95 protein-coding genes are annotated in these 115,343 nt (G+C 35.8%); 52 read left to right on the forward strand and 43 right to left on the reverse strand.

Going from position 1 to position 115,343, the window contains the following annotated elements; genetic code table 11:
- Positions 1 to 454 precede the first annotated feature (454 nt).
- Positions 455 to 3,238 carry a M4 family metallopeptidase gene (locus tag J3495_RS07740; protein ID WP_210665985.1) on the forward strand — a complete coding sequence of 928 codons (2,784 nt, stop codon included), beginning with the start codon at positions 455 to 457 and terminating at the stop codon, positions 3,236 to 3,238.
- 115 nt (positions 3,239 to 3,353) lie between these two features.
- Here the strand turns inward: J3495_RS07740 and J3495_RS07745 are convergent, their stop codons facing one another.
- The 11 genes from J3495_RS07745 to J3495_RS07795 all read right to left on the reverse strand — a co-directional run bounded on the left by J3495_RS07745 (position 3,354) and on the right by J3495_RS07795 (position 15,846).
- The gene (locus J3495_RS07745) at positions 3,354 to 4,958 is read right to left on the reverse strand and encodes a fumarate hydratase (protein ID WP_210665986.1); all 1,605 of its coding nucleotides are present in this window, start codon (positions 4,956 to 4,958) and stop codon (positions 3,354 to 3,356) included.
- Positions 4,959 to 5,029: 71 nt separating this feature from the next.
- Positions 5,030 to 5,764: a hypothetical protein gene (locus J3495_RS07750; RefSeq protein WP_210665987.1), complete on the reverse strand. Its 735-nt coding sequence runs from the start codon at positions 5,762 to 5,764 to the stop codon at positions 5,030 to 5,032.
- A gap of 19 nt (positions 5,765 to 5,783) precedes the next feature.
- A complete protein-coding gene (locus J3495_RS07755) occupies positions 5,784 to 6,470 on the reverse strand; it encodes a hypothetical protein (protein ID WP_210665988.1) in 687 nt (228 codons plus the stop codon).
- A gap of 31 nt (positions 6,471 to 6,501) precedes the next feature.
- A complete protein-coding gene (locus tag J3495_RS07760; RefSeq protein WP_210665989.1) occupies positions 6,502 to 7,941 on the reverse strand; it encodes a nucleoside recognition domain-containing protein in 1,440 nt (479 codons plus the stop codon).
- Between the two features lie 111 nt (positions 7,942 to 8,052).
- Positions 8,053 to 9,129, reverse strand: a complete 1,077-nt coding sequence (locus J3495_RS07765) for a winged helix DNA-binding domain-containing protein (RefSeq protein ID WP_210665990.1) — start codon at positions 9,127 to 9,129, stop codon at positions 8,053 to 8,055.
- Between the two features lie 70 nt (positions 9,130 to 9,199).
- Positions 9,200 to 9,913 (reverse strand): 3'-5' exonuclease, encoded by a 714-nt coding sequence (locus tag J3495_RS07770; RefSeq protein ID WP_210665991.1) that lies wholly within the window; start codon positions 9,911 to 9,913, stop codon positions 9,200 to 9,202.
- Between the two features lie 121 nt (positions 9,914 to 10,034).
- Positions 10,035 to 10,514 (reverse strand): methylated-DNA--[protein]-cysteine S-methyltransferase, encoded by a 480-nt coding sequence (locus J3495_RS07775; RefSeq protein WP_210665992.1) that lies wholly within the window; start codon positions 10,512 to 10,514, stop codon positions 10,035 to 10,037.
- Positions 10,515 to 10,650: 136 nt separating this feature from the next.
- A complete protein-coding gene (locus J3495_RS07780; protein WP_210665993.1) occupies positions 10,651 to 11,475 on the reverse strand; it encodes an SDR family oxidoreductase in 825 nt (274 codons plus the stop codon).
- Between the two features lie 2 nt (positions 11,476 to 11,477).
- Positions 11,478 to 13,871: a M28 family peptidase gene (locus J3495_RS07785; RefSeq protein WP_210665994.1), complete on the reverse strand. Its 2,394-nt coding sequence runs from the start codon at positions 13,869 to 13,871 to the stop codon at positions 11,478 to 11,480.
- A 14-nt stretch (positions 13,872 to 13,885) separates the two neighbouring features.
- Positions 13,886 to 14,233 (reverse strand): hypothetical protein, encoded by a 348-nt coding sequence (locus J3495_RS07790; RefSeq protein ID WP_210665995.1) that lies wholly within the window; start codon positions 14,231 to 14,233, stop codon positions 13,886 to 13,888.
- An 83-nt stretch (positions 14,234 to 14,316) separates the two neighbouring features.
- Positions 14,317 to 15,846: a carbon-nitrogen hydrolase family protein gene (locus J3495_RS07795; protein ID WP_210665996.1), complete on the reverse strand. Its 1,530-nt coding sequence runs from the start codon at positions 15,844 to 15,846 to the stop codon at positions 14,317 to 14,319.
- Between the two features lie 179 nt (positions 15,847 to 16,025).
- Here J3495_RS07795 and J3495_RS07800 point away from each other — a divergent pair, with 179 nt between their 5' ends.
- Positions 16,026 to 16,358, forward strand: coding sequence for a single-stranded DNA-binding protein (locus J3495_RS07800; RefSeq protein ID WP_210665997.1), 333 nt, complete (start codon positions 16,026 to 16,028; stop codon positions 16,356 to 16,358).
- A gap of 78 nt (positions 16,359 to 16,436) precedes the next feature.
- Here J3495_RS07800 and J3495_RS07805 read toward each other — a convergent pair whose 3' ends face one another.
- From J3495_RS07805 to metG, 7 genes are all read right to left on the reverse strand, one after another.
- Positions 16,437 to 17,129: a DUF2461 domain-containing protein gene (locus J3495_RS07805; protein ID WP_210665998.1), complete on the reverse strand. Its 693-nt coding sequence runs from the start codon at positions 17,127 to 17,129 to the stop codon at positions 16,437 to 16,439.
- Between the two features lie 364 nt (positions 17,130 to 17,493).
- Entirely contained in the window at positions 17,494 to 18,012 is a 519-nt protein-coding gene (locus J3495_RS07810; RefSeq protein WP_210665999.1) for a ferritin, read from the reverse strand.
- A gap of 137 nt (positions 18,013 to 18,149) precedes the next feature.
- Positions 18,150 to 19,553, reverse strand: coding sequence for a hypothetical protein (locus tag J3495_RS07815; RefSeq protein WP_210666000.1), 1,404 nt, complete (start codon positions 19,551 to 19,553; stop codon positions 18,150 to 18,152).
- Between the two features lie 39 nt (positions 19,554 to 19,592).
- Positions 19,593 to 20,234, reverse strand: coding sequence for a chloramphenicol acetyltransferase (locus J3495_RS07820; RefSeq protein WP_210666001.1), 642 nt, complete (start codon positions 20,232 to 20,234; stop codon positions 19,593 to 19,595).
- A complete protein-coding gene (locus J3495_RS07825; RefSeq protein ID WP_210666002.1) occupies positions 20,234 to 20,941 on the reverse strand; it encodes an HAD family hydrolase in 708 nt (235 codons plus the stop codon). The genes J3495_RS07820 and J3495_RS07825 overlap by 1 nt, the downstream gene beginning before the upstream one ends.
- Positions 20,942 to 21,232: 291 nt before the next feature.
- Entirely contained in the window at positions 21,233 to 22,120 is an 888-nt protein-coding gene (locus tag J3495_RS07830) for a DMT family transporter (RefSeq protein ID WP_210666003.1), read from the reverse strand.
- Positions 22,121 to 22,246: 126 nt separating this feature from the next.
- Positions 22,247 to 24,304 carry a methionine--tRNA ligase gene (gene metG / locus J3495_RS07835; protein ID WP_210666004.1) on the reverse strand — a complete coding sequence of 686 codons (2,058 nt, stop codon included), beginning with the start codon at positions 24,302 to 24,304 and terminating at the stop codon, positions 22,247 to 22,249.
- A gap of 670 nt (positions 24,305 to 24,974) precedes the next feature.
- Here metG and J3495_RS07840 point away from each other — a divergent pair.
- The 3 genes from J3495_RS07840 (at position 24,975) to J3495_RS07850 (ending at position 26,796) form a co-directional block, all read left to right on the forward strand.
- Positions 24,975 to 25,175: a hypothetical protein gene (locus tag J3495_RS07840; protein WP_210666087.1), complete on the forward strand. Its 201-nt coding sequence runs from the start codon at positions 24,975 to 24,977 to the stop codon at positions 25,173 to 25,175.
- 111 nt (positions 25,176 to 25,286) lie between these two features.
- Positions 25,287 to 25,514 (forward strand): CDGSH iron-sulfur domain-containing protein, encoded by a 228-nt coding sequence (locus J3495_RS07845; protein ID WP_210666005.1) that lies wholly within the window; start codon positions 25,287 to 25,289, stop codon positions 25,512 to 25,514.
- A 148-nt stretch (positions 25,515 to 25,662) separates the two neighbouring features.
- Complete coding sequence (locus tag J3495_RS07850) at positions 25,663 to 26,796, forward strand: DinB family protein (protein WP_210666006.1); 1,134 nt, start codon at positions 25,663 to 25,665, stop codon at positions 26,794 to 26,796.
- A 69-nt stretch (positions 26,797 to 26,865) separates the two neighbouring features.
- On the opposite strand, the gene J3495_RS07855 is transcribed toward J3495_RS07850, so the two are convergent.
- Complete coding sequence (locus J3495_RS07855) at positions 26,866 to 27,768, reverse strand: PhzF family phenazine biosynthesis protein (protein WP_210666007.1); 903 nt, start codon at positions 27,766 to 27,768, stop codon at positions 26,866 to 26,868.
- Between the two features lie 294 nt (positions 27,769 to 28,062).
- Between J3495_RS07855 and J3495_RS07860 the strand changes: the two genes are divergently transcribed.
- Positions 28,063 to 28,632 (forward strand): DUF4494 domain-containing protein, encoded by a 570-nt coding sequence (locus tag J3495_RS07860; RefSeq protein WP_210666008.1) that lies wholly within the window; start codon positions 28,063 to 28,065, stop codon positions 28,630 to 28,632.
- A gap of 864 nt (positions 28,633 to 29,496) precedes the next feature.
- On the opposite strand, the gene J3495_RS07865 is transcribed toward J3495_RS07860, so the two are convergent.
- Positions 29,497 to 29,991, reverse strand: a complete 495-nt coding sequence (locus J3495_RS07865) for a hypothetical protein (RefSeq protein ID WP_210666009.1) — start codon at positions 29,989 to 29,991, stop codon at positions 29,497 to 29,499.
- A gap of 316 nt (positions 29,992 to 30,307) precedes the next feature.
- Here J3495_RS07865 and J3495_RS07870 point away from each other — a divergent pair, with 316 nt between their 5' ends.
- The 9 genes from J3495_RS07870 (at position 30,308) to proC (ending at position 40,676) form a co-directional block, all read left to right on the forward strand.
- On the forward strand, positions 30,308 to 30,727 hold the full coding sequence (locus J3495_RS07870; RefSeq protein WP_210666010.1) for a lipocalin family protein: 420 nt from the start codon (positions 30,308 to 30,310) through the stop codon (positions 30,725 to 30,727).
- Between the two features lie 199 nt (positions 30,728 to 30,926).
- A complete protein-coding gene (locus J3495_RS07875) occupies positions 30,927 to 31,466 on the forward strand; it encodes a DMP19 family protein (protein ID WP_210666011.1) in 540 nt (179 codons plus the stop codon).
- A 1,454-nt stretch (positions 31,467 to 32,920) separates the two neighbouring features.
- The gene (gene serS / locus J3495_RS07880; RefSeq protein ID WP_210666012.1) at positions 32,921 to 34,192 is read left to right on the forward strand and encodes a serine--tRNA ligase; all 1,272 of its coding nucleotides are present in this window, start codon (positions 32,921 to 32,923) and stop codon (positions 34,190 to 34,192) included.
- 91 nt (positions 34,193 to 34,283) lie between these two features.
- A complete protein-coding gene (gene lgt, locus J3495_RS07885) occupies positions 34,284 to 35,111 on the forward strand; it encodes a prolipoprotein diacylglyceryl transferase (protein WP_210666013.1) in 828 nt (275 codons plus the stop codon).
- A 68-nt stretch (positions 35,112 to 35,179) separates the two neighbouring features.
- Positions 35,180 to 36,961 (forward strand): tetratricopeptide repeat protein, encoded by a 1,782-nt coding sequence (locus tag J3495_RS07890; protein ID WP_210666014.1) that lies wholly within the window; start codon positions 35,180 to 35,182, stop codon positions 36,959 to 36,961.
- Positions 36,962 to 37,037: 76 nt separating this feature from the next.
- A complete protein-coding gene (locus J3495_RS07895) occupies positions 37,038 to 37,349 on the forward strand; it encodes a DUF4286 family protein (protein ID WP_210666015.1) in 312 nt (103 codons plus the stop codon).
- 326 nt (positions 37,350 to 37,675) lie between these two features.
- Entirely contained in the window at positions 37,676 to 38,461 is a 786-nt protein-coding gene (rsmA, locus tag J3495_RS07900; RefSeq protein ID WP_210666016.1) for a 16S rRNA (adenine(1518)-N(6)/adenine(1519)-N(6))-dimethyltransferase RsmA, read from the forward strand.
- Positions 38,445 to 39,794: a magnesium transporter gene (gene mgtE / locus J3495_RS07905; protein ID WP_210666017.1), complete on the forward strand. Its 1,350-nt coding sequence runs from the start codon at positions 38,445 to 38,447 to the stop codon at positions 39,792 to 39,794. Before rsmA ends, mgtE begins: the two co-directional genes overlap by 17 nt.
- A gap of 105 nt (positions 39,795 to 39,899) precedes the next feature.
- Entirely contained in the window at positions 39,900 to 40,676 is a 777-nt protein-coding gene (proC, locus tag J3495_RS07910; protein WP_210666018.1) for a pyrroline-5-carboxylate reductase, read from the forward strand.
- Positions 40,677 to 40,739: 63 nt separating this feature from the next.
- Here proC and J3495_RS07915 read toward each other — a convergent pair whose 3' ends face one another.
- On the reverse strand, positions 40,740 to 41,252 hold the full coding sequence (locus tag J3495_RS07915) for a hypothetical protein (protein WP_210666019.1): 513 nt from the start codon (positions 41,250 to 41,252) through the stop codon (positions 40,740 to 40,742).
- 196 nt (positions 41,253 to 41,448) lie between these two features.
- Between J3495_RS07915 and J3495_RS07920 the strand changes: the two genes are divergently transcribed.
- The 3 genes from J3495_RS07920 to J3495_RS07930 all read left to right on the forward strand — a co-directional run bounded on the left by J3495_RS07920 (position 41,449) and on the right by J3495_RS07930 (position 43,318).
- The gene (locus tag J3495_RS07920) at positions 41,449 to 42,396 is read left to right on the forward strand and encodes a 2-hydroxyacid dehydrogenase (protein WP_210666020.1); all 948 of its coding nucleotides are present in this window, start codon (positions 41,449 to 41,451) and stop codon (positions 42,394 to 42,396) included.
- Between the two features lie 199 nt (positions 42,397 to 42,595).
- Positions 42,596 to 43,021: a DUF805 domain-containing protein gene (locus tag J3495_RS07925; RefSeq protein ID WP_210666021.1), complete on the forward strand. Its 426-nt coding sequence runs from the start codon at positions 42,596 to 42,598 to the stop codon at positions 43,019 to 43,021.
- Between the two features lie 15 nt (positions 43,022 to 43,036).
- Positions 43,037 to 43,318: a TM2 domain-containing protein gene (locus J3495_RS07930; RefSeq protein WP_210666022.1), complete on the forward strand. Its 282-nt coding sequence runs from the start codon at positions 43,037 to 43,039 to the stop codon at positions 43,316 to 43,318.
- A 57-nt stretch (positions 43,319 to 43,375) separates the two neighbouring features.
- Here the strand turns inward: J3495_RS07930 and J3495_RS07935 are convergent, their stop codons facing one another.
- Positions 43,376 to 45,184 carry a GNAT family N-acyltransferase gene (locus tag J3495_RS07935; RefSeq protein ID WP_210666023.1) on the reverse strand — a complete coding sequence of 603 codons (1,809 nt, stop codon included), beginning with the start codon at positions 45,182 to 45,184 and terminating at the stop codon, positions 43,376 to 43,378.
- A gap of 120 nt (positions 45,185 to 45,304) precedes the next feature.
- Between J3495_RS07935 and J3495_RS07940 the strand changes: the two genes are divergently transcribed.
- From J3495_RS07940 to J3495_RS07950, 3 genes are all read left to right on the forward strand, one after another.
- Positions 45,305 to 46,066: an exodeoxyribonuclease III gene (locus J3495_RS07940; RefSeq protein WP_210666024.1), complete on the forward strand. Its 762-nt coding sequence runs from the start codon at positions 45,305 to 45,307 to the stop codon at positions 46,064 to 46,066.
- Between the two features lie 210 nt (positions 46,067 to 46,276).
- Entirely contained in the window at positions 46,277 to 47,221 is a 945-nt protein-coding gene (locus J3495_RS07945) for an OmpA/MotB family protein (RefSeq protein ID WP_210666025.1), read from the forward strand.
- Positions 47,222 to 47,425: 204 nt separating this feature from the next.
- Complete coding sequence (locus tag J3495_RS07950; RefSeq protein ID WP_210666026.1) at positions 47,426 to 48,463, forward strand: aldo/keto reductase; 1,038 nt, start codon at positions 47,426 to 47,428, stop codon at positions 48,461 to 48,463.
- Between the two features lie 189 nt (positions 48,464 to 48,652).
- Here the strand turns inward: J3495_RS07950 and J3495_RS07955 are convergent, their stop codons facing one another.
- The 5 genes from J3495_RS07955 to panC all read right to left on the reverse strand — a co-directional run bounded on the left by J3495_RS07955 (position 48,653) and on the right by panC (position 54,572).
- Positions 48,653 to 50,617 (reverse strand): transglycosylase domain-containing protein, encoded by a 1,965-nt coding sequence (locus tag J3495_RS07955; RefSeq protein ID WP_210666027.1) that lies wholly within the window; start codon positions 50,615 to 50,617, stop codon positions 48,653 to 48,655.
- A 19-nt stretch (positions 50,618 to 50,636) separates the two neighbouring features.
- Complete coding sequence (gene radA / locus J3495_RS07960) at positions 50,637 to 51,998, reverse strand: DNA repair protein RadA (protein WP_210666028.1); 1,362 nt, start codon at positions 51,996 to 51,998, stop codon at positions 50,637 to 50,639.
- Complete coding sequence (locus J3495_RS07965) at positions 51,998 to 53,152, reverse strand: alpha/beta hydrolase (protein ID WP_210666029.1); 1,155 nt, start codon at positions 53,150 to 53,152, stop codon at positions 51,998 to 52,000. Before J3495_RS07965 ends, radA begins: the two co-directional genes overlap by 1 nt.
- 176 nt (positions 53,153 to 53,328) lie before the next feature.
- Positions 53,329 to 53,679: an aspartate 1-decarboxylase gene (panD, locus tag J3495_RS07970; RefSeq protein WP_210666030.1), complete on the reverse strand. Its 351-nt coding sequence runs from the start codon at positions 53,677 to 53,679 to the stop codon at positions 53,329 to 53,331.
- 14 nt (positions 53,680 to 53,693) lie between these two features.
- The gene (gene panC / locus J3495_RS07975) at positions 53,694 to 54,572 is read right to left on the reverse strand and encodes a pantoate--beta-alanine ligase (protein WP_210666031.1); all 879 of its coding nucleotides are present in this window, start codon (positions 54,570 to 54,572) and stop codon (positions 53,694 to 53,696) included.
- A 78-nt stretch (positions 54,573 to 54,650) separates the two neighbouring features.
- Here panC and J3495_RS07980 point away from each other — a divergent pair, with 78 nt between their 5' ends.
- From J3495_RS07980 to J3495_RS08055, 16 genes are all read left to right on the forward strand, one after another.
- Positions 54,651 to 55,457 carry a glycogen/starch synthase gene (locus J3495_RS07980; RefSeq protein WP_210666032.1) on the forward strand — a complete coding sequence of 269 codons (807 nt, stop codon included), beginning with the start codon at positions 54,651 to 54,653 and terminating at the stop codon, positions 55,455 to 55,457.
- Between the two features lie 21 nt (positions 55,458 to 55,478).
- Positions 55,479 to 57,071 carry a DUF4270 domain-containing protein gene (locus J3495_RS07985; RefSeq protein ID WP_210666033.1) on the forward strand — a complete coding sequence of 531 codons (1,593 nt, stop codon included), beginning with the start codon at positions 55,479 to 55,481 and terminating at the stop codon, positions 57,069 to 57,071.
- 9 nt (positions 57,072 to 57,080) lie between these two features.
- A complete protein-coding gene (gene glmS, locus J3495_RS07990; RefSeq protein WP_210666034.1) occupies positions 57,081 to 58,931 on the forward strand; it encodes a glutamine--fructose-6-phosphate transaminase (isomerizing) in 1,851 nt (616 codons plus the stop codon).
- Positions 58,932 to 59,078: 147 nt separating this feature from the next.
- Positions 59,079 to 59,594, forward strand: a complete 516-nt coding sequence (locus tag J3495_RS07995; RefSeq protein ID WP_210666035.1) for a hypothetical protein — start codon at positions 59,079 to 59,081, stop codon at positions 59,592 to 59,594.
- Positions 59,595 to 59,910: 316 nt separating this feature from the next.
- On the forward strand, positions 59,911 to 62,703 hold the full coding sequence (locus tag J3495_RS08000; protein WP_210666036.1) for a TonB-dependent receptor: 2,793 nt from the start codon (positions 59,911 to 59,913) through the stop codon (positions 62,701 to 62,703).
- 72 nt (positions 62,704 to 62,775) lie between these two features.
- Complete coding sequence (locus tag J3495_RS08005) at positions 62,776 to 64,359, forward strand: SGNH/GDSL hydrolase family protein (protein WP_210666037.1); 1,584 nt, start codon at positions 62,776 to 62,778, stop codon at positions 64,357 to 64,359.
- 233 nt (positions 64,360 to 64,592) lie between these two features.
- Entirely contained in the window at positions 64,593 to 66,104 is a 1,512-nt protein-coding gene (gene atpD / locus J3495_RS08010) for a F0F1 ATP synthase subunit beta (RefSeq protein WP_007808159.1), read from the forward strand.
- Between the two features lie 86 nt (positions 66,105 to 66,190).
- The gene (locus J3495_RS08015; protein ID WP_210666038.1) at positions 66,191 to 66,472 is read left to right on the forward strand and encodes a F0F1 ATP synthase subunit epsilon; all 282 of its coding nucleotides are present in this window, start codon (positions 66,191 to 66,193) and stop codon (positions 66,470 to 66,472) included.
- 63 nt (positions 66,473 to 66,535) lie between these two features.
- Entirely contained in the window at positions 66,536 to 67,072 is a 537-nt protein-coding gene (locus J3495_RS08020; RefSeq protein ID WP_210666039.1) for a hypothetical protein, read from the forward strand.
- A 162-nt stretch (positions 67,073 to 67,234) separates the two neighbouring features.
- Positions 67,235 to 68,389 carry an aminotransferase class I/II-fold pyridoxal phosphate-dependent enzyme gene (locus J3495_RS08025; RefSeq protein ID WP_210666040.1) on the forward strand — a complete coding sequence of 385 codons (1,155 nt, stop codon included), beginning with the start codon at positions 67,235 to 67,237 and terminating at the stop codon, positions 68,387 to 68,389.
- A 415-nt stretch (positions 68,390 to 68,804) separates the two neighbouring features.
- Positions 68,805 to 69,668, forward strand: a complete 864-nt coding sequence (locus J3495_RS08030) for a TraB/GumN family protein (RefSeq protein ID WP_210666041.1) — start codon at positions 68,805 to 68,807, stop codon at positions 69,666 to 69,668.
- A gap of 7 nt (positions 69,669 to 69,675) precedes the next feature.
- On the forward strand, positions 69,676 to 70,179 hold the full coding sequence (locus tag J3495_RS08035) for an RNA polymerase sigma factor (protein ID WP_210666042.1): 504 nt from the start codon (positions 69,676 to 69,678) through the stop codon (positions 70,177 to 70,179).
- A complete protein-coding gene (locus J3495_RS08040) occupies positions 70,169 to 70,783 on the forward strand; it encodes a hypothetical protein (RefSeq protein WP_210666043.1) in 615 nt (204 codons plus the stop codon). Before J3495_RS08035 ends, J3495_RS08040 begins: the two co-directional genes overlap by 11 nt.
- A gap of 70 nt (positions 70,784 to 70,853) precedes the next feature.
- On the forward strand, positions 70,854 to 71,471 hold the full coding sequence (gene bioD, locus J3495_RS08045) for a dethiobiotin synthase (protein WP_210666044.1): 618 nt from the start codon (positions 70,854 to 70,856) through the stop codon (positions 71,469 to 71,471).
- 63 nt (positions 71,472 to 71,534) lie between these two features.
- Complete coding sequence (gene bioA / locus J3495_RS08050; protein WP_210666045.1) at positions 71,535 to 72,806, forward strand: adenosylmethionine--8-amino-7-oxononanoate transaminase; 1,272 nt, start codon at positions 71,535 to 71,537, stop codon at positions 72,804 to 72,806.
- A gap of 134 nt (positions 72,807 to 72,940) precedes the next feature.
- Positions 72,941 to 74,110: a beta-ketoacyl synthase N-terminal-like domain-containing protein gene (locus tag J3495_RS08055; protein WP_210666046.1), complete on the forward strand. Its 1,170-nt coding sequence runs from the start codon at positions 72,941 to 72,943 to the stop codon at positions 74,108 to 74,110.
- 43 nt (positions 74,111 to 74,153) lie between these two features.
- Here the strand turns inward: J3495_RS08055 and J3495_RS08060 are convergent, their stop codons facing one another.
- Entirely contained in the window at positions 74,154 to 74,627 is a 474-nt protein-coding gene (locus tag J3495_RS08060; RefSeq protein WP_210666047.1) for a regulatory protein RecX, read from the reverse strand.
- 301 nt (positions 74,628 to 74,928) lie between these two features.
- Between J3495_RS08060 and J3495_RS08065 the strand changes: the two genes are divergently transcribed.
- From J3495_RS08065 to J3495_RS08085, 5 genes are all read left to right on the forward strand, one after another.
- Positions 74,929 to 79,947, forward strand: coding sequence for a T9SS sorting signal type C domain-containing protein (locus tag J3495_RS08065; protein ID WP_210666048.1), 5,019 nt, complete (start codon positions 74,929 to 74,931; stop codon positions 79,945 to 79,947).
- A gap of 478 nt (positions 79,948 to 80,425) precedes the next feature.
- Positions 80,426 to 81,565 (forward strand): T9SS sorting signal type C domain-containing protein, encoded by a 1,140-nt coding sequence (locus J3495_RS08070; RefSeq protein ID WP_210666049.1) that lies wholly within the window; start codon positions 80,426 to 80,428, stop codon positions 81,563 to 81,565.
- Between the two features lie 433 nt (positions 81,566 to 81,998).
- Entirely contained in the window at positions 81,999 to 83,090 is a 1,092-nt protein-coding gene (locus J3495_RS08075) for a T9SS sorting signal type C domain-containing protein (RefSeq protein WP_210666050.1), read from the forward strand.
- 347 nt (positions 83,091 to 83,437) lie between these two features.
- Positions 83,438 to 87,445: a T9SS sorting signal type C domain-containing protein gene (locus J3495_RS08080; RefSeq protein ID WP_210666051.1), complete on the forward strand. Its 4,008-nt coding sequence runs from the start codon at positions 83,438 to 83,440 to the stop codon at positions 87,443 to 87,445.
- A 153-nt stretch (positions 87,446 to 87,598) separates the two neighbouring features.
- Entirely contained in the window at positions 87,599 to 91,423 is a 3,825-nt protein-coding gene (locus J3495_RS08085; protein WP_210666052.1) for a delta-60 repeat domain-containing protein, read from the forward strand.
- A gap of 93 nt (positions 91,424 to 91,516) precedes the next feature.
- On the opposite strand, the gene bioB is transcribed toward J3495_RS08085, so the two are convergent.
- The 3 genes from bioB to J3495_RS08100 all read right to left on the reverse strand — a co-directional run bounded on the left by bioB (position 91,517) and on the right by J3495_RS08100 (position 94,262).
- Positions 91,517 to 92,605: a biotin synthase BioB gene (gene bioB / locus J3495_RS08090; RefSeq protein ID WP_210666053.1), complete on the reverse strand. Its 1,089-nt coding sequence runs from the start codon at positions 92,603 to 92,605 to the stop codon at positions 91,517 to 91,519.
- 170 nt (positions 92,606 to 92,775) lie between these two features.
- A complete protein-coding gene (locus J3495_RS08095; protein ID WP_210666054.1) occupies positions 92,776 to 93,213 on the reverse strand; it encodes a hypothetical protein in 438 nt (145 codons plus the stop codon).
- 119 nt (positions 93,214 to 93,332) lie between these two features.
- A complete protein-coding gene (locus J3495_RS08100; protein WP_210666055.1) occupies positions 93,333 to 94,262 on the reverse strand; it encodes a bifunctional riboflavin kinase/FAD synthetase in 930 nt (309 codons plus the stop codon).
- Between the two features lie 193 nt (positions 94,263 to 94,455).
- Here J3495_RS08100 and J3495_RS08105 point away from each other — a divergent pair, with 193 nt between their 5' ends.
- On the forward strand, positions 94,456 to 97,134 hold the full coding sequence (locus tag J3495_RS08105) for a zinc-dependent metalloprotease (RefSeq protein WP_210666056.1): 2,679 nt from the start codon (positions 94,456 to 94,458) through the stop codon (positions 97,132 to 97,134).
- A 6-nt stretch (positions 97,135 to 97,140) separates the two neighbouring features.
- Here the strand turns inward: J3495_RS08105 and J3495_RS19360 are convergent, their stop codons facing one another.
- Complete coding sequence (locus tag J3495_RS19360; RefSeq protein WP_317192631.1) at positions 97,141 to 97,290, reverse strand: ComF family protein; 150 nt, start codon at positions 97,288 to 97,290, stop codon at positions 97,141 to 97,143.
- Positions 97,291 to 97,304: 14 nt separating this feature from the next.
- Positions 97,305 to 97,820, reverse strand: coding sequence for a ComF family protein (locus J3495_RS19365; RefSeq protein WP_317192632.1), 516 nt, complete (start codon positions 97,818 to 97,820; stop codon positions 97,305 to 97,307).
- A gap of 98 nt (positions 97,821 to 97,918) precedes the next feature.
- Here J3495_RS19365 and J3495_RS08115 point away from each other — a divergent pair, with 98 nt between their 5' ends.
- The 5 genes from J3495_RS08115 to J3495_RS08135 all read left to right on the forward strand — a co-directional run bounded on the left by J3495_RS08115 (position 97,919) and on the right by J3495_RS08135 (position 103,742).
- On the forward strand, positions 97,919 to 99,460 hold the full coding sequence (locus tag J3495_RS08115; protein ID WP_210666057.1) for a glycine--tRNA ligase: 1,542 nt from the start codon (positions 97,919 to 97,921) through the stop codon (positions 99,458 to 99,460).
- Positions 99,461 to 99,669: 209 nt separating this feature from the next.
- Positions 99,670 to 100,467, forward strand: a complete 798-nt coding sequence (locus tag J3495_RS08120; protein WP_210666058.1) for a LytR/AlgR family response regulator transcription factor — start codon at positions 99,670 to 99,672, stop codon at positions 100,465 to 100,467.
- Positions 100,468 to 100,642: 175 nt separating this feature from the next.
- Entirely contained in the window at positions 100,643 to 100,894 is a 252-nt protein-coding gene (locus J3495_RS08125) for a hypothetical protein (RefSeq protein WP_210666059.1), read from the forward strand.
- 99 nt (positions 100,895 to 100,993) lie between these two features.
- The gene (locus J3495_RS08130) at positions 100,994 to 103,051 is read left to right on the forward strand and encodes an ATP-binding protein (RefSeq protein ID WP_210666060.1); all 2,058 of its coding nucleotides are present in this window, start codon (positions 100,994 to 100,996) and stop codon (positions 103,049 to 103,051) included.
- Positions 103,041 to 103,742, forward strand: a complete 702-nt coding sequence (locus tag J3495_RS08135) for a response regulator (RefSeq protein WP_210666061.1) — start codon at positions 103,041 to 103,043, stop codon at positions 103,740 to 103,742. The genes J3495_RS08130 and J3495_RS08135 overlap by 11 nt, the downstream gene beginning before the upstream one ends.
- 50 nt (positions 103,743 to 103,792) lie before the next feature.
- Here the strand turns inward: J3495_RS08135 and thiL are convergent, their stop codons facing one another.
- Positions 103,793 to 104,839, reverse strand: a complete 1,047-nt coding sequence (thiL, locus tag J3495_RS08140; protein WP_210666062.1) for a thiamine-phosphate kinase — start codon at positions 104,837 to 104,839, stop codon at positions 103,793 to 103,795.
- Between the two features lie 139 nt (positions 104,840 to 104,978).
- Between thiL and J3495_RS08145 the strand changes: the two genes are divergently transcribed.
- Positions 104,979 to 105,914: a 1-phosphofructokinase family hexose kinase gene (locus J3495_RS08145; RefSeq protein WP_236025419.1), complete on the forward strand. Its 936-nt coding sequence runs from the start codon at positions 104,979 to 104,981 to the stop codon at positions 105,912 to 105,914.
- Between the two features lie 94 nt (positions 105,915 to 106,008).
- Positions 106,009 to 106,488, forward strand: coding sequence for a DinB family protein (locus tag J3495_RS08150; RefSeq protein WP_210666063.1), 480 nt, complete (start codon positions 106,009 to 106,011; stop codon positions 106,486 to 106,488).
- Positions 106,489 to 106,550: 62 nt separating this feature from the next.
- Here J3495_RS08150 and J3495_RS08155 read toward each other — a convergent pair whose 3' ends face one another.
- The 9 genes from J3495_RS08155 to J3495_RS08195 form a co-directional block, all read right to left on the reverse strand.
- Complete coding sequence (locus tag J3495_RS08155) at positions 106,551 to 107,507, reverse strand: helix-turn-helix transcriptional regulator (RefSeq protein WP_210666064.1); 957 nt, start codon at positions 107,505 to 107,507, stop codon at positions 106,551 to 106,553.
- Positions 107,508 to 107,585: 78 nt separating this feature from the next.
- Complete coding sequence (locus J3495_RS08160) at positions 107,586 to 107,978, reverse strand: VOC family protein (RefSeq protein WP_210666065.1); 393 nt, start codon at positions 107,976 to 107,978, stop codon at positions 107,586 to 107,588.
- Between the two features lie 104 nt (positions 107,979 to 108,082).
- Positions 108,083 to 108,547 (reverse strand): glycosyl-4,4'-diaponeurosporenoate acyltransferase CrtO family protein, encoded by a 465-nt coding sequence (locus J3495_RS08165; protein ID WP_210666066.1) that lies wholly within the window; start codon positions 108,545 to 108,547, stop codon positions 108,083 to 108,085.
- A 32-nt stretch (positions 108,548 to 108,579) separates the two neighbouring features.
- The gene (locus tag J3495_RS08170) at positions 108,580 to 109,344 is read right to left on the reverse strand and encodes a hypothetical protein (protein WP_210666067.1); all 765 of its coding nucleotides are present in this window, start codon (positions 109,342 to 109,344) and stop codon (positions 108,580 to 108,582) included.
- A 171-nt stretch (positions 109,345 to 109,515) separates the two neighbouring features.
- Complete coding sequence (locus J3495_RS08175) at positions 109,516 to 109,854, reverse strand: hypothetical protein (protein WP_210666068.1); 339 nt, start codon at positions 109,852 to 109,854, stop codon at positions 109,516 to 109,518.
- Between the two features lie 273 nt (positions 109,855 to 110,127).
- Complete coding sequence (locus J3495_RS08180; protein WP_210666069.1) at positions 110,128 to 110,433, reverse strand: type II toxin-antitoxin system RelE/ParE family toxin; 306 nt, start codon at positions 110,431 to 110,433, stop codon at positions 110,128 to 110,130.
- A gap of 3 nt (positions 110,434 to 110,436) precedes the next feature.
- Positions 110,437 to 110,658, reverse strand: coding sequence for an addiction module protein (locus J3495_RS08185; RefSeq protein ID WP_210666070.1), 222 nt, complete (start codon positions 110,656 to 110,658; stop codon positions 110,437 to 110,439).
- Positions 110,659 to 110,877: 219 nt separating this feature from the next.
- Positions 110,878 to 112,674, reverse strand: a complete 1,797-nt coding sequence (gene lepA, locus J3495_RS08190) for a translation elongation factor 4 (protein WP_210666071.1) — start codon at positions 112,672 to 112,674, stop codon at positions 110,878 to 110,880.
- A gap of 166 nt (positions 112,675 to 112,840) precedes the next feature.
- The gene (locus J3495_RS08195; protein WP_210666072.1) at positions 112,841 to 113,380 is read right to left on the reverse strand and encodes a CvpA family protein; all 540 of its coding nucleotides are present in this window, start codon (positions 113,378 to 113,380) and stop codon (positions 112,841 to 112,843) included.
- Positions 113,381 to 113,643: 263 nt separating this feature from the next.
- On the opposite strand from J3495_RS08195, the gene J3495_RS08200 reads away from it, so the two are divergent.
- Together J3495_RS08200 and pheS are read left to right on the forward strand one after the other, a co-directional pair.
- Complete coding sequence (locus J3495_RS08200) at positions 113,644 to 114,000, forward strand: hypothetical protein (RefSeq protein WP_210666073.1); 357 nt, start codon at positions 113,644 to 113,646, stop codon at positions 113,998 to 114,000.
- A gap of 122 nt (positions 114,001 to 114,122) precedes the next feature.
- On the forward strand, positions 114,123 to 115,142 hold the full coding sequence (pheS, locus tag J3495_RS08205) for a phenylalanine--tRNA ligase subunit alpha (RefSeq protein WP_210666074.1): 1,020 nt from the start codon (positions 114,123 to 114,125) through the stop codon (positions 115,140 to 115,142).
- Positions 115,143 to 115,343 lie beyond the last annotated feature (201 nt).

Raw genomic sequence — 115,343 nt, forward strand, 5'->3', positions numbered from 1 at the left:
TCTAAAAAGTCTTATGATTACACGTAAAAGATACAAAAAAAGGAGCAGAAAACTTTTAGCTTCTACTCCTTTTAATTAATAATTATTCTTGAAAAAGAATTTTGAAAAGACTTTTTCAGTGCCCTCTGTAATAGAGCTGGCTTTTTTTATAGGACAAATTTAAGAGTTTGTGAGCTTTTAGATTCTTCCCAACTCAAAAATTGAGCATTTGTACTATTACAAATAATTGAAAATTAATACTATAATTGCTTTTTCGCTATTTTTATTGTCAAATTATTGCGATTTACTTCGTAAAAATGAGTTTAAGATAAAAACAGTTGCATTTTATCGATTAAAGACAAATTTTACCGACCAATTACTTAAAATTAAATACTTTTATCCTTAAATAAAGTATTTACTTACTTTTACTATTTTATTTGTAATCTATTTAACAATTTTAAAACCAATAAGTATTATGGAAAGAAAATTACCCAAAATTATTACAACAGCAGTTGTTTTAACTTTTTCCTTTTCTGCATTTTCGCAGGTGGTGACCGACAAACGGGTTGATCTCAAAAATTTATCCGAGAACGGACAACCAAGTTTGATCACTTTTAGTGATAAATCGGATTATAAAGACAAAGATTTTAACACTGTTTTTAAAGAGCAATTGGGCTTAAAAGACAATCAATCTTTTTCAAAAATTAAAACAGAAACCGATAAGGAAGGCTTTACTCATGAAAAATTTCAGTTGTATGAGCAAGGAGTTAAAGTAGAATTTGCCAATTATACATTACATTCGAAACAAGGAAAGTTAGTTGCTATGAATGGAGAGTTTTATGCATTGGAAAATGTAAAAACAACTCCAAAATTGTCAAATAAAGCTGCTTTTGATAAAGCAATTGTGCATACAGGAGCAAAACAATATCTGTGGGAAACACCATCAGATGCTACTGCAATGGATTATGAGAAACCAAAAGGAGAATTGGTTTTGTTGCCGGCTATGGAGGAACAAGGTCAATTAAGAAAAAGGGATCATGTGCGTTTGGCTTACAAATTTGATATTTATGCAACCAATCCGTTAAGTCGTGGTGATCTTTATATAGACGCCGAAACAGGTGAAGTTTTGTTTTATAATGCCACTATCAAACATTTAGGACAATATAGCCATGGCGGTGCTGCATCTGGAAATGTTGCGGCCAAAATCGATAATTCGATTTTTGAAAATACTATTGTTGCAGCAAATGCAGCGACTCGTTACAGCGGTACGCAAACTATACAAACTACATTGAGTGGTTCTTCTTATATTTTATCAGATGTTACTCGTGGAAACGGAGTTCAGACGTATAATTCGGCTCGAACAGCAACTTATCCCACAACCAATTTTACAGATGCCGATAATAACTGGACGGCTGCCGAGTACAATAATACTAATAAAGACAATGGTGCACTGGATGCACACTGGGGAGCCGAAATGACTTATGATTACTGGTCGGCGGTACATGGTAGAAATAGTTTTGATGGTGCAGGAGCAAAAATTAGAAGTTATGTGCATTATAACTTGGTTGCGGCAGGTTATCCAAACAATAATAATGCATTCTGGAACGGAAGTGTTATGACGTATGGTGACGGTACAGGAACAGGCGGTTTTGATATTTTGACAGCAATGGATGTTGCGGGTCACGAAATTGGTCATGCGGTTTGTACGTATACGGCTAATTTGGCGTACCAAAAAGAATCGGGTGCGATGAATGAAGCTTTCTCTGATATTTGGGGTGCTTGCATTGAGTATCGTGCGGCTCCTACTAAATCCACCTGGTTGGTTGGGGAAGACATAGAAAGAAGATCGGGACATTTGGCTTTGCGTTCTATGAGCGATCCAAATTCTGAGGGACAACCTGATACCTATGGCGGAACGTATTGGATAAATGTAAATTGTACGCCAACTAGCAATAATGATTATTGTGGTGTTCATACCAATTCGGGGGTATTAAATCACTGGTTTTATATTTTATCTGTTGGAAAATCAGGAACCAATGATATCGGAAATGCGTATAACGTAACTGGAATCACAATTGAAAAAGCTGCCCAAATTGCGTATCGTTTAGAAAGTGTTTATTTGACTTCTAATTCAACTTATGCCAATGCTAGAACTTCTGGAATACAATCTGCAATTGATTTGTATGGAGCGGGTTCTCCTGAAGTAATCGCTACTACAAATGCTTTTTATGCAGTAGGCGTAGGTGCGGCATACGTAGGATCTTCTGATACTACGGCACCAACAACACCAACAAATTTAATTGCAAGCGGTACAACAGGATCAACAACAAATTTATCCTGGACTGCAGCAACTGATAATGTGGCAGTAACGGGTTACGATATTTACCAAGGAACAACACTAAAAGGAAGTGCTACGACTACCAGCTATACTGTAACAGGTTTGACTCCATTAACAGCCTATAGTTTTTCTGTAAAAGCAAAAGATGCGGCAGGAAATGTTTCGGCGTCTAGTACTGCTGTAAATATAACTACTCTTGCAACGACTATTACTTATTGTACTTCACAAGGAAATAGTACTGCAGACGAAAGAATCGGAAAAGTTGTTCTGGGAACTATTAACAATACTTCAACAGGAACAGCGGGTTACGAAAATTTTACTGCTATTAGTACTAATTTAACGCAAGGAGTGGCCAATACCATTACTATTACACCAACATGGACTTCTACCATCTATAACGAAGCGTATGCAGTTTTTATCGATTATAATAAAGATGGCGATTTTAGTGATTCTGGCGAAACTGTCTGGACAAGAACAGCTTCTAAAACAACTCCAGTTTCAGGAAGTTTTACGATACCCGCTACGGCAAGTTTGGGTACTACACGGGTTAGAATTTCTATGAAATACAATGCGATTCCAACTGCTTGTGAGACTTTTTCTTATGGTCAGGTAGAAGATTATACGATAAATATCGTGGCAGGATCTGCTGTAGTTCAGGAACTAGTAACTTCTGAAATAGGGAAAGTAACAGATGATTCAAAAGTGACGATTTATCCAAATCCCGTAGTAACAAGTTTAAATGTTTCTCTTGGAGAAGCAAAAGGTTCAACTTTTAAAATCATGAACACTTTAGGGCAACAATTAGCTGTTGGAACATTGACAGAAAGTCCTGTAGATGTTAGTAAATTAACTTCAGGTATTTATTTTATTGAATTAAATAAAGGTGGAAAGAAAATCGTTAAGAAGTTTGTTAAGAAGTAAGAAGTAAAATGTGATCTGTAAAAAGTGAATGTTTACTAAAAAAGAAAACCGCCTAATTAGGCGGTTTTTGTTGCTCTTAGAAACTTAGACACTCAGTATCTTAGGTCCTTAAAAACTATAAATTCTCAAAGAAATCATTTCCTTTATTATCGGTAATGATAAAAGCAGGGAAGTCTTTTACGGTGATTTTTCGAACGGCTTCCATTCCTAATTCTTCAAAATCAACGACTTCTACTTTTAAGATATTGTCTTGTGCCAAAATCGCTGCAGGACCTCCAATTGAACCTAAATAGAATCCGCCGTATTTATGACACGCATCGGTCACTTGTTTGGTACGGTTTCCTTTGGCTAGCATGATCATACTTCCACCATGTTTCTGGAATTCATCTACATAAACATCCATACGTCCTGCGGTGGTAGGGCCAAAACTTCCCGAAGCCATTCCTTCTGGTGTTTTTGCCGGTCCAGCGTAATAAATAGGGTGATTTTTAAAATATTCTGGCATCGGTTTGCCCGCTTCAAGTAATTCCATGATTTTAGCATGTGCAATATCACGAGCCACAATTACGGTTCCGTTGAGTTTCAAACGTGTTTTGATCGGATATTGAGATAATTTTGCCAGCATATCTGCCATTGGCATATTCAAATCAATTTCAACTGGCGCTTCTAAATGTGGTGCAGTTTCTGGTAAAAACTGCTTTGGATTTACTTCTAATTGCTCCACAAAAATTCCGTCTTTGGTAATTTTTGCTTTAATATTTCTATCGGCAGAACACGAAACGCCTAATCCAACCGGACAAGAAGCAGCGTGACGTGGCAAACGAATCACACGTACGTCATGCGTAAAATATTTTCCGCCAAACTGAGCACCAATAGCACTCTCCTGACAGATTTTCTGAACTTTTTCTTCCCATTCTAAATCGCGAAATGCTTGACCCGACATATTTCCCGAAGTAGGCAAGTGGTCGTAATAGCCCGCAGATGCTTTTTTAACGGCGCTTAAATTGGCTTCCGCCGAAGTGCCGCCAATGACCAAAGCCAAATGATAAGGTGGACATGCAGAGGTTCCTAAGTCTTTTATTTTTGTTCGAATGAATGCATCCAATGATTTTTCATTCAATAATGATTTTGTTTGCTGGTATAAGTAGGTTTTGTTGGCAGAACCACCGCCTTTTGCCATGAATAAAAATTCGTAAGAGGCGCCTTTTTTAGCATAAATATCAATTTGTGCCGGAAGATTCGAACCTGAATTTTTTTCTTCAAACATCGAAATCGGAACAATTTGCGAATAACGTAGATTGCGTTTTTGGTACGTATTAAAAATCCCTTTGCTTAGCCATTCTGCATCATCTACACCCGTAAAGATGTTTTCTCCTTTTTTGGCCATTACAATCGCTGTTCCTGTGTCCTGACAGCTTGGTAGCTGACCTTCGGCGGCAACAGATGCGTTTTGCAATAAATTGTAAGCTACAAAACGGTCATTGTCTGTGGCTTCTGGATCATCAAGAATCTTTCGTAATTTTTGCAAATGTGTAGTTCTTAGCATAAACGAAACATCGTTTAACGCTTCTTCGGCCAATAATTCTAACCCTTTTGGGTCGACAGTAAGAATTTCTCGTTCTCCAAATTGTGCTACTTTCACAAAATCAGAAGTGATTTTGCGATATTGTGTTTCATCCTTTAAAATAGGATAAGGATCTTGGTATATAAAATCAATCATTGCTTTGTTTTTTACAAAGTTAAAAATTATTTACCTAAGAAAGAATTTGAATTACAACTGTTTTTCAGGCTTTAATCCAGATCGTGAAACTCATTAAACGGAATCTTTTTCTCAAAGTAGACTTTGTCTTTTGCTGAAAGTAATTGCTTTTTCCAATGATTTCCGCTTAAGCGAAAGACAATCGAGTCGGAATAAGTTACCGTTCCTATTTCGTCATTGTCATTTTCAGGTTCAAATGAAACAGTCTTGCAATAAAAAGATTCGGTATTGGTTTTTGAAGTTGAGTTTTCAAACCTAACCCAGGTTCCCCAACCGCTATCTGAGATGACATTCCATTCATGGACCAACTGTAAGTGGTTGTTTTTTAGATAATAAAGATAATTATTAGATGTATAACCACAAGCGGGATATCCAAAACTAATTTGAATGAAAGGTGATTTTTTAGGCATTTCAACTGAAGCCAATCCGTATTTTGCTCCCCATTCTGATCCTTTTTCAATTCCTTTAATGGTAATTTTTGAATCGGCAGTTTTGGTTTTATTCAGATAAAAATCAAGTCGGTATCTTGCGGTAACAACACTGTCTTTGTCTGCTTTTTGATCTAGAAGATGCGCGAGGATATAATTTTCCTTTGATGTTTCTCCATCATCTGAAATGGAAATCGTATCTGTTTTTAAGAACTTTTCTTCAACAATGCTCACGGTTTGAGTTTTGTTTTCGGGTGTTGTATTTGTTATTTGTGGTTCAGATTTTGGTTTTTGACAACCAATTAAAAACAATAAAACAAAAAGTGCTTGTATTTTCATGAATGTATATCGATGTTATTTATTGTACTGATAAAACCAGTAGTTTCTTTTTTTGATAGAGTTCTGCTAACGAAATTTTTTCTCCATTTAAGTAAAAAAGCTGATTTTCGAATGTAACTTCTTTGGGATCAATTAGGAAACAATAGTTGTCACGATCGTTTAGGACGCCCAGATTTTCGTAGTTTAATTCTATGATTTCAACATACTTTATAATGTTCAATTTATGAGCTTCTTCCAGCGTTATTGGTTGGTCATCGTATCTAAGACAGAATTTATCTCCTTCGCCCGGCATTCCAAACCACGGAATTGCTTTTGCAGATACCAATGAAATGTAGTCAGGAACCTCATGAAAAACAAATAATTTCTTTTCAAAATTTTCAAAAAACTCGGGCAAAGATTTTCTCTCAAATGGTTCGCTGTTATTCCAAAAATAAACACTTTGATTTTGCCATGACGGATCTTGCAGATTTTTTTCGGTATTGTTGTCCCAATAATGCATGTACAATTCACGAGGCATAAAAGTCAGGATAGAATCGTTTATTAACCAGTCAATTTTATTGGGTTCGAATTTGTTTTCTTCTTTCTTTTCTTCGGTTTCAACTTCTACGTTAGTCTCCACTTCTTCAGTAAATTGATTTTTTTCCTCAGATGAGATGTTTTCGATAATATCAACTTCCTTTTTTTTACTAAAAAATCTTTTAAACATACTTCTTGTTTATTATTTGATAAAATGAAATTTAAAAAAACCAACTCGCCACAAAAATAGCGGTAATAACACAAATTACATCTACCAAAAGCATCGTTCCTAAAGCATAACGGGTATTTTTGATGTTGACAGAGCCAAAGTAAACGGCGATCACATAAAAAGTACTTTCGGCACTGCATTGAAAAATACTGCTCAATCTTCCTGTCAAAGAATCGGCGCCAAAAGTATTCATAGAATCAATCAAAAATCCTCGTGAACCTGCAGAACTAAAAGGACGAAGCATGGCTACGGGAAGTGCATCGGTAATTTGTTTGTTGACTCCCATATTCGAGAAAATAAAGGCAATCCCATCACTAATAATTTCAAACAAACCACTATTTCTAAAAAGAGAAATTGCTACTAACATTCCTAAAACATAAGGGAAAATGGTAACGCCGGTTTTAACTCCATTATTGGCTCCTACTACGAAGGCATCAAAAACGGTGGTTTCTGCGTCCTTAAATTTCTTTTCGTTTAAAAATGAAAACACCAGCGTAAAAACTATTATGACAAGTAATATCAACGCAGATAAATTTGTGGTGAAATAATTTTTTCCTATCAAATCTAGATGATTTACATACATAAGCAAACCAATGATTGCCGCAATTAAAACCATTAAAGCAATAACTAAAGAAGCACTCTTGAAATTGATTTTTTGTTTGATTCCCACAATTAGGAAAGCCGCAATTGTACCGATAAACGAAGTAATAATACAAGGAAGCATTACATCAGCAGGATTACTTGCGCCTGCTGCTGCGCGGTAACCGATAATAGAAGTCGCTATTAAGGTTAAACCAGAAGCGTGGAGACACATAAACATAATCTGCGCGTCGCTGGCTTTGTCTTTTTCGGGATTTATTTCTTGTAAACTTTCCATCGCTTTAAGACCAAATGGAGTTGCAGCCGAATCTAATCCTAAGAAATTAGCAGCAAAGTTTAAAGTCATATACGAGATAGAAGGATGGTTTTTTGGGATGCTCGGAAACACTTTTACAAAAACAGGACTCAATCCTTTAGCTAATTTTCCTGATGCTCCGGAAATGATTAAAAGTTCCATTAATCCGCAGAAAAAAGCCAAATAGGCAATAAGAGGCAAAATTAAATCAATCAAAGTAGATTTGCAGGTTGGTAATAAACCATCAGATTTTTGAAGTCCGCTGTAAATTTTTACTGTTTTGTTTTTATAAACATAGGTCGTATCGGCATTTAGCGTATTACGATTGATAATCATCGTTTGATCCGGTGCTTTTTTGATGCTGTCTCTTATAAAAGCAGGAAGCTGTTCAGCGTATTTTTCTGAAACCAGAATAGGATCATCTTTTTTACCATTCAATACAGAATCAATTGTATAAGTATTTGCAGTAAACAAAGTGATCATAATAAAGATGATCGACGAAATAAAGATAGTTAGCCAAAATCTGCTTAATACCATAATGCTGTTTTTTTTGTAAATGTAATTATTTCACAATAAAATGCACAAAGAATTTAGTGTGTAGACGAGAAGAAAGTATTTAAAACCATACTGTTTTAGCAAAAAACCGATTTATTCGATAAGAATTTTGGTTTCGAGATAGTTTTCAAAAGCTTTAATACCTTCAAACAGAATTGCTTTTTTGTGACTTTCGGTTTCATTAAAAAATTGCGTTTCTATTTTAGCGTGATCTTTTTTGAGGGTTCTTTTCCAGGTTCCGATAACTTTACCGTTTTCAAGAATAACCGGTTTGAAAATGCCATTGTTGGTGAAAGCCATCGATTGATGTTCAAGTAAAATAGAAACTTCTCGTGTTTTATACGAAATTAAAATCTCATCAAATGCCGGGATAAAGCGTACGCTTTCGCGGAAGTTGTTTTTAAGAGAATAATCTTTTCCAAACCAATATTTTTGACCATCAATTTCAACTGAATTTAATTGCAATTCAATTGCATTAATGGTTTGTTTACAAATTGTTGTTGGAAAACCAGACCACCATGAAAAGTCATGAAGCGTAGCAGGGCCGTGGCTTTCGAAGTATTTCAGAGCTAATTTTGTTAAGCCTTCTTCTTTGGTTAGTTTGGATTTTGGTTTTGAAACTCGCTCTTCGAGTAATGCATAAGTCATTTGTTTTCCTCGCGTTTTTCCGCTGCAGACTAAACCGTCTAGTTCCGCATACATCATGATAAGAACCGGACTTAAAAAATATTCACTCGTAACCTTTTTAACATTAAGTTCTTGAATGATTTCATCACGGGTTAAATGATTATTTCCGGCCAGCATTTTTTCAATTCTTGAATTAATCTTGTCAAACTCCTTTTCATCATAACCGTATTTTTTGGTTTCAGCAAGAATAATACGTTTGACTTGTGGTCCAGAAACATCCAACATCCAATAAATATCATCGGCAGAAACAAAGTGCCAGGTTGGTCGTAGAATATGGGTACGAATAATTTCTCCTGAATTTATAGTTTCTTCAATCTCTTTTTCAGTTGCATCACATCGAGAACCAATCGCCCATTTTGCCATTGAATAATCCTGAGCTTGCATGGCACCTAAATGATGAACAATTTCTTGTGGAGAACTTGAACTGGTTTCTAAAAGCTTTTGTGAAAGAAGCCTTTGATGTGAAATTTCCCGATGCGTCATTTCTAAAATATTTAAATTTTATAATCTAAAACTTTGCGCCTCTGTAACTTTGTCGCTTTACCTCTAAAAATTAAACATGAATAATTTCCTCATCAATCAGTAAATCTTCGCGTCGCAAACGAAGAAAAATTTGGGCTACGGCAATAGTATCTTTTTCGCAATAGGTCACAATTCGGTCAATGTCTTTTTCTACATAAAAAACATGCGCTACTTGACTGCCGTCGATATCGCCTTTTGGAGAAGGGATTCCGAGGATTTTGGTTAATAATTTTAATGAGGTAAAATGCTTATAATCGCCAAATTTCCATAATTCTAAAGTATCCAGATGTGCAATTTCCCATGGTTTTTTTCCAAAGAGATTCAGTTTGTCTGGAATGGCAATTTGATTGATGATCATGCGTCGCGCCAAAAAAGGAATGTCGAATTCCTTAGCGTTATGCCCGCACAAAAGATGCTGTGGCTGATTGAAATGGTTGCTCAGTAAATTATTAAAATCTTTTAAAATTTTCTTTTCGTCTCCGAAAAAAGAGGTTACCCGAAAGTTTCGAATGTCACCTTTTATCGTAAAATAGCCTACAGAAATACAAATAATTTTGCCAAATTCTGCCCAAATGCCGGCACGTTCATAAAATTCTTCGGGAGAAAATGCGTCTTTTCGCTGGTATTGTGTTTTATGATCCCAAAGCGATTGCATCTCGGCGTCAAGCGAATTAAAATTCTCTTCTTCCGGAACGGTTTCTATATCGAGAAATAAAATATTGTTGAGGTTTATTTTTTCAATCATTGCTGAGGCGTCTTAAATGTTTAGACTTGTGAGATTGTTTGTTTTATAAATATAAACAAATTTCACTTAAAATAAGAAAAAGATTATATTTTATAAAAAGTTTCGTTTCTTTTTTACATTATTATGAAAACAAACTTTGTTGTGTACTAGGGTTTTCGTGCTCCAATAACCATTTTTTACGATGTAAACCACCAGCATAACCTGTGAGTGAACCGTTTGTTCCAATTACCCGATGACACGGAACCACGATCCATAACGGATTTTTGCCATTGGCCGATGCCACCGCCCGAATCGCTTTTAAATCACCCAATTTTTTGGTTTGATCGCTGTAACTTATGGTTTTTCCAAAGGGAATTTCTAATAGTGATTTCCATACCTTTTGCTGAAATTCTGTGCCTTTCGGATTTAATTTTAAATTGAAGTTGGTTCTTTTGCCTTCAAAATACTCCTGAAGCTGTAAAACGGCTTCTTTTAGAATTTCTGGAATTACCACTGAAACCTCGTTTTCGCCTACATCTGAAACTGAAATGACAGCAATACCGTCTTGATCTCCCATGATTTTGGTGATTCCTAAAGGCGAAGTGATATAGGCTGTTTCCATAATTTAACTTCAAAGAAAAGAGTTCTTGAGCAAAGTTCGTAAAGTTTTTTTGCTTTCTACATTTAAATGATTGAAGAAATTTAAGGACTGTAGGGTGTAAAATTTCTAAAGCTTCATTTAAATTAACTTATACGATTTAATAATCGTCCATTTTAAAGTTATAATTTAAAACACGTTCGGTTTTTTCACTAGAAATTACCTTTTTTATATTCGTTTTTTCAGCACTAAATTTCGGTAAAATCAAGTTTTGTTCTTTTGCTTTTTGAGTGTAATATTCTTCTCTTGTGGGATGAAAGGGTGCAACGGCGTTGAAAATTTCATTCCATTTTTCCAGTTTAATAATTTCTAAAAGGACTCCAATGCAATCTTTTTGATGAATGAGATTTACGGGGGCATCCGGATTTTCGAGGTTTTCTTTACCAGCCAAAAATTTCACGGGATGTCGGTCTTCACCAATTAATCCACCGAAGCGCAAAATAGTGGTTTGAAAGTCTTGATTTTGTTGTAAAATACTTTCGGCCAAAAGCAATTGTTTGCCGCTTTCTGTTTCCGGATTCGCATTAGTTTCTTCTGTAATCACACTATTTTCGTTGCCATAAACAGAGGTTGAACTTACAAAAAGTACTTTTTTTACACTTGATTGTTCAATAAAAGGAATCAGGTTTTTGATTTTTTCTACAAATATTTTCTTTTCAGTAGTTGTAGAATCTACATTGCTTCCGCGTAATTTGGGCGGAATATCGATAATCAGTATTTCGCTTTGTGCTAAAAAATCCTCTATAGCGCCTGAAACACTTTCGCTTTCAAGCGCCACCAAAAAAGGATGTATTCCTGCATTTTCTAAAACAGAAAGTTTGTTTTCAGAAGTAGTAGATCCTTTTACAGAATAACCTTCCTGAATGAGTCTTTTCGCCAATGGCAAACCCAGCCAACCACAACCTAAAATACTTACTTGACTCATTTTTATTCCGGTTTAACGCTTGTTGTTAAACTATCTTTTGCAGGCGCAACAGTTTCTTTTGCAGGAAGAACTGCAATTGGTTTTACTGGTGCCTGCGTTTGTCTTTTGATTTTTTGCTGAATTAAAACGGCATCATTGAGCACAAATGGCGTTGGCATCATCCAGTCGCTTCTTGGGGCAATCTTAAACAGTGGATTGGTCATAAGATCGAAAGAACTTTCTATTAAATCCATATCAAAAATGGATGAGTTATTGATCGTGAATTCTAATGTAAGAGGTTCGTTTTTTACTACATAATAAGTGATCATCTTCATCCCGTCTCGTTTTAGAACATTTCCTTTTTCACCATAAGTCTTAACACCATTGGCTTTGAAATTGTAGAAAGTCATTTTGAGATTGGCAAAAATATCGTAACGATTTACTTTTCTGTTGGGTTTAATTTGAATTTTCATGTGACGGCGACTACCGACAAGGCTGTCTCTAAGAAAAAGAATTGTTGGTTTTGGCACGGCTACTTTTGGCGCAATAGCACTGTAAGTAAAGCCGGAATTGTATTTGCTGTAGATGGGCAATTTGTTTAAACCCACTGCTTTTTGAGAGTTTTGCCCTAAGTAGGTTTTGGTCCAATCGTCAAGATTGACATCGTAAGTGGTCCAGACAGCAGCATCATTGTCTGCATTGTACACGTATAACAAACTGTTGGATTTGGCTTTTCCATACTGGTAATCAGAATGATATCCTGCATATACAAAACAAGAGATTGCAATAGTAAAGAAAAACAATGTCAAAGCTCCTTTTCTGGCAAACGACCCGAAAACAGGCAGTAATAATCCGAATGCCAAAACGGTAAGAACAGCGCTTCCAAAAAGAACTTTCAATCCTAAACCTACCGGAAACATTTGAATAAAGGGCACAATAATGATTAATGCCGGAATACTGAAAATTAAATTCAGTCCTAAACTAGAACCTTGGGTCAGGACATAAATTCCGAATAAAACGAGTCCAAAATAAACAGGAATAATCAAAAATCCGGCTCCTGTCAAGCTGTTGGCCAGAAAGGCATTTACGATAATCCAAAGCAATAAAGGTGCTACATAATGGTTCATAGTCACTTTTGCTTCCGAAAAATTGTGATAAAAAGCAAAGCAAATAGCGAGACTCAAGGCTACAAATCCGCCAATGTATGCGTGACCGTTATATGTAAATCCGTTTAACAGATCATTGTATTGCGGGTAGATTTCAAGGAAAATTTTCCATCCCAAAAAAGTAACAAAACCAGCAACAATCACCGACCCGATAAGCGGTACAAAACCTCTGAACATTTCGCTAAATGTTAGGACACGTTTTGCTTTTCCTATAAAAATAAAAAGAATCAGCAATCCTAATGCAATCAAAGTCATCGGGAAAACCCATGTAAACGGATAGGTAACAAACGAAAACGGAATGTTAAAATAGACGTTATCTTCTGTTGTAACGGTTTGGTTAAGATCGATATTAGAAAAATACTTCAGTAAAGGCATCAAATAAGTACCCTGATGTTTAAGTGTAGTTTTGCTTAAATGCTGGATATCATCTTGTTGTGTGTGATAATTGAAATGACTGTCGATAAAGGCAAAATTGAATCCTTGAATGTTGCCTTGTTCTCTAAAAACGGTCAAATCGGTATCATTAGGGAGCATTTTATAAATACTGTACATCAATGAGTTGGATACAGGATAGGTTGTTTTTGCTTTTTTAAATTCCTGAATAAGTCCCTGATTCCCCTGATTGGTCTCCATTAACATATAACTTGGTCCAGAAGAGCCTCGGGCTTCAAAATTGAGTACGAGACCAACCTCTTTTGCCCACGGATGTTCGTTAACAAAAAGCGCAGCGCCATTTAGACCTAATTCTTCTGCATCTGAAAAAAGAATGATAATATCGTTTTTATGCGGTTGTTTGCTGTATAAAAATGCGCGAACTCCCTCTAAAATTGTTGCAACTCCCGAAGCATCATCGCTGGCTCCTTTAGAAAAAGAGTGTGGAGCACTGTCATAGTGCGAAAGTAATAATAGCGCTTTAGAATTATTGGTTCCTTTTATTCGAGCTAAAATGTTTTTCGATTTTACCAATAGACCTCTGTCATTTAAGGTAAATCCTTCCTGAGTACTAGTCTCAAGACCAATTCTGTTGAGCTCTAATTTTAGGTAGTTAGCCACCAACTCGTGATTGGTCGAGCCAACATAATGTGGTTTTTGGGCAATGATTCTGACCTGTTCGAAGGCTCTTTCGGTCGAGAATTCTGCCAAAGCTTCTTCGTCTTTAGTGATAAATTGCGGCATCATTGACGCATAAATAACACCCAGAATCGCCAGAATGCAGATAAAAGCTGTTATGGAATTGTAATTTTTTTTCATGGGATATTTGGGGGCTAAATTTCTTTTTTAACAAGCATATAATAATCATTTTCCAAGGCGCGATAGCCTTGATCATACAGGAAATAGTAGGTGTTTCCTGTTTTAGTCTGCAATATATTAGTAAAAAAATCAAAATCGAAACCTTTGTGCAACATTTTATCTTTTGTTGACTTAGATTTTCCTTCTGTGTTTAGTTCAGACAAAATACGGTAATTTTTACGCAATTTGTTATTTACATTTCGCATAAAATTATTACTGTCTTTATTTATTTTGTTGTTGTAAGCATTTCGGCAGCTGTCAGAACAAAATTTCTTGTCCTCTCTACCCACAATTTTATCACTACATTCAAGGCAGGTTTTCATGATGTTCTATTTTTAAAACTAAAAAACAATTTAAATTTCAAATGATGAATTCTATCTCATTCTGCTTGTAATTTGATAAATGATTACGGATTTATTTTTCTAATTTCATACAAATCATTTCGGCGGTCTTTCAAAATCCGAACGCTTCCGTGCTCGTGAAGTTGTTTTAGTAAATTCAAATCGACATCAACAATCAGTGTCATTTCGGTATTAGGTGTCGCTTCGGCTTTGATGCCATTACTTGGAAAAGCAAAATCCGAAGGCGTAAAAACAGACGCTTGTGCATACTGAATATCCATATTGTTTACTTTTGGCAGATTACCAACACAGCCGGCAATCGCCACATAACATTCGTTTTCTATCGCACGTGCCTGCGAGCAATGTTTGACGCGCGTATACGCATTTTGAGTATCTGTTAAAAAAGGAACAAACAAAATATTCATTCCTTCGTTAGCCATAATTCGCGAAAGCTCAGGAAACTCAACATCGTAGCAAATCAAAATACCAATTTTACCGCAATCGGTATCAAATGTTTTAAATTCTGAGCCGCCTTTCATGCCCCAATGTTGCACTTCGTTGGGTGTGATGTGAATTTTGGTATACATTTCTGAGGTTCCGTCTCTTTTGCATAAAAAACCAACGTTGTACAGATTTCCGTTGTCGAGATACGGCATACTTCCCGTAATAATATTGATGTTGTACGAAATAGCAAATTCCTGAAAGCGCTTTCTAATTGGGTCAGAGTGGCGAGCGAGTTCTCGAATGGCTTCGGCTTCAGAAAGATGGTTGTAATCGGCCATTAAAGGCGCAATAAAAAGTTCCGGAAATAAGGCAAAATCGGCTCCGTAACCAGACACAACATCGATAAAAAATTCAGATTGCTCAAAAAGGGCTTCGATATTATTGAGCTGACGCATTTGCCACTGAATCAATCCCAGGCGGATTACACTTTTTTCAAGATTAATCAATTTTGGACTTTCATCATAATAAACGTTGTTCCACTCCAGAAGTACCGCAAATTCTTTAGATTCTTCATCACCTTCCAAATAGTTTTTTATGATTCGTAAAACATGAAAATCATTGCTCAGCTGAAAAGAAAGTACTGGGTCATGCAATTCTTTGTGCTTGACTTTTTCTATATAATTTTTTGGAGTAAGTTTTTTAGAATGTTTTGCATAATTCGGAATTCTACCTGCAAAAACAATCGCTTTCAGATTCAATTGCTCGCACAATTCTTTACGAACATCATACAAACGGCGTCCTAAACGCAAACCACGATAATTGGGGTGAATAAAAACATCTATTCCGTACAGGATTTCTCCATCGGGATTGTGAGTTGAAAAAGTATAATTGCCAATAATTTGTCTGTAATTGTGTTTTTTATCTACTAATTTTTCTGGAAGGATCAATGACAAAGCAGAACCTACTACTTTTCCGTCTACCAAAATCACCAGTTGACCTTCAGGAAAAATAGAGAGTAAATTTTCGATATCTGATTCTTTCCAATACGAATTCGCCATTACTGGATAGGATTCTATCATTGAGTTTTTGAGTTCCTTGTAGTCGTCTAATTTTAAATTTCGTAATTCAACTTTATTAATTTCGGTTTGCATAATGTAAGATTTATCTCAAATATACTAAAAATTAATCCCATTTGCAAACGTTTACAAATAGTTATAGTCGAAAGTAAATACTTTGTAACCGAATAATTTTGGAAAGTTGCTGCAATTTTGCCTTGTTGAATTTGATAAACGAATTCATTTTATAACAACTTTAAAAAAGAATATACGCCATGAACACATTAAGAAACAAAGTACAATTGATTGGAAACGTAGGAAACGAACCAGAAATCAAAACATTAGAGAACGGTAGAAAACTGGCTCACTTGACCATTGCGACTAATGAAAAATATACCAATGAAAAAGGAGAGAAAGTAGAGCAAACCGAGTGGCATCGCGTAACTGCGTGGGGTAAAACTGCCGAAATAATCGAAAAATATGTGGTAAAAGGAAAAGAAATTGCCGTTGAAGGGAAACTTACCCACAGAAGTTACGACGATAAAAATGGAGAAAAACGTTATGTGACCGAAGTCGTAATAAATGAAATTTTACTGATGGGTAAATAGCGAGTACAAAGTATTTTATTAAAAAGCGACTGGTTGGCAAAATCAGTCGCTTTTTTTGGGTTTGAATTAATGATAAATTTATAAAACAGAAGCACCGTTAATATCTGTTGTAAGTATTTCGCTCATATAATCAAAAAAAGGACGCATTTTTTGAAATGTTTCTGTGGCCTGTTCCACAAAATTATGGGCCAATACTTCTTCATCGGTAAAGCGTTTAATGACCAAAAACTGTTTGTAGCGCAGTAAATCTATCGCTTCGTGTTGCACATCAAAACCCTTTGGCGCTGTTTTAAGCTGCTCGCCTTGCAAGTTTCCAAAAGTGCTAACAAATGATTTAGCCTCCAGTATCTTTCGCATTGGTTTAGGATCGTGTCCAAATTCAGCTCTTATTCTTTTTAAATCGGCAGCATTGGGACCCCAAAAACCTCCCGCAAGAAAACTGTTTCCAGCTTCCAAATGAAAATAGTATCCGCCACGTCTTTCTTTTGTTGCTCTGGTAAAACTGCCTCCCCAAAAGGTTTTAAAAGGAGTTTTGTCTTTAGAAAAACGAATATCACGATAAATTCTGTACACACTTTTTTTGCCCGAAGCCGTTTCCAAAACATCTGTTTTAGAAAGCTCTTTAAGTAAATCATCCGCAAAAGTCTGTATATAATTTAGCTCGGTTTGGTAGTTGGATTTATTGGCATCAAACCAGACTTTATTATTGTTTTCTTTAAGTTGTGACAAAAAATCGAGACTAGATTTAGGTACGATGCTAGCATTTTTCATAAATTGAAATATTTGCTTTTTGGGATGTTAATTTGTTTTTTATAAAATGGAAAGCTTATGATTTGTGCATAAAAAAACCTTCATAATTGAAGGTCTTTTTACGCTATATTTTTTAGTAAGTCAAACATAGGACATCTGGAGCAACGTTTTTTCTCGCTCTTTTTAAATTTTTCACAACAAGTTGACTTGCAGTTTTCAAGCTTCTTAATGTTGTCAAGGATGTCTTTGTTTTTCTTCTTCTTTTTATCCTTTTTCTTGTCCTTATCTTTTTCTTTCTTGCTCACTTTATACTGGAATTATAAAACTGAGACAAAGATAAAATAAATATCTTATTTTTATATATTCTAAATAAACTTTAACTTTTTTATTTAGGATTAATGGCGATTGAGCTTGTTACTGCTAACTGCTGAATATCACGATCAAACAAGTAAAGACCGCCTTTGTCGTCACCAATTAAGTTAATTTTGTCTAAGATAGATTTGGCCGTAGCTTCTTCTTCAATTTGTTCGGCAACATACCATTGCAAGAAATTGTGAGTCGCATAATCTTTTTCTTCAAAAGTGATATGCACCAATTCGTTAATAGATTCCGAAACAAAAATTTCATGTGCATAAAGGGCTTCAAACATTTCTTTGAAAGTTGAATAACTCGTTTTTGGCGCTTTCAAATCTGTAATTTGAGCATGTCCGCCACGTTCGTTTACATATTTTATTAATTTAAGCATGTGCTCACGTTCTTCGTCAGATTGAGTATACATAAATTGTGCAATTCCTTCTAAACCATGTACTTCAGCCCAACAAGCCATAGAAAGATAAGTTTGCGAAGATTCTGCCTCGATGCGAATTTGCTTATTTAAAGCGGCTTCAATATTTTTTGATAACATAATTGTGTCTTTTTTGTAAAGTTAAAAAAAATAATCCAAACCGTTTTTCGAAACAAAGAAAACACAGCATATTTGGATCAATTCTCAATAAAATTAGGCATTCATGAAATCAATGATTTCAGAACTTACTCGTTTTATCAATTAAAACCATCTTTAAATTTACGCAAAATATATTCTTTGGAGGTTTGATCATAATAACCCAAAATAAAGTAATCTTTAAACGGAATGACATTGGCGAAAGCCGCTTCCTGATGCTGATTTAAGAAATAAGAAATTTTATCTACAGCCAAAGGAGAAGGCTCGCCACTGCTGAACTCAAAGTTTTTGTTTAAAGCACTTTCAAAGAAAACAGTTTCGGTATGCACGTTGGGATAAAAAGTAATAGGCGAAAATATTTGACCAAATTCATCATCATATTGACCAAAATTTTGCGCATAATAATCGAGATTTTCACTTTTTGGTGTTCCTCCGAGAGTGATCAAAGTGTTCTTTTTATTTTTGAAAATGGATAAACCAATATCCAAATTTGAAAGATAGTGTAAAAATTTAGCTGTTTTTTTGATTTCACCCGGTTTTCCATATTCTCTTTGAATCAATAAAGGAGAGTTTTTGAAACGAATCGTGTCGTTTTTTGCAACATGAATGCTTTTTATACTTAAACCAGAACCATAATCTTTTACATCAAACAGCAGTTCTTCTTTATTTGCAGTGACTTGAAATAGTTTGTTTTCTGCTAAAAAAGAATTAGAGGATCGCAGTGGTTTTTTGGTATTAGGCTGCAGGAAGATCTTTTCATTAAGAGTATGGTTATCTAAATTAATCTCAAAAACTTGCGTTTGCTTTGGGTTTTGATCTAAGGTCAATACCATCTTGTTCTCCTGCAGGTAAACTTTGCTTTTTGCGGTGCTTTTGTACAGAGGATTGTAGTCCTTGACCTCCATTTTTTCAATAGGATTTTGTTTAATCAACTCGGTGAAAGGAAGGAAACTGGTGTTTTTATTTTGAAATTTGAACAGAGAAAAGTCAAATATTTTTTCTTCAACCATTCCATTTTTAAAAGTGTAAACCGCTAAAGTCTGTTCTGAGATAGGTTTAGAAAGGATGTAAAACAAATTATTATCTTGAAAAGTCGCCACGACATACTGACTTTCAGACGGAAAGCCAAATTTTAAAGCTTTGTACGTTTTGGTTTCTAAATAATATTTGATCACTATAATTTCTTTAAAATCTCTCGAAGTCCAATAAAGACTGGGGTTTCCATCTTCGCTAAAACTCGAAGCAATCAATTCTTTATTCTCCAAATTGACAAGCGGTCCTGTATATTGGTCCGTTAGAAATAAAGCACTATTGTATTTTAAAATAGTAATATTTTGGTCATAAGCAGCAAATACAAACACCTCGTGCGTGAGTAAATTTTCGGCATTTAAAATCTGAATATTCTTTGCTGATTTTTTTAGATCTAAAGCATGAGAAGTCAAGACAGTTTGACCAAAAAATGCTGATTTGTAAAGAAGTAGCAAGAAGATTAAAGATTTTTTCATAACGTTTGAGGTTCAAAAATCATTCCATAATTTTAACATTTATTTTTCTAACGGATGATTCATCAAATCCTGAAAACAATCGACAAATTTCCCCACATGTAAACCATCCATCAAACCGTGATGCACATGTACAGACATGGCGATTGATCTTTTTCCGTTATCGGAGCTTATCATTTTTCCAAACGAAATTTTCGGACAACTATCAGGATAAGTAAAACTTCTTGCATGAGAAAGCGAAGTAAAATTTAACCACGGAATAGCAGAAAAATGAATCACGTTATCGTCTTTAAACTCGCGCGTAAAAATTCCTGTTGTATTCTGAATACGTTCAATTTCGGCCAAAGCATTTTGTTCGAAAATTTTAAAATCAGGATGGTATTCCATTAAAGAAAAACCAAAAGTTCCGTCTTCACGACCAATGGTGGCCGAAGCATCAACACGTCCGTTGATGTAAATTTTATCATCAGAAATTCGGTATTTAAAATTTTCAATAGTATTTACCGCTACCAAAGTTTTGTGCAAATAATAAATAAAAAATGAGGTGTTGAGTTTTTTTGCGTTTTGATAAGCCGTTGTACAATCAATGGTTACGGTTGCGCCAAAAAAAGGCTCTTCCATTTGGCTGAAATGCTTAAAATGCTCTTTTCTGTTCCAGTTTTCTAAATCTAAAATTGTTTTCATTACTTCAAATTGTTCAGGACTTCAGTGATTTTTTCGAAAGAGCTAAAATGTTCGTGCTCTACTTTATGACTTATTTTTTCGTGTTCCCAAGTGGTGTGAAACGGAATGTGAACCGCATAACCGCCGATTTCTAAAACGGGTAAAACATCTGATTTAAGCGAGTTGCCAATCATCAAAAATTCGTGCGCCTGAATGTCTAAACGGCCAAGTAGTTTTTTATAATCAATTTGCTGCTTGTCAGACATCACCTCGATATGATGAAAATAATGCCCCAAACCAGAACGATGTAATTTACTTTGCTGATCTTTTAAGTCGCCTTTTGTGGCAACAACCAATTTGTATTTTCCGTGCAGAGCTTGCAAAGTTTCTTCAACGCCATCTAAAAGTTCGATCGGTTTTTCGAGTAATTCTTTTCCGTATTGAATGATTTTTGCAATGACTTCAAGCGGAATTGTATTGTTCGAAATATTCATTGCCGCTTCAATCATTGACAAAATATATCCTTTGATTCCATATCCGTACAGAGATAAATTTTCGATTTCGATTTTAAATAATTCCTGTGAAATGCCTTGATGTGACAAATAATCTTCCATCAAAGCACAAAATTTATGTTCGGTTTCCTGAAAGTAAGGTTCGTTTACAAACAAAGTGTCATCGGCATCAAATGCAATTACTTTTAAGTGGGGTATTTTGTTTTTATGTAACATAATGTTTTTGTTTCAAGTTTTTTTGTTTCAGGTTTTTTGCCACGAATTACACGAATTTTTTCACCACAGATTAAGATGATTTCAAAGATTTCTCAAAAAAAGCTGCTTAATCTGCTCAATTTCCGTGGAATCTTTTTCGCCACGAATTTACGCATTGCATTAATTTTTTGCCACAGATTAAATAATTTTAAAGATTTTCCAAAAAAGATCCGCTTAATCTGCAAAATCTGCGTGAAACTTTTATCAGGAATTACAATCAATCTGGGTAAATTCGTGTGCAAACTTTCAATCCTAATTTTTATAGAATAACGTCTTTAAAGAAATGGTTTTATCGTAAAACGTAATTCTTATTCCGAAAAGCAAAATCATTCCGCCAAAAATCATCTGTAAAGTTATTTGTTCTTCCAAAAACAACCAAGCCAAAATCGAGGTAATTACAGCCTGACTCAATAAACTTAGCGAAACTCTTGTCGCGCGCATGTGTTGTGTTGCGTAACTGATCGAAATCCAGGCGCACAGCTGACAAATGATTGCCTGAAGCACTAAGACTAGCCAGCCCGTGTTTGAAAATCCTGTAAAAGGTTCGTTTAAGGCATAACAAAGAATTCCTAAATAGAGACTCGAAGTGAGCAAACTGATTGTCATAAAAGACAAGACATCTGTTTCTGAAACTACTTTTTTGCTCACCAAAAGATATATCGAATACAAAATACCCGATAAAATGGCAAACAGAAACGCTTGATTAAAATTCATTTCTATAAAAAAGCCAAAACCTACCAAAGTGATCATTCCAAATAAAGAAACAATAGTCCCGATCCAGAAATTGACGGCAGGTCTTACTTTCAAAAAGAAAAACGAACCGATCCCAACCCACACGGGCGCTAAATTGGTCAGTAGCGAAGCCTGAGTTGCGGTAGAATCTTGAATTGCAATATTCCAAACGGCAACATCCGAAGAAAATAAGATGCCGCAAAGTGCTGCCAGCAATATGATTTTTGGTTTTGGAAGTGTAAAATTTTTGGTCAGAAGCACATAAGGCAAAAGTAAAATCACCGCAAAAGTCATTCGATAAAAAGCCGAAATCAATCCCGGAGCCAAACGAAGTTTTATCAATATCGGAAAAATCGAAATACAAAGTATCCCGCAGATTAAGGCTAATCTTGGTTTGGTGAGTTTCATTTTTGTGTTTTTTGACCTTGTGTTATTTTTCAAATATAACTCACAAAGCGAATGATTTAAAAACAAAAAACGTGAATCAATTAATAATATTAATCAATTCACGCAATTTTATATAAGAATTAAACCTTAATTTATCGTTTCACCATTCGGTGCATCAGCATCTGGGTTTACAAAAACCAGTTTGCCTTCGGCATTGGTTGTCATCAGGATCATTCCTTGGCTTTCAACTCCCCGTAACGCTCTTGGCGCTAAGTTGACCAGAACCGTAACACGTTTACCAATGATTTCTTCTGGAGAAAAACTTTCGGCAATACCTGAAACGATTGTGCGAACATCAATTCCGGTGTCGATTTTTAGTACCAGAAGTTTGTTGGCTTTATGCATTTTTTCGGCTTCGATGATAGTTCCCACACGTAAATCCATTTTGGCAAAATCCTCATACTGAATCAAGTCTTTCTGTGGTTCTGCTTTTTTGTTTTCGGCAATATTGGCGGTTTTTGTAGCTTCCAATTTATCTATTTGTTTTTGTATTTCTTCGTCTTCTATTTTTGCAAAAAGCAACTCTGCTTCGCCAATTTGGTGACCATCCAGAATCAATTCTGAAGTATCAGTAACATCATTCCATTTCAGTTTGCCTTCATTTTTTAAGATTTTGGACAATTTAGTCGCAGTAAAAGGCAAAAACGGCTCAGCCAAAACGCTCAACGCAGCAGCGATTTGCAACGCCACATACATTTGGGTTTTTACGCGCTCCGGATTGTCTTTAATCACTTTCCAAGGTTCTTCGTCTGCCAAATATTTGTTTCCTAAACGAGCCACATTCATCAATTCGCCCAAAGCTTCACGAAATCTATAACGCTCAACCGAACTCGAAATCACGGCTGGATACGCTTTTAATTCTGCCAAAGTATTTTCGTCAACCTCAGATAATTCATTCGGTGTTGGCACAAATCCTTCGTAATATTTATTGGTCAAAACCACGACACGATTAATAAAATTGCCAAAAACAGCCACCAATTCGTTGTTGTTTCTCGCCTGAAAATCTTTCCAGGTAAAATCATTATCCTTAGTTTCCGGCGCGTTTGATGTTAACGCATAACGCAAAACATCCTGTTTCTCCGGAAAATCTTCTAAATATTCGTGCAGCCAAACTGCCCAGTTTTTAGAAGTCGAAAGTTTGTTTCCTTCCAAATTCAAAAACTCATTTGCAGGCACATTGTCGGGCAAAATATAGCTTCCTTCGGCTTTTAGCATCGCAGGAAAAATGATACAGTGAAAAACAATATTGTCTTTCCCGATAAAGTGTACCAGTTTGGTATCTTCATCTTTCCAGTACGGCTCCCAATCTTTTCCTTCGCGCAGCGCCCATTCTTTTGTAGAAGAGATGTACCCAATTGGCGCATCAAACCAAACATATAATTTCTTGCCTTCGGCACCTTCAACCGGAACATCAATTCCCCAGTCAAGGTCACGCGTTACCGCACGAGGTTCCAGACCGCCATCAACCCAAGATTTTACTTGTCCGTATACATTCGGTTTCCAGTCGTTTTTATGTCCAACTAAAATCCATTCTGTCAGGAAATCAGTGTATCTGTCAAGAGGCAAAAACCAGTGTTTGGTCGATTTTAAGATCGGTACTTCTCCCGTAATCGTCGATTTCGGATTGATCAAATCGGTCGCATTCAAAGTCGATCCGCATTTTTCGCACTGATCTCCGTACGCTTCTTCGTTGCCACATTTCGGACACGTTCCTACCACAAAACGATCGGCCAAAAACTGATCTGCTTTCGCATCATACAATTGTTCGGTTATTTCTTCAATAAAATCTCCGTTATCATATAATGTTCTAAAGAATTCTGAAGCCGTATCATGATGTATCTTAGCCGAAGTTCGAGAATAATTATCAAACGAAATACCGAAATCAATAAACGATTTGCGAATAATTCCGTCATATTTATCAATAATTTCTTGTGGCGTTACTCCTTCTTTTTTTGCTTTCATCGAAATTGCAACTCCGTGTTCGTCGCTTCCGCAAATAAACGCAACATCTTTTCCTTGCAAACGTAAATATCTCGAATAGATATCTGCAGGCACGTAAACCCCCGCCAAATGCCCAATATGAATAGGTCCGTTGGTGTAAGGCAATGCTGCTGTAATAGTATATCTTTTAGGATTCTGTATCATAACTCAATTTTATTGAGTGCAAAAATAAGCAATAGAATTGAGTCCCGATGCTTCGACGTAGGTTTTTTCAGGAGCTAATCCCGCTATCCGTTGCAATCTTTTTGTTTTTAAAGAAAAAACAAAAAGGATTTTCACTGCTATCGGGGCTAGGAGACTCCTTTTCATAAGAGTGTTTGTCGTGTTGTTTGTCCTTCCGAGGAACGAGAAATTTGCACAAGAAACCCCTCCCGGTTTGTCATTCCGAGGAACGAGGAATCTTCGCGAAAAGGGAACACAACAAATGTCAAAAATTGTCGAGTTACTAACGGAGATTCCTCGTTCCTCGGAATGACAAGATTGTTTGTTTCTTGGCGAATTATGGTACGTTTTTTCAGGAGCTAATCCCGCTATCCGTTGCAATCTTTTTGTTTTTAAAGAAAAAACAAAAAGGATTTTCACTTCTATCGGGGCTAGGACACTCCTTTTCATAAGAGTGTTTGTCGTGTTGTTTGTCCTTCCGAGGAACGAGGAATCTTCGCAAGAAGCGCACACAACAAATGTCCAAAATTGTCGAGTTACTAACCAAGATTCCTCGTTCCTCGGAAGGACAAGATTGTTTGTTTTAAAACCTGACAAGTTTCCAAAACCTCTCAGCTACACTTAGTGACATAAAACAACAAAACCGCTATATTTGCAAACGCAATCATTACTGTTGAAAATCATGGCAAAAGGACCCGAAAAAAACACAAAAAACAAAGCTTTACACACGAAATTACTCAATCGAAAAAAGGCTAAACTTCAGGAAGAAAAAAAAGAAAGTGCCTTGCGTTTGAAAGCTTTAGTCGCCCAAATGAATCAGAAAATAAAAGACAACCTACCAGATAATCAATAAAATTAGAATTGAAAGACGTTTTTCTAAATAGAACCAATTTAAACTAGCCTTTCAAACAAAATCTTCCCAATTTATTTGCAACCTTTGCCAAGTAAAAAACAAAGAAACATTATGAGCAAGACAAAACTTATCATCAATAAAAACGGATCGATCAAAATAGAAGGCGATTTCGAAATCATGGATCCAGAAGGAAACGTTTACGGACTGCAAGGAAGAGCTGCATTAGGTCTATGCCGTTGCGGATTATCGGCCAACAAACCTTTTTGCGATGGCGGACACCGCAATAACTTCGAACACGATTCTATCGCGTTTGATTTGCCTCCGATGAAGACGAACTAATAAAAATCGTTTTTCATAATATAACAAAGAAGCTGCATTTTTAATGTGGCTTTTTTTATGCTTCTTTCGAAATGATTATTAAATAATAATAAGTTTTTTCGTTAAAAAAACAATATTATATTTACGAAAAATTTTAAAATTATAAGAAATGAGAAAAGTAGTGATGCTATTGCTGTGTTTCAGTTTTGTTTCGGTTTGGGCCCAGACGCAAAAGGTAATTTCAAGTGATTGGACGTCTTTCAATCAAACGATAGACATTCAATCTTCTGTAAAGAAAAAATTTAAAGTCATTGCTTCTGTCAAAGTAGAAACCAATGAACCGCTTGCCTGGGCAGGAGTTTGGGCGAGAGTAGATACTAAAAATGAAGAAGACGGTTTCTTTGACAATATGGGCGACAGGCCAGTTAAAGCAAAAGAGTGGCAATCGTACACGGTAGAAGGCACTATTGATCAAAACAGCAAATCGTTAAGTTTTGGCGGATTGTGTTTGTTTAACGGAAAGTTTTACTTTGATAAATTTGTGGTACTTATAGAAAATGATAAAGGAGTTTTTGAACCTTTGACGATTTTAAATTCAAGCTTTGAAACACCTGTAAAAAACGGAGACATTCCGAAATGGAGTTTCGGAACTACTAAAGATAAAATAGTTAAAGTCAAAGAATATAAAGTGACTTCGGATAAATCGAGTGCAGATGGTAGTTATGCTTTATTGATCGAAGGAACAGGCATCAAAGCCAAACAAGACGGAAGAATTGGCAATGTAGAAGGAGCATCGCCAAAAATTGCCGACATGATCTCGATGCTTGAAGATCTTAAAGATCGTGTAGAGAGAACAGTCAAAAATATGAGTCCGTATGAAATCGATTACCTGCATGATGCACAAGCAAACCGAATTGGAGCTTTAATCATGCATTTGGCTGCCGCCGAAAAATATTATCAGGTCTTTACTTTTGAAAACAGAGGTTTTAATGAAGAAGAAAAGAAAAAGTGGAACACGGCTTTGAACTTGGAGCAGGGAGGAAGAGACGAATTTAAAGGGCATAGTGTGCAGTATTATCTCGATATTTATAACGAGGTAAGAGCAACTACTATTGCCGAACTCAAGAAACGTGATGACAATTGGTTTGTAGAAGTTCAAAAAAGTTATGACTGGACCAATCAATATTGCTGGTTTCATGTAATGGAGCATCAGTCAAGTCATTTGGGGCAAATTTTATTCTTAAAGAAACGAATTCCGCCTGAGCCCAAACCGCTTATACTAGAAAAAGAGATTAAAAACTAAGAGATTTTTTTCTGCTTCGATTGATTAGATAACAAAGAAGCTGCATTTTACCAATGCAGCTTCTTTATTTTAGACATACAATTCGCCCTGCATCGTGATGACAGACGAACCTCCCACCAAAATATCATAATCTCGGTTAAGGACTTCTATAATCGAGGGGTGTTTTAGTTTTACACCTTGCAAAATTTTATATTCTTTATTAGGCTTGGCATATTTTTTTTGTGTCAGATAACCAATCAACGGGCCGGCTGCGGTGCCGGTTGCAGGATCTTCATTGACACCTATTGACGGATTAAAAAAGCGCGCTTCGGCAATGTGATCCTCATCTTCTTTGGTGATCGCAAAACAATAAAATCCTTCAAACTGATATTCTTTCGAAATTTCGATCAAAAGCTTGTTGTCAGGTAAACAGTCGTTAAGCAACTGGCTATTTTTTATCGGTACCATAATATGTGCCACCTCTGTTTTTACTATCGTCGGGACATAATCGTTGCTGTCCAGGTCTTCAATCTTCAGACCAAGTGCCACCGCAATTTTATAAGTTGGTATTTCCTGCTTGATAATAGCAGGTTTTTGATGCATTTGCACGATAGGATCATTGGTAATGGGATCAAATTTTACGGTCAATGGCGTTGGGTCATTTTTCATGATCACAAAATGATTGTGCTCTTGTTGTTGCGCAAAGATGGGCATCTTTTTGAGCAACGCACCACAAACGGCACCCAGTAAATTGTGTCCTGCACCATCAATCTCGATGCCTACAGAAGTAAACGAACGCACGCGCAATGCCTTATGTTCATAAGAGTAATAAATAAAAGAAGTTTCAGAATAACCAAATTCCCTGGCAATATTCTGATACACCTCTAATGCCAGGTTGCCTTCGGTAAAAACAACCGCCAAAGGATTGCCTTTGTAACTGGTATTCGAGAATACATCTAGTACATAATATTCTAATAGTGTTCTTTTTTGCATTGCGTAACTTTTTATATTTGATCTTTTGAGCGAATAAAGTTACTACTTGTTTGGCAACTGAAGCTTAAAAAAATGTGTTTTTATTGTTTTTCTAAGGTCAAGACAACGCTATCATTATGTTACATTTTTTACAATCAGTGTATTGTTTTGGACAAAAGAAGGTTTTAAACCACAAATGCAAGCTAGTAATCGCCTACTCTTTGCTTTGATAGAAATTGTGAATATCTATTTGGATAATCATAGGGTTATTTTTGCTGTAAAATCTATCTTTGGCATCCTTAAAAATAAATAAAGATGAGCGCAACTTGGTACGAATGCAAAGTAAAATATAGAAAAACAGATGAAACCGGTGGACAAAAGGTGCTAACAGAACCGTATTTGGTAGATGCCGTATCGTATACCGAAGCCGAAAGCCGCATCAACGAAGAAATGGCCGCTTATATCAGTGAAGAATTTAAAATCACCAATATCAAAGTAGCCAATTACGCCGAGATCCATCCTTTTGAGAATGCCGACCGTTGGTTCAAGTCCAAAATTTCGTTGCTGGCCTATGACGAAGAAAGTGGTAAAGAACGCAAATCGAATATGTACATGCTCGTGCAGGCCAATGATGTGAGAGAAGCTTTTGATAATACACTTGAGGTCATGAAAAACACGATGGGAGAATACAGTATCCCTGCCATTTCGGAGTCTCCGATTATGGATGTTTTTCCTTATTTTAGTGGAGAAGAAGGCGAAACCGAGCAACTAGAAAGATTCAATGCCATAAAAGCATCCAAGCCAGAACCTGTGGTAGTAATGGGCGAAAGCTTTGATGATATTGACATTGATACCGATGCAGAAGTAGAAGAGGTAGAGTCGTAGGCATACCATTATAAAAAAGAAATACCGCTGAAAAGCAAAAAATGGTCAGAAGAAATTCTGGCCATTTTTTTTGCGGTAGCTTGTAAGCAAGCGACTGAATATCTAAATCTTTTGATATAGTACTAAAAGGTCTGGATGTTATATTTTTAGTATTGAATGGGAAGTAAGCATTGAACCTTTAATCTTTGGCAGACCTAACAGGTTTTAAAACCTGTTAGGTCTAATCTGATTATCATTATTAGAAAGAAAACCAGAACCCAGAGAGGTTGTTTCTTTGAATACTGCTTCTTTAAACTTCATAAAAGGAGTTTTGCATACGAGCAGTTATGTTTTAACAGCCACAATTGGTATCGAATGATACAACAGTGGGGTTCTGAACCTATCTCATGGGGTTCTGAATAGAAGTTGTGGGGTTCTCAACCCCAACGACGGGGTTCCGAACCTAAAATTTGGGGTTCCGAACCCCATTGATGCGGTTCCAGACCCCAACGTTCCGGTTCCGAACCCTATGATTGGGGTTCCAGACCTAAAATTTGAGGTTCTGAACCTCAATGATGCTTGTCAAAACCCCATCGATGCTTGTCAGAACCCTAATGATGTTTGCTATAGCTTTATCGATGTTTGTCTAAACCCAATTGATGCTTGTCTGAACGCCAATGATGTTTATGGTAACCTAATCGATGCTTGTTGTAACCCCATTAATGCTTGTTGTAACCCCACTGATGTTTGTCGCAACCGCAACGATGCTTGCCAGAACCCCATTGGATGGTTTTGTAAGCTTTGCTATTCTTGTCCTAACGGTTTGGCATAAAAAAACCTCTTGAAGTTTGGCTTTCAAGAGGTCTTGTATGGGGTTCAGATGGTTTATTCGGTAGGTTCTTCTGGCTTGATTGGGGTGGGTGCGCTTTTGCTTCGGGTAAAAAACTGAGATAATTCTTTTATTTTTACTTCATAACCTGCTTGTTTGGTGTTCACTTTGTATTTGGTGTAATCATAATCGGTGAGTGCCATGTGGTAGCAATCGTAGTCGTGCAGTATTTTGTTGTTTTTTAGGCTCTGGGTCAGGCTTTCCAGACGGGCAATCATACTTTGCAAGTATTCTCGCGAAGCTACATCTTCCTGAAACGCTGCCCAATCTACATCGGGGCTGCTTAATCCTGCCTGACTGTGTCTAAAGTCTTTTACTTTGTTTACAAAAAGTTTGTTTTGCTCGTGAACGCTCCCAAATCGTACTCTTTCTTCTGGCGAAAGATTCTTGAATTTACTATTTAAAGTGTTTTCTAAGGTCGTAAGACTGCTAATCGAGGTGTTTTTTTCTTCTGCCGTATAATGCACGGCGTTTAGATTTTCTATTGACATGATTTCTAAAAATTATCGGTTGTACATTAAGAATTAATTTTTAAATATAAAAAATTACTTGTAAGAATTAACCGAAATTATAATATTTATTTTAAAGCGTTCAAAGGATAAGTATTTGTTTATGAATAATTTAATCTTTACAGAAAGAGACTGCTACCACTGCTTTGGTTACAACTCCCCGAAATTAATGGGCACAATCCCTGTAATTATGTAAATGATACTCGATTTTGTGTAACATTTCTGACAGGTATCGAGAGTAATTTAGCCGTATTATAATCGCATACAAATCAAACAAATTAATTTAAAAAAATTAGACATGAACACTAAACGTATCGTACTCGCCTTAGCACTAAGCATCGGATTATTCGCCACATCTTGCAGTAATGATGACAACGAAGGAGAAACATTGGCTCCTATTGAAGGGAAATGGGAGATTGTGCAGGTAGGAACCACCATCAATGGTGTAGAAACATTAATTGATGCACCGCAAAACACTAGCGGATGTGACAGAGATTACCTTAATCTTAAGATAGATAACACAGCGATTACAGGAGATTATGATTCTACCGTAAGTGCTTGTGCCCTTACAACAGCATCAGGAATTTATTCGAGATCTCATAATAACTTAACAGTTGTTATTGATGGCGTTACAAAAACTTCTGATATCGTAAACCTTACGCTGAAAGAGTTAAAATTGAAAGATGCTAATGGTATTATTGCTGTATATCATAAGTAATATTAGCTAATAAACCATCGTCCTGATTTGCATTAGGATGTTTCAAACGGGAAGTGCTTTTAAGTACTTCCCGTTTTTTTGTAGATAAAAGTCAGAGATTTTATTCTAAATATAAAATGCTATTAATACCAAACAAAAGGTGATGATGGTATGATTATTTAATTGAAATTTGCAATACAAAATTTAAATACAAAAGGATATGGAATTTGGAAGAATAATAATTTCAGAGACGGCAGGAAACAGTGAAAACCCGCAAGACGTTGTCAATTCAAATATTTCGGTGATTAATCTCATGCGCGAGGAAAAAATAGACGACGATCTGATTCACGAGGATGCTTTGATGAGTTATTATTTAGATTATTATACGTCTCAATATACCGAAGGCAATTTTTCGCAATTTGTTTATAATTCCCGTTGGAACAAAGAGTTGAATGAATTGATCGAAGAAGGTCTGGCACTCATTGGTGCCGAAAAACATCTGGAATTATTTCAAACCCAGGCCAAGCGAGTGCGCTTGCTCAGTAGTGTAAAAATTGACAAATTCTTAAAAGGGAAACTCGAAGGCGTAAACCCAACCAGGGATTTATTAAACAACGATACTTTTTTCGAATTAGAAGAGAATCTCGTTACCTTAAATGCCCACTTCCTGAAATCGCACCCTGACACCGAAGTACTTTCGGTAGATGATATGTTTGCTGCCTTAAAGGAATTTGTGGGGCACGAGATTAAGAGGGAGTAGGTTTTTTTTAAGCTTCTGAGGTACTAAGGTACTAAGGTACAGAGGTGCAGAGGTGCAGAGGTACAAAGGGTTTGGTTTTTTGCCACAGATTAAAAAGATTCACACCGATTTAAAAAATCATTATAATCTTTCTAATCTATGGCTGTTTCTTTTGCCTTTTGGTTAGAAATATAAACTCTAATGAATAGCCAATCGTTGTGTAATAGTAGCCCAACTTTGTGAAACTGCTGTTTTACATTTTTCCACAGATAAAAACTTTCACACCGATTTAAATAGTCCTTTTAATCTTTCAAATCTGTGGCTGTTTCTTTTGCCTTTTGGTGAGAAATATAAATTCTAATGAATAGTCATTCGATTTGTAATAGTAGCCCAACTTTGTGAAACTGCTGTTTTACATTTTTCCACAGATTAAAACATTCAAACCGATTTAAATAATCCTTTTAATCTTTCTAATCTGTGGCTGTTTCTTTTGCCTTTTTGTCAGAAATATAAACTCTAATGAATAGCCAATCGCTGTGTAATAGTAGCCCAACTTTGTGAAACTACTGTTTTACATTTTGCCACAGATTAAAAAGATTCACACCGATTTAAATAATCCTTTTATTCTTTCTAATCTGTGGCTGTTTCTTTTACCTTTTTACTAGAAATATAAATTCTAATGAATAGCCAATCGTTGTGTAATAGTAGTTCAACTTTGTGAAACTGCTGTTTTACATTTTTCCACAGATTAAAAAGATTCACACCGATTTAAATAATCCTTTTAATCTTTCTAATCTGTGGCTGTTTCTTTTGCCTTTTGGTCAGAAATATAAACTCTAATGAATAGCCAATCGCTGTGTAATAGTAGCCCAACTTTGTGAAACTACTGTTTTACATTTTGCCACAGATTAAAACATTCAAACTGATTTAAATAATCATTTTAATCTTTCTAATCTGTGGCTGTTTTTTTGCCTTTTGGTGAGAAATATAAATTCTAATGAATAGCCAATCGCTGTGTAATAGTAGTCCAACTTTGTGAAACTGCTGTTTTACATTTTTCCACAGATTAAAAAGATTCACACCGATTTAAATAATCCTTTTAATCTTTCTAATCTGTGGCTGTTTCTTTTGCCTTTTGGTGAGAAATATAAATTCTAATGAATAGTCAATCGCTGTGTAATAGTAGTTCAACTTTTGAAACTACTGTTTTACATTTTGCCACAGATTAAAAAGATTCACACCGATTTAAATAATCTTATTAATCTTTCTAATCTGTGGCTGTTTTTTTGCCTTTTGGTGAGAAATCTAAACTTTAATAAATGGTCAATCGCTGTGTAATAGTAGTTCAACTTTGTGAAACTACTGTTTTACATCTTACAAAATACATTTCACACTAAAACTTTGTCGTATTCTTAGCAAACATTTCCTTAAATTTGCTTCCTTTATATAAAAATATTAGTTATAAAAACCAAGCTATGTTACAAATCGCATTTATTAGAGAGAATCAGGAGAAAGTAATCAAGGCTTTAGCAAAACGAAATATCGATGCTAAAAGTGTTGTAGAAGAAGTGGTGCAATTAGACGAAAACCGTCGTGCTACACAAGTGGAGTTAGACAATACTTTATCAGAATCTAATAAATTATCCAAAGATATAGGCGAATTAATGAAAGCGGGAGAGAAATCAAAAGCCGCAATCTTAAAAGAAAAAACCGTTTCATTAAAAGAAAAAAGCAAAGAGTTGGGCGAAAAAGCAGAAGCTTTGGCAACCGAATTGACCCATAAATTATACACTTTACCCAATCTTCCTGCTGATATTGTACCGGAAGGAAAAACACCAGACGATAACCTGAATGTTTTTGAGGAAGGTGCTATTCCGGTTTTGCACGAAGGTGCCCAGCCGCACTGGGAACTGGTAAAGAAATACGATATTATCGATTTTGAGTTGGGTGTAAAAATTACAGGTGCAGGATTCCCAGTTTACAAAGGAAAAGGAGCGCGTTTGCAACGTGCTTTGATCAATTACTTTCTGGACAAAAATACTGCTGCAGGCTATAATGAAGTTCAAGTACCGCATTTGGTCAACGAAGCTTCTGGTTACGGAACAGGACAATTGCCAGATAAAGAAGGACAAATGTACCATTCTACAATTGATGATTTGTATTTGATTCCGACTGCTGAGGTTCCAGTTACCAATTTATTCCGTGACGTTTTATTAACCGAAGCTGAATTGCCTGTTTTATATACCGCTTACACGCCATGTTTCCGTCGTGAAGCAGGTTCTTATGGAGCGCATGTGCGTGGTTTAAACCGTTTGCACCAATTTGATAAAGTAGAAATTGTACGTGTAGAACATCCTGATAAGTCTTATGAAGCCCTTGACGGAATGGTTGAACACGTGAAAGATATCTTGAATGAGTTGAAATTACCGTACCGCGTTTTACGCCTTTGTGGTGGCGATATGGGTTTTACATCGGCTTTGACGTATGATTTTGAGGTGTTTTCTACAGCACAGGATCGTTGGTTAGAGATTAGTTCGGTGTCTAATTTTGAGACATTTCAGGCCAATCGCTTGAAGTTGCGTTTTAAAGACAAAGACGGTAAAAATCAATTGGCGCACACACTCAACGGAAGTTCATTGGCGTTGCCAAGAGTTTTGGCCGGAATTTTAGAGAATTACCAAACGCCGGAAGGCATCGTAATTCCAGAAGTTTTACGCCCTTACTGCGGATTTGATATTATAAATTAACTTTTACAGTTCTTAAAGCTACACCTAACAGGTTTTTAAAATCTGTTAGGTTTGTTAATTTAACTAAGAACTTCAATAAAAATAAACCAAGATGAACGGAGTTTTAAACTGGAATGTCGATCCTGTTATTTTCTGGATAACAGATAGTTTTCCTCTAAAATATTACGGAGCGCTTTTTGCCTGCGGACTTTTGCTTGGGTACTACATCGTAAGAACAATTTATAAAAGGGAAAATCTTTCGCTCGAAAACCTCGATAGTTTGCTGATTTATGTAATTGTCGGAACTATTTTAGGTGCCAGATTAGGACATTGTCTTTTTTATGAGCCAGATTATTTTTTTAAACATCCGATAGAAATTCTTTTGCCGATTGAGAAGATTGGTGGGGTGTATAAATTTGTTGGTTTTCAAGGTCTTGCCAGTCACGGAGGTACGATAGGCGTTTTGATTGCGCTTGTTTTGTATTGTCGAAAATTTAAAGTTGCTATTTTTGGATTGCTTGATAGAATGGCTGTTGCCGTTCCAGTTACGGGAGCTTTTATACGATTGGGTAATTTTATGAATTCTGAAATCTACGGAAAACCAACCAACGGAAGTTGGGGAGTGGTTTTTCAGAGAGATGATCTGATTCCGAGGCATCCCACGCAGTTGTATGAAGCCTTTGCGTATTTGCTTATTTGCGGCATTTTATTTTCATTGTATAAAATAGAGAAGATCAAAAATGCCCAAGGATTTATTTTTGGATGTTTCTTGGCGTTATTGTTTTTGGCCCGATTTATAATTGAATTTTTTAAAGAAAATCAGGAAAGTTTTGAAAATGATATGCTCATAAACATGGGACAAATATTAAGCATTCCTTTTATTATATTGGGTTTGGCACTCATCGCCTGGAAATCTAAAGCCATAAAAGAATACCTTTAAAATCATAATTTTAGTCAGGCTAATTCAGACTGAAAACCAATTGAACCACAACTTAAAAAAACCGAAGTATGAAAAACATCTGTATCTATATCGTTTTGTTGTGGTCGTCTTTTGCTTTTTCTCAAAACGAGCAACTGGCGCAATATTACTATGACAAAGGTGATTTTGAAAAAGCAAAAATTAGCTACGAGCAGTTGTTGAACACTTCGCCATCCAATACACAATATTTTCTTAGAATAGTAGATTGCTACCAGCAATTGCAACAGTTTGATGTGGCCGAGAAAGCAATTCAAAGTCGTTATAGCCGTTACAAACAAGGTGTTTTTCTGGTAGAATTGGGTTATAACTTTCAACTGCAGAAAAACGATGCTAAAGCTAAGAATTACTACGAACAGGCTATAGAAAAAATAAAAACGAGTCCGAATGATGTATACGGTATCAGTAATTCCTTTGAGAAAAAGGTGTTGCTCGAATATGCGTTGAAGGCTTACGAAACCGCAATGGGACTGCAGCCGAATTATAATTTTAATTTTCAAATCGGAATGTTGTACGGTCAATTGGGTAAAACCGATAAAATGATCGATATTCTATTGACCGAATCGTTTGCAAATCCACAAAACTCCAATTTGATTCAGGCGCAATTGGCTCGTTTCATGAATGGCGAGACCGATGCAACGGCCTTTAAAGATGCCATGAGAAAAGCCTTAATCCTGAAAACGCAAAAAGAGCAGGATGTTTTCTGGAATCATTATCTGAGCTGGTTTTATGTGCAGCAAAAAGAGTTCGGCAAAGCATTCATTCAGGAAAAGGCTATTTACAAAAGAGAAGGCGAATCGCTCATGAGTATTGTCAATCTGAGTCAGTTTGCGTTGAATGAAGACGATACCGATACTGCCGAAGAGATTCTGAATTTTATTCTCTTAAATACCAAGGATTTGGATTTACTGGTTGATACCAATGCCCATTTGATGCAGATCAAAATAGACAAAGCACAACCCAAAGATTATCCTGTTATTAATGCTGAGTTAGAACAATTACTCAAAACCTACGAAATAACTCCATTTACCTTATCTTTGCAGTTGATTCAGGCACATTTTCTGGCTTTTAATTTAAAGAAGATTGAAGAAGGTAAAGCCGTAGTAAAAAAAGCATTAGAACTGAATATAAACGAGTATCAGAAAGCGGATGTCAAAATGGAGTTGGCAGATATTCTCCTTTTGGAAGAAAAGTTCAATCAGGCGCTGATTTATTATTCGCAAATTCAATTGGATTTAAAGAATGATGTTGTGGCGCAGGAAGCCAGTTTGAAAGCAGCAAAAACAAGTTATTTTAAGACCGATTTTGAGTGGGCGCTCAGTCAGTTTAAAGTACTAAAATCGGCCAATACGCAATTGATTGCTAATGATGCGCTCGAGTATTTTTTACTCATCAACGATAATACTGTTGCCGATTCGACACAAACCGCTTTGAAGCAATTTGCAAAAGGTGATTTTTTAAGATATCAAAATAAAAAAGAAGAGGCGATTGCGCAGTTTCAAAGTATTTTAAAGGCTTTTAAAGGACAGGAAATAGAAACAGTAACATTGTTGCGTTTAGGAAATATATACGAGAGCATAGTCGATTATAATTTGGCTTTAAGCCAGTATCAGCAAATAATAGACAACCATAGCGACGGCATTTATGTAGATGAAGCGTTGTTCTTTTCGGCAGAGATTTATAATGAAAAGCTGAAAGATATCGAAAAGGCAAAACTGCTTTATGAGAAGATTATCTTCAATCATCAAGATAGTATTTATTTTGTTGAGGCGAGAAAAAAATACCGCCAATTGCGGGGAGATACGAATTTATAATTCAGATTTTAGACTTTAGATTTCAGATTTCTACAAGAATCTAAAATCTAAAGTCTAAAATCTAAAATCAAGAAACATGATAATTTACAACGTTACCACCAATATACATGAAAGCGTTCATGACCAATGGTTAAAATGGATGCAGGAAAAGCACATACCCGAAATTTTAGCAACACAAAAGTTTTCTTCGGCTAGAATCGTTAAGGTTTTGATTGAAGAAGAGATGGGTGGCGTTACTTATTCGGTGCAATATTTTACTGATAGTAAAGCAACATTAGAACAATATTATTTAGAAGATGCACCAAAATTCCGTCAGGAAGCTTTGGAATTGTTTGCCGATAAAATGCTTTCTTTCAGAACCGAATTAGAGGTTATTTCTGAGCATTAATTCTAGTATTTAGTTTAAAATTAGGATAATATATTCAATAAAGTAGATGATGATGGAAATTCGATTTCAAACCAAACAAGAAAGTAACAAAAGACAACAAGAAGATTTTTTGAAGTTGTCTAAGGTAGAAAGAATCTATAGTTTCCTTCGGTTAATGGAACGTGTGAATCAGTTTCCTGTCAAAAATAAAGTGAATAAAAATAAAGACAATTTTCTGACTGTAATTGACAGAAATAAATAAAGAATACAACTTTTTTGCCTCCGAGTCTTTCAGATAAGGAAAAAATAAAAGTTTCGTGCCTTTTGAGGCAAAACAAAAAGATAAAATGGAAAAAGTAAAAGCAAAAAAACATTTAGGACAACATTTCTTGAAAGACGAAAGTATCGCAAAAGCAATTGCAGATACCTTGAGTTTAAAAGGATATAATGAGGTTTTAGAAATAGGACCGGGAATGGGTGTGTTGACTAAATATTTGCTGGATAAGCCCATTAATACACACGTGATTGAGATTGATACGGAATCTGTGGTGTATTTGGGTGAAAATTATCCGAAATTAAAAGACAAAATTATCTCTCAGGATTTCCTGAAATACAATATAAACGAGGTTTACGAAAACAAACAATTTGCGATAATCGGAAATTTTCCGTACAATATTTCTACACAAATTGTTTTTAGAACTTTAGAATTTAAACATCAGATTCCGGAGTTTTCGGGCATGTTTCAGAAAGAAGTGGCCGAGAGAATCTGCGAGAAAAAGGGTTCTAAGGCATACGGAATTTTATCTGTTTTGGCCCAGGCTTTCTATGATACAGAGTATTTGTTTACGGTTGACGAAAATGTGTTTATTCCTCCGCCCAAGGTAAAATCGGGTGTGATGAAAATGACCCGAAAGGAAGATTATAGCCTTCCTTGTGGTGAAAGATTGTTTTTTACTGTTGTAAAAACAGCTTTTCAGCAAAGACGAAAAACATTACGTAACAGTTTGAAAACATTAAATTTATCAGATAAATTGCGAGAAGACATTATCTTTGATAAGCGTCCCGAGCAATTGAGCGTAGACGAATTTATTGTTTTGACTCAAAAAATAGAAGCCGATGGAGTTCAAAGTTAGTAAAGAATTACTACACCAGTTAGAAGAGCATATTGTTAATAAAAACGACAAAGAACTTGAGGTTTTATTAAACGATTTACACCATGCAGATATCGCTGAAATCTTGGACGAACTGGATTTTGATGAAGCTACCTATATTTTTAAGGTTTTAGATAGTGATAAAACGGCCGAGATTCTTCTGGAACTGGAAGATGATTTGCGTGAAAATATTTTAAGCCGATTATCTCCAAAAGAAATTGCCGAAGAGCTTGATGAGCTGGAAACCAATGATGCTGCCGATATTATCGCAGAGCTTTCTCAGGAAATCAAAGCCGAAGTAATCTCGGAGTTGATTGACGTTGAACACGCAAAAGACATTGTCGAATTATTGCGTTATGACGAAAATTCTGCCGGTGGTTTGATGGGTAAAGAGCTCGTGAAAGTAAACGAGAACTGGAATGTTCTCACTTGCGTGAAAGAAATGCGCATTCAGGCCGAAAACGTGTCACGAGTCCATTCGATTTATGTAATAGATGATGAAAACCGCCTTAAAGGAAGATTGTCGCTCAAAGATTTGCTCACCACTTCGACCAAAACACAAATCAGTGATATTTATATTCGAAAATTAAACTTTGTCAACGTCGATACCGAAGATGTTGAGGTAGCGAGAATCATGCAAAAATACGATTTGGAAGCTATTCCTGTGGTAGATGAATTGGGGCGCTTGGTAGGTAGAATTACCATTGATGATATTCTGGATGTGATCAAAGACGAAGCGGATAAAGATTATCAATTAGCGGCCGGTATTACTCAGGATGTTGAGTCAAACGATAGTGTTCTCGAATTAACCAAAGCACGTTTGCCTTGGCTTTTGATTGGTATGGTGATCGAGATTGTGGCTTCGTTTGTTCTAAAAGGCAATGAGAGCGTTTTTAAAATCCATTCTACATTGATTATTTTTGTGCCTTTACTTTCGGCGACTGCCGGAAACATTGGTGTTCAGGCTTCTGCGATTGTCGTGCAAGGTTTGGCAAACGGAACCTTGAAAGAATTTAGTCGAGGTTATTTTACTAAAGAAATTACCGTATCGATGATCTCGGGATCTATTATTTCACTATTATTGCTGGGCTATCACTCTGTCATGTACCAACAATATTTGGTGGGATTTGCGATTTCGATCTCCATGATTGTGGTGATTTTATTTGCGGCGACTTTAGGAACTTTGGTGCCGCTTTTTTTGCATAAAAACAAAATAGATCCTGCAATTGCCACGGGTCCCTTTATTACAACAACCAACGATGTTTTTGGTATTATGCTCTATTTTGGAGTAGCCAAATTGATTTTGGGATTTTAAGATTCGGTTAATCGTTAAACTGTTTATGCGTTTAATCGATTAAACAGTTTAGCAATTAAACAGTTCAACAAATAATGCTATTAACCAACCAAAAAATTACCAAGAATGAAAATACATATTATAGGCGGAGGGAATCTAGGCGTTTCCATTGCGTTGGGAATTGCTAAGTTCTCAAAAAATAATCAAGTTACCGTAACAAGAAGAAACACAACAAGTATTCAATATTTGTCAGAGTATGGAATTACGGTTTCGTCGGATAATAAACACAATATTCAGGAAGCAGATGTGGTGATTTTGACCATAAAACCATATCAGGTAGATACCGTTTTTGCTGAAATTTTGCCTGTTATTAAAGGTAAAACAATTGCTTCAGCCGTAAGTGGATTGTCTTTAGAAATGTTGCAATCCAAAACAAATGATGAGTTCCCTGTAATTCGGATTATGCCTAATATCGCAGCGCAATTTGGTGAATCGGCCACGTGTATTTCTTTCCCTGAAAAGGATAAAGAAAAAGCCTTACCGATCGTTGATTTGTTTCAGGATTTAGGAACAGCTCCAGTTATTGACGAAAAATTAATGGATGCGGCAACGGTTTTAGGCGCTTGCGGTACTGCTTATGCCTTACGTTACATTAGAGCTTCGATGCAGGCTGGAATCGAAATTGGTTTCGACTCTCAAACGGCTTTGGCCATCGCAGCACAAACGGTAAAAGGTGCCGCCAAAATGCTGTTGGAAGAAAAAGTACATCCTGAGCAGTTAATTGACCGCGTAACTACGCCACAAGGCTGCACCATTGTTGGTTTGAACGAAATGGAGCACAATGGTTTCAGTTCTTCATTAATCAAAGGAATCAAGACTTCTTTGAAACAGATTAAAGGATAATTTTAGATTTTTTCGATATTGTAAATTCCAAATTCTAATTTTGATAAGTTGGGATTTGGAATTTTATTTTTTAACCAATTGAATATATTTGGCACCGCATTCGGCAAGTTTGGTATAATAATTCATAGCATTCCCATAGTTCTGAATCGTGAGCGTGTCTTGTACACAACTTGCCTCGATTCCTATCGGAATTTCAAGTTCGCGAGTTGTTGTACTATCTTCTTCATTGCTGATATCACCTTCATATTCGTCCCATTTTATGCCTTCCAGGACAATATATTTTTCACCGGATTCAGAGATAGTTATTTTAGCTTTGCCCGTAACATTTCTTGAATTGGTTTTTAGCGTATACAAATAACCATTTTGAGTGGTAGTTAAGGCAATAGAGATATGGCAATCATCTTCAGTTGCTGTGGTGTACAATCCTGCAATAGATTCGATATTTTTTTTGTAAAGAAGGGTTGTAGTGTCCTTTTTAACATTTTTTATCGCAGTAGGTTCGGTCTTTTTGTGAGTACAGCTTGCAACAAATACAACAAAAGATGAGAAGTAAGCAAGTTTAAGTATCGAATTCATAAAGTTGGAAAATTGTTTTTGGAGTTAAAAATGCGTTTCAAAAAGTTTAAAATACCCAAAAAGGGCGCAGTTTTTCAAAGTTAAATAAATTGCGATCGATAAAAAACAAATTGACTTTCTTTTGCCTCAAATACAAACTAACGTTGCTTTATAACCAAAGAATATACTGTATTTTTGTGTTTCTAAATTTTAAATAATGAGCATCAAAATTTTACATATCGACAGCAATCATCCTGTTCTTTGGAATCAACTAGAAGAAGCGGGTTTTGAAAATCACGCAGATTTTAAATCTTCAAAAGAAGAAATTGAAAATATAATTCACGTGTACAATGGAATCGTTATTCGCAGCCGTTTTAAAATTGATAAAACCTTCCTCGACAAGGCACCCAATTTGCAGTTTATTGCCAGAGTTGGCGCAGGTTTAGAAAGTATCGATTGTGAGTATGCCAAGGCCAAAGGAATACATTTAATTGCGGCTCCAGAAGGTAATCGCAACGCTGTTGCAGAACACTCACTAGGGGTTATTTTGTCTCTTTTTAATAATTTGAATCAGGCTGACGCCGAAATAAAATCGGGACAATGGAATCGCGAAAGCAATCGCGGTCACGAATTAGACGGGAAAACTGTAGGCATTATTGGTTACGGAAACATGGGGAAGGCTTTCGCCAAAAAACTACGAGGCTTTGAAGCAGAAGTTTTATGTTACGATATTCTGGAAAATGTAGGTGACGAAAATGCAAGGCAAGTTACCTTGGAAGAATTACAGCAAAAAACCGATGTTTTGAGCTTGCACCTTCCTTGGACACCAGAAACAGATAAAATGGTCAACAGTGTGTTTATAAATGCGTTTAAAAAGCCATTCTGGATCATCAATACATCTCGAGGAAAAAACATAGTCACAGCAGATTTAGTAGTTGCGATGAAGTCGAAAAAGGTCTTAGGGGCTGGCTTGGATGTTTTAGAGTACGAGAAGCTGTCTTTTGAAACACTTTTTCAGGATAAAAATACTCCCGAAGCTTTTCAGTATTTGTTAGAGGCCAAAAATGTTTTGCTAACGCCACATATTGCAGGATGGACTTTTGAAAGTCACGAACGTCTTGCTCAGGTGATCGTAGATAAAATTAAAAAATTATATTCGAAGTAAAGTCACTAAAAATAAGGACTTATAACTTGTATAGATTTGTTTGGTTAATAATAACAGGTTTTTTCTCAAAAAGTAAAGATTTGAATTAGTTTTTAAAGTTATTTTTTTTTAATATTGTTTCCGAATTTTAACAAAATTTTAAAAAAAGGAGTAACCGAAAATCCATAAGAGTAGGGATTAACTAACTAATTTATTAATTATGATTGAATGGTACAAGAAGGTGGTTTTTGAAAACTACGCAAACTTTAAAGGACGTGCAAGAAGAAGCGAATATTGGTATTTTGTACTTGCTAATGCATTAATTTCTGTTGCATTAATAATTTTAGGTGGAGCAATAGGTCGTCTATTTGGTGATGGAATCACGGGAGTTATTGTAGGATATGCTTTTTTCTTGTTGTATACATTAGCAACTCTAATTCCTTCCTTGGGTGTTGTCGCTAGGAGATTGCATGATGTTAACAAAAGCGGTTGGTTTTATTTTGTTTCTTTCATTCCATTAGTTGGTCCTATTTGGATTCTAATTTTATTTTGTACTGAGGGAGATGCAGGATCAAATCAATATGGACCAGATCCTAAAAATGAAACCGATCAAATTAGTGAAATAGGAAGTGTTGAAGTACAATAATTTAAATCATATATAATGGAAAACACAAAACCAGAAGAAACGTGGAATGCTCCACAAACTGTAAAACCAGAAAACAAAAAAGTTTTAGCTGGAGTTTTAGGTATCATTTTCGGATACTTAGGGATTCATAAGTTTATTTTAGGATATACTAAAGAAGGAATTATTCAAATCGTCCTGAGTGTTGTGACTTGTGGAGCAGCAGGAATAGTTGGATTTATTGAAGGTATAATATATTTGACGAAGAGTGATGATGATTTTTATCAAACCTATCAAGTTGGTAAAAAACCTTGGTTCTAAAACATAAAAAAAGCCTTTTCAAATTAATGAAAAGGCTTTTTCTTTTTATATCAAATCTTAAATAATATCTTCTTTATCAGATAATTTGCGTTCCAGCTCTATTTGAAATTCTTCAATAACAGGTTTCATAGTGCTTTCCGGGATATCTGCGATCCTGATGTACATCAAGCCATCGATGGCGTTGTTAAACAGCGGATCAACGTTAAAAGCTACCACACGTGCATTTTGCTTGATGTATTTCTTAATCAGTACAGGCAAACGTAAATTTCCTGGTTCTAATTCGTCAATGATTTTATCAAATTTATTCAAGTCAGATTCGGCTTCATCAAAAATAAAATCTTTATCGGCGTCTTTCAGTTTTACTTTGTATGCTTTCTTAGGATGAATGTATTGGGCAATATAAGGATCGTAATAGTTAGATTTCATAAATTCAATCATTAGCGATTTAGAGAAATCAGAAAACTGATTGCTAATGCTCACGCCGCCTAACAGGTATTTGTGTTCAGGATAACGCAATGTGGTATGAATGATTCCTTTCCATAATAAAAACAGCGGCATTGGTTTTTGCTGGTACTCTTTTACGATAAAGGCACGGCCCATTTCGATAGATTTGTGCATCATATCGTGCAATTCGGGCTCGAATCTAAAAAGATCATTCAAGTAAAAACCTTCAATTCCGTATTTTGGATAGATTTCAGAACCTAATCCCATGCGGTAGGCTCCGGCTATTTTTTTGGTTTCATCATCCCACAAAAACATGTGGTGATAATATTGATCAAATTTATCTAAGTCAATCGATTCGTTGGTTCCTTCGCCTACTTCACGGAAAGTAATTTCGCGAAGACGACCAATTTCATGTAAGATATTTGGAACCGATTTTGCGCTTGCAAAAAACACTTCGTAATTTTTGCTTTGTAACAAACGACAATCACTGTTACGCAGCGAGTTTACCTCGTCTATCATGTCAGATTCGCTTGCCGGTGTCACGATTTTCTTTGGTGCTTTTGGTATTTTAAGACTTGCAGCATCCAGTAATTTGCTTTCCTTTTCGAAAGGATTGGCAAGCATGTAGGTTTTTTTTCTTAAAAATTCCGAGTAATCTTCAAACGTTTCAAACTCGTTTTGCTCGTTTACAGAAATAGGTTTCCCAATACGTACCTTGATCACACGGTCTTTTTGCGTAAGCAGTTCTGAGGGTAGTTTTGCGGTACGAAGCGTATCATCAATCTTTGATAACCAGTAAAATAATCGGCTGTTTTTGGCATGAAAATAAATCGGTACAACAGGAACTTTCGCTTTGCGAATTAATTTCAAAGCGCCTTCTTCCCAAGGTTTGTCCACGACCAATTTTCCGTCTCTGTACGTCGAAACTTCACCGGCTGGAAAAATCCCTAAAGGTTTGCCATCACTTAAATGGCGCAGGGTTTCTTTGATTCCCACCACACTTGATTTGGCATCCTTATGATTTTCAAAAGGATTTACAGGCATGATGTATTTCTTGAGCGGAACAATGCGGTGCAATAAAAAGTTGGCGATAATCTTGAAATTGGGTTCTCTTTCGAGCATTAATTTCAAAAGTAATATACCATCGATTCCTCCCAGTGGATGATTCGAAATAGTAATATAAGCACCTTCTTTAGGCAAGCGTTTCAGATCTTCTTCAGGAATTTCAAACTTAATTTGCAATTCATCCAGAACCCCATTTAAAAAAGCTACGTCTTCTAAATGTTTGTTGTGGTCGTATATTTTATTAAGGGTAGATATCTTAAGTACCTTCATAAGCATCCAGCCTGAAAAAGTACCTAAAACTCCGTACTTATCAACATTTATCGCTTTTGCAACTTCTTTCGCGGTAACTAAACCCATGTACTATTTTTAATTTATTAGAGCAGCGAACAAAGATAACAAAAAACTCTACTTTTCGTCGTTTCGAACACAAACTTTACACTTTTTTATTACTTTTGAAATTCTTAAAAAAAAGCCGAAATGAAAATTATTTCTTATAATGTTAACGGAATACGCGCTGCGATCGCCAAAGGATTCATCGACTGGTTGCAACATGCTAGCCCTGATGTTATTTGCCTTCAGGAAATAAAAGCCACACAGGATCAGATTCCCGTAGAGGCAATTACTGCTGCTGGTTATCCATATCAATACTATTATCCTGCGACCAAAAAAGGCTACAGTGGAGTAGCTATTTTGTCTAAAATAAAACCCAACAATGTCGTTTTCGGAACCGGAATTCAGCACATGGATTTTGAAGGGCGTAACCTTCGTGTCGATTTTGATGCATTTTCGGTTATGAGTTTGTATTTACCTTCTGGGACTAACATAGAGCGTCTGGACCATAAATTTATGTTTATGGATGATTTTCAAACCTACATCAACGAACTAAAAATCACCATTCCAAACCTGATCATTTGCGGCGATTACAATATTTGCCACGAGGCAATCGATATTCACGATCCCGTTCGCAACAAAACCGTTTCAGGATTTTTGCCTCAGGAACGTGCCTGGTTAGACGGTTTTATGAAGTCAGGTTTTGTCGATAGTTTTCGTCATTTCAACAAAGAGCCTCACCATTATTCGTGGTGGAGTTATCGTGCCGGAGCCCGCGGAAACAACAAAGGCTGGCGTATCGATTACAATTTAGTGAGCGATTCATTGCAACATAAACTCAAACGTGCCGTTATCTTACCAGATGCGATGCACTCAGATCATTGCCCGGTTCTGGTAGAAATTGAGTAACTTTGGTACTGTTATTGCTAAAAAATGTTTCGAAAGGGCATTAAAAAGTTGCCCGATATTAAATTTCAGGAGCTATTTCCTGCTGTTCACTATATCTTTTTGTTTTTAAAGAAAAAACAAAAAGGATGCCGCTACCATCAGGGCTAGGGCACTTTTGCAAACATGACATTTTAAATTATTAATCAAGCCCCAAATAAAAACTAAAATCAAATGATAAAAAAAGCTTCGATCGGATTGCTACTTTTAGCCTTATCCACAACTTCATGTGTATCCAAGAAAATATACAACGATCTGGAAACCAAATATTCAGATTTAAAGAAAGAAAACCGCGCCGTTGCCGATGAAAATGCCGAATTGCAAAAGGCAAAAAATCAATTAGAACTAGATCGCGATAGCCTGAACAAAGATTTAAACGCTACAAAAGCAGATCTTGCCAAACAAAAAGCAGATTTACTTGCAGAGCAAAAAAAATACAAAGTTTTAGAAGATTCGTACAAAGCACTCGAAAAAAACAGCAACGATGCCTTAGAAAGCAATATGGCTAAAAACCGTGATTTGTTGGCTCAATTAGAAGCAAAATCAAAAAAACTGGCCGAAGAACAAGCCCGTTTAGATAAAACCGCCAACCGCTTAAACGAATTAGAAGCCATGATTGCAGCAAAAGAAGCTGCAATGCGCAAACTAAAAGAAACGCTTTCTAAAGCTTTAAATGGTTTTGAAGGAAAAGGTCTTACCGTAGAACAGAAAAACGGAAAAGTATATGTTTCTATGGAAAACAAATTGCTTTTCAATTCAGGAAGTTGGGCCGTTGGTACCGAAGGTAGAAAAGCGGTTGTAGAGCTTGCAAAAGTTTTAGGTGACAATCCAGATTTGTCGGTATTGATAGAAGGTCACACAGATGATGATCCGTATGCAGGTTCAGGACCTATAGCAGACAACTGGGATTTATCGACCAAAAGAGCTACTGCAATTGTAAATATTTTAGCCGAAAACAAAAAAATCAACAAACAAAAACTTACGGCCGCAGGACGTAGCGAATATTCTCCTCTTGCCAGCAACGCAACTCCAGAAGGAAAAGCTAAAAACCGTAGAATCGAAATCATCTTAACACCAAGATTGGATGAAATTGCTGAAATGTTGAATAGTATAAACTAAGTTCTTTTAGAGGGACAAAGGTTCAAAGCGACAAAGGCTCAAAGTTTTTACTTTGAGCCTTTTTTTACCCTTTGTCTCTCTGAATCTTTACATTTTTGCACTATTCTAAAAAAAACTTTTGTAACTTTTTTAACTTTTATATTGTTTCTCATTGCCAAAGCACTTTGTACCTTTGAGCCTTTGGAACTTTGAACCTTAAAAAAAATGAAATACACCATTTTACCTCATACCGATATAAAAGTTAGTAAAATTTGCCTTGGTACCATGACTTTTGGTCAACAAAATTCTGAAGCTGAAGGTCACGCCCAAATGGATTATGCCCTTGAAAGAGGTGTGAATTTTTTTGATACCGCCGAAATGTACTCGGTTCCGGCAAGTGAAGCTACTTACGGAAGCACCGAAAAAATTATAGGAACCTGGTTTAAAAAATCAGGCAATCGTGACAAAGTGGTTTTGGCATCTAAAATCGCAGGGCCAAACGCCAATTTTGGGTACATGCGCGAAAAACTGGATTTCTCGCCTGCAAGTATCAAATTTGCTTTAGAAAATAGCTTAAAAAGACTGCAGACAGATTACATCGATTTGTATCAAATGCATTGGCCAGAGCGTAAAACCAATACTTTCGGGCAACGTGCTTTTAAAGTTCAGGACGATGAGTGGGAAGATAATTTTAGAGCCGTTCTGGAAACTTTCGATGGGTTAATCAAAGAAGGAAAAATAAAACATATTGGTGTTTCTAATGAAAATGCTTGGGGAATGATGCGTTTTCTGGAAGAAAGTAAATACCAGAATCTGCCACGAATTAAAACTGTTCAAAATCCGTATTCGTTATTAAATCGTCTTTTCGAAGTAGGTTCTTCAGAAGTAGCGCTTCATGAAAATTTGGGTTTACTAGCGTATTCTCCTTTAGCTTTCGGTGTTTTGACAGGTAAATTCTTGACAGGAGAACAGCATCCAAACGCTAGAATCAATCTTTTTCCGCAATACACACGCTACAACAGCGAGCAATGCACACAAGCAACTCGTTTGTACAATGAAATTGCTCAAAAACACGGTCTGACGCTTACAGAGCTCGCAATGGGTTTTGTATTGCAACAGCCATTTCTTACCAGCGCCATCATTGGTGCTACGACCTTAGAACAATTAAAAGAAAATATCGATACAATTGATGTCACACTTTCTGAGGAGATCCTAGCCGAAATTGATGCTGTTCAAGCTATTATTCCGGATCCGGCACCATAATTTTAATTTTAGAATAATTGAAAATTCCACTAATTTGTCACTGAATGTTGTGATAATTAGTGGAATTTGTTTTTAAAATTTTCGCTTTGCGAATTATTTTCTTTTGCCGATACTTTCAAAAATTAAATAAAGCATCACTATTTTTTAAGTACTGAAAATTTGCTGAATTACGATAAATGATTATAAAATCTAAAGATCAAACTCGTTATCGGTTGACAAAGAATCTACCGGAATTGCTGTTGAGTCTAAGGTTTTAATGCGCAATAACGATCGTGCATTTCCAGAAACATAAACCGGCGATTGAAAAACAGTATCTTCGGGAATCAAAACGCCACGACGTAACATTAAGCTGCTTAAAAACTTTTGGTTCTTTATTGCGTAGTCTTTCAAATTTCCCTGATCGTTAAACTGATACATGAATTTCCGTGGTTTCGGAATAATCGTCGCCAGGAACAAACATTCATTCAAACTCAAATCTGCCGGACTTTTCTGGAAATAAAAATGACTTGCTTCGCCAATTCCATAAACATTAGGCCCCCATTCGATAATATTAAAATACACTTCGAGCATTCTTTCCTTGCTTACCACGCGATTGTTTTCTAAAATATATACGAGTAAAATTTCTTCCAGCTTACGCGAAAGTGTTTTTTCTCGCGTCAAAAATACATTTTTGATCAATTGCATACTGATCGTACTAGCGCCACGAGAGAATTTTTTGGTTCGAATATTTTTTAGAATTGACTGTTTAAAAGCTTCATTGATAAAGCCGCGATGTGAGAAAAACGAAGGGTCTTCTGTCGTTAGTACGCATTTGCGCAAATAAGGCGAAATTTGATCCAAAGGAGTGTAATTTGGATTTGCATTGCCGACCAAAACCGGTCTTTGTAAGACATTTTGTATGATGGCGCGATACACAAATTCGCCGTTTAATTTGTTAAGATTTGCCTCGCCGTATTTCGTGATTTTTAGATTTTCTTTGTTCAGTTTGCTGTCAAAAACCAATGTGTTGGGTTTGTTTTTATTGAATTTAAAGTCTAATTTATAATTAAAATTACCAGTAGCTTGCATGCCTTGAAAATGTGTAAACAAACCGTCCGGCAGCGAAACAATAAAATCTTGGGCCTGCATTTTTGGAATGTCGACTTTTAAAGTATAAACCGTATCCGATTCGGTATTGTACGAAACATAAGGAAGCACTTTTATTTTGTTTAGCGTCATAGACGAAGTGCTGTCGATCGAAATAAAATCATCGCCTAATAAAAAGCGATAATCAAAACGCGCATTTTTGATGATTACATCTTTGCTGGCAATTTTGGGATGGTTGATTTTAAGATTTGCAATAGAAGTAAAGCCATCAATGTGAAGTTCGCTTCCGTCTTTTTCAATGTTTTCAACATTCAGTCGTATAGAATCGAAGCTGGCTTTCAAATTGTATCTTTCATCCAGATACGGCACTTTAATCGCTCCGGTATCTACATTAAAAAAGCGAATATCGGCTTTTTTATTACGAGGGTCGGCAAAGCCTTTTATGTTCCAGCGCTGGTCAAAATCCTTGCTCTGAACATGTAGAGTTGTTTCGAGCTGTTTGTTGTTTAAAACAAGTCTATTAATCGCAATTGAGGCTGTTTTGCCATTGTCATTAATTTTAAAATTCAAACGTTCCAGTTTCATGTCGGTAGGAACGAGATTTAGTAGTTTCGAAATAATTCGGTAAGCAATTGTTGCGTATTTTCTTTTTTCGTTGGTGTCTTTTTCAGTGGTATCTTTTTTTAGAAAAGCATCAAAATTGCGTACTTTTCCTTTTTTGACCAATTGTACGTAACCGTCATTTACTTTCAAAGTGCCGATCTGGACATCGCCAACCAGTAAACTGGATAAATTGATAGTGGTTTCTATTTTTTTGATATTAAAAAGTGTGTCCGCATTTCGGGGAACGAGAACCACATCGGTTAGTTTTATGCCGGATAATCCCTCAAAAGAAGCCGATTCTACAGAGAAAACACTATCATAGTCCACGCTCATTTTGTGGGTGACTTTGGCAATGGCTTGTTTTAAAAGCGAATTTCGAAAAAAGTAAAATCCTAAAAAAAGCACTACCAATACTAAGGTAAGTATTGAAAGTGCTTTTATTATTTTTTGTTTTGGAAATTTCATAAAGAAGGTTTTGTAAAAACTACGCAAAAAGGATACTGGCGACGTCTTCAATTTTGTTAACAAGTTCTATTTTGATTCCTGTATTTTTTAATGCAATTTTGTTGTATTTGGATACAAATATGGTGTTGAATCCGAGTTTTTCAGCTTCCTGAATGCGCTGATCGACACGGTTTACAGGGCGAATTTCTCCCGATAAACCTACTTCTCCCGCAAAACAGAATCCTTTGGTTACCGGAATGTCTTCGTTGGACGATAATATGGCAGCGACAACCGCTAAGTCAATTGCGGGATCATCTACTGAAATTCCGCCAGTAACATTTAGAAACACATCTTTTGCACCTAAACGAAATCCGGCTCTTTTTTCTAAAACCGCCAAAATCATGTTCAGCCTTTTGGCGTTGTAACCTGTTGTGCTTCGTTGTGGTGTTCCGTAAACTGCCGTGCTCACCAGAGATTGTATTTCGATCATCAACGGGCGCATGCCCTCCATAGTTGTGGCAATTGCAGTTCCGGACATTTCTTCGTCTTTGTGTGAAATCAATATTTCGGATGGGTTCGAAACTTCCCGCAAACCACTGCCTAACATTTCGTAAATTCCGAGTTCGGCTGTTGAGCCAAAACGGTTTTTTAGCGATCGCAGAATGCGGTACACGTGATTTCTGTCGCCTTCAAATTGTAAAACAGTATCCACCATGTGCTCCAGAATTTTCGGGCCGGCGATGTTGCCGTCTTTGGTAATATGTCCAATTAAAATAACTGGGATATTGGTTTCTTTGGCAAATTTGATCAACTCGGCAGTAGTTTCCCTAATCTGCGAAATACTTCCGGCGGTAGATTCTATATAATCCGTGTGTAAGGTCTGGATTGAGTCGATGATGACTATCTCGGGCTGAATGGCTTCAATTTGCTTGAAAATATTTTGCGTTTTTGTTTCCGTCAAAATATAACAATTGTCGCTATTGGGCGTGATTCTTTCGGCACGCATCTTAATTTGTTTCTGGCTTTCTTCACCAGAAACATAAAGCGTTTTATAAGGCAATTTTAATGAAATCTGCAGTAAAAGTGTGCTTTTTCCAATGCCGGGTTCACCGCCCAAAAGAGTCAAAGATCCCGGAACGATTCCACCACCAAGAACACGATTCAATTCGCCATCGGTTGTATCCATTCGTACTTCCTGCGTCGAATCGATTTCGTTGATTTTTAATGGGCGTGGCGCTTTACTGCTGGAAGTTGGTTCGCTTTTCCAAGCGACTTTTTCTTGCTTTTGGATAATTTCTTCGGCAATCGTATTCCATTCTTTGCAGGCATTGCATTGTCCTTGCCATTTGGCGTATTGAGTGCCGCAATTCTGACAAAAAAAGGAAGTTTTTACTTTAGACATTATTTGGTTTTTTTTGCAAGTGTATTCATTTGATCGATTTTTTCATACATCAAATCTTTATTCAAATCACCAATTGGTTCCATTTGAGAAGCGTTTTGATATTTTTTAGACGCTCTTTTCGGGTCGTCCATTTTTTCGTACATCAATCCTAATTCGTATTCGCCCAACATTGCTTTCGGGTAGGTAACATTGGCAATTTCGGCCATTTTTCCTAATTCGTCGTAAGCTTTGTTTTTTAAAATTAAATTTTCAATTACTTTAAAATCACTCATCCTAACAGGAACTTCAATACCCATCATTTTAGACATTACGGCATATTTATTTTCTAAATAATCGGCGAATCCAGATTGAAGCACCACAATTTTATTATTGTATTCCTCTGAATTTATCGGACGATAGGCTTCAAAAATTTGATACAAAGCGCTCGGAATTGCATGTAAAACCTGTGTATAATGCGTTGTGTTTTTAAATACATCGTACTTGTAATTAACTAACGGATTATTTGCGATTTTAATATTGCTGTCTAATTTTTCTATAGGTTCTTTTAGCTTTTTGTTATCGCCATCGGCAACAGAAATGTAATAAAAAACAGGTTCTGTAATTTTGGCAAACTTTTCCGGAATCCTAACTTCCATTTTTGGGGCAAGTTCTGGGCTAAAGCAAATGTAGGCGTTAAAGATTGGCTGCTCTTTGTACAAATAAAAATTGATAAAACTAGCGGTAGTATCGTGTCCGGCAACGATTCTGAAAGGAGTTGTGCGGTATTTTTTTTCGATATACGGAATTAATTCTGCGCCGACAAATTCAAAAAACTGAGCACCTTTTTCAAACGGCAACCCCGTGATTTCGTCGATTGTAGTGTCATCATAACGCTCTTCTTCTTTGTTTTGATGAATCCCGATAATGATCATTTCCGGCAAATCATCCCAGTACGAACCGTAACTTAAATTCCCTGAAAAGGGGTCAAAAAGATAATCACCGTCTAACAAATATAAAACAGGGTATTTTTTTGTTGGATTTGATTCGTAAGAAGCGGGAAGTCCGATGGTTATTCTTCTCTCTGTTCCCAGTTTTTCAGATTTAATATTGTCAAATTTTTTCTGTGCGAAAACCGAAACCGAAATTAAGGCAAGCAAAAGGTAAACTTTTTTCATGATTTGAGGCATTTCAGTAAATTAAAAAGTATTAAAATAAGGTACCAATATAATACTTTATTTGCTTTTTGATAACAATGTGATTTAAAAAAGCCGTGAAATTTAAGACAAACAAAACGTCATTCGATCAAAAATAATTTTGACGAATAAAGGATATTATATGTGTAAAAGAGAATTTACGTTAACGAATTATCGTTTTCATTAGGGAAAACAATCCATGGTTTGAAGGTTTTGGCTTCTTCAAAATCCAAAGTTGCATAAGAAATGATGATAATAATGTCGTCTTTCTGTACTTTTCTGGCAGCAGGTCCGTTCAGGGTAATTTCGCCTGAATTTTTCTGGCCTTTTATAGCATACGTTTCAAAGCGTTCACCATTATTAATGTTTACAATAGATACTTTTTCACCTTCAATAATGTTAGAGGCTTCCAGTAAAGTTTCGTCAATAGTAATACTGCCAATATAATTTAAATCGGCTCCCGTTACTTTTACACGATGAATTTTTGATTTTAAAACTTGAATTTGCATGGTGCAAAGGTAAATTAATTTAATGAAATGGTATCAATCAACCTTATAGAATTAACAAATACAGCTATAAATGCACGGTACTTTTTGTCTTTACTTTTATGATCGATAGGTAATAATGTCGATTCATCAGCTATTACAAAATATTCCAACTCAAACATTTCGTTGTCTTTGAATGCATTTTGTACAAACTCAATGGTCGCTTCTGGGCTTTCTTTTGCGAATATTTCCTGGGCTTGCAAAAGGGTTTTGTAGATAATCGAAGCTTTTTTTCTTTCTTCAGAAGTCAGGCGCTCGTTTCGGGAACTCATTGCCAATTGGTTGTCTTCTCTAAAAATAGGACAGCCTACAACATGTACTGGCATGTGGTTCTTTTCGACCATTTTTTTAACAATTTGCAATTGCTGAAAGTCTTTTTCGCCAAAATAAGCGTTCGTTGGTGTTACAATTTCAAACAAACGTTTTACTATGGTACCCACGCCATTAAAATGTCCGGGTCTGAATTTTCCTTCCATTTGATTTTCTAAACCATCAAAATCAAAATCCTGAGAAACCGTGTGTCCTTCGTAAATATCCTCGACAGAAGGAGCATAAAGGATGATTTTATCACTCAGATTACGCATTTTTTTTACGTCTTCTTCCAGCGTTCGGGGATATTTTTCTAAATCTTCAGGATTGTTAAATTGCGTTGGATTTACAAAAATACTCACCACAGTATCGTCATTTTCTTTGATTGAGCGTTGCATTAAAGCCAGATGACCTTGGTGTAAAGCGCCCATTGTTGGTACAAACCCAATAGTTGAATTTGCGGTTTTGATAGTTTTTAAATAAGCTATCAAGGCTACTTTACCGTAGAAAATATGCATGAGGGTATTATTAAAATTTAGTGCAAACATAATATATTAGTTAATAACTGCATAAATTTTTGTAATTTTGCAACGTTTTTATTACCAAAAATTAAGTAAAATACTATTATGAAAGATAAGAGGATATTATATGTATCATCTGAAGTCGTGCCATATTTGGCTGAAAATGAAGTTTCTTTAATGTCTTATGACGTTCCAAAGATGATCAATGATCAAGGCGGACAAATAAGAATTTTCATGCCAAGATACGGAAATATTAACGAAAGAAGACATCAATTACACGAAGTAATCAGACTTTCAGGGATGAATTTGGTAGTAAATGACTTGGATATGCCATTGATTATCAAAGTAGCTTCGATTCCGAAAGAAAGAATTCAGGTTTATTTTATTGATAATGATGAATATTTTAAGAGAAAAGCAACTTTTGCAGACGAAGAAGGCGTTTTGTATCCTGATAATGACGAAAGAGCCATATTTTTTGCAAAAGGAGTGGTAGAGACAGTAAAAAAACTCAACTGGGTTCCGGATATTATACATGTACATGGTTGGTTGGCTTCGATGTTGCCTATTTACATGAAACATTACTATAAAAATGAAGCATTGTTCTCTGAAACGAAAATTGTTACTTCTGTTTATGGACAATCTTTTGATGAAAATCTGGATTTAGAAATGATCAATAAGGTAAAATTTGACGGTGTGCCGCATGATGCAGTTGCTGATTTGGAAGTGCCTAATTACGAAAATATCCTTAAAGCGAGCATATTACATTCTGATGCTGTGATTATAGCCTCTGAAAATGTATCGCCAAGTTTAACAAAATTTATAGAATCTTCAGGAAAACCTTTTTTACCTTTCGCCACGAAAGATGCATTCGCCGAGGCGTATACAAATTTCTACAAGAGTATGGGGCTTTAAATTTTAACTTTATTATTAAACATGTATAATACTTCTTTTATTAAGAAACTTCTATTAGTTGCCACGGTTGCTGTTTTCTATTCTTGCGATAAGGATTTTATTGAGATCGGAGATACTTTAATCGGTGATAATCATTTTGGTTTGGAACCAGAAAATTACGATGTTAACGCTTACAATCAGAAAGTTACTCCAGTAGCTTCTAATAATTTAAATACAAATCCTTTGGGTATTTATGATAATGCTGTTTTTGGAACAACAACGGCTAATTTTAATACTCAGGTCGCATTGTCAGAATATGCGCCAACGATTGGCGAAGGTGTCGAAGTTGATAGCGTTACTATTAATATTCCTTACTTTGTTCTTTCAAGTAAAACGGTCATAAATTCTGAAACAGGTAATTCTACTTATGTATTGGATTCTGTTTTTGGTCCTGCCGACGGAAAATTAAAACTGAGCGTTTATGAGTCAGGTTATTACATGAGAGATCTTGATCCTAGTGGCAGTGTGCAAACAAGTCAGTTGTACTATACCAATCAAAATGTTGATTTTGACGGTCAAAAAGGAACACTCTTAAACGACAGTTCTAATAAACTGGAGAATGATGAGTTTTTCTTTAGCAGTAAAGAAATAGTTGAAAAAACAGTAGATGCTACCACAAAAGTAGAAACGAAGAAAAGATTTCCTCCGGAAATGCGTTTACATCTTAACAGAGAATTTTTTAAAACCAAACTTCTTGATGCTTCAAAAGCTTCGAATTTGGCAAATGCAGATCTTTTTAAAAATTATTTTAGAGGATTGTATTTTAAAGTAGAAAAATCCGGTTCCAGCAATAGTAATGCGGCGATGATGGACTTTAAAAAAGGTAAAATCACCGTTTTTTATAAAGCCAAAACAGCTATTACTACAGATGATGAAAATGTAAAAGAAAATAAAACTTTGGTTCTGAATCTAACAGGTAATACGGTTAGTTTGCAGGAAGAAAGCAATGTAACGCCTGACTATTTGGATGCTACACAGAACGATGTTGTGGCTGATGATAAATTATATCTAAAAGGAGGTCAGGGTTCTATGGCGATCATTGAGCTTAATGATTTTGCAACTCAGTTGGCAGATATTAAAGTCAAAGGTTGGATGGTTAATGAGGCAAATCTGGTTTTTACTATCGATTCTGACAAAATGAAAGGCGTAGATGAGCCGTTAAGGGTTTATTTGTACGATGCCACCAATAATACCCCTATTGTAGATTATATTGCTGATGGTACTACTAGTTTAACAGGAGATACCCGCAGAGCAAAGTATATTTATGATGGTATCATCAATTTGGATGCTACTACCAAAAAAGGTAAAACGTATAAAATTCGTTTAACAAGTTATATTCGTAATTTGATCAAAAATGACAAAGCAGTAGCTGTAAAGTTAGGTTTGGTTGTAACGGATGATATTACCATTGTTGCTTCCAGTAAAATGGATCCTAAAACGATCAACAATAGTAATTTTAAAGAAGTTCCAAGAACATCTGTAATGAGTCAGACAGGAACAGTACTATTTGGAGGAACTGCTGCTTCGGCAGATAAAAAAGTAAAACTTCAAGTTTACTATACAAAACCAAATTAATAAAAATATATGTGTGGAATTGTTGGATATATTGGGCATAGAGAGGCTTATCCTATTGTAATCAAAGGATTGAAGCGACTTGAGTACAGAGGATATGACAGTGCTGGTGTGATGCTATATGATGCCGAATCTGGAATTAAAATCTGTAAAACAAAAGGTAAGGTAGTAGACCTTGAAGCTAAAGCAAAAAATGGTTTTACTACCAACGGAAATATTGGTATTGGACATACTCGTTGGGCTACACACGGAGTTCCAAACGATGTAAACTCACATCCACATCTTTCTAATTCTGGTGAGTTGGCTATTATTCACAATGGTATTATCGAAAATTACGCTCCTCTTAAAGAAGAATTAATCAAAAGAGGTTATGTTTTTCATTCAGATACCGATACAGAAGTTTTAGTAAATCTGATCGAAGAAGTTCAAAAGAAAGAAAATATAAAATTAGGTAAAGCAGTTCAAATTGCATTAAATCAAGTCGTTGGTGCTTATGCGATAGCGGTTTTTGATAAAAAAAATCCTAACGAATTGGTTGCTGCAAGATTGGGTAGCCCATTAGCGATAGGTGTTGGCGAAGGTGAATATTTTATTGCCTCTGATGCTTCTCCGTTTATCGAATATACTTCAAATGCTATTTATCTTGAAGATGGTGAGATGGCAAATATAAGATTGCATAAGCCTCTTAAAATTAGAAAAATAAAAGATGATTCTTTGGTAGATCCTTATATTCAGGAACTTCAAATGAATCTGGAGCAAATTGAAAAAGGCGGTTACGACCATTTCATGCTAAAAGAAATTTACGAACAGCCAAGTGTCATTAAAGATACCTACAGAGGTAGACTTAATGCGAATAAAGGAATCGTTCAGATGGCAGGTGTTGAGGATAATTTAGAAAAATTTTTAAACGCTAAACGAATTGTTATCGTAGCTTGTGGTACTTCATGGCACGCAGGATTAGTGGCAGAATATATTTTTGAAGAGTTCGCCCGCATCCCTGTAGAAGTAGAATATGCTTCAGAATTTAGATACAGAAACCCAATTATCAATAAAGACGATGTGGTGATTGCTATTTCTCAATCTGGAGAAACTGCGGATACTATGGCGGCTATCAAATTGGCAAAAGAAAACGGAGCTTTCGTTTTTGGTGTTTGTAATGTTGTAGGTTCTTCTATTTCTAGAGAAACTCATGCAGGTGCTTACACACATGCTGGTCCCGAAATTGGAGTAGCTTCGACTAAAGCATTTACAACGCAAATCACTGTTTTAACGATGATTGCTTTACGTTTAGGAAAAGCAAAAGGCACTTTATCAAATACTGATTTTCATACTTATTTGCAAGAATTAGAAATAATTCCTGAAAAAGTAGCTGAGGCATTAGAAACCAATGACAGAGCAAAAGAAATTGCTGCGGCCTTTAAAGATGCTCCAAATTGTCTGTATTTAGGTCGAGGTTATAATTTTCCGGTAGCACTAGAAGGTGCTTTAAAACTAAAAGAAATCTCTTATATTCATGCTGAAGGTTATCCTGCAGCAGAGATGAAACATGGTCCGATTGCACTTATTGATGAGCACATGCCGGTTATTGTTATTGCTCCTAAACAAGGGCATTACGATAAAATTGTAAGTAACATTCAGGAGATAAAATCGAGAAGCGGTAAAATCATTGCGGTGGTTACCAAAGGAGATACCCAAGTTCGTGAATTGGCAGATTATGTAATCGAAATTCCGGAAACTTCAGATGCCTTATCACCATTAATTACTACAATACCTTTGCAATTGCTTTCGTATTACATCGCTGTAATGCGCGGTTGTAACGTAGATCAGCCACGTAATTTGGCAAAATCCGTAACTGTAGAATAATACAATAAAATTTATATAGTGTTAAAAAAAGCGAGATCCAGGTCTCGCTTTTTTTGTTTAACTTTTTTTTGAAATAAATTTCAAATCTATAAATTATGATGTTTATTTGCTTGAGCTATTTCTAATCTTATCATTTAATTTACGTTTATGAAAAAAATTATCACAGCAGTTTTCCTAATAATAACTGCAACCGGCTTCTCTCAACAGCTTACTTATAGAACAGGCGGAAACGTCTATAATGCAGAGAACAAAAAAATCAATCCGATGGAAGTTCGGGCTCTGATGGCAAATAACAACGAAGCGCTGTCATTGTATAATGCGGGAAGAAATAAGAAAACATGGGGCAATGTACTGCTGTATGGTGGCTCGGCACTTGTGGTTGCCAATTTATTAGTTGGATTGACAAAAGATGAGAAATATGTGACTACCTACCCCGGTAATGGTTATTATCCTTCTGTACAAGCAGAGCGTACTAGTTTTACTGCTGCTATTATTGGCGGTGCAATGATTTTGGGTTCTATTCCTGTCAAGATTGGTTATGCCAGAAAAGTCAAATCGGCTTTGACCAAATACAATGATGGTTTGGCCGAAAATAATCAGCCTGCGTACAAAACAACTTTGGTGGCGAGCGGTAATCAAATCGGTATTAAAATTGAATTTTAAAAAAGCCTTAACCCTTTAAATTTGGTAAAAATGTTAAAAAAACGAGATTTAGGTCTCGTTTTTTTATATTGTCAATTTATTTTTATGAACTATGTATTTTTAAGAAATATTCATTTTTTTTCTTAAAATTTATATGTATGCATAGTATCTCTCATTTTAAATGTACGGTTATTGTTATTAATTTAATAAATCGTTATGAGGAATACTTAAAATACTTGCTAAAAATATATTTATAATTAATTTTTTTTAACCTTTTTTTAGTAATATGAAAATTATTTGTTATTTTGGCTATCTAAACTAACCAAAAACAAATCCAATGAGAGTTTATTTACTAATTATGTCTTTGTTTTTCTGTGGATTTTCTTTCGCACAGACTACAATTACGGGTTCCGTTACCGATAGTAACAACCAATCTATTCCTGGTGCCAATGTAAATGTTGTAGGCAGTACAAGTGGTGCTTCTACTGATTTTGACGGTACTTTTGCTTTAAAAACAACGTCTAAACCACCTTTTGCTATTAAGGTTTCGGCGGTAGGATTTGAATCTAAGATCATCAATGTCACTTCGGCTGATCAAAAAGTCAATGTGGTGCTAAAAGATGAGGAAACTAAATTGGATGAAATTGTTGTTTCGGCATCAAGAACTCCAGAGAGAGTGATAGAATCTCCTGTTACTATTGAAAGAATGGGAATTCAGGAAATTAAGAACACGACTGCTGCCACTTTTTATGATGGGTTAGAAAACTTAAAAGAGGTGCATTTTAATACCAGTAGTATTTCGTTTAAGTCTATCAATACGCGTGGTTTCGCATCTGTTGCCAACACTCGTTTTATGCAATTGGTTGACGGAATGGACAACTCATCGCCAGCCTTAAACTTCGTGTTAGGAAATCTAATTGGTATTTCTGATATTGATGTTGCAAATGTCGAACTTCTGCCAGGTGCATCTTCAGCGCTTTATGGTGCAAATGCTTTCAATGGAATTTTGTTTATGAATAGTAAAAGTCCTTTTACCAACGAAGGTATCAGTGTTTATTATAAATACGGGCAGACGAATCAAAACGCTGCTGGCAGAAATGATTATAATGACTTTGGAATTAGAGCAGCAAAAGCATTTACAAAACACTTCGCTTTAAAAGGAAATTTTACTTACTTGGAAGCGACAGAGTGGATCGCTGCTGATAATAGAAGTATGACAGCTGGAGGTGTAAGCCGTGAAACAAATCAAAATTATGATGGTTTGAATCTTTACGGAGACGAGGTGACTACTTTTATTCCGAATGTGGGTCAAGTAAGTAGAACTGGATATCGCGAACAAGATTTGACAGACAATAAAGTAAAAAATATAAAAGCCGATTTCTCTGCACATATCAGACCTTTTGCAGATGAAACCGAAATTATTTTGCAATATAAAATTGGTTTGGGAAGTACAATTTATCAAGGAGCTAACAGATATGCCTTGAAAGATTTTATGATGCAACAAGCAAAAGTGGAAGTAAAAGGGAAAAACTTTTTTGCCAGATTCTATGCTACAGATGAAGATGCTGGAAATTCGTACGACATGAGATTTGCTGCATGGAATGTTAACAGAGCTGCAAAATCAGATCAGGAATGGTTTACCAATTATGCAACTGCTTACCAATTATCAGGAGCGGTTATGGGTACAAATGCAAATCAATCAGCTGCTATCGCTAGAAATTTTGCAGATTATAATGTGCTTCCTGCGGCTATTTCTTTTATCCCAACACCAACAGGTTCTGCGAGGTTTGAGCCGGGTTCTGCTCAGTTTAAACAAGCGCTTACTACTGTGTTGGCAAATCCGGATTTAACACAAGGGGCAAAATTTATTGATCACTCAAAATTATATCATTCAGATTTAAATTATAATTTTAAAGACCTAATTAAGTTTGCTGAAATTCAGGTAGGTGGTTCTTGGAGAAAATACATCATGGATTCTGAAGGAACTATTTTTACTGACTTTGATGGTCCAATTGATTATAAAGAATACGGTGCTTACACACAATTACAAAAAAAATTCTTAGACGACAGATTGAAGTTTACAGGATCTCTTCGTTATGATAAAAGCCAGAATTTTGATGGAAATATATCACCAAGAGTTTCATTTGTATACTCAGGAGGTGAGGCAAAAAGACATAATTTTAGAGTATCCTATCAAACAGGTTTCCGTAATCCAACTACTCAGGATCAATATATTGGTTTAGATTTAGGACCGTTTGCTTTAATTGGTTCTGCTCCTGAAAATTTAGATCGATTTACAGAAACAAAACCAGTGAGTGCTGCAGGTCAAGCTTTAGGATCTCCTGCTACGGTAAATTTATCAGGTCAGAATGCGTATCGTAACGCTTATACTTTGACCTCGGTTCAGGCATTTAGCCTGTCTGCAAATCCTGCAGATCTTAAGGTTGCCAATGTTGGTTTGGTTAAGCCGGAACAAGTACAGGCTTTTGAAATTGGTTATCGCTCAGTTGTTCAAAATGATTTGTCAATCGATTTGAATGCTTACTACAATATTTATAATGATTTCATGAATACTTCGAGAGTAATTTCACCATACTACGGTACAGTTGGAACCAATGCTGCAGATCCAGAAGTTCAAAAAACTTATGCTGCTATAAGATTTGGCGATAGAAGAGTTTATCAGGTATATACTAATACAACTGCTAATATTTCATCATTAGGTTTTGGTGTTGGTTTGGCAAAGAAAGTATACAAAGATTTTGAGTTAGGGGTAAATTATAACTATGCACAATTTGATTTTGATCAGACAGAAGATCCTAGTTTTATTGCTGGATTTAATACGCCTAAACATAGAGTTAAAGCTTCTTTAGGAAATTCTAAAGTAACTAAGAACTTAGGTTTTAATCTAAATGTAAGATGGAACACAGAATATTTATGGCAATCTTCTTTTGGAGATGGTATGATTCCAGAAAATACGGTTCTTGATGCTCAGATAAATTATGCTTTTCCAAAATTAAAATCAGTTGTTAAAGTAGGAGCAACGAATCTTTTCGGTTCAGATTATCTTCAGGTAATTGGTGCGGGAGCAATTGGTCAGCAATGGTTTGCTTCTTGGACAATCAATCCATAATACATGGAAAATTGAGTTCTTGAGTTTGTCAGGACGAATGAAAAAGAAGTACTAATTTTAAATTAAAAAATCATGATAAAAAATATAAAATGGCTATTGCTGGTTTCCTTAACCTTTGTAGCATGTAACAATGATGATGATAATGCTGCTCCGGCAGAGGTTCCGGTTGTTCCCGGTACGGCAGTATTTACAAAATATGTAGCGCTTGGTGACTCTTTTGCGGCAGGATATAGTGATGGTGCACTTTTCAAAAAAGGTCAGGAAGGAGCTTATACAACTATTCTATCGCAGCAATTTGCAGCTGCTGGCGGAGGTGCTTTTACAATTCCTTTTATGAGTGATAATATTGGAGGTCTATTGTTGGGCGGAAATGTTATAGCAGGTCCTCGTTTGTATTTTAATGGATCGGCTCCGGTGGCATTAACAGATAAACCAACCACTGAAGTTGGTGTTCATCTTACAGGAACTTTTAATAACTTGAGTGTTCCGGGAGCAAAAAGTTATCATTTGGTTACTCCTGGTTATGGTAATGTTGCTGGTGTAGCAACAGGAACTGCAAACCCTTATTTCGCACGTTTCTCAAGTTCGCCTTCAACAACGGTACTTGCTGATGCAGTGGTGCAAACTCCTACTTTTTTCTCTCTATGGATAGGTGGAAATGATGTTTTGGGTTATGCTTCTTCAGGAGGAATAGGAAAGGATCAAAAAGGAAACCTAAATCCTGCAACTTACGGAGGTAACGATATTACAGATCCAACGGTTTTTGCAAATGTTTACAACACTTTGGTAACGGGCTTAACAGCTAATGGAGCAAAAGGTGTAGTGGCCAATTTGCCTTATATTAATACACTGCCTTATTTTGTAACGGTTCCTTATAACCCACTTACATCAAGTTTGTTAGGGAACGGAAACGCTACTGTTGGAGTTGCAACTATAAAAGCTTTAAATGCACAATTATACGGTCCGCTAAAACAAGCTTTGACTGCTTTTGGAGCAGGTGACAGAATCAATTTGCTTTCTGAGACTGCAGCCAATCCTTTGTTGATTAAAGATGAGACTTTGACCAATTTGTCTGCACAATTAACAGCGGCTTTTACACCAACATTAGGTGCTCAAACTGCTGCTTTTTATGGTCAGGTTTTTGGTCAGGCAAGACAAACAAAACAAACATCTGATGGTACTTTTAAAGATTATGTTGTTTTGCCAACCAGAACAGTGATTGGTACGGCACCAACGGCTGCTAATTCTGGTCTGGGAATTGCTCCGCCAGCACCTTTGGATAAATTTGGAATTACATTTCCGTTGCAGGACAAAGACGTTTTGATTCAATCTGAAATAACAGAAATCAAAGTAGCTACAGATGCATACAATGCTACTATCGAAGCTGTAGCAAAAGCAAAAGGACTAGCGTTTGTAGATACACGACCAATTATGGCGCAATTGTCTAATGGCGGGATTAGTTTTGGAAATTATACATTGTCAGCAACGTATGTTACAGGTGGTGCTTTTTCTCTTGACGGAATTCATCCAAGTGCCAGAGGATATGGTCTGATTGCTAATATATTTATTGATGCTATCAATACTCAATTTCAGTCGACTCTTAGACGTGTAGATTTGGGAGTATATCCAATTCAGTATCCAAAAACAATCAATTAAATATAAATAACCAATAAAAAAGCCACTCATTAAAAAAGATAATGTAGTGGCTTTTTTAATGGCATAAAATTATCAATTTAACCATTTAAAGGCTGACTTTTAGGAATCAAACAAAATCGCAGTATTTTTTTTATAAAAAATATTGATTTTATATTTTAAAAATTTATCTTTGCGCTCTGAAAAAAGAGGTATTTTCGATAAACCTAAATAGCTATTTAATAAACACATAAGTAATGTCAAAAGTAATAGGAAAAGTTGCTCAAATCATTGGACCAGTAGTTGACGTAGTTTTCAACGGAAAAGATGTTGAACTTCCAAAAATTTATGATTCACTAGAAATCACTAAAAAAGACGGAACGTTATTAGTTCTTGAAGTACAATCTCACATTGGTGAAAACACTGTTCGTACCATTTCTATGGACTCTACAGATGGTTTGTCAAGAGGATATGAAGTAGTTGGAACGGGTAATCCAATCCAAATGCCAATCGGTCCAGATGTATATGGAAGATTATTCAATGTAATTGGAGATGCAATTGATGGTTTAGGAAACTTGCCAAAAACAGGAGAGAACGGTTTGTCTATTCACAGACAAGCTCCTAAATTTGAAGATTTATCAACTTCATCAGAAGTTTTATTCACAGGTATCAAAGTAATCGATTTGATCGAGCCTTACGCAAAAGGAGGTAAAATTGGATTGTTTGGTGGTGCAGGTGTTGGTAAAACAGTATTGATTCAGGAGTTGATCAACAATATCGCAAAAGGTCACGGTGGACTTTCAGTATTCGCAGGAGTAGGTGAAAGAACACGTGAAGGAAATGACTTGCTTCGTGAGATGTTAGAGTCAGGAATTATTAAATACGGTGACGATTTCATGCACTCTATGGAAAATGGAGGATGGGATTTGTCTAAAGTAGATATGCCAGGAATGAGAGAGTCTAAAGCTACTTTCGTTTTCGGACAAATGAATGAGCCTCCTGGAGCTCGTGCTCGTGTGGCACTTTCAGGATTGTCTATCGCTGAGTATTTCCGTGATGGAGCAGGAACGGATCAAGGTAAAGACGTATTATTTTTCGTTGATAATATCTTCCGTTTTACACAAGCAGGTTCTGAGGTATCAGCACTTTTAGGACGTATGCCTTCTGCAGTAGGATACCAACCAACTTTGGCAACAGAGATGGGAGCTATGCAAGAGCGTATCACTTCTACAAACAAAGGATCTATTACATCTGTACAAGCGGTTTACGTTCCTGCGGATGATTTAACTGACCCGGCGCCAGCAACAACGTTTGCTCACTTAGATGCAACAACAGTATTGTCTCGTAAAATTGCTGAGCTAGGTATTTATCCAGCGGTTGACCCGTTAGATTCTACTTCAAGAATTTTGACTCCTCAAATTTTAGGAAACGAGCACTACGATTGTGCACAAAGAGTAAAAGAGATTCTTCAAAAATACAAACAGTTACAAGATATTATCGCGATTCTAGGTATGGAAGAGTTATCTGAAGAAGATAAACTTTCTGTATCAAGAGCACGTCGTGTACAACGTTTCTTGTCTCAGCCTTTCCACGTAGCGGAGCAATTTACAGGTATTCCTGGAGTTTTGGTTGATATCAAAGATACTATCAAAGGATTCAACATGATTATCGATGGTGAGTTAGATCACCTTCCAGAATCAGCTTTCAACTTGAAAGGTTCTATCCAAGATGCTATCGAAGCTGGAGAAAAAATGTTGGCAGAAGCATAATATATAAGTTAAAAGTGAGAGGTTAGATGTTAGACGTTTTGTCTGAAACTTCTAACCTTTAACAAATAACTTCTAACTCAAAAAATATGATTTTAGAAATAGTATCACCAGAAGCAAAATTATTTTCAGGGGAAGTAACTTCGGTTACCTTACCTGGAGTTGATGGAAGCTTTCAAATTTTGAATAATCACGCTCCGATTGTTTCTATTTTAGAAAAAGGAACTGTAAAAGTTGTAGCGTCCAGCTTTAATTTTTCTAAAGAAGTAGCGGGTAAATTCACGAAAGTAAATGAGCAAACCTACACATTAGAGATTGCATCAGGTACTATCGAAATGAAAGACAACAAAGTAATTGTTTTAGCCGACTAAGACAATTTCAAAATAAATTAAAAAGCCAGACAGTGATGTTTGGCTTTTTTTTATTTTTGAAATATGGAAAATAATAAAAAACAAGAAGTTTCAATATTAGAAAAGAAAAGAAGCTGGTTCGAGTTAGCTTTAGCTGCTGTCTTTTATGGTGTTTTTATTTATTTGTTAGGGATCTTGATTTACGTTCTTTATTTAGGTGCTTCTTTCGTTCTTTTTATCAAGCTCCTAACTTCTGTTGTTTCTGTTGGTGGTTTCTGTTTAGGTTATGGATTACTTTTTTCTGCAACAAAAGATATTATTATAAACGTGACAGACAGTATTATCATAACAAGATATGTTGTTGGGCCATTTTCCTATGATGTAAATTCTAAAGTAACAGAGTTTGAGTACGTTTCTTTTTTCGTAGATAAGTGGGGAGAATATGCAACGAATCTCTGGTATGTTAAAAACAGGCATTATAAAATGTGTAGTTTTGAAACCAAACAAATGGCTTATCAATTTTGTCTAGATCTTTCAAATAAACTAGATATCGATATCCTAGATGCTACTGAGAAAGGAAATTTTAAATGGATTGAGAAAGACAATTTCAAAATAAATTAAAAAGACAAGTAGTGATGTTTGGCTTTTTTGTTTCAGGAGCTATTCCAGCTGTCCACTATATCTTTGCTTGCCTAAAGAAGGCAGGCAAAGGATGCCGCTCCCATCTGGGCTAAAAATCAGAGCACACCAGAAATTTAGTCTTAATTTCATAACTTTGCCTTTATGAAATTACCCGAAAATCTCAATCAGAAACTGGAAAATCGTAAACAAAGCAATGCGCTAAGGCAATTGCCTAGCCAAAATAATCTAATCGATTTTACGTCTAATGATTATATCGGGTTTTCAAAATCAGAAACTATTTTCAAACAAACCCATCAGTATCTGATAGAAAAAGACATTGCTCAAAACGGAGCAACGGGTTCACGATTAATTTCTGGTAATCATTCTTTATATCCAATTACCGAGAATTTTATTGCGCAATTTCATGAGGCAGAATCGGCTCTAATTTTTAATTCGGGCTATGATGCCAATGTTGGGTTTTTTAGTGCTGTACCGCAACGAAACGATGTTATTTTGTATGATGAGTTAAGTCATGCTTCTATTCGTGACGGAATTGTTTTATCGAATGCCAAATCATACAAATTCAACCACAATGATTTTGAAGATTTAGAACGGCTAATAATTAAATTTCGATCTTCCAAAACCCAAATTCCAACAATTATTTATATTGTAACTGAGACCGTTTTTTCTATGGATGGCGATTGCCCAAATCTGGAAGAATTGGTTTTGCTCTCAGATAAATACAATTGTTATTTAGTAGTAGATGAAGCTCATACGTTGGGAGTTTTTGGAGAAAAAGGCGAGGGTCTTGCGCAATATTTAAATGTTCAGGATCGAATTTTTGCCCGAATTATGACTTTCGGTAAAGGCTTGGGTTGTCACGGAGCAGCTATTTTAGGAAGTACCGCACTTAAAGAATATTTGGTCAACTTTGCCCGAAGTTTTATCTACACTACCGGACTGTCTCCGCATGCGGTAGCTACCATTTTGACGGTTTATCAACAATTAGCAGAAGAAAAAGAAACGATTGATAAACTGCGCAATAACATTGTTTTTTTTAATCAGCAAAAAAATCTTTTAGGTCTAAAACCAATCTTTGTCCGAAGCAAATCGGCCATCCAGTCTGCGATTATTCCAGGAAATGAAAGAGTAAAGCAAATAGCGCAACAACTTCGTCAAAAAGGTTTTGATGTAAAACCAATTTTATCGCCAACTGTTCCCGAGGGGCAGGAAAGACTTCGCTTTTGTATTCATAGTTATAATTCAGAAAAAGAGATTTTTCAGGTTTTAGAGTTGCTGAGAGACTTTGTGTTTTAGATGCGTTTTTCTAAAATATCAGAATAAAAGCATAACCACTTTTACAGATGTTTATTTTTTAAACCTTTGTAAAATCCCGTCTTTGCTGGCAATTAAAAAAAAACAATATTTTTTTGTAACGTTTTGATTGATTGTTTACTTACGAGTCGTAATCAAATAAATCAAAAGCGTTATGAAAACCAAAACATCTTTAGTCAAAACCATTATTTGTATCGTATTACTATTTTTATCGTCCATGCAAATCAGCTATTCATTAATAAGTCATTTTGTACACGGCAAACCGTATTCTACTTTATTTGTAGTAGTTTGTTGTTTGTTTGCGGCAACTTTAGCGTCTTCAAAAAGACAGCAATGCAGCAAAAAATAATGGAGTTTTAATCATCAAATCAATCTATAAACATCAATCAAAAACAGTATGAAAAATTTATTTAAATCGGTAACAGCTGCGTTTCTAATTATTTTTAGCGCAGGAACTCAAGCACAAACAAAATCTCCAAAACTTGAAAATTCGCTTTTATGGGAGGTTTCTGGAAACGGGTTGTCAAAACCATCGTATTTGTACGGAACAATTCACATGATTTGTGGCGCGGATTATTTTCTTTCTGAAAAAGCAAAAAAAGCATTCGAAGCTTCTGAGAAATTAGTACTAGAAATTAATTTATCAGATCCTAACGAGATTACAGCAATGCAACAAATGGCAATGGGAAAAGAACCTTTGGATAAAATATTAACTCCGGAACAATTGTCAAAATTGGATTTGATTTTGAAAAAAACTACTGGAATGTCGGTGCAACAAGTAAATAGTTTTAGCTTAACAACCGTGATGAGTTTAATTTTTATAAAATCTTTTGGTTGCAGCGATATCAAATTGTACGAAATGGAATTTATAGAATTGGCTAAAAAACAAAATCATCAAATTGGCGGTTTAGAAACGATTAAGTCTCAGTTTGAAATTCTTGAAAATGCCTACACAAACGATGAAATGCTGACCATGTTAAGTGAGGCAACTCCAGACGAAGCGGCAGTTCTGGTAGATAATTATAAAAAAGAAAATATTGATTTGATTTATATAAATACGACTGGCGAAAAGCTGATGAGTGAAAAAACAAAAGATAAAATGCTCAACGGTCGCAATCGTAATTGGGTGACGCAAATGCCTGAATTGATGAAAAAGCAACCCACATTTTTTGCAGTAGGAGCAGCGCATTTGGCTGGTGAAGAAGGAATAATTAATTTGTTGAGAAAAGCAGGATATACCGTTAAACCAGTAACGAAATAGCGAAGTTTTGAAAGAAAAAGAACAAGAGTTTTTAACGCGAATAGAAAAGCATAAAGGAATTTTGTATAAAGTTTCTAAAATGTATATGGATAATCATGACGACCAGCAAGACTTGTTTCAGGAGATTGTCTGTCAGCTCTGGAAATCCTATGATTCTTTCAGGAACGAAAGTCAATTTTCGACCTGGATGTACCGAGTCGCCGTAAATACTGCTATTGTTTTTTTGAAAAAAGAAAAACGCAAAGTCGATAAATACGAAATCACCTCTGAGAATATAAAAGACGACGAAGGCGATTCACATATAAAAGAAAGTCAGATCGATCATTTTTATAAAGCGGTTCAGAAATTGGAGAAAATTGATAAAGCGATTATTTTTTATCAGTTAGAAGGATTTTCACACAAAGAAATTGGCGATAACTTAGGTATTTCTGAAGGGAATGCGAGAGTAAAATTAAACAGAGCAAAAGAAAAATTAAAAGAAATTATAAAAAATCAAGGATATGGATTTTAACGATATACAAAACGCATGGAACAATGAAAAGACAGAAAATATCATTCTTCCGGATAATTTAGAAAAAATACAATCGGCCAATACGCCTTTAGATAAAATTAGAAAAAACTTAAAAAATGAATTAATTTACCAAGCGATCTCGGTCATCTTGATCGGATTTGTACCTTATATTTTTCATTTTGAGCAAAAATTCATAATGCCTTTCTTCTTGCTTTTTGGTATGTTTACGGCAGTTTGTGTGTATTATTTGCTAAAGCTTTATTTCTTTTATAAACGATTAAACAATACGGCTTTAAAAACAAAAGACAATTTGTATGAGACTTATTTTGATATTCGACTGAATATGGAATTGTACAAAACGTTTGGTTTTGCCCTGACGCCTTTTCTGGTTTTATTTTTGGTGGTTTTTGTTTATTATAAAGCATCAAAATCGGCAAATTTTAGTATGCTACAATTCAGTAATGCAGAGATAATAAGTGTTTTTTCTGTGGTGGTCTTCACGATTCTTTTTATGGGTCTGGTTTTAGAATGGTGGGTTCATTTTTTTTATGGCAAGTACGCCAAAGAAATAAAAAAAGTAATAGATCAATTAAAAGAAGAGTAAAAAAAGCAGCCCATCGTAATGATGGGTTTCTTGTTTTATTGGTATTTTTGCAACGTATTAAAATAAAAAGATGAAAATATTTGTAACAGGAATTTCTACCGATGTTGGTAAAACAGTTGCTTCTGCTATTATTGTAGAAGCTTTGGAAGCAGATTATTGGAAACCCGTTCAGGCGGGAGATTTAGATAATTCAGACAGTCATAAAGTAAAAGCTCAAGTTTCAAATGCTAAATCTCAATTTTTTCCAAATGCCTATCAGTTGAATACGCCTGCGAGTCCCCATTTTGCAGCAGAAATTGATGGCATTATTATTGATTTGAAACAAATTCAGGAGCCCAAAACATCCAATTATTTGGTGATTGAAGGTGCTGGCGGAATTTTTGTTCCGCTTAACGAAAATGATTCTATTATCGATTTGATTCAGCCCGATTATAAAGTCATTGTTGTTTCCAGACATTATTTAGGAAGCATCAATCATACTTTGTTAACCATTGAAGCCATTCAGAACCGAGGTTTTGAAGTGGCCGGAATTATTTTCAGCGGAAGCGAAAATAAAGCAACAGAAAGTTTGATTTTGAATAGAACGGGTGTTAAAAATATCGGAAGAATTGACGAAGAACCTTATTTTGATCAAAATGTAATTCGGGAATACGCCGATTTGTTTAGGAACAACTTATTAGAATTGTAAAATGTAATTTGTAATAAGTAAAACTGACTACATCTCACATTTAACAAAAAACATTTTCACAGTATGACTTTACAGGAAAAAGACAGCCAATACCTTTGGCATCCTTATACACAACACAAAACTGCACAAACTCCAATCGTTATTTCTAGAGGAGAAGGCGCTTTGCTTTGGGACGAGAATGGCAAAGAATATATCGATGCCATTGCCTCGTGGTGGGTGAACCCTTTTGGGCATAGCAATAAATTTATCGCGGACGCGATTTATAAACAATTGACTACTCTGGAACATGTTTTGTTTGGAGGTTTTACGCATGAGCCCGCAATAAAAGTGGCCGAAAAATTGCTCGAAATTCTTCCTAAAAACCAACAAAAAATATTTTTTTCAGACAATGGTTCTACAGCGGTCGAAGTGGCGATAAAAGTAGCTTTACAGTATTTTTTCAATAAAAATGAAAAGCGAACTACGATCATTGCTTTTGAAAACGCTTTTCACGGAGATACATTTGCGGCAATGGCGGCAAGCGGAATTTCGTTTTACACGCAGGCTTTTCAAGGGATGTTTATTGATGTGGTGAGAATTCCGGTTCCTGTAAAAGGACAAGAGCAAGAGAGTTTTGAGGCTTTAGAAAATGTAATTAAAAGTCATAATTGTGCTGGGTTTATTTTTGAACCTTTGGTGCAAGGAGCTGCAGGAATGGTCATGTACGAACCCGAAGCGTTAGCAAAACTGATCAGGATTTGCAAGGAAAATAATGTGTTGACGATTGCAGACGAAGTGATGACAGGTTTTGGTAAAACAGGAAAAACCTTCGCAATGGATTATGTTTCTGAAGAACCACACATGATTTGTTTATCGAAAGCCTTGACGGGCGGAACAATCCCGATGGCGATTACTACTTTTACTTCGGCTGTTTTTGAGGCTTTTTATGATGATGATATCAATAAAGCCTTGTTTCATGGACACACTTTTACAGGGAATCCAACAGGTTGCGCAGCTGCTTTGGCCAGTATCGGTTTGTTGCAAACACCAGAAATGCAAGCCAATATCAAAAGGATAAATGCAAGTCATTTACTATTTCAAAAGAAAATAGAAAATCACCCTAAGGTAATTACTGCCAGAACTTTAGGTGTTATTTTTGCTGTTGAAATAAAATCGGACACAACAGAAAGTTACTACGGATCGATGCGAACGAAATTGTATAATTTCTTTATTGAAAAAGGTGTTGTTTTGCGTCCAGTTGGAAATATTGTCTACATTTTACCGCCTTATGTAATGACTGAAGAACAACTTCAAAAAGTATATGCAACCATTGAGGAAGCGATCGAAATGGTGTAATTTTTTTTGGAAATAAATAATTAAGGTGTTTTGGCAAATACAGAAATGATTGTGCCAAAACACCTTATTAGTTATGTGGTTTTAATTAGGTATAAAAATAAACTTTTGCGAACTTTGCGGCAAAATACATTATTTTGAATTCAACAAAAATTGCCATAACTGCTTTTTCTTCTCTTTCTCCTCTGGGAAATAATTCTGAAAGTGTTTGGAAAAAGTACCTCGATAATCAGCATTGTTTTTCAACTCAGTTTTTAGATCAACAAGAAACTTCGGTGGCTTCATTAGATGCTGAGTCGAAAGAGATTGTGGCAAAACTGCGGGAATCTGATGCAAAATATAAATTTCTGGATGATTCTGTTTTATTTGCTTTAGCGGCTTCGCGAAAAGCAGTTCAGGATGCAGGCTGGAAAGAGGATGCGGTTTTTGGAATTAATATTGGTTCTTCGCGAGGAGCTACAGATTTATTCGAAAAACATTATAAAGAATATATTGACACAGGAAAAGCACAAACTTTGGCTTCTCCGACCACTACTTTAGGGAATATCTCCTCTTGGATTGCGCATGATTTACAAAGTACAGGTCCAGAAATCTCACATTCTATTACGTGTTCTACAGCACTTCATGCCTTGTTAAATGGTGTAGCTTGGTTAAAATCAGGCATGGCCGATAAGTTTTTGGTAGGCGGAAGTGAAGCTCCATTGACCGATTTTACCATTGCCCAAATGCGCGCTTTAAAGATTTATTCGCGACTTGATCAGGCGAAGGATTTGTGGCCAAACCTAGCTTTTGATTTCGAAAAAACGCAAAACACGATGATTCTGGGAGAAGGTGCTTCGGTTTGCTGTTTGGAGGCTGGCGAAAAAGAAAATGCGATTGCGTATATTTCGGCTGTAGGTTATGCTACTGAAATTTTGGAGCATAACATCTCGATTTCGGCGGAAGCTACTTGTTTTCAAAAATCGATGAAAATGGCTTTGAAGGATGAAAGTCCCGAAAATATTGATGTAATTGTAATGCATGCTCCAGGTACTATAAAAGGAGATTTGACAGAATTACGAGCTATAGAAAAAGTTTTTGGAGCTCATTTGCCACTTCTGACTACAAATAAATGGAAGATCGGTCACACTTTTGGCGCATCCGGAATGTTAAGTCTTGAATTGGCTCTTTTGATGATGGAACACAATAAATTTGTCGATGTTCCTTTCGCGAAAGCGCAAAAACAACACAAGGAAATCAAAAAAATACTGATCAACGCGGTCGGTTTTGGTGGAAATGCCGTGAGTGTCCTCGTCGAAAAAGCATAATTTTTATAGCACAAATCTCAATTTTAAGCTTTGAGATTTGTTGTTAGGCCTTAGTTTCTAATTCTTTTAGTTTTTCGTAAACCAAATTACTTTCGTATCCTCGACGAAGCAGGTAGTCGCAGAATTTTTTTCTTTTTTTTAATAGATTGGTTTCTGTTAAATTATTCCAGCAACGTTCTGCAATATTCTCAAATGTAGTATAATATTCCTCGGGTGTAATTTCTTTTAGCGCCAAGTTGATATTATAGGAAGAAATATGCCTTGCTTTCAGCTCACTTGTGATTCTAATTTTTCCCCATTTTTTGATGCGATGTTTTCCTCTGGCGAAGGTACAGGCAAAACGAGTTTCGTTAAGAAAATTATTTTCAATGAGCTGAACTACAATCAAATCGATTTCGGCGGTCGTCATTTTCAAACTTAATAATTTACTTACAACTTCATTATGGCACCTTTCCTGATAGGCACAGAAGCGCTCTAATTTTTGTAAGGCTTCTTTAGGTGTGTTTATTTCGTTCATCTGTATTTTCTTTCTTTTTTTGCGAACAAATCATAAAATTTTATGAATTTGTCGCACAAAACCTTTTTTTATACGTATTTTTTGTCAAATCGATATCTAAGATATTGTAAACCTGCATTATTGTCATAATTTTGTGTCCAAAATTAAGGAATATTTTATTCCTTTTTGGTATAAAATAATCGTTCCCAAATTTACCGATAAGATCAGTTGTTAGAAAAAAAACAATTTTGAAAACCACAATATTGTTTTTTACGTAACTGGTGTGATCAACGATAAAGTTAAGTTTAATATCTTTTGTTATATGTTTAAAAAATTACTTTTTAGTGCCGTTTTAATTATTTTTATTAGCCAAAATGTACAATCACAATGTGGTTATGGTGGAAACAGTAGACAATCCGGGACAATACAGTCTATTTGTTACAACAGAGAAAATTCTGCTACCAATGTTGCATTAGTAAATTTTACTAATGTTGATTTACGTCAGCATGTTCGTGTAAATGTTATTCAAGGTTTAACGTATACTTTTACCACTTCGGCTACCGATTATGGTTTTATTAAGCGTCTTACTCTCTATGATGCAGCAGGGGATTTTATTGTACAAGGTAACGCAAGTGCCAATAACACGGGAGTTACACTTAACTGGACAGCCACTTACACAGGTGAAGTGCGTGTTCAATTTAATGATAATGCGAACTGTGGCAATTCTTCTAATAATAGTCCAGTAACCATTACTGCAGCTTACACAGGAGGAAGTAATTCTTCTGATTCTCAAACCGCAGAAGGTACAAATTCATGGATTGGTCATGTGTATGATTTTTCTAATTCTACTGTGGCTGTGCCCCCTTCTGATGCAAATGCTTTTGCTAATTATTTAGGTTCTTTTACTCAGGCAAACACGGTTACCGGAACTACAACGTCTTTTTCTCAGTCATACGGTAGTTCTGATAATTGTTTTGCTTTTACAGCTGGAGGAACAGGACAAACGGTAAGAACAGATACTTTTGCCGTGCGCTACAGAATGACTTCTACTTTGGTAGGATGTTATATGGTTACTGTAACAGGAGATGATGGTGTGAGATTATATGTTGACGGCGTAAAAGTTTTTGATGCCTGGTCCCAACAAAGCTCCACTACTTACCAGAACGTTTTGGTTAATTTAACAGGAAGCAGTAAGTTAGTATTTGAGTACTACGAAAAAAATGGTTCTAATGTTTCTAATTTTAGCATGAGACCAGTTGATCCTACAGTAAACACAATTGTTACTACAGGTCCTATTACTCGTTGCTCAGGAACAACTACAGTACTTGATGGTTCTGCAATAGCATACGTAGGGTCATCAACAAATCCTTCTATAAGATTCCAATGGCAATCTTCGACTGATAATACTAATTTTACAGATATTGCTGGAGCAACAGCAGAAAATTATACGGTTCCTGCAACAACTCCTACGGCTAACACAACTCTTTATTACAGAAGAGTGATGTCAGGGACAAATGCTTCGGCTTGTTCTTATCCTTCAAGTAGTATTGCTATAACAACAGCAACAGCTGCTGTTGGCGGAACAGTAACCGGAGGAACAACTATTTGTTCTGGTAGTACAAGTGGTTTATTGACTTTGGGAGGATATACAGGAAATATTGTACGATGGGAATCTTCTTCGAATAGTTTTGCTACTATTACAGTAATTAATAATACAACTCCAACATATACTTCTTGCCCTTTGACTGTTAATACACAATTTAGAGCAGTTGTTCAGAGTGGTGGAAGTACTTGTAATACAGTAAATTCAAACGTTACTACTGTTGTAGTAAATGCAACAAGTGTAGCGGGAACAGTATCTGCCAATCAATCAATTTGTTCAGGATCACAACCAGCAAATATTACTTTAACCGGTAACACAGGAAATATTCAGTGGCAGGTATCTACTAATAATTCTACTTTTTCGAATATTGGTGGAAACTCAAATACTTTGACTAGTGCACAAATGGGTGCTTTAACGTCAACTCGTTATTACAGAGCTGTAGTGACTAGTGGTGTTTGTCCGAGCGCAACTTCTGCAACAGTTGTTGTAACAGTAAATACAGCAGTTCCAGCGACACCGGGTGCTATTTCAGGCGTTACTCCACAATGTCCAGCATTGACAAGTCAGGTATATTCTATAGCTGCAGTAGCCAATGCCACAAGTTACGTTTGGACAGTTCCTACAGGATGGTCTATTACGTCAGGTCAAGGAACAACAAGTGTTACAGTTACTACTGGAAATTCATCTCAAAGCGGTAATATTTCTGTTGCTGCAGTAAATGGTTGTGGTACTAGTACGAACCAAGCTTACTTTTATGTAAATGTTAGTAATCCAGCTCCTGCATCTGCGCCAGTAGCAAGTGCGGCAACTTCTGCCCAATGTGAGGCAGTTGTAGCCAATTGGTCGACTGTAACAAATGCAACGGGTTATTATTTAGACATCGCAACAGACAATGCTTTTACAAATTTTGTTTCCGGATATAATAATTTCAATATAGCTTATTCTGCATCAAATGTTTTTGTTGGTGGATTACCGGGTGGAACCTTATATTATAGAGTAAGAGCTTATAATAGTTGTGGTGTAACGGGTAACTCTAATACTATCACTTTTTCTACTACAGGGCCTGTAGGCGGTACAGTAGCTTTAGCACAGACAATATGTTCAGGTACTCAGCCTGCTACGTTAACTTTGAGTGGCAATACAGGAACAATTATCAGATGGGAAAAATCAAGTAACGCGGCTTTTTCATCACCTGTAACCATCAATAATACAACATCAACTTTGACAGGAGCTACTATTGGAAATTTAACTTCTAGTACTTATTTCAGAGCGGTAGTTCAAATTCAATCAGGGTCTTATTGTACGGCTTTTTCATCGGCAGTTTTAATAACTGTTGGGGATTCTGGAGGGACAGTTTCTCCTTCACAAACAATCTGTTCAGGTACTCAGCCTACTACTTTAACTTTAAGTAGCTATAGCGGAACAATTGTTAGATGGGAAATGGCAAATAATCCTGGTTTTTTATCTCCGACAACAATAGCAAATACAACTGCAACCTTAACAGGTGCTGCAATTGGAAATCTAACTGCGACGACTTATTTTAGAGCTGTAGTACAAAGTGGTAGTTGTCCTGCTGCTTTTTCAAACGCTGCATCTATAACTGTTCAGCCTAATACAAGTGTTGGTGCTGCTTCATCGACTCCAAATGTTTGTGCTGGAACTCCAATGACAACAATTACACATACTACAGCGGGAGCAACAGGAATTGGTACAGCATCAGGGTTACCTGCGGGAGTCACAGCATCTTGGGCGACAAACACAATTACAATAAGCGGAACGCCAACTGTTGGAGGGACTTATAATTATAGTATTCCATTAATAGGTAGTTGTGGTCCTACAGTTTTCGCAACGGGTACTATTAATGTTTCGGGAGCGGCTCCATTAGCCACAGCGGCCACTTCGCCAAATTGTAATGGTTTTACGGCGAATTGGTCGAGTGTTGTTAATGCTACGAGTTATGTACTGACAATAGCCGAGGATAATGCTTTTACAATGCCGGTATCAGGATATAATAATCTTAATGTTGGTAATGTGACGACGTATGTCGCTACAGGGTTAACGGCATTAAAAACGTATTATTACCGTGTTGTAGCGGTTTCAGGTTGTGGCAACAGTGCAGCTTCTAATGTTATTTCGATAGAAGTAAAAGCATTATTGAGCACGACTTGGAATGGGACAAGCTGGGATAATAGTGCTCCAAAGAATCCAAATGTAAACATTATTTTTAATGGCAATTATGATTCTTCGGGTGATTTGTCAGGCTGTTCATGTCAGGTAAATTCAGGAACGGTAAACATAATCAACGGTGACATATTAAAGTTAGTTAATGCCTTGAAAGTTTCGGCAGGTACTTTAATATTCAAAGACAAATCTACTTTAGTACAAACTACTGATGTTCAGAACACAGGAAATATTGTTTATGAGCGTAACACGCTGATCAATCGTTTTGATTATACCTATTATGGGTCACCTGTTACAGGTCAAACAATGGTGGGATTCTCACCAGAGACTTTGGGTGATAAGTTTTTGACTTTTGACGGAGCGAATTCAAAATGGTTTTATGAGAATAATGCCAATGTGATGCTACCAGGAAAAGGTTATGTTATTCGTGGACCACAATCTTTTCACGATACCAACCGATCTTTGTTTGTAGCCAGATTTACAGGAATTCCAAACAATGGTCCTGTAACCGGCGAATCGGTAATTGCAGCAAAAAGTTATGTTGTGGGTAATCCTTATCCCTCAGCGATAAAAATAACAGATTTCTTAGCCGCCAACCCGTTTTTAGAGGGAACTGTTAGATTCTGGACACACAATACCAATATCTCGCCATCCGGCTCATTGTATGTTTATACCTCAACAGATTATGCTTCTTGCAACGCTACAGGTGGTACAGCAGCACAATCAGGAGGAGTTGCTCCAAATGGTTACATTGCTGCCGGACAAGCGATAATGGTAAAAGTAAGAGCAGGAGAGAGTCCATCGCAAATTGTTTTCAATAACGGAATGCGTAAGGATAATCCGGGTAATAATTCGCAATTTTTCAAAACTTCAAAAACCAATACAGAGGCCAAAGTTTGGCTTAATTTTAGTAACCCAAGTGGTGTTTTTAAACAAGCTTTAATTGGTTATGTTGATGGAGCCAGCAACAGTTACGAAGATAAATACGACGGAACAACCAGCAACGCCAACACGGTTGCAGATTTTTATAGCTTAAGCGACAACAAAAGTTTGGCGATCCAAGGTCGTGCGTATCCGTTAGCTTCTAATGATGTTGTGCCATTAGGGTACAAATCGACTATCGATGGCAGTTTTACTATTGCAATCGATCATACAGAAGGTGATTTGGATTCTCAAAATGTGTATTTAGAAGACAAAGTGCTAAATGTTGTGCATGATTTAAAAGAATCAGCGTATACTTTTACTACTGCCAAAGGAACTTTCAAAGAAAGATTTGCACTTAAATACACTAACAAAACGTTGGGTACAGGAGATTTTGAGGCCGATCAGACAGGTGTTGTGGTTTCGGTAAAAGATCAGGTAATCAAAGTTTCGAGCGCTTCAGAAAACATCAAAACGGTTTATGTTTATGATATTTCAGGAAAGTTATTGTTTGAAAAAATGAAGGTTAACGATCTTTCATTATCGATCGAGCGTCTACCATCAAGCAATCAAATGCTGCTTGTCAAAGTAGTCTTAGACAATGATTTTGAAACTACTAAAAAGATAGCTTTCTAAAAACAGACCTTAATAAATGACAAACCCACTCGAATTAACGAGTGGGTTTTTTTATGTTAAAATTTTAAATTTCAAGAGAAAGAATCACTAAATGTGGGTATTGTTTAGCTTTAATTATTTGGTTAGATTTACTATCAGATGCATATAAAATACTTGCCTACAAGCTAATTTTCTGCATTTCTTACATATTTTACGTGAAGCCCCAGTTCGCGATTATGTAAACATGACAACTGATAAGTGCAATTTATAATTTCTACTTATTGATTTTTGTAAAAGAAGTACGCCACCATCAGTACCTCTTTTCGTCTTTTTTATTACCATTAAAAAGTGTTGTCCTGAATACAGGTATAGCACGAATTCATTATGTTCTGTTTATGCCCAAATTAATGTTGTTATTTCAACTTCTACCCGTTTAGAAGATACTCGCCTTTTAAAAGACTTTTTTGCCAAGATTGAATTGTAATTTAAAACTCTTATCATGCACAAAAAATCACTTTTTAATGCCCAATTTTTATTGGAGCGATTCTTCCTTTCTTATGTTTCGATGGTGCAAAAATCAAATTACTGTAAATTATTTTGTGTCACTTTATTGCTAATAGCTTCCTATACCAATGCTGCGACTTATTATTCGCGTGTAGCAACAGGAAATTTCGCAGATGTATCGTCTGATATTATGATAGATAATTTTAAGGATGCCGAAATTTTTACTAAAGGATTTTATTATTGTAATCAATTTACATTCAAAACAATGAAAATGGATAAACTAAATGGCGGTACCTTCTTGTTTTGTAAACGTAACCATAGTAGTTTATCATGTTGTTTTTATTATCATAATGATTCATCTTATAATCTCGAATGTACAAGAGCAGAATCTGGAATAGTGATGCCAAATCCCTTTATTGCATGCGTACAATCTGAGATATTAAAGAAGAAAAAGGCTGACCCCGAAGTAAAAATCTGGTTGAATTTTACGCATCCTGAAGGTATTTTCAAGCAATTATTAATAGGATATGTGCCAGGAGCGACCAACGGTTATGAAGATAGCTATGACGGAACTACCTTGGACGCCAATCCGTATGCGGATTTTTATAGTATATGTGATGGAAAAAATTTGGTGATACAAGGACGTTCTTTACCCTGGACGGAGGATGATGTTGTAGTATTAGGTTATAGATCTGCTATAGTGGGCACTTTTGCAATAAGCATTGATCACACAGAAGGGAATGTCGAGAATGTTAATGTGTTTCTGCATGATAAATTGCTTAATGTTTTTCATAATCTAAAATTAACTCCTTATGTGTTTGCCACATTGCAAGGAACATTTAAAGAAAGATTTGCCTTGAAGTATATTGACAACTCATTAGGAACAGGAGATTTTAAAGCAGATCAAAATAAAGTTGTAATCACAGTAAAAAACAAAACAATTCACTTAGCGAGTGTATTAGATAATTTAAAAAATGTTTTTGTTTATGACATTTCCGGAAAGTTGCTTTACGAAAAAAATAAAATTGATACTACTTCATTAACTATAGAAAATTTGCCATTTGGTAATCAGGTTTTGGTGGTAAAAGTTATTTTAAGAAACAATTACCAAACCTCAAGAAAGATTATTTTCTAAAAAACGAATAAATTTTAAGAATTCAATCAAAAGCTCCCTTGTGAAGTCAATAGGGTTTTGAATAAGGCAAAATTTATATTAAAAAATAGTAAATTTTGTATTGTTTGTTTTAAATTTTTTGTTTAACTTTATTTTTATTATTAATAAAGTAAAGATGTGTTAATTGCCTTGTTTTGTTGCTGTTTGAATTTTCTGCATGTACTTATGTAAAATTTGAAGCATAAACAAATTGTATCATTTTCGTTTATTGATTTTATGAAAGAAGTATGCCGCGATTGGTATCTTTTGTTTTTTAAAGAAGAAGTTATCTTGATTTTGAGAGATAATTGAAATTTTGAATGTCGTTTTTGTGCTCTATTTGTGTTTTTATTCTAGCTTCTGACTAAAGATTAGAAGGTTTTTATCAAGATTGAACCTAACCAAAATTAATATTATGAGCAAAAAAGCCCCCCTCCGTTCTGCGTTCTTAATGCAACGCTTTGTTCTTCCTCAAATTTTTATGGTGCTAAAACAAAATTATCGTAGATTATTTTGTGCCATTTTGGTACTGCTAACTTCCTTTGCTAATGCTTCTACCTACCGTTCGAGCGTAGCAACAGGAAATTCAACGGATATGTCACACCGAAGTAGTTTGTCATCATATTATTTTCATTCTGATGGTATTCCATTGTACGAAGCCGGATGCGGTGTATCAAAAATTAAAGATAGATTTTCGAATGGTTGTATTCCAGCTGAGAAAGCATTAAAACAAAAAGAAGGAATAAACGCTTGTCCTATTGTTTTTAATGATAAGCCAAAGGTTGATGCAAATGATAGTTCAGTATTTTTTAATTCTTCAGTAACACAGAATCCAGAAGTAAAAATTTGGTTGAATTTTACTCATCCTGACGGAATTTTTAAACAAATATTGATTGGATATGTTCCAGGGGCGACCAATGGTTATGAAGATAGCTATGACGGAACCACGATGGACGCCAATCCGTATGCGGATTTTTACAGTATTTGTGACGGAAAAAATTTGGTGATACAAGGACTTGCTTTACCCTGGACTGCTGAACATGCCGTGACATTGGGTTATAGATCTGCTATAACGGGTAGTTTTGCTATAGCCATTGATCATACAGAAGGAAACACGGCAGATGTTAATGTATTTCTGCACGATAAATTACTGAATGTTTTTCATAATCTAAAACGAAGCCCTTACACGTTTTTTACATTACAAGGAACGTTTAAAGAAAGATTTGTTTTAAAGTATAGTGACAAATCTCTGGGGACACATGATTTTGAGGCAGATAAAAATGAGGTTGTAGTTGCCGTAAATAATAAAATCATTCAGTTGGCCAGCGAATCAGAAAATCTAAAAACTGTTTTTGTTTACGATATTTCGGGTAGTTTACTTTACGAAAATAATAGAGTCGATAATGCTTCATTATCTATAGAAAGTCTGCAGTCTGAAAATCAGGTTTTGTTGGTAAAAGTTATTTTAGAGAACAATTACGAAACGTCAAGGAAGATTATTTTCTAAAAAAAATAAATTTTTTTTAAAATAAAATCAAAAACTCACTTGTTAAGTCAAGTGGGTTTTTTTTGTGTAAAATTTTAGATACTTATCAAATGCAACTGGTTGTTTATGAGGTGTTTTTTGTGTAGGATTTTTAGCTTAAGAAAAGTTTTATAAGATCAATTTATTGAAGGTAATAACTTATTATTTATTAAAATTTAACGTAGCTTATCGGTTTGCACTGACAAAATTTTTATTTTTTGACTTTATGTTGATAATAATTTATATTTTTAACAAAAATTTCGCTATGTGGTCATAAAAAAACGGTCCCTTTTTAAGATCATAATTGTTGTACTTTTAAATGTTATGATATGATAAAAAAATTACTTTTTTCTACACTGCTGTTTTTTGTTTTTTTTAGCAATTACGGACAGTCAGCCAGTAGTTATTGCCTCACTACAACTAACGTAACCTACGCCCATTTTACAGGAACCAATTTCCCAGGATTTCCAAATAATGATGATGACGATGCTATTTCTGGTGCAGTCACACTTCCTTTTTCTTTTCGATTTGGTGGTGCTGATTATTCGCAAGTTAAGGTTTCAAGTAACGGTTGGTTGACTTTTGGTTCTTCGTCTGTTACAGGAACCCAAGATTATGAGAATGTTGTTGCTAATGCTTCAACTTCCAAGCCTATACTAATGCCTTTATGGGATGATTTAAGAAATGTGACCCGACCTCATTATGAAGTTACGGGTACGGCACCGAATAGGGTTTTTAAAGTAGAATGGTATCAGCAAAGATGGAATTTTCAATCAAATCCTGATGTTATTTCTTTTCAAATTTGGTTGTACGAAACCACAAATGTTATTGAATATCGCTACACAGGAGGAGCAAATGCTATAACTAGTGGTTCAGCAACAATTGGTATTTATGATGCTAATGATACTTATTTGACATTAAATAATGGAACGAATACTGCTACTGCACAAGCGAATGTATTTACTAGTAATATATCTGCGAAGCCAGCAAACGGGCAAGTTTTCAGATTTACGCCTCCAACTCCTACTGCTCAGGCTGGTGGTGTAATTACTTTCTGTAAAGACAATACAGATACTCAGACGCTGTCTGTTGCTGCGGGTCAGTATGCTTTGGTTAATGTAATAAATGGTTTTAATTATACTTTTTCTGTTCCAAATATATTTGGATCTAATGAAAATTTAACTTTGTTGGATACTTCAAATAGAAATTTTAGTCCCCCAGTGAATGCAACAGGTGCCAGCGGAACTTCTATTACTTGGACTGCTAATTTCTCGGGTCAGGTAAGAGTTGCGTTGTCAAGTAATTGTGGAGGAACTGGCACTGGTACAATGACATTGGTTCAGAATAGTATCGGGAATACTCAGGATTCGCAAATTGCTTCTGGAGTAGGTTCTTGGATCGGACATATTTACAATGCAGGAGGAATTGCACCGGCACCGTTTACAAATGCAAATTATATGGGTTATTACACCGCTGGACTAACAGAATCTTTTAGTGCCAATTTCGGAGGTGATGCCGCTTGTATTCCGGTTCTTTCAAATGGTGTACAAAGAGCTTCTATTTATGCAGAAGGTTTTGCGGTGCGTTATAGAATGCAATCGGCAAAAACGCCTGGTTGTTATGTTATTAGAATTACAGGTGATGACGGAGTACGACTTTTTGTTGATCCAAGTGGAACCACAACGCCAACCAACAAGGTTTTTGACCGATGGGTAGAGCAAGGTTCTACAACGTACAACTATATTCTGGTAAATCTAACTGCCAACGCAAATTTGGTGTTTGACTATTATGAAAATGGTGGGGCTAATGTTACAGAATTTGATATTCAGCCTTTTAATGCTGCATCAAATACTATCACGGCACCCGCAACTGTGAATTTTTGTAGTGGTGGAGATCCTGCATTAATAAATGGATCTTTGCAATACAATGAGCAAGATGGTAATATGGAGCACCCGTATGTTAATTTTCAATGGCAAGTTTCTACGGATAATGTTACCTATACAGATATTACTGTCAACGGGACATTGAGAACGTATGATCCTGCTGCTATAACAAATAATACAAGCAGTAATATAGTGAGATACTACAGACGAATAGCCACTGTAAATGCAACTAATTCTCCTGGTTTTAGCTGCACTTTCAATGTAAGTAATGTGGTATCAATAACGACTTATCCGGTTAGTGTAGGAGGAACTCTTGGTTTAGTAACCAACGGTACTCTTGTAGTAGGAAGCTCAACGTGTCATGCAGCAACAACTAGTTCTACTACGTTTAGTCTGTCTGGAAACGTAGGATCAGTGATACGATGGGAGTCTTCAACAGATAATTTTGCAACAGCTGGAACTCCAATTGCCAATACAACTACTACATTAACAGTAACAAATTTAAGTGCGACAACCTATTACAGAGCTGTTGTGCAAAGCAACGGTTGTACAGTTGCTTATTCTAATGTTGCTACTATTGTTGTAACGGGAGCTCCATTAGCCACAGCGGCCACTTCGCCAAATTGTAATGGTTTTACGGCCAATTGGTCAAGTGTTGTTAATGCTACGAGTTATGTACTGACAATAGCCGAGGATAATGCTTTTACAATCCCGGTATCAGGATATAATAATCTTAATGTTGGTAATGTGACGACGTATGTCGCTACAGGGTTAACGGCATTAAAAACGTATTATTACCGTGTTGTAGCGGTTTCAGGTTGTGGTAACAGCGGAGCTTCTAATGTTATTTCGATAGAAGTAAAAGCGTTATTGAGCACGACTTGGAATGGTTCAAGTTGGGATCATGGCGCTCCAAATAGTGAGGATGTGAATATTGTTTTTAATGGAAGTTATACTTCATCAACCAATTTATTAGGCTGTTCATGTCAGGTAAATTCAGGAACGGTAAACATAGCAGGGCCTAATGTATTAACGCTCGTTAATGCTTTGAAAGTTTCGGCAGGTACTTTAAACTTCAAAGATCAATCAAGTTTGATGCAAACTACCAATGTTCAGAACACAGGTAATATTGTCTATGAGCGTAACACGCTGATCAATCGTTTTGATTATACCTATTACGGGTCACCCGTTACAGGCCAAACAATGGTGGGATTCTCACCAGAGACTTTGGGTGATAAGTTTTTGACTTTTGATGGAGCGAATTCAAAATGGTTTTATGAGAATAATGCCAATGTGATGCTGCCAGGAAAAGGTTATGTTATTCGTGGACCACAATCGTTTCACGATACTAACCGAGTGTCGTTTGTAGCCAGATTTACAGGAATTCCAAACAACGGTCCTGTAACCGGCGAATCGGTAATTGCAGCAAAAAGTTATGTTGTGGGTAATCCTTATCCCTCAGCGATAAAAATAACAGATTTCTTAGCCGCCAACCCGTTTTTAGAGGGAACTGTTAGATTCTGGACACACAACACTAATATCTCGCCATCAGGCTCATGGTATATTTATACCTCAACAGATTATGCTTCTTGCAACGCTACAGGTGGTACTGCAGCGCAATCGGGTGGTGCAATACCAAATGGTTATATTGCTGCTGGACAAGCGATAATGGTAAAAGTAAGAGCAGGAGAGAGCCCATCGCAAATTGTTTTTAATAACGGAATGCGTAAAGCAGATACCGGTAATAATTCGCAATTTTTCAAAACGGGTAAAAATAATACAGATGCCAAAGTTTGGCTTAATTTTAGTAACCGAAGTGGTGTTTTTAAACAAGCTTTAATTGGTTATGTTGATGGAGCCAGCAACAGTTACGAAGATAAATACGACGGAACAACCAGCAACGCCAACACGCTTGCAGATTTTTATAGCTTAAGCGACAACAAAAGTTTGGCGATCCAAGGTCGTGCGTATCCGTTAGCTTCCAACGATATTGTACCATTAGGATACAAATCGACTATCGATGGCAGTTTTACTATTGCAATCGATCATACAGAAGGTGATTTGGATTCTCAAAATGTGTATTTAGAAGACAAAGTATTAAATGTTGTACATGATTTAAAAGAATCAGCCTATACTTTTACTACTGCTAAAGGAACTTTCAAAGAAAGATTTGCACTTAAATACACCAACAAAACGTTGGGTACAGGAGATTTTGAGGCAGATCAGACAGGTGTTGTGGTTTCGGTAAAAGATCAGGTAATCAAAGTTTCGAGCGCTTCTGAGAACATCAAAACGGTTTATGTTTATGATATCTCAGGAAAGTTATTGTATGAAAAAACGAAGGTTAAAGATCTTTCATTATCCATCGAGCGACTACCATCAAGCAATCAAATGTTGCTTGTTAAAGTAGTCTTAGACAATGATTTTGAAACTACTAAAAAGATTGTTTTCTAAAACATAATTGTACATTCAAAAATCCACTTGCCAAAAGCAAGTGGATTTTTTTTATCCTTTACATAAATATCACTAAATGTGGGTATTGCTTTTTAAATTTTAAATTTGAAAGTTTACACTTGTTAAATTTAATGAAATAAAAACATGTAGTAGATGAAAAAATTAGTGGTTGTGGCTGTTTTTGCCTGTTGTCTTTTTTCAAAAAGTACTCAGGCACAACAAGGCAAAATAGATCCTACATTTAACACTTATGATAATGGTTTGATTGGGGATGGTTTTGATAATACCGTGAGAGCAATAGCGTTGCAGGCAGATGGGAATTTGATTGTTGGTGGAGATTTTTTAAATTTTAACGGAGGGTCATTTCCTTATCTGCAAAGGATAAATCCTGATGGAGAAATAGATACTGGCTTTAATCTAAACGGAAATTTCAACAATAAAGTATATGCGATTGCAATTCAACCCAATGGCAAAATTATCGTTGGTGGTTCTTTTACGGCATTCTCTGGAAATTCCGTCAATCGATTGGTGCGACTTAATCAGGATGGTTCTTTAGATGCGGCTTTTTCTACCGCTTCAGGTCTAAATAATATCGTTTACGACATTGACTTGTATCCAGACGGAAGCGCAATTGTAGTGGGTAGTTTTACAAAATTTGGAGACAGTACTGCTTCTCGCATCGCTAAAATTTTACCGGACGGAACTCTGGATGCTTCTTTTTCGACAGGAGTAGGAGCCAATTCATTGATCGAAAAAGTAATTATTCAGCCCGATGGCAAAATAATTCTGGCCGGAACTTTCACCAAATTTAACAATCAGAATAAAAACAGTATGGTTCGCTTAAATCAAGACGGAAGCATTGATGATGGTTTCAATATCGGAGATGGTTTTGATAATAAAGTAACAGCTTTTGATTTGCAAACGGATGGAAAAATAGTTGTCGTGGGTACTTTTTTGCATTATAATGGAGTTGCTGTCAACAGAATGGTTCGACTCCTTCCGGATGGTATGATTGATTCAGGTTTTCAGTCGGGTTCTGGTTTTGGTGATGATACTTTGTATACCGTGAAAATTGACGACAACGGAAATATTATGGTTGGAGGTGCTTTTACGGGATCATATAAAGGTATTGCGGTCAATAGATTGGTATTTTTAAATCCTGACGGGACATTAAAATCTGATTTTGATATCGGTGCTGGTCCCGCTTCTTCGTCTGTTTTAACTTTGGCGAAGTCAGCAGATGATTTTTGGTTTGTTGGTGGCTCGTTTTCTGCTTTTGAAGGTCAGAATCAGGGTAGATTAGCAAAAATCGATTCTGGAGGCGTTCTTGATGTCGGATTTCTAACTCCCGGAGTTGGTTTTGATAATTCGGTTTTAAAAATTCTCCCTTTGGAAAATGAAGAATGTATGGTTTTTGGTAGCTTTTCAAAGTTTAATAATCATCCGTCATCCAGAATTGCGCGTCTTTTAGAAGATGGTTCTTCAGATTCTAATTTTAATGTTGGTAACAGCGGAGCCAATAATACGATTAGAAACGCTGTTCAACAAAAGGATGGTAAAATTATAATAGCGGGTAATTTTACAACTTATAATGGCAATTTGTGCAGCAGGCTGGCTAGGATTTTGCCTAACGGAGATTTTGATGCTACGTTTGATACCGGTACCGCAGCCAATAGTATCGTATATGCACTGGCGATTCAGCCCGATCAAAAAATCATTGTGGCTGGAAATTTTACCAAGTTTAATAATCAGACCGTAGGCAGAATTGTGCGGTTGATGCCTGATGGCAGTACAGATACAAGTTTTAATACAGGCTTAGGAGCAGATGCTATTATTGATGTAATAGCTATTCAACAGGATGGAAAAATTTTAGCAGGAGGCAGGTTTTCTACTTTTAATGGGGTTTTGTCTCCGCATATTGTACGTTTAAATGCAGATGGTACGATCGATACAGATTTTGCGGTTGGTGCTGGTTTTGATAAAAATGTGTATGCTATTGCTTTTCAATCGGATGACAAAATAATAGTGGGAGGCTCTTTTTTAACCTATAAAGGAGTGCTTCAAAAACGGATTACACGATTATTACCCAACGGAAATTTAGACTTAAGTTTTGAGTCAGGCTCTGGTTTTAGTAAAGGGGATGTCAGGGCAATTTTGATACAGCCAAATGATCGAATCTTGGTTGGAGGTACTTTTTCAGGAACGTTTAACGGAGTGCAATCGTTCCGAATTTTAAGGACATTGTCTACGGGAGCGCGCGATACTGCTTTTGAGTCTTATTTGAATAGTACTCTTTTTGCGATGACTTTGACCACCAATCAAAAATTATTGATTGGAGGCAATTTTAACTCTGTCTCTGGTAGTGCAAAACATAGAATTGCCCGATTGTATCTGTGTACAGATGGTACGACGTGGAGCCATAACTCATGGTCACGTGGTTTTCCGTCTGCGGGGAAGGAACTTTATTTTGAAGATGATTATGCTTCTCTCACGACCACAAACGCTTGCAGTTGCGCTATAGATTCAGGAAAAATAGTCACGCTTCTGGCTGATAATTCTCTATCATTAACCTATAATTATACAGGTGCCGGAACTTTAGTTTTAGAAAATTCGGCTTCTCTTTATCAGTCGGATAATGATATAACTAATACAGGAATGGTACATCTCAAGCGAATTACACCACCCATTCGCAGGCTTGATTATACCTATTGGTCGTCACCGGTGCATGACTTTAAACTTGGGGATGTTTCGCCAGAAACTCTTCCTGATAAATTGCTCTCTTTTAGCGGCAAATGGATTTACGAAGATAAAGAAAGTAGTATGAAAAACGCAATTGGTTACGCCATAAGAGGTCCGCAAAGTTATTCAACTACAGAGGCTCAAACCTATACAGCCGTTTTTAAAGGGGTTCCCAACAACGGCACAATCAATGGAGAGACAGTTTCTGAGGGTAAAAAATATCTGGTAGGAAATCCTTATCCTTCGGCAATTGATGCAGATGTTTTTCTTCAAAAAAATGCTTTTTTAGGCGGAACGATAAAATTTTGGACCCACAATACGGGAATTGCACCAAACGGAAAGTTTTATGTTTACTCTTCTGATGATTATGCGGCTTATAATGCGCTGGGCGGAATCAAAGCGCAATCTGGTGGGGAAATTCCGAATGGTAAAGTTGTATCAGGCCAGTCTTTTTTGGTTACTGCAATGGCTAATGGAACTGTCTTTTTTGATAATAGTATGCGAATAGCAGCAGCCGATCAAAACAATCAATTTTTTAAAACCTCAAAACCGAACAAAGCAACTTCTGAAAAGAGGAGAATATGGCTTAATTTGGACAGCAATAAAGGTGCTTTCAAACAAATTTTGTTAGGATATGCCTCAGATGCTTCTAATGGTTATGACGGAAAATATGATGAGCCAAGCGCTAATACCAATGCTTTTGTTGATTTTTACAGCATTAATGAAGGGAAGAATTTCGTTATTCAGGCGAGAGGTCTTCCATTTGAAACTTCAGATGTGATTCCGTTAGGCTATCAAACATCTGTCGAAGAAAATTTTACGATTACTTTAGATCAAAAAGATGCTTTTTTTGAAAAGAAAAGTGTGTATCTGCAAGACAAAAAACTAAATGTTATTTGCAATCTAAAAGAAAAACCATACACTTTTGTCTCTCAAAAAGGAATTTTTAACGACCGTTTTGTATTGCGGTTTGCAGAGAAAACTTTGGCTATAAATACGTTTGAAAAAACGAAAAATACTTTAATTATTTATCAATCTCAAAAAGAAATTATTGTAGAATCTTTCGATTTCAATATTCAAAAAATTCTCGTGTATGATGGGTTAGGAAGATTGATTTTCGAACAACAAACCAACCAAAACAAGGTTGTTGTTTCTAATCTGAAGCCTAGAAATCAAGTTTTAATTTTTAAAATAAAAAAAGAAGGAGGTAAAATACAGACACAAAAAATAGTATTCTGACGGAATATCAATCCTTTTTATTTTTATATTTAAATCAAAAAAAATGCTTTTGATACGAGTCAAAAGCATTTTTGTTAATAGTAAAAGTATTTTTTAAGCTTTTGTTTTTCCAGAAGCTTCAAGGTTTCTTTCGATTGTATGCCCTGGTCGGGACCATTTTGGTTTTTCGCCCAATGGAGCGAATTGAGAATCCTCAGCTTCTACAGTTTGTGGCTGCGAAACTTTGGTAAAAGGTTTTTGTGGAATCAATCCTAACATTTCAAACATTTTCATGTCTTCCTGCACATCAGGATTGGGAGTGGTTAATAATTTGTCTCCGGCAAAAATAGAATTGGCACCCGCAAAGAAACACATTGCCTGACCTTCTCTGCTCATGTTTGTTCTTCCTGCAGACAAACGTACCTGAGTATCTGGCATTACAATTCTCGTGGTGGCAACCATACGAATCATTTCCCAGATTTCAACTGGTTTTTCTTCTTCCATCGGAGTTCCTTCAACGGCAACTAATGCATTGATCGGCACTGATTCTGGTTGTGGATTTAAGGTAGAAAGTGCCACAAGCATTCCTGCTCTGTCTTCGATACTTTCTCCCATGCCGATAATTCCTCCGCTACAAACCGTAACATTGGTTTTACGAACATTTTCTATAGTTTGCAAACGGTCTTCAAAACCGCGTGTCGAAATAACATCTTTATAATATTCTTCAGAAGTATCTAAGTTGTGATTATACGCATACAAACCTGCTTCTGCCAAACGTTGCGCCTGATTTTCGGTAATCATACCTAAAGTACAACAAACTTCCATGTCTAGTTTGTTTATGGTACGAACCATCTCTAGAACTTGGTCAAATTCTTCCCCGTCTTTTACGTTTCTCCAGGCAGCTCCCATACAAACACGAGAAGATCCGCTAGATTTTGCACGCAAAGCTTGTGCTTTTACCTGACTCACGCTCATCAAGTCATTTCCTTCTACTCCAGTATTGTAACGTGCTGCCTGCGGACAATAACCACAGTCTTCAGGGCAGCCTCCCGTTTTGATGGATAATAAAGTAGAAACCTGAACCACATTCGGGTCATGTTTTTCTCTGTGAATTGTGGCTGCTTCATACAGCAAATCCATCAAGGGTTTATTATATATGGCGATTATTTCGTCTTTGGTCCAATTGTGTTTTCTAATGCTCATTGATACATTTTTTTGATGCTTCAAAAGTAGTCAAATTGTTCTAATCAACCAATCGTGAATTTCTTAAATAAATATTTGTTAGTTATTTTTAAAAAAGAAACACTTTAAAATCATAAAATTGTATTTTTTATGATTTTAAAGTGCTTAAAAGCTATTTTTATTTTAGAAAATTAATCGGCAGCGTATTTGTTATTCCAATACAGCATGAGCATCATTGTCACAATTACTGAGGAAGCAATTCCTTCAAAAAACAAGCAGATGCAATAAGCGGTTACAGAAGGATCTCCGCCAAATAAAAAGGTTTCCGAAAGCGATTTTACATAAGCATCTCCGCCTCGAGCATAACTGTAAATCAAGAGACCTAACACGCTCATCGAAACGCCAACTACAGAAGTTGCCATTGCCGATACAGCATTCGATACAAAATTGGTTTCTCCTTCAAGAAGGTTCATTTGTAATGTTTTATTGACTCCCCAAAAGATAAAAAACACGTTTAAGGTACGCAGGTAAAACAAATCGGCAAGGCCCAATACATTCATTAATAAAAAATAAAGGCCAATTCCGAGGAAAATTAAAAAGCCATTGAGGATTTCTTTAGGTAGTTTCATAGTGGTTATTTTTTAAAGAAGTTAATAGTAAAGATTTGACATAGAGCTGTCTATGTCAAATTTACTAAAAAAATAGCTACAATGATTTAAAAATAAAGAAAAGTACGATTTGAAGTTCTTTAGACTTGACTTACAAAGTCTAAAGCTGCGATTTTGTCCTGATTTAACTGCTCTTTTAGTTGCTCAACCGAGTCGAATTTTTGCTCTTCCCGAAGATATTGTAACAATGAAACTTCGATTTTTTTGCCGTAAATAGTGTCATTAAAATCAAAAAGATGTACTTCGATGGTTTGCTTTTGTCCGTCTACCGTGGGGTTAAAGCCAATGTTCATCATTCCAAAAATCTCTTTTTGGTCTACAATTGCTTTTACCACATAAACACCATTTTTAGGAATTAGTTTGTAATCTTCTTCAATTTTGATGTTGGCTGTCGGGAAACCAATCGTTCTGCCCAGTTGTTTTCCTTTTACCACCTCGCCCGAAAAAAAGTACTGATATCCGAGATAATCATTGGCCAAAGCCATATTGCCTTCTTGTAAAGCGGTGCGGATTTTGGTAGAACTCACCGAAACATCTTGAATTTCCTGTGCCGAAATTTGCTCGACTTCAAAACCATATTCTACTCCAAAAGCGATTAAATTATCAATATTGGCAGTTCTGTTTCGGCCAAAACGATGGTCGTAACCAATAATTATTTTATGAATGTGAAATTGATCTACCAAAATAGAATGTACAAATTCTTCGGCGGTTAGTCTGGAAAAACTTTCATCAAACGGATGAATAACAAGGTTTTCGATTCCGGTTTGCTCCAGAAGTTTGGTTTTTTCGGTTATCGTATTAAGAAGTCTGATCTCTGATTTGTCCTGCAAAACCATTCGCGGATGCGGAAAAAAAGTAAGAACCAGGCTTTCGTACTTGCCGTTTTCGGTATTTTGAGTGATTCGTTCTAAGATTTTTTTATGGCCAATATGTACGCCATCAAAGGTGCCAAGAGTTAAAATTGTTTTCTTGGTTGACCGAAAGTCGTTTATAGAATGAAAGAGCTTCAAAGCAAGTTATTTAAGATGTTGCAAATTTATACTATCTATTTTAAATCTAATAATAACCCGAATTGATTTTTGCTATTTTAATTTAATTTTAAAAAAAAATGAAGAACTCGTCGACAAAATCGTATTAAACGTCGTATATCTATTTGAATTTAATTTAATTCGTTTATTTTTGATCAATTATAATTTTTCGGTTATGAAAAAAGCGTTACTCTTTGTTTTAGTTATTTTCAATTTTACGCAACTTCAGGCTCAAAACAATGAGCTTTGGCAAAGGGTTGGCGGAAGTGTTGCAACGGCCAAAGGTCAATCTGACACAGACGATAGAAAGCTGTATTATAAACTGAATGATACATTTTTGAAGGAAAAATTAGCCGCCACTTTTGCTTTAAAAGATGATAAAATTACTACGGTAGTTACTTTTCCTAATGCTCACGGAGTTTTAGAGCGTTTTATGGTTTGGGAAGCGTCAAATTTTGCCCCGGAATTACAAGCAAAATATCCCGATATTAGAGCTTATGCAGGTGTCGGAATAGATGATAAAAATGCAAAAATTAATTTTAGTATGTCGCCACTGGGTTTGCAAACAATGGTAATTCGTGCTACTGAAAATAATGAATTTATAGAAAACAATATTGCTGATCAGTCTCAATATGTAGTTTTTACTTCAAAAGATACTAATTTTTCTAAATCTGCTTTGATTTGCTCAACAGTTGATAGTTTCAATTCGATTTCAAAGAAAACAAGCACTGCAAAAACCACTGCAAATAATAAAGTTTTTAAGACGTTGCGATTGGCGTTGTCATGTACTGGCGAATATGCTCAGTATTATGGCGGAACAAAAGCAGGAGCTTTGGCTGGTATGAATGCTACAATGACCCGGGTAAACGGAATTTTTAATAAAGATTTGGCTTTAAACTTGATTTTAATTGCTAATAATGATGCTGTAATTTTTACTACTGCTTCTTCTGATCCTTATTCAAATGCTTCTTCTGGTGCAAATGGTGCATGGAATAATGAGGTACAGACCACATTAACCAATTTTATTGGAAACAGCGCGTATGATATTGGTCATTTATTTGGCGGTTCTGGCGGCGGCGGAAATTCCGGTTGTATTGGTTGCGTTTGTGTTGATCCTACAGCTTCTTTTCCAAATGCAAAAGGTAGTGCTTACACCTCGCCTTCGGATGCAAAACCACAAGGTGATACTTTTGATATCGATTATGTGGCTCACGAAATGGGGCACCAATTAGGTGGCAATCATACTTTTTCTTTTGATGGTTCTGAGCGGACAGATGTAAATGTAGAGCCCGGAAGTGGTTCTACAATTATGGCTTACGCCGGAATTACCGATGATTATGATGTTCAAGGGGCTTCAGACGATTATTTTGCGTACGCTAGTATTTTGCAAATACAAGATAATTTGGCAACCAAAAGTTGTCCTGTTAGCACCAGTATTGCTAACAATCCTCCCGTTATCAACGCTGGTGCGGACTATACGATTCCGAAAGAAACTGCTTTTGTGCTTACAGGCACAGGTTCTGATCCCGAAGGTGATACAATTACGTATTGTTGGGAACAAAATGATTCGGCTACTACCACTTCTGCAGACAACAGCAGAACGTATCTTACCAAGCCAGATGGGCCCATGTTTCGCTCTTTTGCGCCAACAAATACGCCTGTTAGATATATGCCAAGCCTTAGTTCTGTTGTGCAAAACAGGTTGAGCACTCCTTGGGAGTCTGTTTCCTTAATTGCCAAAACAATGCGTTTTACGCTTACCGGCCGTGATAATGCCGCACAAGGTACTGCGCAAACCAATACCGATTTGATGTTGGTAACCGTCAATCCGTCAACGGGACCATTTGCGGTTACATCCCAAAACACAGACAATATTAGCTGGGCAAATTCAAGCCAGCAGTTAGTAACTTGGGCGGTAAACAACACGACGACTTTAGCAGGTTCTTCATCAGTAAATATTAAGCTTTCTACCGATGGTGGACTGACTTTTTCTACCGTTTTGGCTTCTAATACTCCAAATGATGGCTCAGAAGTAATAACGGTTCCCGCAGATGTAAAAGCAACCAATTGCAGGATTTTAATCGAGCCAACAGCCAATATTTATTATGCGGTAAATGGCAAACCGTTTTCTGTCGGGTATACTTCTGTAACAAATTGTAATTCGTATAGTTTTGGAAACTCATTTTCGATTCCAAACAGCAACAATTTTACTGTAAGGACCATTACTGTTCCTGCATCTGCACAAAAAATTTCAGATGTAAATGTTTCAGTAAATGTTACGCACGCCAGCCTGTCTGATTTAGAGTTTCAAATGGTAAGTCCGCAAGGAACGGTAGTAAAACTACTTTATAAAACATGTGCGGCAAGTACGAATCAGAATTTCTTAATGCAATTTGATGATTCCGGAACAGCTTTAGATTGTACTGTGGCAACATCTCAAACAGTACTTCCTTTTGAATCTTTGGGTGTTTTTACGGGAGAAAATCTTCAGGGAACCTGGACTTTTAGAGTTCGTGATCTTGTATCGGGAACATCGGGTACAATAAATGCCGTTTCTCTAAATATTTGCGATCAGACGTATACTTTGGGAACAAAAGAAATAGATAATATCAATTTTGTGCTTTATCCAAATCCTAATAAAGGAAATTTCACTGTTCAGTTTTCGAGTGACTCTATTAACGAAGTTAAAATTTTTGTGCACGATATTTTGGGCAAAAAGCTGTACGAAAAGACTTTTGAACGTACTTCTGTTTTTAGTCAGGAGATTCAAATGCCAATTACTAATGCTGGTGTGTATCTCGTAACTGTCCTCGAGGGAGATAAAAAAACAGTCAAAAAAATAATTGTCAATTAAATTTTTTTAATGAGCTATTGCCATGCAGGCGATACTAATTTTGGCTCCGGGAATTTTTAGCAGTGCTCTCGAGCAGGCTTCAAGAGTGGCGCCAGTCGTGATTACGTCGTCTATGATCAAAAAATGTTTGTCGTGGTTTTCTGCCTTCAAAATCACATCAAAAATATTTTCTATGTTCTGGATCTTCCTAAAAGGTTTTTCTTAGACTGTGTTTTTGAATATTTTTTTCGATATAAAATCGAATCATCGTATTTTATTTTTAAGGCATCAGATAACGCTTTTCCAAAAGTAGTGACTTGGTTGTAGCCTCTTTCTTTTCGCTTTTTTTGATGTAACGGAACCGGAATAATCATATCAAAAGGAGTTTCTGCGTGGGCAAGTTTTAAATCTTCGCCATACCAATTTCCTAAAACTGTTCCGATTTCTTCCATGCCTTTGTATTTTAAGTTGTGAATGAGTTCCTGAACGATTCCTTTTTTATTAAAATACAAAAAAGCAGATGCATGCTGGATTTCTATTTTACCATAAAATTTTTTTACCGCTTCGTTTTCAGGATCCAAATGATATTGAGTCAATGGCATTTCATGACGACAATGGCTGCAAAACACTATTTCATTGGTCGTCAAAAGTGTGCGGCATCCGGCACAAACTTTAGGAAAAAACAGGTCAATAATATATTTAAACACAAATAAGAAGAATTTAGTTACAAAAATACAAAAATCACGCCTTCAAACTTTATTATTTTTCTTTTTTTTAAACGTACTTTTTATATTTTTGCATCACTATGGCAAAACAAGAAGATATATTTAAGAATGTGGTTTCGCACGCAAAAGAGTACGGATTTATTTTTCCGTCAAGCGAAGTATACGATGGATTGAGTGCAGTGTATGATTATGCACAAAATGGCGTCGAGTTAAAAAAGAATATCCGTGAATATTGGTGGAAATCAATGGTTCAGATGAATGAAAATATTGTTGGCCTTGATGCTGCAATATTGATGCATCCAACAACCTGGAAAGCTTCAGGCCACGTTGATGCTTTCAATGATCCGTTAATTGATAATAAAGATTCTAAAAAAAGATATAGAGCAGACGTTTTGGTTGAAGATTATGCTGAAAAGCTTAATGTAAAAGCAAAAAAAGAAATCGAAAAAGCAAAAGAACGTTTTGGTGATGCCTTTAATGAGCAGGAATTTATCACGACTAATGCGCGTGTTGTTGAATACCTTGCAAAAGAAAGAGAAATTCTGGAAAGATTAGCCCGATCTTTAGGAAACGAAGATTTGGCTGATGTTAAAGCTTTAATTGAAGAACTCGAAATTGCAGATCCTGAAACGGGTTCAAGAAACTGGACCGATGTAAAGCAATTCAACTTAATGTTCGGAACCAAACTTGGTGCTTCTGCAGATTCTGCAATGGATTTGTATTTGCGTCCGGAAACGGCACAGGGTATTTTTGTAAATTTCTTAAACGTGCAAAAATCGGGTCGTATGAAGGTTCCTTTTGGAATTGCACAAACAGGTAAAGCGTTTAGAAATGAGATTGTTGCAAGACAATTTATTTTCCGTATGCGTGAATTTGAACAAATGGAAATGCAATTTTTTGTGCGTCCAGGTGATGAAATGCAATGGTACCAACACTGGAAAGAAACCCGTTTGAAATGGCACTTGTCTCTCGGTCTTGGAAAACAGAATTACCGTTTTCACGATCACGAAAAATTAGCGCATTACGCAAATGCAGCAGCAGATATCGAGTTTAATTTTCCTTTTGGTTTTAAAGAATTAGAAGGAATTCACTCAAGAACTGATTTTGATTTAAAAGCACACGAGCAATTTTCGGGTAGAAAATTACAATATTTTGATGCAGAATTGAATCAGAATTACGTGCCTTACGTAGTAGAAACTTCAGTAGGATTAGACCGTATGTTCTTGGCTGTTTTTGCAACATCATTGCAGGAAGAAGCTTTAGAAGACGGCTCTACCAGAACAGTTTTAAAATTACCGGCCGTTTTGGCGCCAACAAAAGCAGCCGTTTTACCCTTGGTTAAAAAAGACGGTTTGCCAGAAATCGCTAAAAAAATCATGGATGATTTGAAATGGGATTTCAATGTGGCGTATGATGAGAAAGATGCTGTAGGACGTCGTTACAGAAGACAAGATGCTTTGGGAACTCCGTTTTGTATCACAGTAGATCACCAAACTATCGAAGACGAAACGGTTACTATTCGCCATAGAGATACCATGAAACAAGATCGTGTTAAAATAACCGAGCTAAAAGATATTATCGAAAATGAAGTTTCGATGAAAAACTGGTTGATGAAAATGTAATTTTTCAAAACTATTCAAGACATCCCAAATTCCGTTACGGAGTTTGGGATTTTTTTTTGGCTTTACTTTTGTGCATAAATTTTATTACATTTATGCGCTTTGTCGACTATATTTGCATTTGGTCGATTATAGGACAGTTTAAATGATTTCAAATCGTAATCATGCTACTTTTAGTCTACTGTAAACCGTAAATCAATACGCCAATAAACTTGAAAAAGTATTCGTACATAATCGTAGACGAGAGTGCTGAAAGTATCTTAAAAACCAAATCGCTTTTGGATGGTTTTGCAGAGTTTAGCTATTTGGCTGCGGGCGAGAATTATCGGGACGGCCTTAGTTTGGTTTTAGAACATCAGCCGGAACTTATTTTTCTCGAAATTGATCCCGAAAATGCTGAAACTCACTTATCGTTTTCTTTTATCAACGAATTGCATCGTTTTTTAATTCATATCCCTAAAATAATTATAATAACTTCTAAAAAAGACAAGGCTTTTGAAGCTATTCAATATCAGGTTTTTGATTATATTCTAAAGCCTTTAGGCAGGGTAGATGTGATGAAAACCATTTTGAAACTGCATAAAATTGCCTTTGAAGCATATCCGATGCAATTGAGTCTTGAGCCCGCTTTGATGACATCACCAGTTGTCAAAAGAGAAAAACAATTGATAATTTGTGTAAAATCGTATGGAGATTATCGTTATCTGAGAGCAGCCGATATTTGCTATTTTCAGGCCGATAATAACTCTACCGATATTTATATGAATTCGGGCGAAATGATTACTGCATTCAAGACACTTAAACATTTTGAGGCTATTTTGTCAAGTCCTTTTGTTAGAATACATAACAGCTATATTATCAACATCAATTATATCGCCAGAATACATAACGGAAACTCAGTCTGTTATATCAAAAATTCGCCTAAAAAAATTCCTTTCTCTAAAACATATAAGTCTAATGTTGATCTTATTATTACAGAATTTTCAAAAGGAAATTATATTGAGGTCTAAAAATTAAATATTTACACGTTTTTAACACTCATTCACTATCATTTGGGGGTATTTTACCACAAATGCTAATTTTTGTGCAAGAAAATCTCGATTTAGGTTTTAGTTTTACATCAGAGAATTAGCGCTAAGCTACTCATTTAAAAAGATTTATAAAACTAAAATAAAACCTCAAATCATGAAAAAAACAGCCTTAACAATCGGATTATTTTCTTTAGTAATGGTATTAACTTCTTTTGCTTCACCAGAGGTAGTTACAAGTACAACCCCAATCATGGATGCTGGTATTAACGAAGGATATACAGTAGTAACTAGAAAACTTGATGTAGAGAAAGTGGGGTCAAAAAGCACAGAAGTTGCACTAAAATCGTTAATAGCTATTGAAGACAATGGAGGCGGTTCTACAGGCGGCGGAAGAAAATTAGATTAAAAAAATATACCTCAAAATAGTAAAGGTTGTCAATTTTTTGACAGCCTTTTTTTTTGTGTTCATAGTTTTAGTATTTTTGATTAAACTCAAACGCTGCAATTGAAAAATAAGTACCAAATACTATTGTTTTTATTTTTTATTTTATGGGCTTGTTCCAAAAAAAATAATTCGAATGAAAAGATAACTTCTCCCGAAGATAGCCTCTCCACGTATCTTTCTTTGGCCAACGATATTAATTTGCCTCTCGAGTTTAAGCATAAATACAATCAGAAAGCTTTTAATGTTATCATCAGTCAGGATAATGATTCTTTAAATAGAGTAAATCTTTTTAAAGTAGCCAATCGCTATTATAATATGAGCGATTGGAAAGCCTACAAAGACATCACAGAGATCGTTTTGGAGCGGTCTATTAGCAGCAAAGATTCTGCAAATATGGCCAAAGCCTACACGTATCTCGGCGATTATTACGGTTCACGGTCTGTTGCAGATAGTGCGTTTCTACACTATTTTAGAGCAGAAAAACTTTATTTAAGGATTGGAGATCATTATAATCTGGCCAAAGCTTTTATGAGCAAAGCGAGTTTGCAATATAACGAAGGCATTTTTTTTGAAAGTGAAATAGCCGTTTTTAAGGCTCTAAGCAACTTAAAAGGATTAAAAAATGTAAACGATCAGTTGTATGAATGTTATAATCTTTTGGGGCTTTTGTACAATGAAAGAGAGGAATATGATAAGGCTTTAGAGTTTCAGAATAAAGCTTTGGAGGTGTTGCAAGATAAGTCGATACCATCAGAATTACAGTTAAGGGCAACTTCATACAACAATATAGGTTTTGTATATTTTAGTAAACGAAATTACAGGCGAGCTAAGTTTTTCTTTGAAAAAGGTTTGGCAGAAAATAATCTGTTTAAAGAAAAAACTATTTTGTACGCAATTCTACTGGATAATATTGCTTATTGTAATTTCAAATTGAATGAAGATAAAGATTTACCGGAACAATTTTTTACTGCTTTAAAAATTAGGGATAGTTTGGGATTAAAGGCGGGAATAATTTCGAGTAAAATTCATTTGTCTGAATATTTTTCTTCTAAGAAAGATACTTTAAGAGCCATACAATATAGCAAGCAGGCACTTTTAATGTCAAGAAATTCAAATAGATTGCGCAATACTCTTGAGGCGCTCAAGCAACTTGCTATTGTTGATCCCGAAAATGCTTCGGCCTATTCTAAGGAATACATCAAACTCAATGAACAAATGCTCAAAGCCGAGCGCGTCATTGGGGAAAAATTCTCTCGTATTGAATACGAAACCAATGAAATTAAAAGCGAAAATTCAAATCTGGAAGTTCAAAACAGAACATTGGTTTATGTTTTTAGTTTTTGTACGCTAATTGGACTGTTTTTTTACATTTATAAAACACAACAAGCCAAAAACCGAGAACTTATTTTTAAACAACAGCAGCAAATAGCCAATGAAGATATCTATAATTTGATGATCTCTCAGCAAAAAGAGATTGAGGCTACTAGAATTAGAGAAAAGAAAAAGGTCGCACAGGAATTACACGACGGTGTTCTGGGCAGAATGTTCGGAATTAGGATAAGCCTGGATAGTCTCAATAAAATAGACGAAGAGCTTGCTGCGCCTAAAAGAAAAAAATATTTGGCAGAGTTAAAAAATATAGAACAGGATATTAGAGAAATTTCTCACGACTTAAGTAGGGAAAAGTCAGAATTAATTAATAACTTTATTCTTATTTTGACAAAACTCTTTGAAGACCAAAGAAATACGTATAATTCGGAGTTGATAATATCGATGGATTCTCATATCAATTGGGATTTGGTGAGTAATACAATAAAAATCAATTTATACCGTATTATTCAGGAGGCTTTACAGAATTGTAATAAGTATGCAAATGCAACAACAATTTCAATCGAATTTAAAAGCGAGATTAATCATTTGGTGCTTTCAATTTCTGATGATGGAGTTGGGTTTAACCCTAAAAAAGCAAAAAAAGGGATAGGCTTGCAAAACATTTTTTATCGAACCGAGGAATGTTTGGGAGTTGTAAGCATCAATTCTAGTAAAAACGAAGGAACCTTGATTACGATTAAGATTCCTATAGATCAAAAAATTAACCTACAAACAAATGATAGCTGAACTAAACCCACCGTCCATTTCGCAATTAATCCAGCGAAATATCCTAATAGTAGACGACCATCCGTTTATTATCGAAGGATACAAAAATGCGATTACCCGCTACAAACCAAAAGGGTATGAGTTTTTTATTTGGCAAGCCAACGATTGTAAGTCTGCTTATGATCTTTTGGAAGATTCGAAAACGCCTCAGTTTGATATTGCTTTTCTTGACATAAGTATGCCCGCTTATGATGAAAAAGAAATATTTTCCGGCGAAGATTTGGCAAAATTAATTCTTAAGAAAATGCCCGACTGTAAGATTATTTTGCTCACTATGTATACAGAATTACTCAAAATCAAGACGATTATCAGAACCATTAACCCCAGTGGACTCATTATCAAAAATGACTTGACTTTTGACGAGCTTCTTTTTGCATTTGATAAAATAATGAAAGGAAACAGGTATTATAGCCAATCTGTTGTAAAAATGCTCAATCAGTCGCCTCATAATTCGATCGAAATTGATCAGTTTGATAAACAAATATTATTTCATTTATCAAAAGGAACTCAAACCGAAGAAATGCCGCAATACATTCCGATTTCTTTGAATGCAATTGAACGCAGAAAAATTAATTTGAAAGAATTACTAAAAATCAAAACCGGAGAAGATGTCGATCTGGTGAAAGAAGCCAAAAGTAAAGGACTTTTTTAAATAAAAAACGACATCTTATCTGATGTCGTTTTTTGTTTCAGGCATTTTTTTTATTCGCTTAAAGCGTCCCATCCTCTTGCTTTTAGCGGAATTTGAGTATTGGCTCTCGTGACCAAATTGATTCCTTCGCTTTCGTGAGCCATGTGACCAATAACCGAGAAATTTGGATTTCCTTTTATTTTATCAAAATCATTGATATCTATAGTAAACAGCAATTCGTAATCTTCTCCACCATTGATGGCAACGGTAGTACTATCAATATTAAATTCTTCGCAAGTCGAAATAAATTGCGGATCCAGAGGCAATTTGTCTTCGTATAAATTGCAACCCACATTAGATTGTTTGCATAAATGAATGATTTCTGAAGACAATCCGTCTGAAATATCAATCATAGACGTTGGTTTTATTTCGAGTGCGTGCAACAAAGTGCGTACATCTTTTCGGGCTTCCGGTTTTAACTGACGTTCAATTAGATATGTGTAAAGATCTAAATCGGGCTGACTGTTTGGATTGACTTGAAAAACTTGTTTTTCGCGTTCTAAAACCTGTAATCCCATGTAGGCAGCACCAATATCGCCTGTAACAACCAAAAGATCGGTTGCTTTGGCGCCGTTTCTGTAAACTAGCTCGTCTTCGCTGGCTTCTCCAATAGCGGTAATGCTAATAATCAATCCTTTTTGCGATGAGGTCGTGTCGCCACCAACAACATCTACTTTATATTCGTTTGCAGCGTGCGTAATGCCTTCAAAAAGTTCTTCTAGGGCTTCTAGAGGGAAACGATTAGAAACGGCAACAGAAACCGTTATTTGCGTTGCTTTGGCATTCATGGCACAAATGTCAGAGATGTTAACCACCACTGCTTTGTAACCTAAATGTTTTAAGGGCATATAAGCCAAGTCAAAATGTACGCCTTCGATCAATAAATCGGTAGAAACGACTACTTTTTTATCTTTAAAATCTAGAACAGCAGCATCATCGCCAATGCTTTTTAGTGTCGATGCCTGTTTTACATCAAAGTTTTTGGTCAAATGTTCAATAAGGCCAAACTCGCCTAATTGTGCTATACTGGTACGTTGTGGGTTTTTATCTTCAATCATTTTTCTAAATCCAAATGGTTTTTATCAGACAAAGGTACAAAGTTGTAAAGGTTTTTGTCTAATTTTAAAAGAAATCCCTTTGCATTCTTGGTTTAGGATTTGATTTTTTCGCATCTTTAAAGTTGAATTAAAATAGTATATGATGAAAAACTTTGATATTGTTACCCTTACGGTGAATCCTTCTATTGATAAAAGCACTCATTTTTCGGGATTGATTGCCGAACAAAAAATAAGATGCCAAACGCCTCTGTTTGATGCTGGCGGTGGCGGAATAAATGTTTCGAAAGCTATTTCCCGCTTGGGCGGAAGTTCGTTGGCTGTATTCACTTCTGGCGGAGCGGTGGGCGAAATGTTGCAAGATTTAGTATCCAAAGAAAATATTGAGTTTGAAAGCATAACAACAAAATCTGCAACACGCGAAAATTTTATTGCCGTAGATGATCATACCAATTCGCAATACCGTTTTGGATTTACAGGAGGGAGTTTGTCGGAAACTGAAAGTAAAGCGGTTTTGGACACAATTTCGAATCTAAAACCAAAGTTTTTAGTTGCCAGCGGAAGTCTGAATGAAGGTTTGGGAGATGATTTTTATCAAAAAGTAGCACAAATTGCCCAAGCGTCGCATTCAAAATTAATAATAGATACTTCTGGAGCAGCATTGCAGAAAGTGCTTGAAGTGGGTGCGTACCTCATTAAACCCAATGTGGGAGAGCTGGCTAAACTTATTGGAGTGGAAAGACTGGAAATGGAGGAAGTAAACGAAGCCGCACAAAAAATTATTGCCAAAGGCGGTGCCGAAATTGTAGTGGTTTCGCTCGGGCCTCAAGGCGCAGTGCTGGTTACTAAAGAGGTTTATGAATATGTACCTGCGCCCAATGTGGCTAAAAAAAGTACGGTTGGCGCTGGTGATAGTATGGTAGGCGGAATGGTGTGGGCATTGTCTCAGAATAAAAACCTGAAAGAAGTGATTCGCTGGGGAGTGGCCTGTGGTTCTGCCGCAACAATGAACGAAGGGACTCAATTGTTTAAAGAAAATGATGCCAAACGTTTGTTTGAATGGTTGAAAAATAAATAATAGAAATAGTAATAAAAAATATTTTTACTGCTGACAAACTGTTGTCACCAACCCTCAATAATTTTGGAGTATTAAAATATAAAACTTTAAAATCATGAAAACATTAGCAGCGCAAGTAATTACTTCAGAAGATTTGTTGAAACATTGGCAAGGTCATCGCAACCTTACCCGTCGTTTAATTGAATTGTTTCCTGAGAAAGATTTTTTTGAATTTTCGATAGGAGGTATGAGACCTTTCTCTCAGTTGGTTGATGAACTTCTGGCAATTGCCGGTCCGGGTCTAAAAGCAATTGTAAGCCGTGAAGTGCAACCGTATACGGAAAGTCCTGAAAAATTAATTTTTAAAGCGCAATATCTTCAAAAATGGGACGAAGCAACAGCTCAAATCAATGAGTTGTGGGAAAAATTGAGCATCGAAGATTTTAATGAAACGTTTAATCTTTTTGGGCAGTATGAATTTCCGGTTATCCAGAACATTCTTTACTTTATTGATAATGAAGTGCATCATCGTGGGCAAGCTTATGTGTACCTGAGAGCTTTAGGTATTGAACCTCCTTTTTTCTGGGAGAGATAAATTGTTGCCGTTTTGCATTCTAAAAAAACACCTAAAGAGATAGCTTTTTCTTTAGGTGTTTTTTATTGTAATTTATTTTTAATTTTCTCCAATAATTCCAATACTTTTTCTTTTAAACTTTCGGGTTCTACGATGGTAGCATAATCGCCAAACATGAGGATCCAGCGAGGAAAGCCTTCTTCTATGCTGCTTGACATAAAAGTCATTTCGATCTCTTCGCCTACTTCTTTTTCTGAAACATAACCGTGGTATTTTTGCTCGTAACGCAGGTAATTGATAATTTTTTTTGAGACTAAAATCCGAACTTTTATGGTGGGAAGGGTTTGGTCTTTGTTGAGGTAGGTCTCGAGCGAGTCGTGTTCTAGAGTAAAGTCATGTTCTGTTTTCTGAATGCCCTGAATGCGGTCTGTGCGAAACTGTCTATATTCTTTACGCAAATGGCAAAAGCCAAAAAAGTACCAATTGTTGTGATCGTGAAAAACACCAACGGGTTCTATGTTTCTGTTGGTAGCAGTTTCGGATTCGAGGGTTTTGTACGAAAGGAGGATTTGCTTTTTTTCGGCAATGCTTTCGAACAAAACGGCCAATGTATTGGGAGAACGATCATTGAACATGGGTTCTGAGGCTTGCATGACAATTTTAGACTCGATGTTGGTCAGCCAATCTTTGTCGGTGCTGCGCAAAACCGATTTTAGTTTGTACATCGCCGAGACGTGATGATTGCCCAAGGCGGTGTCTGTAAATTTTTGCATGAGTTTTTCGGCAGCAATAAAACTGCTTACTTCTTCTCGGGTAAACATGACGGGTGGTAATCTGTAGCCTTCCATCAAGGCATAACCCACTCCGGCTTCGCTATAAATCGGGACACCTGAGGCTTCAAGAGTTCGGATGTCGCGGTAGATGGTTCTTAAACTTACTTCAAAACGATCGGCCAATTCCTGTGCTTTTACAATTTTTTTGGATTGTAATTGAATCAGGATGGCGACAATTCGGTCAAATCGTTTTGGGGTTTCGTCCATTTTTTTCTTTTGAAGATTTTTTCTAAGGTGCAAAGGTTCAAAGATACAAAGGTTTTTGCTTTTACGTCTTTAATATTCTTAGCCCATAGGCGTGCATATTTCGATCAAAAAACCATCAAGGTCTCTTATGTAAGCCACTACTTGTCCCCAAGGTTTTGTTTTTGGGTCTTCTAGAATTGTTGCGCCTGCTTTTACTGCCAATTCTACAGTTGCTTCGACATTGTCTGTTGTAAAACCAATTTCGATTCCGAATGGTTTGTTTGCCAAACTGCTTTGGGTAAAACCGTCTTTTAAATTTGAACTTGCCAACGTTACCGAAGCAAACGAAAGTGTTGTTTCACCCACTAAAAGTTCGCCATAACTGTTGTCTGGAGTGATGAATTTCTTTGCAAAGCCGAAAGCTTTTTCGTAAAAGGAAATTGTTTTCTCAACGTCTTGTACATAAAGTATGGTGTAAGCAAATTTTATCATTATTTCTATGTTTTAGTTTTTGATTTGTGTTTTTAGCTCTTCGAATATTTTCTGAATTTAAATTATAAATGTTTCATAAAAGCATTTTAGCTGCCATATTGCTGTTAGCTCAATCTTTTTAGTAATTGGTCTATCCGTCTTTTGTTCTCTTGTTGCAATAATGATGGATATAAATTCATAGCAATATTTACCAACATAATTGTCCAACCAAATAAGAATTGGGAATTGAAAAGTTTTACCAATGCAAAAATAGTTACAAAAAGAAACCCGATTAAATGGTCGATTTCTGAGATGGTCATTTCGTTCCGTAGTTTGTAGAGGTCGGTTTTTTCGATTTTCTTTTTAAGTTTAAGTTTTTGATTGAAGAATTTAAAAAACGTGTTTGTTACAATCCATTTAAAAAGTCCGATTCCGATAATTTTGTTGTGTTTTTCGCTTTTAATAAAATTTAGATTTGATAGTTTTTTTTCGTAAAAAGCAGTCTTTCTCAAAATGGCATTGATTGTCATGCCTACTATCCAAGAGATAATGGCTATTGAAATGCTAAATGTCAGATACTTATACACCATCTTTTTTTGTTTATGTTAGCTCTTGTGTCTTGTTATTTAAGAATTCGTATATGTTTCAATTTCCTGCCATTGAATAATTCTATTTCTAGCTCTAATTTATTAAATTTTTCTAATGAGGCATTGAAATTTTCGGGTAACCAAAAAGAATAATATTTATTAGAAATACTCCAACCCGAATCTAAACCTCTATTGTCATATTTTCCTTTGTATGCATCCCCAGCTATTGAATTATACAACTTGATAAAATCGTCTATATTTTTTATGATATGATTTCTATTCTTTGTTATATCACTTTTAGTAAGGTTTCCTCCGAGATGTTTTCTTTTTAGGTTTTCAATTAATTTACCATTTTTAGGTTGGTAACATTCACAACTAAAATCATTTACATTAAATCGTCCTTGAATGTATTTTTCAAAACCGTTGAGCATTTGAGATTCTTCAATGTTAAATAGTTTGTCTGTAACGTCTATTTGTTTTTTAATGTTTTTAAAAATTATTTTTATTTTCTTGATTCTTTCTTTAGTTCCATCTACACCTGGCTCAAAAGCACAACAATTACTTCCTTTCCGAGGATTGTCATAAATTACGTCAAGTTTAAATATTATTCCAATTTTTCTATTTTTTTTTATTGAGTCAGTGACATTAAATAGTGAACAAGGTATATCATTTATTTTTTCATTATAAATCATCGCTATATTGACATCATTAAGTGAAAACGTGTCTTTTTTTTCATTTTCTATCTTTTGCGAACATGAAGCGAATAAAAAGACGAATATGATATATAGGGTGATTTTCATTTTTTTTATGCGATTTTGTTTATAATAAGGTATTACGTTCTGGTATTATAGCGGGTTTGGGACTAGATTAAGCCATATTCTCGAATTTGCCAAATCATCGCAAATACAAAATCAACTTCCCATCAAGCCAAATGCCAAAATCCGTTGTAGCATCTGTTGGCAGATCGGCGGTTATTCAGATTTCTCTTTTGTAATTTCCAATTTCATTAATTCTTTTTCGTCGAATTCAAAACTTTGGTTATTCCCATCTGTTCTTTTGATATTTACAATTATGTTGTTAGGAATTCTGTGATTATTTATTAAATGTTTTTTATATAAATAAGCAATATTTTTAGAGTTGAATGTTAGATTTGTTGAGTTTTCTTTTAAAGAATCACAATTAGTAATGTCAATTATGTAATCTTTTTTTTCATTACGATGTCCAACTTTCTTAGGTCTTGTATCTATTTTTTCAGGATAATATATTTTTTCCAATTTCTTGTATAAATGTGTCATCCAAATCCTCGCCATTGTCAACAACATCTTTTTTTCCTTGACAAGAAAATGCAGCAATCAATATTAAATATAGTATAAATTTTTTCATAGTTTCTTTTTAAGTGTTCCCGTAAACTGTCTGACACTTCTTAATTCCTGAAAAAACTTTCGCTTATCTATACCATAATCAGGTTTAAACACAAAGTCTTTCTCGAGCATTTGTTTCTCAAATATATTTATTTTTCCTTACAAATGAGCTATAGTTTCTAGCAAACAAAAAACCCAACAACTTTCGTCATTGGGTTCTTATTATTTATTTCGATTCTTCCAGATTTCAGGACTTCTTGAAGTATGGAAGATAGCAAAAACGTTTACTACTTTAAGTTCGTCATCAATTGTGTAATGAATTAGAAACGGAAATTTTTCAATCTTTCGGCATCTTATTTCATCATATTTTATTGAGAACAAATATGGATTTTTCTTTAAAGAATTAATCTGTTTTTTGGTTTGATTTTTATAACGCAACCCCAAACCTTTCGATTGCATTTCGTACCATTCAGAAGTATTTTGAATGTCATTGAAAGCATCAATGTCTATTTTTATAGAGTAATTCAAAAATTACAGCTTTTTAGAAACTTCATCCCAGTCTAAAAGCCTTTCAGGATTGGTTTTGGCTTTTGCCTTTCTTTCTAAAACTATTTCCTGGTGCTCAATCGGAATTTCAATGTTATCATTCCAGATCGCATCATTGATTTTCAACCGGTCTTTAGGAGACAATTGTTTAACCGCTTCAACCAATTGGTTTACACTGAGATTTATATTTAATTTTATAGTTTCCATAATAACAAAGTTAATGAAAAAATGATTTACGCTTTAAATTTTCTAAAGGATTGGAATAATCTGTTACTAAAAAGAATTTTTGTTGCTCTGTTGTAAAATTTACTGCTGTTATTGTGCTTAAAAACATTTTCTTTTTAAACTTAAACAAAAAACCCAACAACTTTCGTTATCGGGTTAAATCTATATTCTTTGTTCTTTATTCTATTTTCTAAAACAAATCTAGTCGTTAAGTTTCAAAACAGCCATAAAAGCTTCTTGCGGAATCTCAACGTTTCCTACCTGTCTCATACGTTTTTTACCTTTTTTCTGTTTTTCAAGCAATTTACGCTTACGCGAAATATCTCCTCCGTAACATTTTGCGGTAACGTCTTTACGAAGTGCTTTGATGGTTTCGCGAGCGATAATTTTGGCTCCAATTGCAGCTTGAATCGGAATATCAAATTGTTGTCTCGGAATCAATTCGCGTAATTTCTCGGTCATTTTTTTACCGATATTATACGCATTGTCTTCGTGTATCAAAGCAGAAAGCGCATCTACGGTTTGTGCATTCAGTAAGACATCTAGTTTTACTAATTTTGAAGTTCGCATTCCGATAGGAGAATAATCAAAAGAAGCATACCCTTTAGAAACTGTTTTCAAACGATCGTAAAAATCGAATACAATTTCGGCCAAAGGCATATCAAAATTCAATTCGACACGCTCTGTTGTCAAATACGTCTGATTGGTGATTAACCCACGTTTTTCGATACACAAACTCATTACGTTTCCTACGAAATCGGCTTTTGTAATGATAGTTGCTTTGATATAAGGCTCTTCGACTCGGTCTAAACGCGAAGGTTCAGGCAAGTCTGAAGGGTTGTTGACTACAAAAGGGGTTTCGGGATCTTTTTTGGTGTATGCCAAATACGAAACGTTGGGTACGGTGGTGATTACCGTCATGTCGAATTCGCGCTCTAAACGTTCCTGGATGATTTCCATGTGGAGCATTCCTAAGAATCCGCAACGGAAACCAAATCCTAAAGCGGCAGAACTTTCTGGAGTAAAAACCAACGAAGCATCATTTAGTTGCAGTTTTTCCATAGAAGAACGCAAATCTTCGTAATCTTCGGTGTCAACAGGGTAAATTCCGGCAAAAACCATTGGTTTTACATCCTCAAAACCCGTAATCATATTGGTGGTTGGTGTTTTGGCATCGGTTAGCGTATCGCCCACTTTAACCTCTTTGGCTTCTTTAATTCCGGAAATCAAATACCCAACATCGCCTGCAGAAATTACATTTTTAGGAACCTGATTTAGTTTTAGTGTTCCGATTTCGTCAGCAAAATATTCATTGCCAGTGGCCATGAATTTAATTTTTTGACCTTTTTTGATCTGTCCGTTTTTGACACGGAAGATAACTTCAATACCACGAAACGGATTGTAATGCGAGTCGAAAATCAAAGCTTGTAATGGCTCATCAACATTTCCTGACGGAGGTGGGATTTTTTCGATAATGGCAGCCAGAATATTTTCTACACCAAAACCTGTTTTTCCCGAAGCATGAATGATGTCTTCTAATTTACATCCGAGCAAATCGATAATATCGTCGCTCACTTCTTCCGGATTGGCACTTGGTAAATCTACTTTATTCAAAACCGGAATAATTTCCAGATCATTTTCTAAAGCCAAATATAAATTTGAAATCGTTTGTGCCTGAATGCTTTGTGCTGCATCTACGATCAAAAGTGCGCCTTCGCAAGCGGCAATCGAACGAGAAACTTCGTATGAAAAGTCAACGTGACCGGGAGTGTCAATTAAATTCAGAATATATTCTTCTCCTTTATAAGTATATTCCATTTGTATAGCGTGACTTTTTATGGTAATTCCACGCTCACGCTCCAGATCCATGTTGTCCAGCAATTGCGCTTTCTCTTCACGAGCGGTAACGGTTTGTGTGGCCCCAAGTAATCGGTCTGCAAGTGTACTTTTACCGTGGTCAATGTGTGCAATAATGCAAAAGTTACGTATCTTCTTCATTTTAATATATCAATTCTCTAAACGAGTTTTAGTAATTTTTGGGTATGAACCTGCGCTAGAGCAATTGCTTTAGAGCGTGTTATTAAGGAGCAAAGATAGCGCAAAGTTTTGGATTCTGGAATGAAGATGAATTATAGTTGATTGGGACGATTGTAAATTCTAAAAATTAGGCTTTTTTTGAATCTTCAACAGGCTTTTCTTCGTGCTTTTTCTTCAATGTTTCGTACCATTTTTCTATGGATGGATACACAAATGCCGCGACTTTTTTGATCGGATTGTAAAAAATAGAGCGATCCAGCGTTTCTTTTTTGGCAAAAGTGTTATTGAAATTTACTTTTTCGAATAAAGCAATAATAATACTTAAAATCAAGATGGTTTTTAAAACTCTAAAAAAGCCACCACCCAGATTGTTGAGCCACCCAAGCTGAGCAAAATCGGCAATTCCGGTTAAGAATTTGGCCAATAAATAAACCGCAACTACAACGAGTATAAAAACCAAAAAGAACGCCACGACCTGAATGGTGCCGGGATTCCAGGAAACATGTTTGATGAGGAAGTCTTTCATAAACGATGAAAACTTTATCGCCAAATAAATTCCTAATAACAAAGAAACAAAAGAAGCAATTTCTATAAAAAGACCATTTTTAATGCCTTTGTACAAACTAAAAGCCAAAAGTGCTCCCAAAAAGATATCCAAAAAACTCATAGACGGTGTTGGTTTAATCAGGATGCAAATATAAAAGAATTATGTTAAGGCACAGAGATTCAGAGAAGCAAAGGTTCAGAGGTTTGAAAACTTTTTAGATAAATTTAATTGTTTTTTCTATGTGTTTAATTTTTTAAGATGTTTGGATTTGAACTCCGTATCTTTGCAAATCTTATTTTAGAGTTCAGAATGAAGATTTCTGCTTATGAAGCATCTCAAAGCGACAATCTAAAATCTAAACTCTTACATTATAAATTAAAATCATGTCTAGAGATATACAACTCAAAGAGCGCTGGGAAAGCCTCGTTACCATACTGTCTAATCAATTCTCGCAAGGAGAAGATTTAGATCTGGATGCTATTATTTACCTTATCGGAGTGCAGGAACTCGGAAAAGTGCATCGCGAATTTAAAAAAGACGAAAAATTAAACCTCATGCACATTGCAATTTGCCGTTTATTAGAACCTTACGGTTATTACGAATTTGAGTTTTTTGACGAAGAAGGATGGCCGCATTATAAAGCAAAAGAAGAATTGCCACCACTAAAAGCAGGCGAACAAACTGTCCTGATGAAAGAAGCCATCGTTAATTATTTTTTAGAAAGACAACTAATAGATTAAATGGCAGAAGGCAGATTTTAGATTTTAGATAGAAATTTTTAGGAGATTGTAAAAATAGTTCTTACATCTCACCTCTAACGTTTCACTTTTTTCGCTAAATTTGCACCTTCAAAGAAAGACCGATGATAGAGAAGATCAAACAACATATAGAGGAAGCTAAAGCATTTAATGATAAAAACAAAGAATCTTTAGAGCAGTTCCGCATCAAATATTTAGGAAGTAAAGGTTTGTTGAAAGAGCTTTTTACTGAGTTCAAAAATATTCCTAACGACCAGAAAAAAGACTTCGGGCAAGTGATCAATACTTTAAAGGCTGTTGCCGAAGAAAAAGTAAGGGTAATTCAGGAAGAACTGGAAAGCAAAGAAGAAGTAAAAGGCGTTTTTGGCGATTTGAGTCGTGCGCCAGAACCCGTAATTATTGGTTCTCGTCACCCGATTTCGATAGTTAAAAATCAAATTATTGATATTTTTGCCAATATTGGTTTTAATGTTTCCGAAGGTCCGGAAATCGAGGACGACTGGCATAATTTCACCGCTTTAAACTTGCCAGAATACCATCCGGCGCGTGATATGCAGGATACGTTTTTTATACAAACCAATCCAGACGTGTTGTTGCGTACGCATACATCATCTGTTCAGGTGCGTTACATGGAGAACAATAAACCGCCTATCCGTACCATTTCTCCGGGCCGTGTGTTCCGTAACGAAGCGATTTCTTCACGTTCGCATTGTATTTTCCATCAAGTGGAAGGATTGTATATTGACAAAGACGTGTCTTTTGCCGATTTAAAACAAACCCTGCTTTATTTTACCAAAGAAATGTTCGGGAAATCAAAGATTCGTTTGCGCCCGTCTTACTTTCCGTTTACAGAACCAAGTGCCGAAATTGATATTTATTGGGGCCTAAAAACCGAAACCGATTACCGTATTACCAAAGGAACGGGCTGGTTGGAAATTGGAGGTTGCGGAATGGTTGATCCTAACGTACTTAAAAATTGCGACATCAATCCCGATGAATTCAATGGTTTTGCTTTCGGAATGGGAGTAGAGCGAATCGCGATGTTGCTGTATCAAATTGGTGATATTCGTATGTTTTACGAGAACGACGTTCGTTTCTTAGAGCAATTCAAAGCCAATATATAATTTAAGTCGAAAGTCAAAAGTCGAAAGTCTCAACTAGTAGACTTTCGACTTTTAATTTCAGAGCTATTTTTCTGAAATCAAAAATCAAATTATACTATTTTAAGTTTTAAGGAGCTATTTCCAGCTGTCATTCCAATCTTTTTTTGGCTAAGAAAAATAGCCCAAAAAAGGATTTTCCCTTCCATCTGGGCTATGGCTCTC

Origin of the sequence: Flavobacterium geliluteum, assembly GCF_017948595.1 — a bacterium.
GTDB classification, from domain to species: Bacteria; Bacteroidota; Bacteroidia; order Flavobacteriales; family Flavobacteriaceae; genus Flavobacterium; species Flavobacterium flavipigmentatum.

Excerpts from the sequence above, each read along its gene's own strand:
- J3495_RS08105 (WP_210666056.1), top strand. The coding sequence starts at position 94,456 with ATGAAAAAAGCGTTACTCTTTGTTTTAGTTATTTTCAATTTTACGCAA.
- J3495_RS08030 (WP_210666041.1), top strand. The coding sequence starts at position 68,805 with ATGAAAAATTTATTTAAATCGGTAACAGCTGCGTTTCTAATTATTTTT.
- J3495_RS07950 (WP_210666026.1), top strand. The coding sequence starts at position 47,426 with ATGAAATACACCATTTTACCTCATACCGATATAAAAGTTAGTAAAATT.
- mgtE (WP_210666017.1), top strand. The coding sequence starts at position 38,445 with ATGGAGTTCAAAGTTAGTAAAGAATTACTACACCAGTTAGAAGAGCAT.
- J3495_RS08025 (WP_210666040.1), top strand. The coding sequence starts at position 67,235 with ATGAAATTACCCGAAAATCTCAATCAGAAACTGGAAAATCGTAAACAA.
- J3495_RS07825 (WP_210666002.1), bottom strand. The coding sequence starts at position 20,941 with ATGTTACATAAAAACAAAATACCCCACTTAAAAGTAATTGCATTTGAT.
- J3495_RS07915 (WP_210666019.1), bottom strand. The coding sequence starts at position 41,252 with ATGAATTCGATACTTAAACTTGCTTACTTCTCATCTTTTGTTGTATTT.
- J3495_RS07985 (WP_210666033.1), top strand. The coding sequence starts at position 55,479 with ATGTATAATACTTCTTTTATTAAGAAACTTCTATTAGTTGCCACGGTT.
- J3495_RS07810 (WP_210665999.1), bottom strand. The coding sequence starts at position 18,012 with ATGTTATCAAAAAATATTGAAGCCGCTTTAAATAAGCAAATTCGCATC.
- J3495_RS07830 (WP_210666003.1), bottom strand. The coding sequence starts at position 22,120 with ATGAAACTCACCAAACCAAGATTAGCCTTAATCTGCGGGATACTTTGT.
- J3495_RS07770 (WP_210665991.1), bottom strand. The coding sequence starts at position 9,913 with ATGATTGAAAAAATAAACCTCAACAATATTTTATTTCTCGATATAGAA.
- J3495_RS08065 (WP_210666048.1), top strand. The coding sequence starts at position 74,929 with ATGTTTAAAAAATTACTTTTTAGTGCCGTTTTAATTATTTTTATTAGC.
- J3495_RS08060 (WP_210666047.1), bottom strand. The coding sequence starts at position 74,627 with ATGAACGAAATAAACACACCTAAAGAAGCCTTACAAAAATTAGAGCGC.
- J3495_RS08165 (WP_210666066.1), bottom strand. The coding sequence starts at position 108,547 with ATGGTGTATAAGTATCTGACATTTAGCATTTCAATAGCCATTATCTCT.
- J3495_RS07785 (WP_210665994.1), bottom strand. The coding sequence starts at position 13,871 with ATGAAAAAAAATTACAATTCCATAACAGCTTTTATCTGCATTCTGGCG.
- atpD (WP_007808159.1), top strand. The coding sequence starts at position 64,593 with ATGTCAAAAGTAATAGGAAAAGTTGCTCAAATCATTGGACCAGTAGTT.
- J3495_RS08200 (WP_210666073.1), top strand. The coding sequence starts at position 113,644 with ATGTCTAGAGATATACAACTCAAAGAGCGCTGGGAAAGCCTCGTTACC.
- J3495_RS08015 (WP_210666038.1), top strand. The coding sequence starts at position 66,191 with ATGATTTTAGAAATAGTATCACCAGAAGCAAAATTATTTTCAGGGGAA.
- J3495_RS07750 (WP_210665987.1), bottom strand. The coding sequence starts at position 5,764 with ATGAAAATACAAGCACTTTTTGTTTTATTGTTTTTAATTGGTTGTCAA.
- radA (WP_210666028.1), bottom strand. The coding sequence starts at position 51,998 with ATGTCTAAAGTAAAAACTTCCTTTTTTTGTCAGAATTGCGGCACTCAA.
- J3495_RS07775 (WP_210665992.1), bottom strand. The coding sequence starts at position 10,514 with ATGGAAACAGCCTATATCACTTCGCCTTTAGGAATCACCAAAATCATG.
- J3495_RS08080 (WP_210666051.1), top strand. The coding sequence starts at position 83,438 with ATGATAAAAAAATTACTTTTTTCTACACTGCTGTTTTTTGTTTTTTTT.
- serS (WP_210666012.1), top strand. The coding sequence starts at position 32,921 with ATGTTACAAATCGCATTTATTAGAGAGAATCAGGAGAAAGTAATCAAG.
- J3495_RS07860 (WP_210666008.1), top strand. The coding sequence starts at position 28,063 with ATGAGCGCAACTTGGTACGAATGCAAAGTAAAATATAGAAAAACAGAT.
- J3495_RS07755 (WP_210665988.1), bottom strand. The coding sequence starts at position 6,470 with ATGTTTAAAAGATTTTTTAGTAAAAAAAAGGAAGTTGATATTATCGAA.
- J3495_RS07855 (WP_210666007.1), bottom strand. The coding sequence starts at position 27,768 with ATGCAAAAAAGAACACTATTAGAATATTATGTACTAGATGTATTCTCG.
- J3495_RS07815 (WP_210666000.1), bottom strand. The coding sequence starts at position 19,553 with ATGAAAAAATCTTTAATCTTCTTGCTACTTCTTTACAAATCAGCATTT.
- J3495_RS07760 (WP_210665989.1), bottom strand. The coding sequence starts at position 7,941 with ATGGTATTAAGCAGATTTTGGCTAACTATCTTTATTTCGTCGATCATC.
- J3495_RS08185 (WP_210666070.1), bottom strand. The coding sequence starts at position 110,658 with ATGGAAACTATAAAATTAAATATAAATCTCAGTGTAAACCAATTGGTT.
- lgt (WP_210666013.1), top strand. The coding sequence starts at position 34,284 with ATGAACGGAGTTTTAAACTGGAATGTCGATCCTGTTATTTTCTGGATA.
- J3495_RS07945 (WP_210666025.1), top strand. The coding sequence starts at position 46,277 with ATGATAAAAAAAGCTTCGATCGGATTGCTACTTTTAGCCTTATCCACA.
- J3495_RS07800 (WP_210665997.1), top strand. The coding sequence starts at position 16,026 with ATGAACACATTAAGAAACAAAGTACAATTGATTGGAAACGTAGGAAAC.
- J3495_RS08000 (WP_210666036.1), top strand. The coding sequence starts at position 59,911 with ATGAGAGTTTATTTACTAATTATGTCTTTGTTTTTCTGTGGATTTTCT.
- lepA (WP_210666071.1), bottom strand. The coding sequence starts at position 112,674 with ATGAAGAAGATACGTAACTTTTGCATTATTGCACACATTGACCACGGT.
- J3495_RS08070 (WP_210666049.1), top strand. The coding sequence starts at position 80,426 with ATGCACAAAAAATCACTTTTTAATGCCCAATTTTTATTGGAGCGATTC.
- J3495_RS08175 (WP_210666068.1), bottom strand. The coding sequence starts at position 109,854 with ATGGCGAGGATTTGGATGACACATTTATACAAGAAATTGGAAAAAATA.
- J3495_RS07940 (WP_210666024.1), top strand. The coding sequence starts at position 45,305 with ATGAAAATTATTTCTTATAATGTTAACGGAATACGCGCTGCGATCGCC.
- J3495_RS08150 (WP_210666063.1), top strand. The coding sequence starts at position 106,009 with ATGAAAACATTAGCAGCGCAAGTAATTACTTCAGAAGATTTGTTGAAA.
- J3495_RS07865 (WP_210666009.1), bottom strand. The coding sequence starts at position 29,991 with ATGTCAATAGAAAATCTAAACGCCGTGCATTATACGGCAGAAGAAAAA.
- J3495_RS08135 (WP_210666061.1), top strand. The coding sequence starts at position 103,041 with ATGATAGCTGAACTAAACCCACCGTCCATTTCGCAATTAATCCAGCGA.
- J3495_RS07955 (WP_210666027.1), bottom strand. The coding sequence starts at position 50,617 with ATGAAATTTCCAAAACAAAAAATAATAAAAGCACTTTCAATACTTACC.
- J3495_RS07870 (WP_210666010.1), top strand. The coding sequence starts at position 30,308 with ATGAACACTAAACGTATCGTACTCGCCTTAGCACTAAGCATCGGATTA.
- J3495_RS07845 (WP_210666005.1), top strand. The coding sequence starts at position 25,287 with ATGAGCAAGACAAAACTTATCATCAATAAAAACGGATCGATCAAAATA.
- J3495_RS07780 (WP_210665993.1), bottom strand. The coding sequence starts at position 11,475 with ATGAGTCAAGTAAGTATTTTAGGTTGTGGTTGGCTGGGTTTGCCATTG.
- J3495_RS07925 (WP_210666021.1), top strand. The coding sequence starts at position 42,596 with ATGATTGAATGGTACAAGAAGGTGGTTTTTGAAAACTACGCAAACTTT.
- J3495_RS07920 (WP_210666020.1), top strand. The coding sequence starts at position 41,449 with ATGAGCATCAAAATTTTACATATCGACAGCAATCATCCTGTTCTTTGG.
- rsmA (WP_210666016.1), top strand. The coding sequence starts at position 37,676 with ATGGAAAAAGTAAAAGCAAAAAAACATTTAGGACAACATTTCTTGAAA.
- J3495_RS07790 (WP_210665995.1), bottom strand. The coding sequence starts at position 14,233 with ATGAAAACCTGCCTTGAATGTAGTGATAAAATTGTGGGTAGAGAGGAC.
- J3495_RS08075 (WP_210666050.1), top strand. The coding sequence starts at position 81,999 with ATGAGCAAAAAAGCCCCCCTCCGTTCTGCGTTCTTAATGCAACGCTTT.
- J3495_RS08095 (WP_210666054.1), bottom strand. The coding sequence starts at position 93,213 with ATGAAACTACCTAAAGAAATCCTCAATGGCTTTTTAATTTTCCTCGGA.
- J3495_RS07805 (WP_210665998.1), bottom strand. The coding sequence starts at position 17,129 with ATGAAAAATGCTAGCATCGTACCTAAATCTAGTCTCGATTTTTTGTCA.
- panD (WP_210666030.1), bottom strand. The coding sequence starts at position 53,679 with ATGCAAATTCAAGTTTTAAAATCAAAAATTCATCGTGTAAAAGTAACG.
- J3495_RS07820 (WP_210666001.1), bottom strand. The coding sequence starts at position 20,234 with ATGAAAACAATTTTAGATTTAGAAAACTGGAACAGAAAAGAGCATTTT.
- J3495_RS08005 (WP_210666037.1), top strand. The coding sequence starts at position 62,776 with ATGATAAAAAATATAAAATGGCTATTGCTGGTTTCCTTAACCTTTGTA.
- panC (WP_210666031.1), bottom strand. The coding sequence starts at position 54,572 with ATGTTTGCACTAAATTTTAATAATACCCTCATGCATATTTTCTACGGT.
- bioD (WP_210666044.1), top strand. The coding sequence starts at position 70,854 with ATGAAAATATTTGTAACAGGAATTTCTACCGATGTTGGTAAAACAGTT.
- J3495_RS07930 (WP_210666022.1), top strand. The coding sequence starts at position 43,037 with ATGGAAAACACAAAACCAGAAGAAACGTGGAATGCTCCACAAACTGTA.
- bioB (WP_210666053.1), bottom strand. The coding sequence starts at position 92,605 with ATGAGCATTAGAAAACACAATTGGACCAAAGACGAAATAATCGCCATA.
- J3495_RS08085 (WP_210666052.1), top strand. The coding sequence starts at position 87,599 with ATGAAAAAATTAGTGGTTGTGGCTGTTTTTGCCTGTTGTCTTTTTTCA.
- J3495_RS07795 (WP_210665996.1), bottom strand. The coding sequence starts at position 15,846 with ATGCAAACCGAAATTAATAAAGTTGAATTACGAAATTTAAAATTAGAC.
- J3495_RS08155 (WP_210666064.1), bottom strand. The coding sequence starts at position 107,507 with ATGGACGAAACCCCAAAACGATTTGACCGAATTGTCGCCATCCTGATT.
- J3495_RS08125 (WP_210666059.1), top strand. The coding sequence starts at position 100,643 with ATGAAAAAAACAGCCTTAACAATCGGATTATTTTCTTTAGTAATGGTA.
- J3495_RS08145 (WP_236025419.1), top strand. The coding sequence starts at position 104,979 with ATGATGAAAAACTTTGATATTGTTACCCTTACGGTGAATCCTTCTATT.
- J3495_RS07765 (WP_210665990.1), bottom strand. The coding sequence starts at position 9,129 with ATGACGCATCGGGAAATTTCACATCAAAGGCTTCTTTCACAAAAGCTT.
- glmS (WP_210666034.1), top strand. The coding sequence starts at position 57,081 with ATGTGTGGAATTGTTGGATATATTGGGCATAGAGAGGCTTATCCTATT.
- metG (WP_210666004.1), bottom strand. The coding sequence starts at position 24,304 with ATGATACAGAATCCTAAAAGATATACTATTACAGCAGCATTGCCTTAC.
- J3495_RS07965 (WP_210666029.1), bottom strand. The coding sequence starts at position 53,152 with ATGAAAAAAGTTTACCTTTTGCTTGCCTTAATTTCGGTTTCGGTTTTC.
- J3495_RS08195 (WP_210666072.1), bottom strand. The coding sequence starts at position 113,380 with ATGAGTTTTTTGGATATCTTTTTGGGAGCACTTTTGGCTTTTAGTTTG.
- pheS (WP_210666074.1), top strand. The coding sequence starts at position 114,123 with ATGATAGAGAAGATCAAACAACATATAGAGGAAGCTAAAGCATTTAAT.
- J3495_RS07890 (WP_210666014.1), top strand. The coding sequence starts at position 35,180 with ATGAAAAACATCTGTATCTATATCGTTTTGTTGTGGTCGTCTTTTGCT.
- thiL (WP_210666062.1), bottom strand. The coding sequence starts at position 104,839 with ATGATTGAAGATAAAAACCCACAACGTACCAGTATAGCACAATTAGGC.
- J3495_RS07980 (WP_210666032.1), top strand. The coding sequence starts at position 54,651 with ATGAAAGATAAGAGGATATTATATGTATCATCTGAAGTCGTGCCATAT.
- J3495_RS07740 (WP_210665985.1), top strand. The coding sequence starts at position 455 with ATGGAAAGAAAATTACCCAAAATTATTACAACAGCAGTTGTTTTAACT.
- J3495_RS07895 (WP_210666015.1), top strand. The coding sequence starts at position 37,038 with ATGATAATTTACAACGTTACCACCAATATACATGAAAGCGTTCATGAC.
- J3495_RS07875 (WP_210666011.1), top strand. The coding sequence starts at position 30,927 with ATGGAATTTGGAAGAATAATAATTTCAGAGACGGCAGGAAACAGTGAA.
- bioA (WP_210666045.1), top strand. The coding sequence starts at position 71,535 with ATGACTTTACAGGAAAAAGACAGCCAATACCTTTGGCATCCTTATACA.
- J3495_RS08040 (WP_210666043.1), top strand. The coding sequence starts at position 70,169 with ATGGATTTTAACGATATACAAAACGCATGGAACAATGAAAAGACAGAA.
- J3495_RS07745 (WP_210665986.1), bottom strand. The coding sequence starts at position 4,958 with ATGATTGATTTTATATACCAAGATCCTTATCCTATTTTAAAGGATGAA.
- J3495_RS07995 (WP_210666035.1), top strand. The coding sequence starts at position 59,079 with ATGAAAAAAATTATCACAGCAGTTTTCCTAATAATAACTGCAACCGGC.
- J3495_RS08170 (WP_210666067.1), bottom strand. The coding sequence starts at position 109,344 with ATGAAAATCACCCTATATATCATATTCGTCTTTTTATTCGCTTCATGT.
- J3495_RS07935 (WP_210666023.1), bottom strand. The coding sequence starts at position 45,184 with ATGGGTTTAGTTACCGCGAAAGAAGTTGCAAAAGCGATAAATGTTGAT.
- proC (WP_210666018.1), top strand. The coding sequence starts at position 39,900 with ATGAAAATACATATTATAGGCGGAGGGAATCTAGGCGTTTCCATTGCG.
- J3495_RS08160 (WP_210666065.1), bottom strand. The coding sequence starts at position 107,978 with ATGATAAAATTTGCTTACACCATACTTTATGTACAAGACGTTGAGAAA.
- J3495_RS08115 (WP_210666057.1), top strand. The coding sequence starts at position 97,919 with ATGGCAAAACAAGAAGATATATTTAAGAATGTGGTTTCGCACGCAAAA.
- J3495_RS07850 (WP_210666006.1), top strand. The coding sequence starts at position 25,663 with ATGAGAAAAGTAGTGATGCTATTGCTGTGTTTCAGTTTTGTTTCGGTT.
- J3495_RS08020 (WP_210666039.1), top strand. The coding sequence starts at position 66,536 with ATGGAAAATAATAAAAAACAAGAAGTTTCAATATTAGAAAAGAAAAGA.